Here is a 112,313-nt window from a genome sequence, read left to right on the forward strand (position 1 = left end):
ACGAGCTTGGCGATGACGTGCTCGGGCGGCGGCAGGTCGGGATTGCCCATGCCGAGATCGATGATGTCCTCGCCGCCCGCCCGCGCCGCCGCCCGCATCGCGTTCACTTCGGCGATGACATAGGGTGGCAGGCGTTTGATGCGGTAGAAATCGTCGGACATGATCGGCCCCGAGCTGGAGGAAGGGGTGCTGTACCGTATGCCGCGGGGGGCGTCATCCACCGCGTTTCGGTTCTGGCGGGAAAGGTGGGGGCTTTCGGGCCGGGTCACGCAAGCGTCGTCATCCTGGACTTGATCCAGGATCCAGGGTGGCGGGGGTGTACGCTGTTTGGCTCTGGGTCCTGACTTTCGTCAGGATGACGGAAGGGGGCGGGAGGGGTGCTGGGTGCTTTCGCCGGGTGGGGGAGTGGGTTAGGCTTGGACAAAAGGAGAGGTTGCCCATGTCCGAGACGCCGGGGATTGCCGCACCGACGCTGGCCGAGCTGCAGCACTGGACCTGGGTGATGGGGCGCGCGCAGCAGATGATGATGGCGCAGGGGCTCGATGCGATCACCGCGCCGCTCGATGCGGCGGTGCCGGAGGCGATGGTGGTGCCGGGGTTCAACGATCCGGCGACGCTGTCGCGGGTGCGCGATTTCTGGCGCGACGGGTTTGCGCTGTGGCAGCAGATGCTGGTGCCCGCGGGGGGCGGCGCGGCGCCCCCGCCCGAGCCCGGGCCTGCGACCGACAAGAGGTTCAAGGCGGCGCAGTGGCGCGAGCCGGTGTTCGACCTGATCCGGCAGAGTTACCAGACGATCGGCGACCAGATGCTGCGCAGCGTCGACGCGGTCGAGGGGCTGGAGCCGCGGCAGAAGGAGCAGCTGCGCTTTGCGACGCGCGGCTTCGTCGATGCGATGAGCCCGACCAACTTCGCGCTGACCAACCCCGAGGTGATCGAGAAGACGATCGAGACGCGCGGCGCCAACCTGTTGCAGGGCCTGCAGAACATGATGGCGGACATCGGCCGCGGGCAGCTCAGCCACACCGCGCAGGGCAGTTTCGAGCTGGGCCGCAACCTTGCGATGACGCCGGGCAAGGTCGTGCTGCGCACGCCGCTCTACGAGCTGATCCACTATGCGCCGACCACCGAGCGCGTGCAGGCGACGCCGCTGGTGATCTTTCCGCCGTGGATCAACCGCTTCTACATCCTCGACCTGAACCCCGAGAAGAGCTTCATCCGCTGGGCGGTCGAGCAGGGCTTGAGCGTCTTCATGGTGTCGTGGAAGTCCGCGGATGCGAGCATGAAGGACGTGATCTGGGACGATTATGTCGCCGCGCAGATCGAGGCGATCGAGACGGTGCGCGGCCTGCTCGAGGTGCCCGCGGTGCATACGATCGGCTATTGCGTGGCGGGGACGACGCTGGCCGCGACGCTGGCGGTGCTGAGCGCGCGAGGGCAGGCGGACCGCGTCGCGAGCGCGACCTTCTTCACGGCGCAGGTCGATTTCGCGGATGCGGGCGAGCTCGCGCATTTCATCGACGATGAGCAGATCGCGCTGCTCGGCACGCTGTCGCCCGAGGGGTTTCTCGACGGGCGCTACATGGCGGCGACGTTCAACCTGCTGCGCGGGCGCGACCTGATCTGGAATTACGTCACCAACAACTATCTGCTCGGCAAAGATTATGTGCCGTTCGACCTGCTCCACTGGAATGGCGACACGACCAACCTGCCGGCGAAATGGCACAGGGCCTATCTGACTGACCTGTACCGCGACAATCTTTTGGTCGAGCCGGGGGCGATGGTGGTGGACGGCACGCCGGTCGACCTCGGCCGCGTGACGACGCCCGCCTATGTCCAGGCGGGGCGCGAGGATCATATCGCGCCGGCGGCGAGCGTGTGGAAGCTGACGACCGCGTTGTCGGGGCCGGTCCGCTTCGTGCTGGCGGGGTCGGGGCATATCGCGGGCGTGGTCAACCCGCCCGCCGCGGGGAAATATCAATATTGGACGCTGGATCCGGCCAGCACCGACGCGCCGTCGAGCCTCGATGCGTTCGTCGCCGCGGCGGTCGAGACCAAGGGGAGCTGGTGGCCCGACTGGGTCGCGTGGCTGCGCGGGATGGGGGACGAAACGGTCGCCGTCGATGGGGCGCGGATCCCCGGCGAAGGGGCGCTGCCCGCGCTTGGCGAGTCGCCGGGAGACTATGTGCGGATGCGGTGAGCGCAGGCCGCGTCCAGCGCCCGTTAACCAACACGTTGAATCGGGGAATATATTGCACTGCACAATGACGATTGTCGGGGCGTTGCAACTGTGATATATTGCGACGCAACACGATAAGGCGGGGGCAGATGTGATGCGGGGGTCTGGTTCGAAGTCGGGCGATCGCGGGACGGTCAAATCCGTCGCGCCGGCGCGAGCCAAGCGAGTCGCCAAGCCCGTCGCGTTGCCCCCGGCCGAGATGGTCGCGGCGGTTGAGACGGCCCCGGTCACGGAGCCTACCCCGATTGTCGAGCCTGCTCCGGCAACCGTGCAAGCCCTCGAAATCGCACCGCCCGAGACCGCGCCCGTCGCGCCTCCCGAGACTGTGCCCGAGATGGCTGTCGCCGCGGTCGAGGGGGCGGCGGGGATCGCTGCGGCGGACATCGCCGCGCAGCCCGTGAGCCTTGACGAGCCGCAGCCCGCCGCGTCCGACGACGCGCAGCCTGTGAGCACCGACGAGGTGCCGCCCGCCGTGACCGGCGTCGCGGTGCCGCTTGCAACACCCGTTTCGACACCAGCAGACATCGTCGTTCCCGTCGGAGCGGCGCGTACAGGAAAGGATGGCATGATGAATTTCGACACCGGCACGATCGAAAAGACCCAGGCAATGTTCGCCGACCTCTCGACCCGCGCGAAGGGCGCGATGGAGAAGAGCGCGGCCGCGTTCGAGGACGCCAATGCGTTCGCCAAGGGCAATATCGAGGCGATCGTCGAATCGTCGAAGATCGCCGCCAAGGGCGCCGAGACGCTGGGGCATGAGGTTTCGGCCTATGCCAAGGCATCGTTCGAGGGCGCGACCGAGGCGATGAAGACGCTCGCCGCGGCCAAGTCGCCGACCGAGTTCATGAAGCTGCAGGGCGATTACATGCGCACCGCGTTCGACACGCTGATCGCGGACAGCGCGCGTTCGACCGAGATGATGATGAAGATGGCGGGCGAGATCACGCAGCCTTTGTCCAACCGGGTCGCACTGGCGACCGAGAAGCTGAAGATCGCCAACTGAGCCGTGACGGGGTCGGCGCCACGCGCGCCGTCTCCGGCCGGATGCGAGACGGGAGGGGCGGGCAGGGGATCCCTTGCCTGCCCCTTTTGCGTGGCGCTTGTGACTGGCCCTTTTGCCGGGCCCTTTTGCCGGGCCTCATAGGTTGCCCTTTTAGCGGGCGGGGCTTGCTCTTCGACCATCAGGTGCCATATTTTCACGTCATGGCGCTGACACCGAAAATACTGGTTCCGATGACGATGACCGAGCGACGCTATAGCCGTGTTGAAGACGGGATCCGTGCCGAAGACGGGAATTCCGACGGCAACGGGGATTCCGGCGGCAACGACCGCGGGAATGTCGGCATCGCGACCAAGACGCGGTCGCGCACCAAGCAGCCGACGCCGTACCGCGTGCTGATGCTCAACGACGATTACACGCCGATGGAATTCGTCGTGCTGTGCCTGCAGCGCTTCTTCCGCATGGACATGGAGGCGGCGACGCGGGTGATGCTGCACGTCCACCAGAAGGGCGTCGGCGTGTGTGGGACGTTCAGTTACGAGGTTGCCGAGACCAAGGTCAGCCAGGTGATGGATTTCGCGCAGCAGAACCAGCACCCGCTGCAGTGCACGCTCGAAAAGGCCTGATCGCGCGGTTTTAAGGGGCGCGTCGGGCGCTAGGCCCCCCGCCGGGCCAGACCGTTCAGCGCGCGGGCGGGAGCCAGCGCAGGTCGAGACCGTCGAACCGGTTCACATAATTGGCGGCGCGCAGCAGCGCGGTCTCGTCGGTGAACGACACGCGGCCAGCGCCGCGCGCGATCAGCCCGTCCTCCTCGAGCTGGCGGAGCATGCGGTTGACATGGACCGCGGTCAGCCCGGTCGCGTCGCCGATCTCCTCCTGCGTGAGCGGCAGCGCGAAATCGGTGGTCGCGGCCTGTCCGGTCAGCCGGATGCGGTTGCGGATCTCGAGCAGCAGTGCGGCGACGCGGACCTTGGCGGAGGTGCGGCCGAGGGCGGCGAGCCGGTCGGTCAGCGCGACCTTTTCCATCTGGTTCATCACCATGATGACCGCGGCGAGCCGCGGATGTTCGGTCAGCAGCCCCGCCATCAGCGTCCGGTCGAACGGGCAGACGGTCAGGTCGGTCATCGCGACGATCGTCTCGGGCGAGTCGCGATAGACGAGAGCCGAGACCGCGAGCATGTCGCCGGGAAACAGGAAGCGCAGGATCTGGCGGCTGCCGTCGTCGAGCAGGACATAGCTCATCGCCATGCCGCGCTGGAGGATGAAGAGCTCGGCCATCGGGTCGTGCTCGCGCAGCAGGATCGTGCCGCGGCGCAGGTCGCGCGGGCGCTCCTCGAGGCGCGTCAGTGCCGTCGTCTCGCTCTCGGTCAAGGTGATGTAATCGCCGAGACGTTCGGCGAAGCAGCTGTGCGGCACTGTGATCGGCTCCCCGTCGTTGCTCCACAGAGCAAACCCCCCGATTTTACGCATTAAAGTCGATCAATAGGGCCGGTATGAGCCGCATTTGGTTGGCCGCCGCATGCACCTGCGGACGCAGGCCCGCCATGCGGCCGGGCTTGCGCGGATCGTGCGGGGCGATAGACAGCCGGGGATGGACCGTATTCTCATTCGCGGCGGCAACCGCCTGACCGGGCGCCTGCCCATTTCCGGCGCGAAGAACGCCGCGCTCACGCTGATGCCCTGCGCATTGCTGACCGAGGAGCCGCTGACGCTGCGCAATTTGCCGCGGCTGGCCGATGTCGACGGGTTCGGGCATCTGCTCAACCAGCTGGGCGCGTCGACCGCGATCCAGGGGACGCGGCCCGAGGATTTCGGGCGGGTGATGACGATCCGCGCGGGCAACCTGACCTCGACCGAGGCGCCCTACGACATCGTGCGGAAGATGCGTGCGTCGATCCTCGTGCTCGGGCCGCTGCTCGGGCGCGGCGGCGAGGCGACGGTGTCGCTGCCCGGCGGCTGCGCGATCGGCAACCGGCCGATCGACCTGCATCTGCGCGCGCTCGAGGCGATCGGCGCCGAGCTGGAGATGGCGGCGGGCTATGTGAAGGCGACCGCGCCCGGCGGACGGCTGACGGGGGGACGCTACCGCTTCCCGATCGTGTCGGTCGGCGCGACCGAGAATGTCGTGATGGCGGCGGTGCTCGCGCGCGGGACCAGCGTGATCGAGAATGCCGCGCGCGAACCCGAGATCGTCGACCTGTGCCGCTGCCTCGTCGCGATGGGCGCGTCGATTGACGGGATCGGCACCGAGACGCTGACGATCGAGGGCCGCGACCGGCTGCACGGCGCGACCTATGCGGTGATGCCCGACCGGATCGAGGCGGGCAGCTATGCCTGCGCCGCGGCGATCACCGGCGGCGACCTCGAGCTGACCGGCGTGACCGCGTCGGACATGGGCGCGACGCTCGACGCGCTGGTCGAGGCGGGGGTGAGCGTCACCCCGACCAAGGACGGCATCCGCGTCGCGTCGGACGGGCATCTCCAGCCGCTGACGCTGTCGACCGCGCCCTATCCGGGCTTCGCGACCGACATGCAGGCGCAGTTCATGGCGATGCTGTGCAAGGCGGACGGCGCGAGCGTGCTGACCGAGACGATCTTCGAGAACCGCTACATGCACGTGCCCGAGCTGGCGCGGATGGGCGCGGACATCCAGGTGCGCGGGCGCACCGCGGTGGTGCGCGGCGTCGACAAGCTGGTCGGCGCGCCGGTGATGGCGACCGACCTGCGCGCGTCGATGAGCCTGATCTTGGCGGGTCTGGCGGCGGATGGCGAGACGTCGGTCGGGCGGGTGTATCATCTCGACCGGGGGTATGAGCGGCTTGAGGAGAAGCTCAGCGCGGTTGGTGCGGATATTGAGCGGGCCAGCGACGGGTGAGGTTCTTTCCGCCGTCATCCTGAGGGACGTCAGGATGACGGGGTTGGGCGCGCGTTACGCGATGCGGTCGGGGACTTCGGCGGCGTCGTGTTCGATCGTGGTGGCGGGGGCGACGGCTTCCCAGGGGAAGACGAACCAGTCTTTGGTGTCGCGGCGGTCGATCGTGCGCGCGGTGTAGTCGATGCGTTCGGCGGAGCTGAGATTGTCGATCAAAGTCGCGAAGCGGATCGCGCCGGGCGTCGCACCCGCGGCGGCGAGCGCGGTGCGCAGATGGGTGATCGTGCGGCCGGAATCGTTGATGTCGTCGAGGAAGAGCAGGCGTTCGCCCGACTGGGTGCGTGCGGCGAGCTTGACGAGCGGCTGGTCGGCGAAATCCTCGACCTGGCTCGAATAGTCGACCGAGAGCGTCGGGAGGCCGATCGCGTGGCTGAGGAAGACCGCGGGGACGAGACCGCCGCGGCCGATGCCGATGATGAAATCGGGAGTCCAGTCGGCGTCCGCACGCAGCTGGGCGGCGAGGGTGTGGATCGCGGCGACGAAGTCGTCCTGCGGGATGGGGGTGAAGATCGGCATCCGTTGCGCTTTAACGGGTGGGGGGCGCTGGGGCCAGATCGGATCGGGTAGGGTGGGTTTGCTGGGCTCTGGATCCTGACTTTCGTCAGGATGACGAGGAGGGGGGCGCCCGCTGGTTTAGCGGGCGCCCGGTTGGTCAGATCGCTTCGAGGGCTTGCGTGAAGTCGGCGATCAGGTCGTCGGCATCCTCGACGCCGATCGAGATGCGCACCAGATTGTCGGTGATGCCGAGCGCCTGTTTGCGCGCGTCGGGGACCGAGAGGTGCGTCATGCCCGCGGGGTGGCTGGCGAGCGTTTCGGTGCCGCCGAGCGAGACCGCGAGTTTCGCGATCTTGAGCGCGTCGAGGAAGGCGAAGCTCTCGCGCTCGCCGCCCTTGAGGTAGAGCGAGAAGGTCGAGCCGCCGCCGGTGCAGTGGCGGCGATAGATGTCGGCCTGACGCTCGGCGCCGGGTTCGTCGGCGAGGAAGCCGAGATAGCCGACGCGCTCGACCTTGGGGTGATGCCGCAGATAGGCGCAGACCTTGGCCGCATTCTCGCCCGCGCGGCTCATGCGGAGCTCGAGCGTCTCGAGACTGCGCAGCAGCATCCACGCGGTGTTGGGATCGGTGATCGTGCCGATCGTGTTGCGCATCGTCCGGATCGTGTTGATGTGCGCCTTGGTGCCGAGCACGCCGCCGGCGACGAGATCCGAATGGCCGCCGACATATTTGGTCAGCGAATAGACGACGATGTCCGCGCCGTGCTTGAGCGGCTGGAACCAGAGCGGTCCGAGGAAGGTGTTGTCGATCGCGATCGGCGGCTTTTCACCCGTGAAGATCGCGTCGCGGCTGGCGGCGACCGCCTCGACATCGACCAGCGCGTTGGTCGGGTTGGCGGGGCTTTCGAGATAGATGAGCGCGACATTGCCGGTCGCGGCCTCGGTCATCACCGCGTCGATCTCCTCGCGCGTCGCGCCCGCGGGGAAGTCGAGCCACTTGACCCCGAATTTGCCGAGCACGCGGCCGATCAGCGTCTCGGTCGCGGCGTAGAGCGGCCCCGAATGGACGATCGTGTCGCCGGGCTTGACCATGGCGAGGAAGAGCGTGGCGATCGCGGACATGCCGGAGGAGAAGGCGAGCGCGTCCTCGGCCTCTTCCCAGACGCCGAGGCGATCCTCGAGAATCTCCTGGTTGGGGCCGTTGAAGCGCGAATAGACGAGGCCCTCGGCACCGCCCGGACGCTTGCCGGTGACGCCCTCGAAATGGCGCTTGCCCGCGGCGGCGTTGGGGAAGACGAAGGTCGAGGTGAGGAAGATCGGGGGTTTCAGCGAGCCTTCCGACAGCGACGGGTCGTAACCATGGCCCATCATCAGCGTCGAGGGTTTCAGCTTGCGGCCGCCGATCTTCTCGACCTCGGGCTTGGGCGCGACGCGCGCGGCGACGCCGGTGAGGTCGGCTTCGGTCTCGGCGGGCATGCCGGTGGGGGTCGGGGTATCGGACATTCTGGGCTCCTGCATGACCCGTCTGGTGCGGGCCGATGCGGCGAGCCTAGCGATGCGCAGCCGGTTTGGGGAGGCGTCAGAGGCCGATGATACTGATCTGGCGACCATAAGTGGGTTCGCCGCGATGGGTCGCGCGGCGATAGCTGAAGAAGGCATCGTCTTCGGTGTAGGTGTCGCGGCCGAGCGCCTCGACCCGGCCGACCCCCGCGGCGGCGAGGCGGTTGACGACATAGGCCTCGAGATCGAACTGGTAATGGTCGGTGCGGGCATCCGCGAAGAAGCGTTCGTTCTCGGGATCGGCCTCGCAGAAGCGGCGGAGGAAGCCGGTGTCGACCTCGTAGCTGGCGCGCGCGATGCACGGGCCGACCGCGGCGACGATCCGGTCGCGGCGCGCGCCGATCGCCTCCATCGCGAGCAGGGTGGCGTCGGTGACGCCGCCGAGCGCGCCCTGCCAGCCGGCATGCGCGGCGCCGACGATCCCCGCCTCGCTGTCGGCGAACAGGACGGGCGCGCAGTCCGCGGTGAGGATGCCGAGCGCGAGCCCGGGGCGGTCGGTGACGAGCGCGTCGGCGCGCGGACGGAATGTGTCGTCGACCGGCGCGGTGATCGTCACCGCCTCGGCCGAGTGGATCTGGTAGAGGCCGACGAGTTGCGCGCCGGGGAGGACGGCGTCGGTCGCGCGGCGGCGGTTTTCGGCGATCGCTGTCGGGGAATCGTCGGAGCCGGTGCCGGCGTTGAGGCTGGCATAGGCGCCGGTGGAGACTCCGCCGGTGCGGGTGAGGAAGCCGTGGGGGATGGGGGCGAGCGATTTTGCGCGGATGGGGGTGGGGGCGGTGGTGTCAGTCATGCGCGTGTGTCCTGCTTAAGCTCTGGCACCACCCCGGCGGAGGCCGGGGTCCAGTTGGGGGACGGTCGTGACGGGGGGCGGTGTTTCATTACCGGGGACGTGCCAACTGGGCCCCGGCCTTCGCCGGGGTGGAGGTTGGGGGCGGGGCTGCACGGATTTTTCTGGTTGAATTCCGGCACCACCCCGGCGGAGGCCGGGGGCCAGTTGGGGGCCAGTTGGGGGACGGTTGTGATGGGGGGCGGTGCTTCATTACCGGGGACGTGCCAGCTGGGCCCCGGCCTTCGCCGGGGTGGAGGTTGGGTGGCTGGTCATAGCGCCAGGCGGAGGATGCGGTCGTCGTCGGCCTTCTCGCCGACCATGAAGACGTAGCGGCCGATCTCGGTGAAGCCGTAGCGCTGGTAGAAGCGGTGCGCGCGGTGGTTGTCGACATAGACGCTGAGGATCATCTCGGTCCGCGCCTCGGCGCGCGCGGTGGCGAGAGCCCAGTCCATCAGCGCGGGGCCGACGCCGGCGCCGTGCCGGTCGGCGCGGACATAGAGCTGGTAGAGCTCGACGGCGGTGGCGGGCCAGTCGCCGGGGAAGGCGACCGGGCCGGTCTTCGCGAAGCCGATAATCGCGTCGTCGTCGAGCGCGACGCGGATGCGGAAGGCGGGGTCGCCGATCTGCGACGGCAGGCCCTGCGGCCCGAACGCCTGGTCGAGGAACGCGGCGAGATCCTGCGGGCGGTAGAGCGTGCCGAACGTCTCGGTGAACGACGCGCGCGCCATCGCGGCGAGCGCGGGGCCGTCGGCGGGGCGCGCGTCGCGGTAGGTGATCATGCGAAGGCGGCCGGGTTGGGCCAGCCGGGTGACGTGATCGCGAGCGCTTTGAACAGGCTGCCCATGTCGTCCATCAGCCGGCGGCGGTCGGCGGCGAGCGCCTCGGCGCGGTCGGGCGAGGCCTTGGCGAGCGCGGACGTGCGCGTGTCGATGCCGAGACCGCCGAGCAGGTCGCGCTGTGCGACGGGGCCCCAGGCGACCGCGCCATCGGCCTGCGCGGCGGCGGCGAGCGTGGTGAAATCGACATGCGCGGTCAGGTCGTGCTCGCCCGGCGATTCGAACGGGTTGGCAAAGGCGTGCGCGCGGACCGCCTGGAGCGTGTCGCCGAGCGCGGGGCCTTCATAGCCGTAATCGATCGCGAGCAGCGCGCCGCCCTGTGCGACGAGGCGTTTGGCGAGCGCGCGGACGATGCCGACCGCGGCGGGGGCGGTCTCGAGGATCGATCCGGCGGGCGCGTCGCGGAAGGGTTCGGGGATGACGGCGTCGGGAAGCGGCTTGCCCGCGATCGGGAGGAACAGCAGGTCCTGCGCGGCGACGAGGCGTTCGTGCCAGGCGTCCTCGCGTTTGAGCAACTGGCGGATCGGCAGCGCGTCGAAGAATTCGTTCGCGACGACGATCAGCGGAAGCTCGGTCGGCAGCGTGTCGATGGCGTCGTGCCAGGTCGCGGCAGGGACGCGCTCGGCCTGCGCGGTGCGGAGCGCGGGGCTGGTCTCGACGAAATGGACGGGGGGCACGAGGCCGGCCTTGGCCATCGCGCGCAAGGCATCGGCGGCGAGCGTGCCGCGGCCGGGGCCGAGCTCGACCCAGGCGATGTCCGGGCGGCCGGCGCGGTCCCACAGGTCGGCGCACCACAGGCCGAGGAGCTCGCCGAACATCTGGCTGATTTCGGGCGCGGTGGTGAAGTCGCCGGTCGCGCCGAGCGGGTCGCGGGTCGCGTAATAATGCGCGTTGGCGGCGGCCATGTACTGCGCGACGGGGACGGGGCCGGCGAGGGTGATCGCGCGGGCGAGGCGTTCGGGGAGGGCGGTGTCGGGGGTGATGTCAGTCATCATGTACTTCTCTACCTCCCCGGCGGAGGCCGGGGCCCAGTTGGGGGACGGTGATGACGGGGGCAGCACGCTCGTCACCTGGGCCTTCCCAACTGGGCCCCGGCCTTCGCCGGGGTGGGGATGAGGGTGAGGGTGGTGTCCGTTACGCGACGCTCTGCGAGCCGGCGATCGGTTCGACGCGGATGCGGCGGCGGGCGGCGGTGAGGATCAGGAAGAGGCCGCCGAGGATCATCGGCACGCAGAGCCACTGGCCCATGTGGAGCCCGGTCTTCTCGGCAAAGGCGCGCAGCTGCGAATCGGGTTCGCGGAAGAATTCGACGGTGAAGCGCGCGAGGCCGTAGCCGAGCACGAACAGACCGACGAGCTTGCCCGGGTCATAGCGCGCCTTGGTCTTCCAGAAGGCGAACCAGAGGAGCGCGAACAGCGCGAGGCCTTCGAGCCCCGCCTCGTAGAGCTGGCTCGGGTGGCGGGCGGGCTCGATCATGCCGAAGGGGACGGTGCGCGCGAAGACGATGCCCCAGGCGACGTCGGTCGGCTTGCCCCAGAGCTCGCCGTTGACGAAATTGGCGAGCCGCCCGAAGAACAGCCCGAACGGCACGCAGCAGGCGATATAATCGTGGACGCGCAGCCAGTTGAGCTTGTGCTTGCGCGCGAACAGGATCAGCCCGAGCGACACGCCGATGACGCCGCCGTGGAACGACATGCCGCCGTCCCAGAGCCGGAGGATGCGCAACGGGCGCAGGATCATCTCGGGCGCGTAGAACAGCACATAGCCGAGCCGCCCGCCGAGGATGATGCCGAGCGTCGCGTAGAAGACGAGGTCGTCGGCATGACGCCGCGCCATCGGAGCGCCGGGCTGCGCGAGCAGTTTCAGCAGATACCACCAGCCGAGCAGGATCCCGCCGATATAGGCAAGGCTGTACCAGCGCAGCGTGAAGAAGCCGATCGAGAAGACGTCGGGGTGGAGCCCCAGGTCCTCGAACCGGATATGTTGGCCCGTAGCGGGGCTAGGCAGGCCACCGGCTACGGCGGCTAAGGTCGACAGGATCAATGGCTTTTCCCCACGCGTTCGCGCCTGCATAATGAGCGGTGACGATAAGACCAAGGCGATAAGACCGGGGTCATCGGAGCAATGGGAGAGCGATATGCGGACCGAGCTAGACGCGGCGATGGATTCGACGATGGCGGCGCTGACCGCGCCCGGGGGGATGCTCGGGCTCGGATCGATCGAGCGGTTCGGCGTGACGCTGCCGACGATCGCGGTCGCGCCGCCCGCGCTCAACGCCTATTTCGCGCATTATGCCGGCGAGCACCGCGACCAGGTGTTCCTTGTCGCAGGCGACGAGCGGCTGACATTCGCCGAGGTCGAGGACGCGGCCGAGCGCGTCGCCTGCGCGCTGGTATCCGCGCACGGCATCCAGCGCGGCGACCGGATCGGCATCGCGATGCGCAACTCGCCGTCGTGGATCGTGCTGTACATGGGCATCATCATGGCCGGCGGGGTCGCGACGCTGCTGAACGGCTGGTGGCAGTCGGACGAGCTGGAGGCGGCGATCCGCGACGTCGACTGCAACATGGTGTTCGCCGATCCGCCGCGCGTGAAGCGGCTGACGCAGATCGCCGGGCTGGCGACGCCGGTGATCGGGATCGACGACACCCAGCCGCTGCGAATCGCGCTCGACGTGCTGCTGAAGGAGGATCCGGTCGGCGTCGCGCTGCCGCCGCTGGGGCCCGACGACCATGCGACGATCCTGTTCACGAGCGGGTCGACCGGCCAGTCCAAGGGCGCGCTGTGCGATCACCGCGCGATCATCCAGGCGATCTTCAACTATCTGGGCCAGGCGATGATGATGCTCGGCATCGCCACCGCGCAGGGCAATCCGCCGGTCGGCCAGCCGGTCACGCTGCTGACGATCCCGCTGTTCCACATCACCGGCGAGGTGCCGGTGTTCCTGCAGAGCTTCGCGATGGGGCGCAAACTCGTGCTGATGCCCAAATGGGATGCGCGCGAGGCGATGCGGCTGATCGAGGCGGAGGGCGTGACCTATTTCGTCGGCGTGCCGCTGATGAGCTTCGAGATCCTCAACCATCCGGATCGCAGCGACTATGACCTGTCGACGGTGACCGATTTCGCCGCGGGGGGCGCGCCGCGGCCGGTCGAGCATGTCCGGCGGCTGGGCGAGGAAATGGGCGGAAGCGCGCCGCTGATCGGCTACGGGCTCACCGAGACGAATGCGGTGGGGACGGGCAACTGGCGGAGCAATTATATCGCCAAGCCCAATTCGGCGGGGCGGGCGAGCGCGCCGCTGGTCGACCTCGCGATCCTCGACGATGACGGGCGCGCGCAGCCCGCGGGCGTGCGCGGCGAGGTGGGCATCCGCAGCGTGTGCAACTTCAAGGAATATTGGAATCGGCCCGAGGCGACCGCGGCGGCGTTCACCGCGGACGGCTATTTCCGGACGGGGGATATCGGGTTTCTCGACGAGGACGGCTATCTGTTCATCGTCGACCGCAAGAAGGACATCATCATCCGCGGCGGCGAGAATATCTCGTGCCAGGAGGTCGAGGCGGCGCTGTACCAGAACCCCGCGGTGGCGGAGGCGGCGGTGTTCGGGCTGGCGGACGAGCGGTTCGGCGAGGTGCCGGGCGCGGTGGTGGTGCTGCAGGAGGGCGAGACGCTGACGCCGGACGATCTGTGCGCGTTCCTCCACCAGCATATCGCGGCGTTCAAGGTGCCGCAGCGGGTCTGGATCGCCGACGCGCCGCTGCCGCGGCTGGGGACGGAGAAGATCGACAAGGTGACGATCCGGGAGCGGTATCGGGGGATGGTTTGAGGGGGGTGCGGCTGGGATAGCTCGCTTCTTCCCGTCATCCTGACGAACGTCAGGACCCAGGGCCCAGCGACGGTGCGTTTTGGTACTCTGGATCCTGACTTTCGTCAGGATGACGGGAGTGGGTAGGCGTGCGCGTGCCTCACGTCTGCTCGTCATCCTGACGAAAGTCAGGATCCAGGGCCCAGCAGCGGTGCGTTTTGGTACCCTGGGTCCCGACTTTCGTCGGGATGACGGAAGGGGGGGATGACGGAAGGGGGGATGACGGGTGGGGGTGGGGCGCGTTCCCCCTCATCCGGCGGTTTGCGGCGCCTTCACCGCGGGGGGGAGACGGGGTAGGGGCGCGGGATGATCAGTCGGCGGGGGATTTTGGCGGGGGGCGGCGCGGGGATCGGGCTGGTCGTGGCCTGGGGGCTGTGGCCGCGCGACTATGCGCCGACGCTGGTCGCGGATCCGGGGGAGAGCGCGTTCGGGGCGTGGCTGAAGATCGGCAGCGACGGGCATGTCACGGTCGCGGTGCCGCAGGCCGAACACGGGCAGGGCGTCTATACCGCGCTGGCGCAGATCGTTGCGGACGAGCTGGGCGCGGACTGGCGGACGGTGGGCGTCGAGCCCGCGCCGCTCAACCCGCTCTATGCCAATCCGGTCGGGCTGAACGCGCTGTTCGAGGGGATGCCGGGCGTGGTTCCCACAGCGGTCGCGGGGCCCGCGCCGATGCTGACCGCGGGATCGAGTTCGGTGCGGATGTTCGAGGCGGCGTGCCGGAGCGCGGGCGCGGCGGCGCGGGTGCTGCTGTGCAAGGCGGCGGCTCGGCGCTGGGATGCGGACTGGGTGGACTGCCGGACCGAGGCGGGGTTCGTCGTTCAGGGCACGCGGCGGATCCGCTTCGCCGCGCTGGCCGAGGACGCCGCGCGCGAGACCTTGCCCGAGGAGCCCGGCATCGGCGGCCCGGGCGCAGGCGCGCTCGCGGGGCGGTCGGTGCCGCGGATCGACACGCCGGCCAAGGTCGACGGATCCGCCAATTTCACCGGCGACGTCCGCCTGCCCGACATGGTCCATGCGGCGATCCGGCAGGGACCGGTCGGCGACAGCCGGCTGATCGGGGTCGACCGCGCCGCCGCGGACCGGGTGCGCGGCGTGCTGCAGATCGTCGAGACGCCGGCTTGGGTCGCGGCGGTGGCGACGACCGGCTGGGCGGCGCAGCAGGCGCTGTCCGCGATGGCGCCGCGGTTCACGACGCGATCGTCGCTGGTCGACAGCGGGACGATCGCCGCCGCGCTCGACGCCGCGTTCGAGACGTCGGGCGCGACGATGGCGCAGACCGGGGAGATCGGCACGCTGCTCGACGGGGCGGGGGTGGTGACCGCCACCTACCGCGTGGCGCCCGCGGTGCATGCGGCGATCGAGACGCGCAGCGCGACCGCGGCGTACCGCGACGGGATCCTCGAGCTGTGGCTGCAGACTCAGGCGCCGGGGCCCGCGCGCGCGGCGGCGGCGCGCGCGGCGGGGATCGCCGAGGCGCAGGTGGTGATCCATCCGATGCCGGTCGGCGGGGCGTTCGGTGCCGCGCTGGAGCATGACGCGGCGGCGCAGGCGGCGGTGCTGGCGGTGCGACTGAAACGCCCGGTCAGCCTGGTCTGGTCGCGGGCAGAGGACCTGATGCACGACCGCTATCGGCCCGCGGCGGCGGCGCGGCTGGCGGCGCGACTTGATGCGCGCGGGCGGATCCTTGCCTGGCGCACGGCGATCGCGGCGCCCGCGACCGGCGCGGCGATCGCGGCGCGGGTGCTCCCGGGGATCGCCAGCCGGGCGGCGACCGCGCTGACCCGCGGCGATCCGCATGCGGTCGGCGGTGCGCTGCCCGCCTATGCGATCCCGGCGGTGGCGGTCGTGCATCATGCCGCCGAGATCGGCGTGCCGACGGGCGCGCTGCGCGGCGGCGCGCATGGCTATACCGCGTTCTTCACCGAGACGTTCGTCGACGAGCTCGCGCGGATCGCCGCGACCGAGCCGATGTCCTACCGGATCGGCATGCTGGGCGGCGGGGCGAGACTCGCGCGATGCCTGTCGACCGCGGCGTCGCTGGGCGGGTGGAATGGCGGCGTTCCCGGCAGCGGGCAGGGGATCGCGGCCCACGCCTTTCGCGGCAGTTTCATCGCGGTGCTGGCGGAGGCGCATCTCGGCGCGGACCGGCGGCCGGTGGTCGAGCGGCTGGTCGCGGCGGTCGATTGCGGGGTGCAGATCAACCCCGATCTGGTCCGCCAGCAGATCGAGGGCGGGCTGATCTTCGGGCTGGCGACCGCGCTGGGTGCGGCGACCGGCTTCACGCGCAACCTGGCCGATGCGCGCGGCTTTGGCGACCTGCATCTGCCGCGGCTGGCGGACACGCCCGACATCACCGTCGAGCTGATCCGCAGCGACGAGGCGCCGGGCGGGGTCGGCGAGCTGGGCGTGCCCGCGGTCGCGCCGGCGATCGCCAATGCAATCTTCTCCGCAACGGGCTTTCGTCTGCGCGATTTGCCTTTAAGACCCTCGACATGACCCTGCCCCCCGACCATCCCGCGATTCCGAAGCCCCGGATCGGCGTCCTGCTGATGAACCTGGGGACGCCCGACGGCCCCGACGTGCGATCGGTCAAACGCTATCTCGGCGAATTCCTGTCGGATCGCCGCGTCGTCGAGATCCCGGCGATCGCGTGGCAGCCGATCCTGCGCGGCATCATCCTGAACACGCGGCCGAAGAAATCGGCGCATGCGTACAGCCAGGTGTGGCGCGAGGACGGTTCGCCGCTCGCCGCGATCACGCGGTTGCAGGCGGCGGCGGTGAAGGATTCGTTCGGCCCCGAGGTGATGGTCGACTGGGCGATGCGCTATGGCCGGCCGGCGATCGCCGAGCGGCTGAGCGCGATGCAGGCGGCGGGCTGCGAGCGGATCCTGCTCGCGCCGCTCTATCCGCAATATTGCGCGGCGACGACCGCGACCGCGAACGACAAGGCGTTTGCGCATCTGGCGGGGCTGCGCTGGCAGCCCGCGCTGCGCACGCTGCCGCCTTATTATGACGATCCCTTGTATATCGACGCGCTGAAGACCGATCTCGAGACGTCGCTCGCCGCGCTCGATTTCGTGCCCGATGCGATCGTCGCGAGCTTTCACGGCATGCCCAAGCGCACGCTGGAGATGGGCGATCCCTATCATTGCCACTGCCAGAAGACCGCGCGGCTGCTGAGCGCGGCGATGGGGCGCGAGCTGACGGTCGCGTTCCAGTCGCGCTTCGGGCCGCAGAAATGGCTCGGGCCCGCGACCGACGAGACGCTGGTCGAACTGGCCAAGGCGGGGAAGACCAAGGTCGCGATCTTTGCGCCCGGCTTTTCGGCGGACTGTCTGGAAACGCTCGAGGAATTGTCGATTCGTGGGCGCGAGAGCTTCGAGGAGGCGGGCGGCAAGGACTTTGCCTATCTGCCGTGCCTGAACGACGGCCCCGCGGGGATCGCGATGCTCGAGCGGCTGCTTGCACGCGAGCTTGAAGGTTGGACGCGCCGCGGTTAGCCTCCGGTAAAACACGTATGGCGGGAGAGAAGGCATGGCACGCGTCGCGATCGTAACCGGGGGAACGCGTGGCATAGGCGAGGCGATCAGCCTTGCGCTGCAGAAGACCGGGCTGACCGTGGCGGCGACCTATGCGGGCAATGCCGAACGCGCCGAGGCGTTTGCCGCGCGGACGGGAATCGCGGTCTATCAATGGGATGTCGCGGATTACGACGCGTGCCAGGCAGGCTGTGCGAAGGTCGCGGCCGATCTGGGCGATGTCGACATCGTCGTGAACAATGCGGGCATCACGCGCGACGGCACGATCCTGAAGCTGAGCTATGACGACTGGAAAGCGGTGATCGACACCAATCTGGGCGGCTGCTTCAACATGGCCAAGGCGGTGTTCCCGGGCATGCGGACGCGCAAATGGGGGCGGATCGTCAATATCGGCTCGATCAACGGGCAGGCCGGGCAATATGGCCAGGTCAATTACGCCGCGGCGAAATCGGGCATCCACGGCTTCACCAAGGCGCTGGCGCAGGAGGGCGCGCGGGCCGGGGTGACGGTCAACGCGATCGCGCCGGGCTATATCGATACGGACATGGTCGCGGCGGTGCCGGCCGACGTGCTCGAGAAGATCGTCGCGAAGATCCCGGTCGGGCGGCTGGGCCAGGCGAGCGAGATTGCGCGCGGGGTGGTGTTTTTGTGCTCGGAAGAGGGCGGGTTCGTGACCGGCTCGACGCTGAGCATCAATGGCGGACAGCATATGTATTGACGGTTTTGGCCCGGCTGCGCGGCAGCCGGGCCAAAACCGGCACGGCCGGCGGACGGGTGGAACCGGTCCGGCCGACGGCTTTGCCGGCGGCGTGAGTTTGGCGGCGGACGGTGGCCTGGGCTCTGGATCCTGACTTTCGTCAGGATGACGGGGTTGGGGTGTCGATCACCGCTGCCAAAAAATTAGCCGTCATCCTGACGAAAGTCAGGACCCAGGGTCACGGGCGTTGCGGGTGGTACCCTGGGTCCCGACTTTCGTCGGGATGACGAAGGGGTGAGGGCTCAGGCCGGGCCTGCCGTCGGCAAAGCTGTCGGCCGGGTTGGCGCGGGCGCCACCCGCCGGCCGGTCCGGTTCCGCGCGGTGCGCGGCTCCGGACGAACACGAGGCCGGCCCCCTGTGGGGGACCGGCCTCTGCCCTCGATACGCTACGCGAGGGAACTGGGGGAACTGGAGCAGGCCCGGAGCGGACGCCGGCTAAGCCGTCGTCGGACGGGTGGCTTGAGGCCACCCGCCGGCCGTGCCGGAGGTGCTCGCCGGGCGAGCACCCGCGCTGTCGCGCTTACCTCCGGCAATAGCGCGGGTTGTCCGACTTATCGATCGCGTTGCCGGCGAGGCCGCCGCCGGCGGCGCCGAGCAGCGCGCCGATCGTGCCGTTGCCGCGACCCGCGACGGTGTGGCCCAGCAGGCCGCCGGCGAGGGCGCCGACGATCGTGCCGCCGGTGTTGTCGCAGCCGCGACGGTTGTTGCGGTCGTTGCGGTAGTTGTAGCGGCGGTCGTTGCCGCGATATTCGCGGTCATAGCCCCGGCCACGATCATAGCCGCGCCCGTCGTAACCGCGGTCATAGCCGCGCTCGTATCCGTAGCGCTGCGCCTCGGCGGCGACGGGGACCAGGGTCGCGGTGCCCATTGCGAGCGCGCTGACGGCGAGGGTGAAGGTCTTGAACATCAAACGTCTCCCATTTGGGACCTGGGGGAGTGCGCCGGTGGCGGGCCCTTCGATCCTGATGACAGCCTTATGGTCGAGTCGGATTGAGCCGAGCCTGAATGCGTTCGTTATCAACGGTTCAGGCGCGACTCCGGTCCCGCGCCCTATCGCGTGCGCCTGACTGGAAGCGGGTGCCCCCGGGCGCGGCAGCGGCTATGGGGCGGGCGTGCGGCGTATCCCGACCCTGTTGTTCGTGCTGGCGAGCGTGCACCTGCTGGTGCCCGGATGGAGCGGCACGTCGCGGCTGCCGCTGCTGGGTGCGGCGGCGGACATGACCGCGACGCGGGTGCGGATCGATCCGGCCGATCCGTCGCGGCGGCGGCTCGGCGGGCTGACCTATCTGGGCGGGGTGGTGCTGCGTAGTCGCGATTCGGCGTTCGGGGGGTATTCCTCGATTGCGGTCCGTCGCAGGGCTTCGCGGACACAGGTGACGTTGCTGAGCGATGGCGGGAATATCGTCCGCTTTCATATCGGTGACGACTGGCGGCCCGCGGGGATCGGCTTTGCCGCGCTGCCGGGTGGTCCCGGACAGGGCTGGTCGAAGCGCGACCGGGACAGCGAATCGCTGACGATCGATGCCGCGACGGGGACCGCTTGGGTCGGGTTCGAATATTGGAACGCGGTCGGGCGCTATGCCGCGGGGGCCGACGGCACGCTGCTGGCGCGATTCGAGGGGATGGTCCGGCCGCGGGCGATGCGCGAATGGCCCGACAATGGCGGGCCCGAGAGCATGGTGCGCCTGCGCGACGGGCGATTTGTCGTGCTGTCGGAGACCGCGCGGCCGCGGGTGCGGACGAGCGCGGGCGGGGTCGGGCGCGGGACCGGGCGGCGGGGGCTGCTGTTTGCGGGTGATCCGCTGACGGCGCGCGGGGTGGGCTTTACCTATGTGCCGCCGGTCGGGTTCAGTCCGGTCGATGTCGCCGAGCTGCCCGACGGGCGGCTGATCGTGCTCAATCGCGCCTTTGCCGCGCCGTTCGCGTTTTCCAACACCGTGACGGTGATCGAATCGGGGGCGATTCGGGCGGGGGCGGTGGTGCGCGGGCGCGAGATCGCCCGGCTGGCCGCGCCGCTGGTGCATGACAATTTCGAGGGGATCGCGGTGGTGCGCGAGGGGGACGACACGGTGGTGTGGATCGTGTCGGACGACAACGAGACTGCGTTGGAGCGGACCCTGTTGCTGAAGTTTCGGCTGGAGGGGTAGCGGGGGGCGAGCGGGGCTAGCGGTGGTGTCTCGACTTCGCTCGACACGAACGGGAGGGGGGCGCTCGACACGAACGGCGGGGGTCGAGCGGGGATGGCGGTGTCTCGACTTCGCTCGACACGAACGGAGAGGGAGGTGGAACGGGTTCGGCGGCGCGTTTCGGTGTGACGGGCGCAGAAACGCCGACGGCCCGCGCTCCGGTGGGAGCGCGGGCCGGGGCCGAATCGCAGTCGTCGCGCGGGTTAGGCGGCGGCGGCGATCTTCTTGACGACGTCGCGCTTCAGGCGGCGGGCCTTGAGCGAGAGCTTGTCGTCCGAGGTCTTGACGAGCCAGTTGTCGAGGCCGCCATTATGCTCGACCGAACGCAGGCCGTGCGTCGAGACGCGGAGACGAACGCTCTGCTCGAGCGAGTCGGAGATCAGCGTGACGTTCTGCAGGTTGGGCAGGAACGTACGCTTGGTCTTGTTGTTGGCGTGGGACACGTTGTTCCCGACCATCCGGCCTTTGCCGGTCAGTTCGCAAATGCGCGACATCTGTCTACCTATCAAGTGTCGGGAGGAACCCCGGAAAGGCGCGCGGATACCCGGCAAGCGCGGCCGCGTCAACCGATTCACCCGTTTTTGCCGATCGGTGCTCGCGCGGATGCGGCGAACGGGGCGGCAGAGCGGGGCGTGCAACCGCGCGGGGTTGATCGACGTTGTTACGCCATCGAACCGGTCGACGCCCGTCATGGGTCGTGGCCTTATATAAGGGAAATCCCATGCGTACGCTCTTGTCTCTGGTCGCGATCGCGCTGCTCGCCGTCGTCGCGCTGATGTATTTCGGGATCATCAACATCGACCAGACGCGTGCCGGCGCGATCCAGACGCCGAAATTCGAGGCGGACGTCGCCAAGGTGCGGCTGGGGACCGAGACCAAGACGGTCGCGGTGCCGACGATCTCGGTCGACAAGCCGGGGACTGCGGCCGACAATGGCCAGGTGCCCGCGAACTGATCCGCGCCCGCCTTGTCCTGCGGCTTTACCTGATGGGGAAGGCAGGGCAGGGCGGGGCATGTTTCCGATCCCCGACCCGATGCGGCGCGCGCTCGACGCCGCGCGCGATGCAGCGGCAGCGGGCGAGGTGCCGGTCGGCGCTGTCGTGGTGCGTGCCGGGCAAGTGATCGCGACCGCGGCCAATGCGCCGCGCGCGCTGTGCGATCCGACCGCACATGCCGAGATGCTCGCGATTCGCGCGGCGGCCAGGGCGCTGGGGCGGGACCGGCTGGAGGATTGCGATCTGTGGGTGACGCTCGAGCCGTGCGCGATGTGCGCGGGGGCGATCGCGCATGCCCGGATCGCGCGGCTCTATTATGGGGCGGCGGATGCGAAGGGCGGCGCGGTCGAGCATGGCGCGCGGTTCTTCGGCCAGCCGACGTGCCATCATCGGCCTGAGGTCTATGCGGGGATCGGGGAGCGGGAGGCCTCGGGGTTGCTGACGGGGTTTTTCCGGGAGCGGCGTCCGTAGAAGAAGAATGGGTTCGCGCGGAGGCGCGGAGGCGCGGAGATAGTGCATCCGGCCCTTCGGTCGGGAGACGCTGATCTTTTGCGCTGCCGGACGTGATCGGGCGGTCGCTCTGCGACGTCCACACCGTCTCCGCGCCTCCGCGTCTCCGCGTGAACCAAACTTCTTCTGTCTTGTGGCGCGTGCTCGTTCTTCCGGCTGACGCCGGGGCGCAGGGCCATGCGGGTTTGCGCTTTTGACCCTGGGTCCCGGCCTTCGCCGGGATGACGGGGTGATTAAGAAGAGTGGGTTCACGCGGAGGCGCGGAGGCACGGAGGGGGTGCATCCGGCCTTTCGGTCGGGAGACCCTGACCTTCTGCGCTGCCGGATATGATCGGGCGGTCGCTTCGCGGCGTCCACACCGTCTCCGCGCCTCCGCGTCTCCGCGTGAACCAAACTTCTTATGTCTTGTGGCGCGTGCTGGTTCTTCCGGCTGACGCCGGGGCGCAGGGCCATGCGGGTTCGCGCTTGTGACCCTGGGTCCCGGCCTTCGCCGGGATGACGGGGTGATTAAGAAGAGTGGGTTCACGCGGAGGCGCGGAGGCGCGGAGGGGGTGCGTCCGGCCTTTCGGTCGGGAAACCCTGACCTTTAGCTCTGCCGGAGGTGATTGGGTGGTCGCTGCGCGACGTCCACACTCTCTCTGCGCCTCCGCGTCTCCGCGCGAACCCCCCTTCTTCTGTTGCCCGTCCGCCCGCACCCTGGGTCCCGGCTTTCGCCGGGATGACGGAGGGGGCGGGCGGAGGGGTGGTTAGCGGAGGTCGTTCTGGGTGATGGGGACGATCTTTACCTCGACGCGGCGGTTGGCTGCGCGGCCGGCGTCGGTGTCGTTCGAGGCGATCGGCTGGCTTTCGCCATAGCCGCGGGTGCCGATGCGGGCGGACTGGACGCCGTGGCTCGACAGGTAATCCGCGACCGAGGTCGCCCGGCGCTGCGACAGGGTCTGGTTGTAGGAGTCGCTGCCGGTCGAATCGGTGTGGCCGTACACGTCGATATAGGTCTGGTTATACTGGCGCAGCGTGTCCGCGACCTGATCGAGCGTGCGCTGGAACTGCGGCTGCACGGTCGCGCTGTCATAGGCGAAGGTGATGCCCGACGGGATGTTGAGGACGAGGTCGTCGCCCTGGCGGATCACCTGGACGTCGGTGCCTGCGGTGCGTGCGCGCAGATCGCGCTCCTGCTTGTCCATGTACGCGCCGACGCCCGCGCCCGCGAGGCCGCCGATGCCGGCGCCGAGCAGCTTCTCGGTCCGGTCGTTACGCCCGCCGACGATGTCGCCGAGCAGATAGCCGCCGAGCGCGCCGCCGATGCCGCCGAGCGCGGTCTTCGAGATCGTGCGCTGGCCCGTCTCCGGATCGGTCGTGCAGGCCGACGTCGTGACGAGTGCGGCGAGCGCTGCGCCGATGAATATACCCTTGGCCTTCATGTCTCTGTCCCTTTTGATCATGCCGCAGATAACCCGGCATATTCGGCGATTGTTCCACCTGCGCACTGAACGCCCAATGACGATAAGTGTCGAGACCGGTTGTGAAGCGCGCGAATGTGCGCCAAGAGACGATAGAGCCAATGGCACCGCTTCCCCCCTTCCCCTGGATCGACGTCGCGATCATCCTCGCGCTCGTCGCGTTGAACGGCGTGTTCGCGATGAGCGAGCTTGCGATCGTGTCGTCCAGGCGCGCGCGGCTCGACGCGCTGGCGCGGACCGGGCGCAAGGGCGCGAGCGCCGCGTTGCTGCTCGCCGCCGACCCCGGCAAGTTCCTGTCGACCGTGCAGATCGGCATCACGTTGATCGGGATTCTTGCGGGTGCCTATTCGGGTGCGAGTCTCGGCACGCCGACCGCGGCGCGGCTGCAGGCGCTGGGGCTGAGCGCGAGCACGGCGGAGACCGCGGGCTTCGCGATCGTCATCGGCCTGACCACCTATGCCTCGCTGATCATCGGCGAGCTGGTGCCCAAACAGTTCGCGCTGCGATCGCCCGAGACGATCGCCGCGTTCATGGCGCGGCCGATGCGCTGGCTGGCGATCATCACCGCGCCGATCGTGTGGGTGCTCGATTCGACGAGCGCGCTGATCTTCAAGGCGCTGCGGCTCAACCGCGAATCGGAGGAGCATGTCACCGCCGAGGAACTCCACCTGATCGTCGCCGAGGCGTCCAAGTCGGGCGTGATCGAGGAGCATGAGCGCTCGATCATCTCGGGCGTGGTGCGGCTGGCCGACCGGCCGGTGCGCGAGGTGATGACGCCGCGGACCGATATCGACTGGCTCGACTGCAACTGGGATGCCGACGAGATCCGCGACACGCTGCTCGCGTCGCAGCATACGCGGCTGCCGGTCGGCGACGGGTCGATCGACCGCGTGCGCGGCGTCGTGCAAGCACGCGACATCGCCGCCGCGCTGTTCCGCGGGGAGCCGCTCGACCTCAACGTGCTGATGCGCAAGGCGCCGGTGGTGATCGACCAGATCGACGCGATGGACGCGCTGATCGCGCTGCGCCAGGCCGAGGTGCCGATGGCGCTGATCCATGACGAATACGGGCATTTCGAGGGGATCGTGACGCCTGCCGACCTGCTCGCGGCGATCGCGGGCGAGTTCAAGTCGGATGCCGACCCCGACGATTCGCCGTCGGTGGTGGTGCGCGACGACGGCTCGCTGCTGGTCGCGGGCACGATGGCGGCGGATGCGCTGGCCGACCGGCTGGGCATCGACCTGCCCGAGGACCGCGACTACGCGACCGTCGCGGGACTGGCGCTCGCGGTGTTCCGCCATCTGCCCGGCGAGGGCGAGAGCTTCGTCGAACAGGGGTGGAAGTTCGAGATCGTCGATCTGGACGGGCGACGGATCGACAAGCTGCTCGTCAGCGAGGTTTGAGGCTGGCGGGGGCGGGGCTTGAACGCGCCGGATCACCGACCCGGTTGATTTACCCGGGCGCTCATTGTTTCGACGCTTAGCGGTTGCCCGAGATTTTAAGCCGTCGCGACACGTACCGCACGCAGGCAAAAACCGCGATTCCGACTACAAGAGACGGCGCATAGATCATTCCGACCCCGTAGATCGGGACGTCGCGAAGTGATTGGTAGTCATACCACGAGCTATAGATGACGTAGACGCACAGGGCGACGAACAGGATTGCGCACACGAGCATGGCGATCCTTGCTTCGGCGTCGACCTTTTCGTGTGCGACGGTTTCCGCATGCTCGCTGTTTGCCAGACGGTGCAGGACGGGACCAAGGAACACGCCAACGGCCGAACCGACCGCCAGGATAATGGCAGGCTTGTCGAAGGCGACAGTAGCGCAGACGATTGGACCCAGACATAGATACGCAAGGATCAGCAGCCCCTTTGCCATCCCGTATCGTGGTTGCTGCATAGCCTGTCCGCCGCCTTATTGGTTTTCCTTGTCGTGGATGAAATTCGTTAACGGTGCGTGAGGCAGCGTCCGCGTCAACGCGGGCGGTGGCGGATGTTCGTGCTAGTGTCGGCCATGACCATCATAGCCTTTGTCATATTGCTGCAAGCTGCCTCGGGGCAGATGGCGCCACCGGTGATCGTGCGGCCGGCGGATGACCGGACGGTGTCCGCCCCGCTTCGTGGGCTGGGCGACACGATGGAAATCGCGGGTCGCTGTTCGCGCTTTATCGCCGCCGCCGACATGGACACGTTCCTTGCCGTGGCCAAGGCCAACCCCGCCGACGAGCCGTATCTCATCAGCCGGATCGGCAAGGGCAGCCAGCATCCGAAGGATCCCGCATGGTGCAATGCGGCGATCAAGAAGCTCGGTCGGAAATAGTCTGTCCGGGTAAGGCAGGCCGCTGACGCGCGGCCTGCGTGTCAGAGCTTGCCGAAGACGGCTTCGAAGCCGGGCTTGTCGCCGGCGGCGAGGAGGCGGGATTGTTCGATCCAGCGGTCGCGGCCCATGCGGCCGGTGAAGGCGCCGAGCTGCGCGTCGATGTTCTGCGCTTCGGTTTCGGAGAGTGCGGCCATCTGGCCGACGGTGGTGACGCCCAGCTCGGCGAGGCGGGTGGCGACCTTGGGGCCGAGGCCTTTGAGCAGCGTGACGGGGGCGGCTGCGTGGTCGACCGCCGGGGCTGGCGCTGGCGTCGGCGTGGGTGCCGGGGCTGGGGTCTCGGTCGGGGTGACGGCCTCGGCGGCGGGGTTGGCGTCGAAGCTCGCGGCGGCGATCGGCTCGTCGGAAAGCGGCGCAGGCGCGAGACCCGGCGCGGGGGCGTCGGCGATCGGCGGCGGTGCGGGCGCAACCGGGATCGGGGCCGGAGGGGCGACCGGTGCCGCGACCGGGGCGGGCGCGGTCTGGACCTGCGACTGGCTGGGCGTCGGGGTCGGTTTCGGGGCTGGCGTCGGCGCGGGGGGCGTCTCGCGGGCGGCGGGGGCCGCGGCGGCGGGGCTGTCGGCGGTTGGCTCGGGCGCGGGTTCGGGCTCGACGCCGGCTTCGCGCGCGTTGGCGATGACGTCGCGCGACGCCTTTTTGCGGCTGCGCTTGGCCTTGATGCCCCAGAGCAGCCCGGCGATCACGAAGAGCGCGAGCACCGCGATGATCGCGAAATGGATCGTCGTCAGCGTGGTGATGCCGTCGGGGAGCAGGCTGTCGCCCGAGGCGGACGTCGCGGAAGTTTCGTTCATTTGCCTATAGTAGCGGGGTGGGTCGGGGGGGGCGAGACTTAATGCGCGTTGGGGGTGGTATCAGTGGCGTTGCGTTTGGGGATGCGCCCCACCCCAACCCCTCCCCTGAAGGGGAGGGGCTTTTTGCTTTGGGTCAGCGGGTGAGTTCGCGCCAGCCTATGTCGCGGCGGTAGAAGCCTTCTGCGAAATCGATCGCCTCGACCGCGCGGTAGGCGTTGGCCTGGGCGGAGGCGAGGTCGTCGCCGGTGGCGGTGACCGCGAGGACGCGGCCGCCCGCGGCGACGAGGCCGCCATCCTCGAGCCGGGTGCCGGCGTGGAAGACGGTGCCGCCTGCCGCGCGCGCCGAATCGAGGCCGATGATCGCGCCGCCTGCCTTTGGCGTGCCGGGATAGCCCTTGGCCGCCATCACCACGGTGAGCGCGGTGGCGGCGCTAAAGCGGGCGGGGGGGAGGTCGGCGAGGCGACCTTCTGCGACCGCGAGCATCGTCGCGATCAGGTCGCCCTCGAACCGCATCATCAGCACCTGCGTCTCGGGATCGCCGAAGCGCGCGTTATATTCGATGAGCTTGGGGCCCTGCGCGGTGAGCATGAGGCCGGCATAGAGGACGCCGCTGAACGGGATCCCGTCCGCCGCCATCGCCGCGACGGTGGGGGCGACGATCTCGTCGAGCGCGCGCTGTTCGAGCGCGGCGGTGAGCACGGGGGCGGGGCTGTAGGCGCCCATGCCGCCGGTATTGGGGCCGGTATCGCCCTCGCCGACGCGCTTGTGATCCTGCGCCGAGCCGAACGGCATCAGCGTGGTGCCGTCGGTGAGGACGAAGAGGCTCGCCTCCTCGCCTTCGAGGAATTCCTCGATCACCGCCTCCGCCTCGCCGTCCGCGAACAGCGCGTCGAGCGCGGCATCGGCTTCGGCGCGGGTGAAGGCGATGACGACGCCCTTGCCCGCGGCGAGCCCGTCGGCCTTGATGACCACGGGCAGCGAGAAGGTGCGGGTGAGCGCGACGTCGGCGTCGGCGCGGCTCGCGACGCGGACATAGCCCGCGGTCGGGATGCCGGCGCGCGCGCACAGATCCTTGGTGAAGCCCTTCGACCCTTCGAGCTGGGCGGCGGCCTTTGACGGACCGAAGACGGGGATGGCGGCGGCGCGCAGGCTATCGGCGAGGCCGTCGACGAGCGGCGCCTCGGGGCCGATCACGACGAGGCCGATGGCCTTTTCGCGGACGAAGGCGACGACCGACGCGTGATCCGTCGCATCGAGACGCACGAGCGTCGCAAGGCTGGCAATGCCGGGGTTGCCCGGCGCGGCATAGAGCGTATCGAGGCCTGGAGAAAAGCTGGCCGATTGCACCAGCTTCCACGCGAGCGCATGTTCGCGGCCCCCCGAGCCCAACAGCAGGACGTTCATGCCCGATCCCTTTTCCGATGACGTCGTGTCCAGCGACATGCTGGCGAGCGATATGGGGCGGCTGGTAGCCGAGCCGGTCGCCGGCGACAACGCACTCGCCATGTCGGTCGGCGAACTCGCGTTCAAGCTGAAGCGGATGGTCGAGGGCGAATTCGGCCATGTCCGCCTGCGCGGCGAGATTTCGGGATGGAAGCGCGTCGCGTCGGGGCATTGCTACATGGCGCTGAAGGACGATCAGGCGGTGATCGACGGCGTGATCTGGAAGGGGAGCGCAACGCGGCTCGCGTTCGTGCCGCAGGACGGCGTCGAGGTGATCGCGACGGGCAAGCTGACGACCTATCCCGGGCGGTCGAAATACCAGATCGTGATCGACCGGATGGAGCTGGCGGGCGCGGGCGCGCTGATGGCGCTGCTCGAGAAGCTGAAGGCGAAGCTCGGCGGCGAGGGGCTGTTCGACGCGGGCCGAAAGAAGCCTCTGCCGTTCATGCCGCAGGTGATCGGCGTGGTCACGTCGGGGACGGGCGCGGTGATCCGCGACATTCTCCATAGGCTCGAGGATCGCTGTCCGACGCATGTCATCGTCTGGCCGGTCAAGGTGCAGGGCGAGGGGTCGGCGGCCGAGATCGCCGCGGCGGTGCGCGGGTTCGATGCGATCGCGCCGGGCGGCCCGGTGCCGCGCCCCGACCTGGTGATCGTCGCGCGCGGCGGCGGGTCGGTCGAGGATCTGTGGTCGTTCAACGAGGAAATCGTGGTGCGCGCGGTCGCCGCCTGTTCGATCCCGATCATCTCCGCGGTCGGCCACGAGACCGACACGACGCTGTGCGACTATGCCGCCGACCTGCGCGCGCCGACGCCGACCGCGGCGGCCGAGATCGCGGTTCCGGTGCTCGCCGACCTGAGGCTGACGATCGACAGCCACCGCAACCGGACCGAGCGGTGCGCGCGACGCTATGTCGAGCGCGGGCGCGAGCGGCTCGATGCGCTGGCGCGGCATCTGCCCAAGCGCGACCAGCTGCTCGGGCCGCAGCGCCAGCGTGCGGACGATGCCGGGCAGCGGCTCGACCGCGGGCTCGAGCGGCGGCTGACGCTGGCGCGCGGGAGCCTCGACCGGTCGGGCGCGGCGCTGCGGCCGGCGACGCTCGAACGCAAGCTGGAGGGCGCGCGGGCGCGGCTCGACGCGACGTGGCGGCTGGTCCAGTCGCTCAACCCCGATGCGATCCTCGACCGTGGCTATGCGCGGGTGACGTCTCGGGCTCCGGGGGGCACGACGCTGGCGTCGGCGGCGGCGGCGCGTGCAGCGGGGGCGCTGACGCTGCATTTCCGCGACGGGATGGTCGATGCCACCGTCGATGGGGGTGACAGCGAGGTCGCCGTGAAGCCGAAGCCGGCGAGCCGGCCGACGCCGTCTGCGTCACCGTCCGCTGCCTCCGGTGCCGCGCCGCGCCAGCCGACCCTGTTCTGATCCTTCCCCCTGTGACGACGAGAGAAACCCGATGCTGATGTCCAATTCCGACCGCGCCGCCAAGCTGCACTACATGGCGAACGGCTTTCGCGTGCTGAGCCCGGGGGATCATGTCGTGTGTGCGGTCACCGGCCACCGCATCCTGCTCGAGGATCTGCGCTACTGGAGCGTCGAGCGGCAGGAGGCCTATGCGACCGCGGCGGGCGCCGCCGAGGCGATGAAACCGCGGTGATCCGCGGACTGCTGTTGCCGTTGGTGTTGCCAGTGGCGCTGCTCGCGTCGGGCGGCGTCGCGCAGACCGTGCCGGCGCCTGTTGCGACCGTTCCCGCGGCGACGGGATTCGTCTGGACCGGGACGCTGAGCCAGGGCGGGCTGATCCTGGGCACCGCGCCTGCGGGGACGCGCACGCTGACGCTCGACGGGCGGGCGGTGACGGTCGCGCCCGATCGCCGGTTCGTCGCGGGGTTCGACCGCGATGCGGGGACGCAGGCGATGCTCGTCGCGACGCTGGCGGACGGGCGCGTCGTGCAGCAACCGCTGGGAATCGCGGCGCGCGGCTGGGATATTTCGCGGCTGTCGAGCCTGCCCAAATATCCGGTCCCCGCGCCCGAATTCGCGCGCGTGCGCCCCGGCGAGCTGGCGCAGATCGTCGCGGCGCGGCGGATCGCGGCGGTGTCGGACGGCTGGCGGCAGGCGTTCGTCTGGCCGGTGACGGGGTGGATCTCGACGCTGTTCGGGTCGCAGCGCGTCTATGCCAATGGCGAGGCGGGATCCTATCATTCGGGGATCGACATCGCGCGGCCGACGGGGACGACCGTGGTCGCGCCCGCGGACGGCGTGGTGATCCTGGCGGCGGACCACCCCTTCACGCTGGAGGGCAATCTGCTGATGATCGACCACGGCATGGGGCTGAACAGCGCGTTCCTGCATCTGTCGCGGATCGACGTGAAGCCGGGCGACCGGGTGACGCAGGGCCAGCCGGTCGGCGCGGTGGGGAAGAGCGGCCGCGCGACGGGTCCGCATCTCCACTGGAGCCTGCGCTGGGGGGATGCGAAGCTCGATCCGTTGCTGGTGGCGGGAGCGATGAAGTAAGCGCCGGACGCCAGAGGGGGCGCGCAACGGTCAGTTGAGGCGGCGGACCTTGACCGCGGGCTGACCGCCGACGCTCATCCGGAAACTGCCGAGCGCGGCGCGCTTGATGACGACCGCGTCCTTCGCGCGGGGGCGCCGGGCGATCACATTGTCGTCGGTCTGGATCCAGCGCGCGCCGTCGGCGAGCTGGAAGCGCCAATGGCCGGAGTCGTCGACCGACGCACCCGCGAGAACCGCCTCGATCTGCGGCAGGTCCTCGGCCTTGCCGAGCAGGCCCGTCTCGGGAAGCGCGATGCCGAATACTGCGCGCCGCGTCTCGCGGACCTGCTGCTGATCGATGATGACGATCGTCCGGTTCGCTTCAGCCTGTTCGAGCGCGGCGACCGAGCGGTCGAAACAGGCGAGCCGCGCGGCGGTCTCCGGCAGCGTGCGGCACTGGGTGAGCGCGACCAGCACGGGCGCGCGTCCGCCGCGGGGCGACCCCGCGGTCGCGGCGGACGGCAGGGCCGCGATCAGCAGGGCGGTGGTCAGCAGCGCGGCGATCAGCAGGCCGGGGGCCGCGCGTCGTGTCGATATGTGCATGTCCGTGTCATCCTCGTATCGGCTTCGGCAATCCGGGGCCGATCCGCGGCGGGGGCGCGCAGGGCCCGCCATCCCCGGAATATCCCCTTTGATTCCTTCGGAAAACCCGCCGCAGGGCGCCGGATTCACGATGTTGCCTTTTTGTAACAATGGTACGTCAATGCGATGATCCGTTACTATTTTACAATTTTATTTTGGACAAAAGCGCTGCCGTTTGCGTAACCGGCCCCCAGTCAGTGCGCCGGAGCGCGCCGCAACACATCGCGTCAGTCATCACGGATCGACGGCGCGAAAGGGGAATGAATACATGCGGAATCATATGTTTCGGGACTGCCTGCTCGCGTCCACGATGATCGCAGGCGCCGTCGTGGCGCTTCCGGCAGCGGCCCAGACCGCACCGGCTCCTGCACCGGCAGCCGAGCCGGCTCCCGCACCGCAGAGCACCACCAGCGACGACGGCGCGGCAGCGACGACCCCGGCAGTCTCGAACACGCCGAGCGAGGATCCCGCTGCAGCCGGGACCGCCGCGGGTACCGACATCGTCGTCACCGGATCGCGCATCTCGAACCCCAACCTGACCTCCGCCAGCCCGATCACCGTGGTCAACGCGGCGGACATCAAGCTGCGCGGCGCGACGCGCATCGAGGACGTGCTCAACAGCCTGCCGGCGTCGTTCGCGACGCAGACCTCGTCGGTGTCGAACGGTTCGACCGGTACGGCGACGATCAACCTGCGCAACCTGGGTGAATCGCGCACGCTGGTGCTGATCAACGGCCGCCGCCTGATGCCGGGCAACCCCTCGTCGAGCAGCACCGCGAGTGCGGCCGCCGACGTCAACATGATCCCCGCCTCGCTGATCAAACGCATCGACGTGCTGACCGGCGGCGCCGGTTCGGTCTATGGGTCGGACGCGATCGCCGGCGTCGTCAACTTCGTGCTCGACACCGATTACGAAGGCTTCAGCGTCGACGTGTCGGGCGGCATCAACAACCACAACAACCGCAGCGAGCGGTTCCAGGCGCTGTCGGCGGCAAGCGGCTATCCCGCGCCGAGCGGCCAGGCATTCGACGGCACGCAGTTCGACATCAACTTCAAGGTCGGCGCGGCCACCAGCGACGGCCGCGGCCATGTCGTCGGCTATGGCGGCTATCGCAAGATCGGCGCGATCCTGCAGGGGTCGCGCGACTATAGCTCGTGCGGGCTGAACGCGCCGTCGGGCAATGTCGGCAACGATTATGTGTGCGGCGGATCGGCCACCGCATTCCCGGCGAACTTCACGCTCGGCGATGCGACCGAGGGCGGGCCGCCGACCGGCTATACGCTGAACGCAGCAGGCCAGCTCGTCGCGGGGCGGACGCTCTACAACGCCAACCCGCTGAACTATTACCAGCGTCCGGACGCGCGCTACACCGCGGGCTTCCTCGCCAAGTATGAAGTCAGCGACGCGTTCAAGCCCTATGCCGACTTCATGTTCATGGACGATCGCTCGGTCGCGCAGATCGCGCCGTCTGGTGACTTCAACAACACGAGGGTCCTGAACTGCAACAACCCGCTGCTGTCGGCGGCGCAGGTCTCGACCTTCTGCCGTGCGTCCAACCTGGTGACCGACGCCAATGGCGCGGTGATCAACCTGACCAACCCGGACGGGTCGCAGTATCAGCAGGCGAACGTCCTGATCGGTCGGCGCAACGTCGAGGGCGGCGGGCGCCAGGCGGATCTTCGCCACACCCAGTATCGCTTCGTCGCGGGCGCGACCGGCGATATCGACAAGGGCATTTCGTACGAGGCCTATGGCCAGTTCGGCAGCACCGTGTTCAGCCAGGTGTATCGCAATGAATTCTCGATCTCGCGCACCACGCGCGCGCTCGACGCGATCACCGACACGCGTCCCGGCTCGGCGACGCTCGGCCAGGCGGTCTGCCGCTCGGTCGTCGACGGCACCGATCCGAACTGCGTCCCGCTCAACATCTTCGGCGCGGCCGGGATCACGCCCGAGGCGCTGAACTATGTCCAGACCCCGGGCTTCCAGTCGGGCGAGAACAAGGAAACCGTCCTCAACGCGAACTTCACCTTCAAGGGCGCCGAATACGGCGTGCAGTCGCCGTTCGCGAGCGAGGGCATCGCGCTGAACGTCGGTGGCGAGTACCGCAAGGAATCGCTGAGCCTCGAAGTCGACAACGCGTTCCTGAGCGGCGATCTGGCCGGCCAGGGCGGCGCGACGCTGCCGATCCGCGGCAGCTACACCGTCAAGGAAGTGTTCGGCGAAATCCAGGTGCCGCTGGTCAGCGACCGCCCGTTCGTCAACGAGCTGACGGTCAATGGCGGCTATCGCTATTCGAGCTACAGCACCGCGGGTTCGGCGCATTCGTACAAGGGTGAGCTGGTCTGGGCGCCGATCTCCGACGTCCGCTTCCGCGGCGGCTACAACCGTGCGGTCCGCGCACCGAACACGCAGGAGCTGTTCGCGCAGCAGTCGGTCCAGCTCGACGGTGCGACCGATCCCTGCGCCGGCGCCGCGGTCAACGGGCTGGTCAACGGCAACACGGCCGCGCAGTGCGCGCTGACCGGCGTTCCCGCGAACCGGTTCGGCCTGATCGCCGCCAACCCGTCCGAGCAGTATAACGGCCTGCTCGGCGGCAACCCGAACCTGCGCCCCGAAAAGGCCGACACGTTCACCGCGGGCGTGATCCTGCGGCCGTCGTTCCTGCCGGGCTTCAACCTGTCGGTCGACGGCTTCCGCATCAAGCTGAAGGACCGGATCGGCGTCGTCGGTGCGGACACGATCATCGCGCAGTGCCTCCAGACCGCCGACGACCAGTTCTGCGGCGCGATCAACCGCGATGCCAACGGCACGCTGTGGCAGGGCAATGCGGGCTTCATCGTCGACACCAACGTCAACGCAGGGTCGCTGACCACGCAGGGGATCGAGACCTCGGCGGGCTATACCTACCGCTCGGACAGCATCGGCACGATCGGGCTGTCGTTCAACGGCACCTATGTCGACAAGTTCACGTCGGACAAGGTCGGCACCAAGTTCGATTGCGCAGGCCTGTACGGCGCCCAGTGCGGCTATCCGATGTCCAAGTGGCGTCACCAGGCGCGTCTGTCGCTGACCACGCTGGGCGGCATCGGCCTGTCGGGCAACTGGCGCCATCTGTCGGCGACCAAGTTCGAGCGGACCAGCGGCGATGCCGACCTGGCCGGCCCGTTCTTCGCCAATGACGGCCGCGTGAAGGCGCAGGACTATTTCGATCTCGCCGCCACCATCCGGGTCGCGGACAAGGTCACCTACCGCCTCGGCGTCAACAACGTGCTCGACAAGACCCCGCCGATCCTCAGCGCGACGGCGTCGCCGATCGGCTCGTTCGGCAACGGCAACACCTATCCGGGCATCTATGATGCGCTCGGCCGGTACCTGTTCGTCGGCCTGACGATCGACATGTAAGCGATCCTTTCGGACGCGATATCGGGGGGCGGCGGATCACGGATCCGCCGCCCCTTTTTTTTGGTTCGGGCGGCCGGTCCGGAGTGACGCTGAAGCCCGAGCCGTGGCCTCGCCAAGCTGCTGTCGCGGGTGCGACGTGAAAATGCCTTTGCCTAATTATTATGCGTAGAGAGGATCTGCTGTCGGAAAAAGCAACAGATTGTAAGAAAAAGCACCAGTGATTGTGTCTTTTTCGCTACACGAGATTGCCAAAGCATTCGGCCGCCCGGATGCATTCTTTACAGGATGCGACAGCACCTCCATCCCATCGCCATGTCCTTCGGGGTCGTGCTTCGGCGCGATGAAAGGGGCGGAAAATTGCCCGGCGTACCGCGATGCGGGCGACCGGGTTCAAGCGAGGGATCATGATGACCAGCATTTCGTTGACCAAGAAGGCGCTCCTGCTCGCGGCTGCGACGCCGTTCGCGTTCGCCATGGCGGCGCCGGCGTTCGCGCAGCAGGCGACGCCGCCCGAGCAGAACGGTGTCCCGTCGAGCGACGTCGCCGCGCAGAACCAGCCCGCCGCCGGCGACGAGATCGTCGTCACCGGATCGATCATCCGCGGTACCGATACCGGCATTTCGCCCGTCACCACGCTGACCACCGAAAATCTGGATTCGCGCGGCATCAACACGGTGCAGGCCGGCATCCAGGCGCTGTCGTCGAACAACGGCCCGGCGCTGACCAACTCGTTCACCGCCAACGGCGCATTCGCCGCGGGCGCGTCTTCGGTGTCGCTGCGTGGCCTGTCGACCAACTCGACGCTCGTGCTGTTCGACGGCCTGCGCGCCGCCTATTACCCGCTGTCGGATGACGGATCGCGCAACTTCGTCGATCTGAACACCATCCCCGACGACATCGTCGAGCGCATCGACGTGCTGCGCGACGGCGCATCGTCGAGCTACGGTGCCGATGCCATTGCAGGCGTGGTCAACGTGATCACCAAGCGCAAGTTCAACGGCATCAGCGGTCGCGCCGAGGCCGGCATCTCCGAGAACGGCAACAACGCCAACCAGCGGCTGACGCTGACCGCGGGTACCGGCGACCTCGACGAGAAGGGCTACAACGCCTATGTCAGCGGCTTCTATTTCCGCAACGAGGGCGTGTACCAGCGCGACCTGCCGGCGCCCTTCAATTCGGACAACCTGACCGGGATCTGTTCGAACCGCACCGGCACCACGCAGTGCGGCCCGAACAACACGGCGAACGGCCTTGACGCGAACGGCGCCCTCAACGGCTTCGCGATCGGTACGGGCAATTTCTACGTCCGTCCGGCCGACGCCGCGAACACGGTCGCATCGGGCCGGTACCAGCTGCTGAACCCGGCAGCGGGCTGCCTCAACGGCACCCCCTACAACCCGACCGCCGCGCAGCTCGCCACGCCGGCGAACGTGACGACGCCGACCACGGTCTGCCAGGTCGACAACACCAACAAGTACGACATGGTGACGCCGAACATCGAGCGTTTCGGCGGCTCGGCCCGTTTCAGCGCAAAGGTCGGTGCCGACTCCGAGGCATATCTGCTGGTCAATTTCGCCCAGTCGGCGAGCAACTATACCGGTCGTCCGTCGGTCATCCGCGGTAACGCACCGGCCGGCATCCTCTCGCCGCAGTTCTCGACCTCGCAGGCGCAGACTGCCGCGCTGGCCGCGGGCTCGGGCGTCCTGGCATTGCCGGTCTATGTCTGCGCCGCGCGCGTGAACTGCGGTCCGACGAACGGCACGCTGAACCCGAACAACCCGTTCGCGGCACAGGGCCAGGTCGCTCGCCTCGTCGGCGCGCTGCCCGACACCGTCACGCAGAACGAGACCCGCAGCCGCGTGTACCGTGCCGCATTCGGCCTCAAGGGCACCGTCCTCAACGGGTTCGACTATGACTTCAACGCAACGGCGATGCACACCGACCTGCGGGTGAAGACCAACGGGTATGTCTATATCCAGAACCTGCTCAACGTCATTGCCGACGGCAGCTACAACTTCGTCAACCCGGGCCTCAACACCCAGGCGGTGCGCGATTATCTGACGCCCGAGAACATCACCGACACGACGTCGGATCTCTATCAGGCGCAGCTGACCGTCCAGAAGTCGCTTGCCACGCTGCCCGGCGGTGACCTGCGCGTCGCGGTCGGTGGCTCGATCTTCTACGAAGCCGTCGACGCGCCCAGCGCGAACGACGACTATAACGGCGCGACGCAGCGGTACTTCACGCTGAACGCCTTCGGTACCAAGGGTAACCGCACGGTGAGCTCGGCCTTCGCCGAAATCAACGCACCGGTTCTCGACGTGCTGACGCTCAACGGTTCGGGTCGCTACGATCACTATTCGACCGGGCAGAGCAACTTCTCGCCGAAGGTCGGCGCGATCTTCACGCCGCTCCAGCAGGTCACGGTGCGGGGTACCTATTCGCGCGGCTTCCGTATCCCGAGCTTCGGCGAGGCGAATGCACTGCCGACGACGGGCTATGTGACGCAGCAGATCTCGGCGATCCCCGATGCGTTCCTTGCCCAATATGGCGCAGGCTGTTCGCAGGCGAGCCCGACGGCGTGCCCGGCCTATCTGACGTCCTACTCGATCGGACAGACGACGCTGGCATCGCCGGAGCTGAAGCCCGAAAAGTCGCGCAGCTTCACCGGTGGGCTCAAGTTCGACCCGATCCGCAGCGTGTCGCTGACCGTCGACTACTACAACATCAAGAAGACCGGCGCGATCACGACGCCGGACAATTCGGCCGCGATCGCAGCCTATTATGCCGGTGCCGCACCGGTTGCCGGGTTCGAGGTCATCGCCGACGCACCCGACGTCAACAACCCGAACGCGCGTCCGAAGATCGCCTTCGTCCGCTCGCAGCTGATCAATGCCGACACGATCAAGTCGTCGGGCATCGATTTCGGGATCAACGGCGCGTATGACTTCGGTCCGGTCAAGTGGACGTCGAACCTGAATGCGAGCTACATCATCGAGCTCAGCACGACGATCGACGGCGAGAAGCAGCGCTATGAGGGCACGCTCGGCAACTTCAACCTGACCGCAGGGTCGGGGACGTTCGAGTGGAAGGGCAACTGGCTCAACACGTTCGACTTCGGCGACTTCGCGGTCAGCACCACGGTCAACTACACGTCGGGCTATGACCTGTCGGCGACCGACCAGGGCGACCAATACAAGGATTGCGGCCAGGCTGCCGTGTACAATGACTGCCACGTGAAGAGCTACATCACGGTCGATGCGAACGTGAACTTCAAGGTCACCGACAAGTTCAGCTTCTACGTCAACGCGCTGAACCTCTTCGATCGCCTGCCGCCGGTCGATACCGTCACCTATGGCGCGTATCTGTACAATGCGATCCAGGGTGGCGACGGCATCTTCGGTCGTCAGTATCGTGCAGGCGCGAAGTTCAACTTCTAAGCCGATACCCACGCGACAAATCGGGGCGGGTCCTTCGGGACCCGCCCTTTTTTTGTGCCTGCGGTTCGGGGGCTCAGCCGACCGCGAGCACCAGTTTCCCGTCGCCCTCGTCGATATGGACGGTGGCGCCGTCCTTGACCTCGCCGCGCAGGATCATGTCGGCGAGCGGGTCCTGGAGGTAGCGCTGGACCGCGCGTTTGAGGGGACGCGCGCCGTAGACGGGGTCGTAGCCGACGCGGCCGAGCCAGGCGCGGGCGGCTTCGGTGAGGTCGAGCGTGATCTTGCGGTCGGCGAGCAGCTTGTCGACGCGCGACACCTGGATGTCGACGATCGGCGCCATGTGCGCCTGGCCGAGACGGTGAAACAGGATCACCTCGTCCAGGCGGTTGAGGAATTCCGGGCGGAAATGCGACCGGACGATCTCCATCACCTGCGGTTCGACCGACGACACGTCGTCGCCCTCGGCCATGTTGGCGAGATACTGGCTGCCGAGATTGCTCGTCAGGATGATCAGCGTGTTGCTGAAATCGACCGTGCGGCCCTGGCCGTCGGTCAGGCGGCCGTCGTCGAGCACCTGGAGCAGCACGTTGAACACGTCGCCATGCGCCTTCTCGACCTCGTCGAACAGGATCACCTGATAGGGCCGCCGGCGGACCGCCTCGGTCAGCACGCCGCCTTCCTCATAGCCGACATAGCCGGGAGGCGCGCCAATCAGCCGTGCGACCGCGTGCTTTTCCATGAACTCGCTCATGTCGATGCGGACCATCGCCGAGGGATCGTCGAACAGGAATTCGGCGAGCGCCTTGGTCAGCTCGGTCTTGCCGACGCCCGTTGGCCCGAGGAACAGGAAGCTGCCGAGCGGACGGTTCGGATCCTGAAGCCCCGCGCGTGCGCGCCGGACCGCGGTGGAGACGGCCTTGACCGCATGCGCCTGGCCGATGACGCGCTTGCCGATCGTCGCCTCCATCGCGAGCAATTTGTCGCGCTCGCCCTGGAGCATCCGCTCGACCGGGATGCCGGTCCAGCGGCTGACGACGCCGGCAATGTCGTCCGCATTGACCTCCTCGCGCAGCATCGCGCCCTTGGTCGCGCCCGCCGCCTCGTCGAGCTGGCGCTGCAGGCCGGGGATCGTGCCGTAGGAGAGCTCGCCCGCGCGGGCGAGGTCGCCCGAGCGCTGCGCCTGGTCGAGTTCCAATCGCGCGGCGTCGAGCTGTTCCTTCAGCCGTGCCTCGGCGTTGATCTTGTCCTTCTCGCCCTTCCAGCGCGTCGTCAGCTCGGCGGACTGTTCCTCGAGATTGACGAGGTCGCCCTCGAGCGTGTCGAGCCGGTCGATCGAGGCCTCGTCGGTCTCGCGCTTCAACGCCTCGCGCTCGATCTTGAGCTGGATGATGCGGCGGTCGAGATTCTCGATCTCCTCGGGCTTGGATTCGACCTCCATGCGGATCCGGCTCGCGGCCTCGTCCATCAGGTCGATCGCCTTGTCGGGGAGGAAACGGTCGGTGATGTAGCGGTTCGACAGCGTCGAGGCGGCGACGATCGCGCCGTCCGTGATGCGGACGCCGTGGTGGAGCTCGTATTTCTCCTTCAGGCCACGCAGGATCGAGATCGTGTCCTCGACCGTGGGTTCGCCGACCATGACGGGCTGGAACCGGCGCTGGAGCGCGGGGTCCTTCTCGACGTACTTGCGATATTCGTCGAGCGTGGTCGCGCCGACGCAGTGGAGCTCGCCGCGCGCCAAAGCGGGTTTGAGCAGGTTGCCCGCGTCCATCGCGCCTTCGGATTTGCCCGCGCCGATCAGCTGGTGCATCTCGTCGATGAACAGGATGACGTCGCCCTCGGCGGCCTTCACCTCGTCGAGCACGCCCTTCAGCCGCTCCTCGAACTCGCCGCGATATTTCGCGCCCGCGATGAGCGAGCCCATGTCGAGTGACATCAGGCGGCGGTCCTTGAGCGTATCGGGGACGTCGCCGTTGGCGATGCGCAGCGCGAGGCCTTCGGCGATCGCGGTCTTGCCGACGCCGGGTTCGCCGATCAGCGCGGGGTTGTTCTTGGTGCGGCGCGCGAGGATCTGGATCGTGCGGCGGATCTCCTCGTCGCGGCCGATGACGGGGTCGAGCTTGCCGTCGCGGGCTGCCTGGGTGAGGTCGCGCGCGAATTTCTTGAGCGCGTCATAGCGGTCCTCGGCGCCCGCGGTGTCCGCGGTACGGCCCTGGCGGACGCTGTTGATCGCGGTGTTGAGCCCCTCGGGGGTGACGCCGCCGGTCTTGAGCGCCTTGCCCGCGGCGGTGTTGAGCGAGAGCGCGAGCGCGACGAGCAGGCGTTCGACGGTGACGAAGCTGTCGCCCGCCTTGGTCGCGATCTGTTCGGCCTGGTCGAGCACGCGGACCGCGTCATTGTCGATGCCCGGCGTGGTTTGCGCGCCCGAGCCCGACACCGCGGGGATCTTGGCGAGCGCGAGATCGGTCTCGGATGTCGCGCGCTTCGCGTCGCCGCCCGCGGCCGCGATCAGCCCCGCGGCCATGCCCTGTTCGTCCTCGAGCAGCGCCTTCAGCAGATGCTCGGGCGCGATCCGCTGATGGTTCATGCGGATCGCGACGGTCTGCGCGGACTGGAGGAAGCCTTTCGCGCGGTCGGTGAATTTGTCGATGTTCATGGGCGTATCCCTGTGGTCTTTGGCCAGAGATGGTGTTGTATTTAGGCAACACAAGAGGGCGGCGTTGCATCATGCTAGGGACAAGCGCCGCGGGCCGGAATAGCGTTTATTGTCGGTGTCGAAGCAGCGTCGTCATCGCTATAAGCCCCCGCGCATGCTATATGGGTGGAGTGTCAACAGCCATTCCCCATATCTACGCCATCGGCATCGAGCCGGCCGACATCGACTTCATGGGTCACGTCAACAACGCGAACTATCTGAAGTGGGTACAGGCCGCGGTGATCGATCACTGGCAGCGTCTCGCCCCGGCCGAGGCGGTGGCGGGGCATTTGTGGGTCGCGCTGAAACACGAGATTACCTACCGCAAGCCGGCGTTTCTGGACGACGACGTGATCGCGACGGTGCTGCTCGAAAAGGTGCAGGGCGCGCGGGCGTTCTACGAGACGATCATCAAGCGCGGCGAGGACGTGCTGGCCGAGGTGAAGTCGAGCTGGTGTTGCCTTGATGCGGAGACGCTGCGGCCTTCGCGACTGGCGAGTAACGTGGTGGAGCGGTTCTTTCCGAAGGATTGAGGGGCCTAGACCCGCCGTCATTCCCGCGGAGGCGGGAAGCCAGACTGGCTGGCCTTTGTGGTTGCCACCTTGGTTTGCCGGTTTGGATCCCCGCCTTCGCGGGGATGACAGGTTTTGGGGCTGAGTGCGGTCGTCGGTCTGGGGTCGCTCGATTGGGGCGAACGGTCAGCCATCTACACCACCTCCCCGGCGGAGGCCGGGGCCCAGGTGGGACGGCCCTCATGACTCCGCGTCGCCTCACGTTATTTCCGTTTCCCAACTGGGCCCCGGCCTTCGCCGGGGAGGTGGCCTAGTCGTCACACCACCTCATACGGGACCGCGCCGCGGCGGTTGGGGTCGACGCGGATTTCGCTGGCGGCGGGGGGGAAGGCGCGCTGGTCGCAGTCGGGGCGGAGGCAGATGCGGCAGGATGCGCCGATCGGGGTGGCGATGCCGCCGGTGCCGAGCGCGTCGGCGTAGATGAATTCGGACGCGTTCGCTTCCTCGCAGCCCAGCGCCACCGCATAGCGGCGCGCGGGCCGGGTATAGGTTTCGGACGGTTTCACCAGCCCCTTGGCCATCGAGACGTAGCGGATGCCGTCGCTGGTCTCGAGCAATTGCGTCAGGATGCGGTCGGGGATCGCGACCGCTTCGTGGACGATCCACAAGGGACAGGCGCCACCGAAGCGCGCGAACTGGAGGCGGGTGGCGGAGTGGCGCTTGGTGATGTTGCCCGCCATGTCGACGCGGCAAAAGAAGAACGGGATGCCGAGCGCGCCGGGACGCTGCAAGGTCGAGAGCCGGTGGCAGGTCTGTTCGAAGCTGGTGCCGAAGATCCGCCGCAACCGGTCGATATCGTGGCGGACGCTGCGCGCCTCTGCGCGGAAGCGGGTATAGGGCATGACGATCGCGCCCGCGGCATAGTTGGTGAGCCCCGCGGTCAGCAGCGCGCGCGCAGTTTCGGACGCCATGTCGGAGGCGGCGACGATGTCGGCGATCAGATCGGCGAATTCGCCGCGCGCGACCTGATGCGCGAGCGAGAAGAGCGTGGTCTCGCCGGGCTGCGATCCGTCGAGCCGCAAGGTCGCGCCGTCATAGTCGCGTAACGGCGCTGCGAGTGCGCCCGAGATTGTCACCGAGACGCCGCGCGCCGCGAGCCGCGCCTCGAGCGCTGCGATCCGGTCGCTGCCGAGCGTCTCGCCGATCTCCTCCGCGCGGCGATCGAGCGTGTCGACATAATTGCCCGCGGCGTGAAACCAGTCGCGGACATCCTCCCAGGGGAGCAGCCCGGGCGCGCCCGATCCGGCGACGAGACGGTCGTCGAGCGCGCGCAACTGCTCCTGCGCGCGGCGATAGGCGTCGTGCATCGCAACGAGCCGCTGGGCGAGCAGCGGCTGGTGCTTCACCGCGCGGCGGATCGCGCTCTCGTCGAGCGTGGGGGCGGCGACGCTGGTGTCGGTGACGGCCTCGAGCGTCGCGACGAGCAGCGCGGTGTCGTCGGCGGCGTCGATGCTGCCCCAGTCGGCGGGGAATTCGCGTGCCAATGTGACGAGCACGGCTTCGCTGACCGGGCGGTCGCCATTCTCGATCTGCGAGAGATAGCTGACCGAGATGCCGATCCGCACCGCCATCGCCGCCTGGCTGATCCCGAGCGTGCCGCGAAGGTCGCGCAGCCGGTGTCCGACGAAGAGGCGACGTGGGGGATTGGTCATGCCGCGGGTGTAGTTTGCAAACATGGGGGGCACAAGTTTGCAACATTGCATTTGCGCATTGCGTCCCGCTCTGTGAAAGCCCCCAGCAGGACGGAGAGACGATGTCATCGACGATCGAAGAGCTTGAACGACGCCGCGAAGCCGCAAGAGTGGGCGGGGGTATCAAGCGGATCGGAGCGCAGCACGCCAAGGGAAAGCTGACCGCAAGGGAGCGCCTTGACGTGCTGCTGGACGAGGGATCGTTCGAGGAGCTCGACATGTATGTCGAGCATAACTGCGTCGATTTCGGCATGCAGGACCAGGTGATCCCCGGCGACGGCGTGGTCACCGGATCGGGCACGATCAACGGCCGCCTCGTCTTCGTGTTCAGCCAGGATTTCACCGTTTTCGGCGGCAGCTTGAGCGAACGCCACGCGCAGAAGATCTGCAAGGTGATGGACAGCGCGATGAAGGTCGGCGCGCCGATCATCGGGCTGAACGACAGCGGCGGCGCGCGCATCCAGGAGGGCGTGGCCAGCCTTGGCGGCTATGCCGAGGTGTTCCAGCGCAACGTGCTCGCAAGCGGCGTCGTGCCGCAGCTGTCGCTGATCATGGGCCCGTGCGCGGGCGGCGCGGTGTACAGCCCGGCGATGACCGACTTCATCTTCATGGTGAAGGATTCGAGCTACATGTTCGTGACCGGGCCCGATGTGGTCAAGACGGTGACGAACGAGGTGGTGACGCAGGAGGCGCTGGGCGGCGCGGTGACGCACACGACCAAGACGTCGGTCGCGGACAATGCGTTCGAGAACGACATCGAGGCGCTGCTCGCGGCGCGCGACTTCTTGGATTTCCTGCCCGAATCGAACCGTGCGGGCGTGCCCGAGCGGCCGACCGCGGACGAGTGGGACCGGGTCGAGGAGAGCCTCGACACGCTGATCCCCGCGTCGGCCAACCAGCCCTATGACATGCACGAGCTGATCCGGAAGGTCGTCGACGAGGGCGATTTCTTCGAGACGCAGCCGGCGCATGCGGCCAACATCATCACCGGCTTCGGGCGGATCGAGGGGCGGACCGTCGGCTTCGTCGCGAACCAGCCGATGGTGCTCGCGGGCGTGCTCGACATCAACAGCTCGAAAAAGGCGGCGCGGTTCGTGCGCTTCTGCGATGCGTTCGAGATCCCGATCGTGACGTTCGTCGACGTCCCCGGCTTCCTGCCCGGCACCGCGCAGGAGCATAACGGGATCATCAAGCACGGCGCGAAACTGCTGTTCGCCTATGGCGAGGCGACCGTGCCGAAGATCACCGTGATCACGCGCAAGGCGTATGGCGGCGCGTATGACGTGATGGCGTCGAAGCACCTGCGCGGCGACCTCAACTATGCGTGGCCGACCGCGGAGATCGCGGTGATGGGCGCCAAGGGCGCGGTCGAGATCATCTTTCGCGGCAAGACGCCCGAGGAGATCGCCGCGCGCACCGCGGAGTACGAGGCGCGCTTCGCCAACCCGTTCGTCGCGGCGAGCAAGGGCTTCATCGACGAGGTGATCCAGCCGCATTCGACCCGGCGGCGGATCGCGCTGGGGCTGCGCAAGCTGCGCGGCAAGAGCATCGAGAATCCGTGGAAGAAGCATGACAACATCCCGCTCTGAGGGGGCGGCTTGTTGGGTCATGCCAAGCACATTATCATGTCATGCGAAGGAGTCGTGACATGCAGACCGAACGCGTGACGTTTCTGACCACCCCCGATCACAAGGCGGCGCTCGACGCGTTTGCGGCGAGCAACGGCATGTCCGTGGGGCATGTCGTTCGCGAGGCGACGTCGCGCTATGTCGTGGAGGGCGACATGACCGAGGACGACCGCTTCAAGCTGTTGATCCACGAACTCGACGAGGCGCTTCCGGCGATGCACGCCGCGCTCGATGCGGCGATCGAGGGGCAGCAGCGTCTGCGCGCCGATATCGACGCCAGGCTGCGCGAGGCCGGGCTGCTCGACGCGGAGCGTGTCGCATGAGCATGATCGGCGACGCGATGCGGACGATCGAATCCGTCATCCTGCTCCGCAGCAAGGTCGAGCGGTTGAATGAGGAACTTGCCGCGACCAACGGGCAGGTGCGACGCGTGGTCGACTCGGTCATCCAGATCAACGGGCGGCTGATCCGCCTGGAAACGTTCGAGGAAATGCGGTCCGGGATACGACCGACCCCGAGGATCGAGCAATGATCGCGCTTCTGCTTCTCCAAGCCGCGGCTGCGACAAGCACAGCAACGCCCGCGTGGAAGCTCGCCGACCGGACCAATGCGGCGGGGGTGCGGAGCATCTCCACCTCGGTCACGGGCAATGACGGGCTGTCGCGGTTCGTCGTGAAGTGCGACGTCGGCACCGAGTCGATCGTGTCGATCCAGTTCATCCAGCCGCAGTCGCTCGGGCAGGGCGCGGACAAGCCGGTCGCGGTGCGCTTCGATGGCGGGCCGGCCTTCACCTATAACTGGCAGTTTCCGGGGACGGGGACATACATCACCGATCCCGTGGCGATCACGCGGCTGACGACGTTCCTGGTGAAATCGAAGACGCTGCGGGTCGAGTCGACCAACGGCGCAGGCTTTGCGGTGCAGGCCAATTTCGCCGCGCCGGCGAGCGATGCGATGGTGCGGCAGGTGCTGGGGGTGTGCGGCTATACGCTCGGCGTCGTGCCGCCGCCGCCGCCTGCGCCGCCCGCGGCGGAGGATGCGCAATGACTTTGGGCCGCCTCAACCATGTCGGGGTCGCGACGCCGTCGATCGCGAAGTCGGTCGAGACGTACCGGGTGCTGCTCGGCGCGACCGCGATCGGGGAGCCGTTCGACCTGCCCGCGCAGGGCGTGAAGGTGTGCTTCATCGATGCGCCCAATACGCAGATCGAGCTGATCGAGCCCTATGACGAGAGCTCGCCGATCGCAGGGTTCCTGCGCAAGAACCCGGCGGGGGGGCAGCATCATGTGTGTTTCGAGGTGCCCGACATCGCGGCCGCGGTCGTGGAGCTGAAGGCGAAGGGGGCGACGGTGCTCGGCGAACCGCGGATCGGCGCGCATGGCACGCCGATCGTGTTCGTCCACCCGAAGGACTTTGGCGGGATGCTCGTGGAGCTGATGGAGACGCCGGGGGAGGATCATTGACCCCGCATCCGTCGTCCGTTCGTGCTGGGCGTGGTCGGAGTGCGTGGGACTCAGGCCCTTCGGCTTCGCTCGGGGCGAACGGAAGGGGTGGGGCTGGCGGACTGGGGCGTAATCGATGGGGGAGACTGGCATGACCGCGTACGAGCATATCCTGAGCGAGCGGCGCGGTGACGTGCTGGTGCTGACGCTCAACCGGCCCGACCGGCTGAATGCGGCGCCGCCGGCGATGTTCGAGGAGATTGCCGCCGCGGTCGCCTCGCTCGACGGTGCGCGGGCGGTGTTGATCGCGGGTGCGGGGCGGGCGTTCTGTTCGGGCGCGGATGTTGGTGGCGGGGCGCTGGGGTCGGACGATCCGGGTGCGGCGACCTATCAGGCGCTGACGGGGAGCTATAATCCGGCGATGGCGGCGATCGCCGATCTGGGCGTGCCGGTGGTGAGCGCAGTGCGCGGGCCGGCGGCGGGGATCGGGTGCAGCCTCGCTCTTGCCGCGGATTTCTGCGTCGCCAGCGAGAGCGCGTATTTCCTCCAGGCGTTCGTCAATATCGGGCTGGTGCCCGATGGCGGCGCGTCGTGGATGCTGCCGCGGCTGATCGGGCGCGCACGGGCGACCGAGATGATGATGCTGGGCGAGCGGGTGCCCGCGGCGAAGGCGCTCGACTGGGGGATGGTGCACAAGGTCGTCGCGGACGACGCGCTCGACGCCGAGGCGTTCGCGCTGGCGGAGCGGCTGGCGGCGATGCCGACGGTGGCATTGGGGCTGATGCGGCGTGCGATCACCGCGGCCTATGCAAGCGACTATGCGGGCGCGATGGAGGCCGAGGCGGTCAACCAGCGTGCGGCGCGCGGGTCGGCGGATTCGACGGAGGGCGGGATCGCGTTCCTGACGAAGCGCAAGCCGGTGTTCACGGGGACGTGACGACTCACGCTTCTCGTTCCCCGGCGGAGGCCGGGGCCCAGGCTCGATGCGCAGCATCGAACGCGCTGCCGCGCGCGATTTATTTTAGGGCTGGGCCCCGGCCTTCGCCGGGGAACTAGAGTATGACTGACAAACCGAATCCGACGCTTGCCGAGTGGGAGGCTGCTGCTGCCAAGGAGGTGAAGGGCGCTGATCTCACCTGGGCGACCCCCGAAGGCATCGACGTCAAGCCGCTCTATACCGCGGCGGACGTGACCGCCGACCCCGGCCTCCCCGGGTTCGCGCCGTTCACGCGTGGGGTGCGGGCGTCGATGTATGCGGGGCGGCCGTGGACGATCCGGCAATATGCGGGGTTCTCGACCGCGGAGGCGTCGAACGCGTTCTACAGGCGGAATCTTGCCGCGGGGCAGAAGGGGCTCTCGGTCGCGTTCGATCTGGCCACGCACCGCGGCTATGACAGCGACCATCCGCGCGTGACGGGCGATGTCGGCAAGGCCGGCGTCGCGATCGACAGCGTCGAGGACATGAAGATCCTGTTCGACGGCATCCCGCTCGACAAGATGTCGGTCAGCATGACGATGAACGGCGCGGTGATCCCGATCCTCGCCTTCTTCATCGTCGCGGGCGAGGAGCAGGGCGTGCCCCGGCACCTGCTCGACGGGACCATCCAGAACGACATCCTCAAGGAGTTCATGGTCCGCAACACCTACATCTACCCGCCCGAGCCGAGCATGCGGATCATCTCGGACATTTTCGGCTATACCAGCCGCGAGATGCCCAAGTTCAACAGCATCTCGATTAGCGGCTATCACATGCAGGAGGCGGGGGCGACGCAGCTCCACGAGCTCGCCTTCACGATCGCCGACGGCATGGAATATGTGAAATACGGCGTCGCGAGCGGGCTCGACATCGACAAGTTCGCGGGGCGGCTGTCGTTCTTCTTCGCGATCGGCATGAACTTCTTCATGGAGATCGCCAAGCTGCGCGCCGCGCGCGTGCTGTGGCACCGCGCGATGACGGAGCTGGGCGCGCAGGACGAGCGGTCGAAGATGCTGCGCACGCATTGCCAGACGTCGGGCGTGTCGCTGACCGAGCAGGACCCGTACAACAACGTCATGCGCACGACGATCGAGGCGATGGCGGCGATGCTGGGGGGCACGCAGTCGCTCCACACCAACGCGCTCGACGAGGCGATCGCGCTGCCGACCGACTTTTCCGCGCGGATCGCGCGCAACACGCAGATCGTGCTGCAGGAAGAGACGGGGATGACCAAGGTCGTCGATCCGCTCGGCGGCAGTTACTATGTCGAGAGCCTGACGCAGAGCCTGGTCGACGGGGCGTGGACGCTGATCGAGCGGATCCAGGCCGAGGGCGGGATGGCGAAGGCGGTCGCGGCGGGCTGGCCCAAGGCGATGATCGAGGAAGCCGCCGCGGGACGCCAGGCGCGTGTCGATCGCGGCGAGGACGTGATCGTCGGGGTGAACAAGTACAAGCTTGCCGAACAGGACGCGATCGAGATCCTCGACGTCGACAATGTCGCGGTGCGCGCCGGGCAGGTCGAGCGGATCGCGCGGGTGAAGGCGACGCGCGACGAGGAGGCGTGCCGGGCCGCGCTGGATGCGCTGCGCGAGGGCGCGAAGGGGTCGGAGAACCTGCTCGCGCTCGCGGTCGAGTGTGCGCGGGCGCGGGCGACGCTCGGCGAAATCTCGTCGGCGATGGAGGATGTGTTCGGGCGCTATGGCACGCAGCCGACGCCGGTGTCGGGCGTCTATGGCGGCGCGTATGAGGACGATGCGCGCTGGACGCGGCTGACCGACGGGGTCGAAGCGACCGAGCGGCGGCTGGGACGCAAGCCCCGCATGCTGGTCGCCAAGATGGGGCAGGACGGGCATGACCGCGGCGCCAATCTCGTCTCGTCGATGTTCGGCGATCTGGGGTTCGAGATCGTGCCGGGGGCGCTGTTCCAGACCCCGGCGGAGGTCGCCGCGCTGGCGCTGGCCAAGGACGTTGACGTGGTCGGCGCGTCGAGTCTCGCGGCGGGGCACAAGACGCTGATCCCCGAGCTGATCGGCCACCTGCGCGAGGCGGGACGCGCGGATATCAAGGTGATCGCGGGTGGCGTTATTCCTGCACAGGACTATCAGGCGCTGCGTGATGCCGGGGTCCAGGCGATCTTCGGACCCGGCACCAACCTGATCCAGGCCGCCGAGGACGTGTTGAAGCTCCTCGGCCATAATATGGGCCCGCAAGAGGAAGCCGCAGAATAATGCTGAACAGTCTCGAAGATACTTCCCCGGCGAAGGCCGGGGCCCAGTTGGGCGCCGGTCGTGACGACGTACAGTCCTCCGTTACGTCGACCTCTCCAACTGGACCCCGGCCTTCGCCGGGGAACGGCACAAGGACCGACTGGACGCGGGCGGAGATCGCGGCGTTGTTCGACCTGCCGTTCGACGCACTCATGTACCGGGCGCAGACCGTGCACCGGGCGCATCATGCGGTGAGCGAGGTGCAGCTGTGCACTTTGCTGTCGATCAAGACCGGCGGGTGCCCCGAGGATTGCGGCTATTGTTCGCAGTCGGCGAGCGCGGACACGCAGCTGAAGGCGGAAAAGCTGATGGACGTCGATGCCGTCCTCGCCGACGCCGCGCACGCCAAGGCGGCGGGATCGCAGCGGTTCTGCATGGGCGCTGCGTGGCGCAACCCTAAGCCGCGCGACATGCCGAAGGTCGTCGCGATGGTCGAGGGCGTGCGCGCGATGGGGCTGGAGACGTGCATGACGCTCGGGATGCTCGACGCGGATCAGGCAAAGCAGCTCGCCGATGCGGGGCTCGATTACTACAACCACAATATCGACACCTCGCCGGAGAATTACGGCAACGTCATCACCACGCGGACCTTCGAGGACCGGCTGGAGACGCTGGCCAACGTGCGCGATGCGGGCATATCGGTGTGCTGCGGCGGGATCGTCGGGATGGGCGAGACGCGCAGCGACCGCGTCGGCTTCGTCCATGCGCTCGCCACGCTGCCGCGGCATCCCGAGAGCGTGCCGGTGAACGCGCTGGTGCCGGTCAAGGGGACGGTGCTCGGCAACATGCTCGCCGACACGCCGCTCGCGAAGATCGACGATATCGAGTTCGTGCGGACCGTCGCGGTCGCGCGGATCACGATGCCGCTGAGCATGGTGCGGCTGTCCGCGGGACGCGAGAGCATGTCCGAGGCGACCCAGGCTTTGTGCTTCATGGCGGGGGCGAATTCGATCTTTACCGGCGACACGCTGCTGACGACGGGCAATGCGGGCGACAGCGCGGATGCGGCGTTGCTGGCGAAGCTCGGCATGACGCCGATGACGGGTGCCGAACCGATGCGCGAGGCCAAGACATGCTGCTGATCGCACTGCTGATCGCCGCCGCGCCGATGCAGCCCCAGTCGCAGGCGCAGGCGCAGATGACCCGGTCCGCGGGCAGCAGCTATGCGCAGGCGGACGCGGCGATGACCGCGCAGTGGAAGCGGACCTACGCCTATATGAAGCGGCGCGATGCGCAGGACACGTCGCGTGGCGGTGGCTTCGGGTTTGCGGGATCGCTGCTCGAAAGCCAGCGCGCGTGGCTGAAGTTCCGCGACACGCAATGCGTGATCGAGGGCGGGCAATATGCCGGCGGGTCGGCGCAGGGGATGACGATCGCCGGCTGTCGCACCGGCCTGACCAAGGCACGGACCGCGCAGCTCAAATCGATGATCTGGTACCAGTAAATACACGTCCGCACCCGGCGCCAAGCCGGGGAGACGGCACAGTTTAGGGCGAGAGATGTTCAAGAAAATCCTGGTCGCCAATCGCGGCGAGATCGCATGCCGCGTGATGCGCACCGCCAAGGCGATGGGGATCAAGACCGTCGCGGTCTATTCCGACGCCGATGTGCGCAGCCCGCACGTGCTGATGGCGGACGAGAGCGTGCGGCTGGGACCAGCGCCCGCGGCGGAGAGCTATCTCAAGGCCGAGCTGATCCTGCTGGCGGCGAAGGAGACGGGCGCGGACTGTATCCATCCGGGTTACGGCTTCCTGTCCGAGCGCGAGAGCTTCGCGCGGGCGTGTGCCGAGGCGGGGATCGCGTTCGTCGGGCCGCCGCCCGCTGCGATCGCGGCGATGGGCGACAAGATCGAATCGAAGAAGCTCGCCAAGGCGGCGGGCGTCAACGTCGTGCCGGGCTATCTGGGCGAGATCGCGGACACCGACGAGGCGGTGCGGATCGCGGGCGACATCGGCTATCCGGTGATGATGAAGGCGTCGGCGGGCGGCGGCGGCAAGGGCATGCGGCTGGCGTACAGCGAGCAGGACGTCCGCGAGGGCTTCGAGGCGACCAAGCGCGAGGGGCTGGCGTCGTTCGGCGACGACCGCGTGTTCATCGAGAAGTTCATCGAAAGCCCGCGGCATATCGAGATCCAGCTGATCGGCGACCAGCATGGCAACATCGTCTATCTCAACGAGCGCGAATGCTCGATCCAGCGGCGGCACCAGAAGGTCGTCGAGGAAGCCCCGTCGCCGTTCGTGACGCCGAAGATGCGCAAAGCCATGGGCGAGCAGGCGGTCGCGCTGGCGCGGGCGGTCGGCTATTATTCGGCCGGGACGGTCGAGCTGATCGTGTCGGGCGCGGATACGAGCGGCGAGGGGTTCTACTTCCTCGAGATGAACACGCGGCTCCAGGTCGAGCATCCGGTGACCGAGGAGATTACCGGGCTCGATCTGGTCGAGCTGATGATCCGGGTCGCGGCGGGCGAGCCGCTGGGGTTCGCGCAGGACGAGGTGAAGCTGAACGGCTGGTCGATCGAGAACCGGGTCTATGCGGAGGATCCGTATCGCGGGTTCCTGCCGAGCATCGGGCGGCTGGTGCGGTATAATCCGCCTCTCCCGTTCGCCCTGAGCGAGGGTGCTTCGACTTCGCTCAGCACGAACGGGGGAGGGGATGTGGATTCCGCCGAACCCCGCGTCCGTGTCGACGATGGCGTGCGCGAGGGGGGCGAGGTCAGCATGTTCTATGACCCGATGATCGCCAAGTTGATCACCTGGGCGCCGACGCGCGAGGGGGCGGTCGCGGCGCAGATCGCGGCGCTCGACGCGTTCGAGCTCGAGGGGCCGGGGAACAACATCGATTTCCTGTCGGCGATCATGCAGCATCCGCGCTTCCAGTCGGGGGCGCTGACGACCGGGTTCATCGCCGAGGAATATCCCGACGGGTTCCACGGCGCGCCCGCGGATGCGGCGTTGCTGACGACGCTGGCCGCGGTTGCCGCCTTTGCCGCGACGGCAGAAGCCGACCGCGCGCGGCGGATCGACGGGCAGCTCGGGCGGCGGTTGCGGCCGCCTGCGGACTGGGTGGTGACGATCGGCGGGACCGATCACCGCGTGCGCGTGTCGACCGACGGGATTTCGGTCGATGGCGAAGCGCTCGACCTGTCGCTCGAATATACGCCGGGGGACCGGATGGTGATGGTCGAGGGCGACGAGCATCTGACGATCCGGATCGCGAAGGCGCGTGCCGGGTTCAGGCTGACGACGCGCGGCGCGAGCCATGTCGCGCGCGTGCTGCCCGCGCGGGTCGCGCCCTATACCGCGCACCTGATCGAGAAGGTCGCGCCCGATCTGTCGAAATTCCTGATCTGCCCGATGCCGGGGCTGCTGGTGCGGCTCGATGTCGCGGCGGGGGACCGGGTCGAGGCGGGGCAGGCGCTCGCGGTGGTCGAGGCGATGAAGATGGAGAATATCCTGCGCGCGGAGAAGACCGGCGTGGTGAAGTCGGTGTCGGCGGCGGCGGGCGACAGCCTGGCGGTGGATCAGGTGATCCTGGAGCTGGAATAGGCGTTGCGGTTTTCGTGAGGGTGGGCCTTGTGTCCCCGCGAAGGCGGGGACCCAGGCTGGGCTCCCGCCTTCGCGGGAGAACAAGGGCTCCACCACCCCGGCGGAGGCCGGGGTCCAGTTGGGGGAGGTGGCTAGGCTAGCGCTGCGCGTCGTTACTCGAGCCTTCCCATCTGGGCCCCGGCCTTCGCCGGGGTGGGGTGGGGTTACCGAATCTTACGCCACCCCGGCGGAGGCCGGGGCCCAATTGGGGGACGCGGCTGGGCTGATGCTGCGCGTCGTTACTCGAGCCTTCCCATCTGGGCCCCGGCCTTCGCCGGGGTGGTGTGTAGGGAGGGCGGGCCATGGCGGCGGGCTCTCCCGTTTTTGGCTGTGACGCTGTAGAGCCGGGCGGATGATCGTTTTGCGCTATTTCGCCGCGTTGCTGCTGCTCGTGTCCGCTGTGCCTGCCCTGGCGCAGGACGAGGCGAAAGTGGCCTCGGTGGCGGCGGGGCTGACGCGGGCGTCGGCGGAGTTGCAGGCGGTCGACGATGCGGCGGTCGAGGCGCGTGATGATGCGGCGCGGCAGGCGTTGCGGACGCGGGCGGAGGCGGTGCAGGCGACCGCGGCGGAGGCGGTGCGGGTGCTGACGCCCGAAATGGCGCTGGTCCAGGCGCGGGTGACCGAGCTGGGCGCGGCGACGCCGGGGGTGGTCGAGGCGCCCGAGATCCGCCAGCAGCGCCGATTGCTCGCGCAGAGCCAGTCGGCGATCGATTCGGCGATCAAGCGCGCGCGGCTGATCGGGGTCGAGGCCAAGCAGCAGATCGACGATATCGGTGCGGCCGAGGCGGAGGAGCTGGGCCAGCAATTGTCCGAGCGCAGCGCGTCGCCGCTGTCGCCGACGCTGTGGACCGCGATCATCGATCACCTGCCGCGCGACACGGCGCGGCTGAACCGGTTCGCGGCGACCGGCGCGCGCCAGTTCGTCCAGCGGTTCGACATGCAGGCGGCGATGATCGCGCTGACCGGGCTGCTCGCCGCACTGGTGCTGCTCGTGCCGGTGCGCGGTGCGCTCCACCGGCTGGGGCGCGGCTATGCGACCGATCATGCGCCGGGCGGGCGGATCCGGCGGTCCGCCTATGCGCTGTGGCTGGTGGTGATCGGCACGATGTTGCCCGGATTCGCCGCGCTGGCGTTCGTCCAGTCGCTGCGCTGGTCCGCCCTGCTGTCGCCCGCGTTCGACCAGATCGCGACGCGTTTTGTCGGATTGTCGTTCTTTGCGGCCTTCCTGTCGGCGTTGGGCGGCGCGTTGCTGCTGCGCGCGCAGCCGAGCTGGCGGCTGTTGCCGATCGGCGACAGCGCGGCGCAGACGCTGCGCCCCTTCACCTGGGCAGCGGCGGGGTTGGTGTTCTTCGGCCAGCTGCTGATCACCGCCAACGCGCTGGTCGGCGCGAGTGCGGCGGCGTCGACCGCGGCGAACGCGCTGATCGCGCTGCTCCACCTGGCGCTGATCGCCGGCGTGCTGGTCGCGCTCGGGCGGCTGAGGGCGGCGGCCCAGCCCGATCCCGAGAAGCCCGCCCGCAACAGCCTGCTCGCGATCGTCGCGCTGGTCGTGTGGCTGGCGGTGCTGGTCGCGTTCGTCGCGACGCTGACCGGATACGTCAATTTCGCGCTGAAGACCGCGCAGTGGATGGTGTGGGGGGCGATCGTCGGCGCGACGCTGTACCTGATGATGACCTTCACCGACGACGCCTGCCGCGCCGCGCTGTCGAGCAGCAACCGGATCGGGCGCAGCGCGAACAGCGGCTTCGGCGTCGGCAACCGGACGGTCGACCAGATCGGCGTCCTGCTGTCGGCGGTGCTGCGGCTGATGCTGATCATGCTGGCGTTCGGCGCGGTGATGGCGCCGTTCGGGGCGGGCGTGACGTCGGTGTTCGAGCTGTTCGGGACGCTTGCGGGCGGGATCACGGTCGGCGAGATCACGATATCGCCTGGCGCGGTGCTGCGGTCGATCGCGGTGCTGTTCGTAGCGCTGGCGATCATGCGCGGGCTGCAGCACTGGCTGGTCAACAGCTATCTGCCGACGACCGCGATGGATGCGGGTGCGCAGAATTCGGTGACGATGGTCGCGCGCTATGCGGGGATCATCGCCGCGGTGCTGTGGGCGCTCGCCGCGCTTGGCATCGGGATGGAGAAGCTCGCGGTGGTGCTCGGCGCGCTGTCGGTGGGCATCGGCTTCGGCCTGCAGGCGATCACGCAGAATTTCGTGTCGGGGCTGATCCTGCTCGCCGAGCGGCCGGTCAAGATCGGCGACTGGGTGCGGATCGGCAACCAGGAGGGCGACGTCAAGCGGATCAACGTCCGGTCGACCGAGATCCAGGTCGCCGACCGATCGACGCTGATCGTCCCCAATTCGGAGCTGATCACCAAGACGATCCAGAACATGACGCTGGCCGCGCCGATCGGGCGGATCCAGCTGCAATTCTCGGTGCCGATCGAGAGCGATCTCGACGCGGTGCGGACGATGCTGTTCACCGCCTTTGCCGACCAGAGCGAGGTGCTCGACGATCCCGAGGTGAAGGTGTTCATCGATTCGGTCGATGGTGGCCGCGCGAAGCTCAACTGCTTCGCCTATGTCGCGAGCCCGCGCGATGCCTATCCGGTGCGCAGCGCGCTGCTGTTCACGCTGTTGCGCCAGTTCCGCGAGGCGGGGATCGATCTTGGCGCGACGACGACGCGGATGGAGCTGATCGGGACGCCGCCCGCCGTCGGGGCCGCCGGAATCATGGCCGGACCGACCGACGCGGCGCGGTGAAGCGGCATAATCCTGCGACAATTGGCCCCTAGGTGCCGGGGTCAGGTCGATGGGATATCAGGGTTATGCGTACACTGGGTTTGATGCTGGCGGTGAGCCTGCCGGCGATGGCGGCGGCGCAACAGGCGCCTGCGCCGGTGCCGGCGACAGAGGGCGCGCAGACGGACGGCGCTGCAGCCGAGCCGGAGGATAGCGTCGAGGGCGAGGAGATCGTCGTCACCGGATCGCGCAAGCTGCCCGGATCGGTGGTCGGCGACATTCCGCCCGATCAGACCTTGGGGCAGGCGGACATCCGCTCCTACGGCGTCAGCTCGGTGTCCGACCTGCTCGCCGAACTCAGCCCGCAGACGACGAGCGGGCGCGGCAGCGGGGGTGCGCCGGTGGTGCTGCTCAACGGGCGGCGCATCTCGAGCTTTTCCGAAATCCGCGACATCCCGACCGAGGCGATCCAGCGCGTCGAGATCCTGCCCGAGGAGGTCGCGCTGAAATATGGCTATCGCGCGGATCAGAAGGTCGTGAACTTCGTGCTGCGCCGCCGCTTTCGCGCGGTGACCGCGGAGGCGATCGACCGGATGCCGACCGAGGGGGGGACGAACACGCCGCAGGCCAAGCTCGACCTGCTGACGATCGCGCGCGACCGGCGGGTCAACCTGCATGCCGAATATGCGACGAGTTCGGCGCTGACCGAGGCGGAGCGCGACATCGTGCCGATCGCGGGGGGCAACGGCAGCGGGGCGGTGGGAGCGGGCGGCACGGTCGTCGATCCGACGCCGTTCCGCACGCTGCAGGGCCAGACGAGTACCTTCACCGCGAACAGCGTCTATGCGCGCAACATCTTCGGCAATGTCGGCGCGACGATCAACGGACGGCTCGAATCGACCGACAGCCGCAGCCTGAACGGCCTGCCCGTCGCGGCGCTGACGCTGGCGGACGGGAGCGTGATCAACCGTGCGCTCGACGATCCGGGCTTCCTGCCGCTGGCGCAGCGCGCGTCGTCGATCGCGGCGCATCTGGGCACAACGCTGAACGGCGATGTCGGCACGTGGCGCTGGACGGTGACGGGCAATTACGATCGCAGCGATACGCAGACCTTCACCGACACCGGCGTCGATGCGAGTGCGTTCAATGCGCGGCTGGCGGCGGGCGATCCGACCGCGGTGCCGCTGGGTGCGCTGACTGCGGCGGATATCGGCGCGGCGGCGGGCAACCGCGCCTATGCGACGCAGAGCATCGGCGGGATCGACGCGGTCGCCAATGGCCGGCTGTTCGCGCTGCCCGCGGGCGACGTGTCGACGACGCTGAAGCTGGGGGCGGAGACCGCCGATTTCGACAGCCGGTCGGATCGCGGCGGGTTCGCGCAGCGCGGGCAGGTGGCGCGCGACACGGTCAACGGCCAGGTCAATGTCGACCTGCCGATCGCGAGCCGGTCTAAGGGGGTGCTGCCGTTCCTCGGCACGCTGTCGGCGAACTTCAACCTGGCGCAGGATCATTTGTCGGATTTCGGCACGCTGACCACGCTTGGTTACGGTGCGAACTGGGCGCCGATCCCGGCGGTGCGGCTGATCGCGTCGGTGACCGACACCGACCAGGCGCCGACCGCGCAGCAGCTGGGCAATCCGTCGATCACGACGCCCAATGTCCGCGTGTTCGATTATGTCCAGGGCACGACCGCGACCGTCACCACGATCAGCGGCGGCAATCCCGGGCTGAGCGCGGACAATAACCGCGTGACCAAGCTGGGGCTGACGGTGAAGCCCTGGGCGGGGCGCGAGGTCACGCTGACCGCCAATTATGTCGACAGCCGGACCGACAATCCGATCGCCGCCTTCCCGGCCGCGACCGCGGCGATCGAGGCGGCATTTCCCGACCGGTTCGTCCGCGATGCGACGGGCGCACTGTTGCAGGTCGACCGGCGGCCGATCAACTTCGCGCGCAGCGAACGCTCCGAACTGCGCTGGGGGATCAATTTCTCCGCGCCGCTGAAGTCGAAGATCCAGCGCGAGCTTGAGGCGTTTCGCGCGGGGACGGGGCCCAATCCGTTTGCCGGGATGCAGCCGCCGGGCGGCGGGCGGCCGCGGGGTGAAGGCGGGCGGGGTGAAGGACCGCGGGGCGAAGGACCGCGGGGCGAAGGCGCCGGGCCGGGTGAGGGACGCGGCGGCGGTGGCCCGGGCGGTCCGGGCGGCGGGGGCGGCGGCTTCGGGCGTCGCGGGCGCGGGCAGGGCGGCGGGCGCGTCCAGTTCGCGCTGTATCACACCTGGCGCTTTACCGACCGCGTGCTGGTGGCGGAGGGCGGGCCGAGCCTGAACCTGCTCGACGGCGATGCGATCGGTAATAATGGCGGGTCGGCGCGGCACAGCCTCGAGGCGCAGGCGGGGTATAGCAACAATGGGCTCGGCGCGCGGCTGTCGGCGAATTACGCGGAGGGCACGCGGGTCGATGGCGGGACCGCGGCGGCGCCCGAGACGCTCAATTTCGGCGGGCTGGCGACCGCAAACGTGCGGCTGTTCGCGGATCTGGGGCAGCGGCTCGAATGGGTGAAGGCGCGGCCGTGGCTGCGCGGGATGCGCGTCACGCTGTCGGTCGACAATGTGTTTAACACGCGGCAGCGGGTGACGGATGCGAGCGGGGCGGTGCCGAATACCTATCAGCCGGATTATCTGGATCCGCTGGGGCGGACGGTGCGGTTGAGCGTGCGGAAGCTGTTTTTCTGAGGCCGTCAGGATGACGGGTGGGGTTACAGGCCAATCCTGGTCGCGAGCCAGCGGGCGGCGGCTTCGGGGGTCTGTTTGTCGGTGTCGCGGTCGACCTGGTAGTTGGCGGTGCGCATCGCCTCGACCGGGATGCGGCCAACAAGCGGGCGGAGCGCGGCGGTGAAGCGCGCGTCGTTCGCACGCGCGGGGGCGACCATCAGGATCGCGTCATAGCCCGGGATCGCGTGGCGCGGGTCGGTGAGCACGGTCAGCTTGTCCGCGGCGATCCGGCCGTCCGAGGAAAAGGCGGAGATGACGTCCGCCTTGCCGCTCTGCAGTGCGCGGTACATGAAGGTCGGGCTGTACGGCGTGGTGCGTGCGAAGCGGAGCGGATAGGCGCGTTTCACCGCCGCCCATTCGGGGCGTTCGAGGAATTCTAGGTCGCTGCCGAGCGTCAGGCCGGGCGCGGCCTTCACCAGATCGTCGAGGCTCGCGATGCGCTGGCGGCGCGCCACGTCCGCCTTCATCGCAAAGGCATACGCATTCTCGAACCCGAGCGTGCCGACCAGGCCGACGCCGTGCGTGCTCTTTGCCCAAGCGCCGATATCGGCGACCATCTTCGTGCGCTCGGGCACGTCGCTGCGCTTCATCTCGTTGGCCCAGATCGTGCCGGCATAATCGACATAGACGTCGATATCGCCGCCTGCGAGCGCACCGAAGACGAGCGCCGAGCCCAGGCCGTCGCGATAGGTGACGGTGTAGCCCGCGCGCGTCAGCCGGTCGCCGATCAGCCGCGCGAGGATATATTGCTCGGAGAAGTTCTTCGCGCCGACGACGACCGTCCGGTCGCCGCCGCCGCCGCGGGGCCAGAGCGGCGCGGTGGCGAGCGCGGTCCCTGCGACCAGCAGCGCGGCGCTCGCGATCCACAGCCAGCGACGGCGTGCGCGGATGCCCTGTTCGATCCCGCCGATCAGTGCGTCGACCGCGAGCGCGAGCGCCGCTGCGCTGACGCAGCCGGCAAGCACCAGCGCCCAGTTCTGCGTCTGGAGCCCGGCGAAGATCAGGTCGCCCAGACTTGGCTGGCCGACCGTGGTCGACAGCGTCGCCGCGCCGATCGTCCAGACCGCGGCGGTGCGGATGCCGGCGACGACGACGGGGGCGGCGAGCGGGGCCTCGACGAGGCGGAGCTTCTGCGCGGGCGTCATGCCGACCGCGTCGGCGGCCTGCGACACCGCGGGGTCGAGCCCCTGCAGCCCCGCGACCGCGTTGCGCAGGATCGGCAGCAGCGCATAGAGCGTTAGCGCGATCAGCGAGGGGAGGAAGCCCAAGGCCGGGATCCCGCCGCCGACCAGCGCGGACAGGCTGAGCAGCAGCGGATAGAAGAGCGCGAGCAGCGCGAGGCTGGGGACCGTCTGGACGAGGCTGGCGAAACCGAGCGCGACGCGCGCGACCGCGGCGTTGCGCGCGGACCAGATCGCGAGCGGCAGGCTGATCGCGATGCCGAGCAGGAGCGCCGCCGCGGACAGCAGGACGTGACTGGCGAGCAGCGGCGGCACGCGGGTCAGCGCGTCGAGGAACGCGCTCATGCGACGAGCGCCCGGAGGCGGTCGGCCTGCGCGCGCGGGACCTGGACCAAAGCCTGGGCGTCGTCGCCGCCCTCACCCGCTACGAGGGCTGCGGGGGTCGCATCGGCGACGATCTGCCCGGCCTTCATGACGAGCACGCGGTCGGCGAGCAGCAGCGCCTCCGCCATGTCGTGCGTGACGAGGATGGTGGTGAGGCCCAGCCGGTCGTGCAGCTCGCGGATGCGCGTGCCGAGCGCGTCGCGGGTGACGGGATCGAGCGCGCCGAACGCCTCGTCGAGGAGCAGCAGCTTTGCCCCCGGCGCGAGCGCGCGGGCGATGCCGACGCGTTGGCGCTGGCCACCCGACAGCGCGTCGGGCAGACGTCCGGCGATGCCGCGCGGCAGGTCGACGAGATCGAGCAGCGCGCCGACATCCGCCTCGTCGCCGCGGCCGGCGATGCGCAGCCCGATCGCGATGTTCTCGGCGATCGTCATGTGCGGGAACAGGCCGATATTCTGGAAGACATAGCCGACCCGGCGGCGCAGCGCGGGCGCGGGGCCGTACGTGACGTCGGTGCCGTCGAGCAGGACGCGGCCGTCGCTCGGCTCGACGAGGCGGTTGATCGTCTTGAGGAGGGTCGACTTGCCCGATCCCGACGTGCCGACGAGCGCGACGAAGCTGCCGCCCGCGATCTCGAGCGAGACCGCATCGACCGCGATCGTCGCGCCGTAAGCCCTGGTGACGCGTTCGAAAGCGAGCGCTGGAGATTGATCTGGCATCTGGGCGCAGGATGCGGGAAACATACCGCAAAATCAAACGGAGAGGATCGGCCATGAGCCAGCAGAGCATATTCATCACCGGCGGCGGATCGGGGATCGGCCGCGCGACCGCTTTGCTGTTCGCGCGCAAGGGCTGGCGGATCGGGCTGGCCGACGTCAGCGCCGCGGGGCTGGCGGAGACCGCGGCGCTGCTGCCCGAGGGGGCGTCGACCTATGTGATGGACGTACGCGACCGCGACGCGTGGGTGGCGTCGCTCGATGCGTTCACGGCCGTGACGGGCGGGCGGCTCGACGTGCTGTTCAACAATGCCGGAATCGGCTCTGGCGGGCCGCTCGCGACGACCGACTTCGCCGAGATCGACCGGGTGGTCGGGGTCAACCTGGTCGGCGTGCTGAACGGCGCGAAGATCGGTCATGGCTATCTGAAGCGGACGCCGGGATCGTGCCTGCTCAACACCGCATCTGCGTCGGCAATCTATGGCTCGTCGGGGCTGGCGCCCTATTCGGCGACCAAGTTCGGGGTGCGCGCGATCACCGAGGCGCTCGACGGCGAATGGGCGGGCGACGGGATCAAGGTGCGCGCGATCGTGCCGAGCTTCATCGACACGCCGCTGCTGAACACGACCGCGGGGGGATCGAACCGGTCAATCCGCGAGACGGTGACGGGCGCGGGGCTCGAGCTGACCGGGGTCGAGGCGGTCGCCGACGCGGCCTGGGCTGCGGTGCACGGCAACGCGGTCCACACCTATGTCGGCAAGACCGCGCACCGCATGGCGTTCGCCGCGCGCTGGATGCCGGGGTCGCTGCGCAAGCGGATGCGGCGGAGTGTGAAGCGGTAGGGGGGCTTCCGTCATTCCGGGCTTGAGCCGGGACCCAGAGTCACGGGCGTTGCCGTTTGGGGCTCTGGGTCCTGACTTTCGTCAGGATGACGGGGGGGGGGCAGGATGACGACTCGGCGGTCAGGAGTCGCCGACGATGGCGTCGATCGCTTCGGCCATTTCGATGTCGCGGGGGGAGAGGCCGCCGGCGTCGTGGGTGGTGAGCAGGATCTCGACGCGGTTCCAGACATTCTTCCATTCGGGATGATGGTTGGCGCGCTCGGCGATCAGTGCGACCTGAGTCATGAAGCCGAATGCCTCGACGAAATCGGCGAACACGATCGTCCGCGTGATCGCGTCGCGGCCATCGTCATAATCCCACTCGTCGAGTCCATCGAGCGCCTCGGCCCGCTCGGTCTCGTTCAGTGCCTCGATCATTCGCGTACCCTTGCAGCTATGGATCGCCAACGCGTATGGCTGGAGCCATGAGCGGGCAAGCGACAATCCATGGTGATACGCAGGGGCTCGCGCCCGATGCGGCTGCGATCGAGGCGATCGGGCGCGCGACGATCGCGCGGCTGCCCGCCGAATTTCGCGTGCATCTGGGCGACGTGGTCTTCGCCATCGAGGAATTCGCCGACGAGGAGACGCTGGCAGAGCTCGGCATCGAGCATCCGCTCGACCTGTCGGGGGTGTATCAGGGGCGGCCGCTGGGCGAGAAATCGTCGATGGATAGTGGCGCGATGCCCGACCGTATCACCTTGTACAGGCGGGCGATCCTCGAGGAATGGATCGAGACGGGGGTGCGGCTCGACGATCTGGTCGCGCATGTCACGATCCACGAGATCGGGCATCATTTCGGGCTGAGCGACGACGACATGCATGCGCTGGAAGACGCCGCGGCGTGAGCCTGGCGTTTCGCCGTGTCGCCTGCGACCGCGGCGGACGGCGGCTGTTCGACGACGTGTCGTTCGAGCTGGCGGCGGGTGAGGCGGCGGTCGTCGCGGGGCCGAACGGCGTCGGCAAATCGAGCCTGATCCGGATAGCCGCGGGGCTGTTGCCGCCCGCCGAGGGCGAGGTGACCGCGACCGGGCGCATCGCGCTGCTCGCCGAGGCGGCGGCGCTGGATGCGGAGCGCACGGTAAGCGAGGGGCTCGCATTCTGGGCGGCGCTCGACGGCGCGGATAGTGCGGCGGTGGCGCAGGCGCTCGATGCCGTCGGGCTCGCGGCGCTGGCGGTGGTGCCGGTGCGGATGCTGTCGACCGGGCAGCGGCGGCGGGTGGCGATGGCGCGCGTGGTCGCGTCGGGCGCGCCGATCTGGCTGCTCGACGAGCCGGGCAACGGGCTCGATGCGGCGTCGGTCGCGCGGCTCGAGGCGCTGATCGCGCGGCACCGGGACGCGGGCGGGATCGTCCTTGCCGCGACGCATCTGCCGCTCGCGATCCCGGGGGCGCAGACGATCAATCTGGCGGGTGAGGAGGCGGCGTGATGCTGGCGCTGACCTTGCGCGACGTGCGGCGCGGCTATGCGGGGGGCGGGGCGGCGCTGGTCGTCGCGTTCTTCCTGCTGGTCGCGGTGCTGTTTCCGTTCGCGATCGGGCCCGATGCGGCGGTGCTCGCGCGGGTCGGGGGCGGGGTGATCTGGGCGGCGGCGTTGCTCGCGGCCTTGCTGCCGGTCGAGCGGCTGGTGGGGCCCGATCTGGAGAGCGGGGTGCTCGACCAGTTGCGGGTGCGCGGGGTGTCGCTGGCTCTGGTCGCGGCGGCGAAGATCGTCGCGCACTGGGTGGCGTTCGCGCCGCCGCTGATGCTGGCGGCGGTGATCGCGGCGGGGTTGCTCGATCTGTCGGGGGCGACCTTGGTGCGGGTCGAGATCGGGCTGGCGATCGGGACGCCGGGGCTCGCCGCGCTTGCGGTCGCGACGGGGGCGCTGGTCGCCGGGTTGCGCGGCGGGAGCGCGGTGGCGGGGCTGGTGATGCTGCCGCTCGCGGTGCCGTTGCTGATCTTTGGCGCGGGGGCGCTCGATCCGGTCGGCGGGGCGGGGGCGTTCAAGCTGCTCGGCGCGGTGAGCCTCGTGCTGGTGGCGGGGGCGCCGTTCGTGGCGGGGGCGGCGATGCGGGCGGGGATGGAGTAGGTTGGGGTTGGGGCAGGTGTTGGGGCTGGTGCTTCGACTTCGCTCAGCACGAACGGTTTGGGTTGGGGCGGGCTTGTGCTTCGACTTCGCTCAGCACGAACGGATCCAGGAGGAACGCGCGGGTCCCGCGTCAGTCGCGGGACCAGCGGGCCCAGATGGCGGTGGGGAGGGTGAGGCCGCGGGTTTCCTCGCGGACGCCGAGTTCGCCCGCTTCGACCTTGCCGGGCAGGTCGGCGAAGACCTGGTTGAGCAGTTCGCCGATCGCGAGCGCGGACATGCGGACCGCGTAGACGGTCAGGAACAGGAAGCGCGAATTCTCGTCGAGCAGCTTGCGGCAGTCGGCGATGAGGCGGGGGAGATCCTCCTCGAGCCGCCAGACCTCGCCCTCGGGACCGCGGCCATATTTCGGCGGGTCGAGCAGGATGCCGTCATAGCGGCGGCCGCGACGAACCTCGCGCGCGACGAACTTGGCGGCGTCGTCGGTCATCCAGCGGATCGGCGCGTCGGCCATGCCCGACAGCCGCGCATTGGCCTTGGCCGCCTCGACCGATTTCTTCGACGCATCGACATGGACCATGCGGACGCCCTTGGTCGCCATCGCGAGCGTGCCGACGCCGGTATAGCCGAACAGGTTCATGCATTCCGGACTGTCGAGCCCGGCGACGCGCTCACGCATCCAGCTCCACACCGGCGCCATGTCGGGGAAGAAGCCGAGATGGCGGAAGGGGGTGGTCTGCGCGGTGTAGGACACCTCGTTCCATTTGAGCGTCCAGCCTTCGCGGGGCACGGGTTCCGAGAATTCCCAGCGGCCGCCGCCATCCTCGTCCGAGCCGGGGACGAACTCGCCCTGCGCCTTCCAGTCGGTCGAGGCGGGGGCCCACATCGCCTGCGGTTCGGGGCGGATGAAGCGGAAGCGGCCATAGCGTTCGAGCTTCTTGCCGTGCCCCGAATCGATCAGGCCGTAATCGGCCCAGGGTTCGCCGATGAGGGTGTCGAGCGTCTTCATGCCGACGGCTTTGCGCGGTCAGCGATGTATGCGGTGATCGCGTCGAAGGTCGCAGGCAGCGTGACGTAGCCCTCCTCGCGCTGGAACAGGTCGCCGACACGCGCGGGGAGCGACGGCCGGACGCCGGTCGCGCGCTCGACCGCGTCGCGGAACTTGGCGGGATGCGCGGTGGCGAGCGTGACGACGGGGGTGCCGGGCGGCACCTCGGTACGCAGCCCGGCGGCGAGGCCGATCGCGGTGTGCGGGTCGATCACCTGGCCGGCATGCTCATGCGCCCAGCGCATCGCGAGCGTCATGTCGTCGAGATCGACGCGGTCGCTCTGGAACAGCGCCGCCGCCCCCTGCGACTGCGCGTTGGTGAGCCGCATCGCGCCAGACGATTCGAAGCCTGCCATCTGTGCGGCGAGCGCCGAGCCGTCGCGGCCGCCGAGGTCGAACAGCAGGCGTTCGAAGTTCGAGCTGACCTGGATGTCCATCGACGGGGTCGGGGTCTGTTCGACGCCGGTCTTCGAATAGTCGCCGCTGCTGAGCGCGCGGTGGAGGATGTCGTTGACGTTGGTGGCGACGATCAGCCGCGCGACGGGAAGGCCCATGCGGGCGGCGACATAGCCCGCGAAGACGTCGCCGAAATTGCCCGTGGGCACGGAGAAGGCGACCGCGCGGTCGGGCGCGCCGAGGCGGACCGCGGCGTAGAAGAAGTACACGACCTGCGCCATCAGCCGGGCCCAGTTGATCGAGTTCACCGCCGACAGCGCGAACCGGTCGGAGAAGCCGGGGTCGTTGAACATCGCCTTCACGAGCGCCTGCGCGTCGTCAAAGCTGCCTTCGATCGCGATGTTGTAGACATTGGGGCTGAGCACCGTCGTCATCTGGCGGCGCTGCACGTCCGAGATGCGGCCGGCGGGGTGGAGCATGAAGATGTCGATGCCCTCGCGCCCCGCCACCGCGTCGATCGCGGCCGAGCCGGTGTCGCCGCTGGTCGCGCCGACGATCGTCAGGCGCTTGGTGGTGCCCGCGAGAAAGCGTTCGAAGAAGAGGCCGAGCAGCTGGAGCGCGACGTCCTTGAACGCGAGCGTCGGGCCGTGGAAGAGTTCGAGCAGCCACTGGTCATGGTCGAGCTGGACCAGCGGGACGACCGCGGCGTGCGAGAAGCGGCCATAGGCCTGGTCGCAGAGCGCCTTCAGCTCGTCGCGGGTCATCGCGTCGCCGACGAACGGCGCCATGACGGCGACCGCGGTGTCGACATAGGAGAGGCCGGCGAGCGCGGCGATCTCGTCGCGGGTCATCGTCGGCCATGTCTCGGGGAGGTAGAGGCCGCCATCGGATGCGAGACCGGCGAGCGTCGCCGCTTCGAAATCGAGGACGGGGGCCGAGCCGCGGGTGCTGATGTAACGCATGGCCAAGCCGGTTAGCGGGACGCAGCTTTCGACACAACCTTGCCGCGCCTGCCCAGTGCCAGGACATAAATGATCGCGGCGATGGCGGCGAAGAAGAACCACTGGCCGGCATAGGCGAGATGGTTGTTCGGGACCGCGTCGAGGTCGGGCTTGCCGTTGGGGGCGAGACCGGCGGGCGGCGTGTCGGCGACGAGCATCAGCCGCGCCGGGGTCGGGTCGAACAGCGAACCGATCAGCGAGCGGCCGTCGGGGGCGTGGGTGATATAGCCCGAGACCGCGCCGCCGGACCATTGGGGTTTGAGCTTCGGATCGCGCGTCGTGCCGAGCTGGACGATCATGCCGGGGCCCTCGGCGCCGGTGCGGCAGTCGGCGATGACGCGAAAGCCCGCCTTGCCCGCGCCGGCGAGGCGGATCGCGGTCGGCTCGAGGCAGACGCCCGTCGCGCGGCGGAACAGAAGCGTCTCGTCGGGGAGGCTCGGGAACGCCATCGGCGGACGCGCGGGGTTGGCGGCGAGCTGCGCGAGGAACGCCTCCTTTTTCGGGAGGCGGTCGAGCAATTGCCACAGGCCGAGCGCGATCATCGCCGCGACCGCGACCGCGACGAGCAGCGTCGGGAGGACGGGGAAACGTCGGGTGGTCGTCACGGCTGGCTGCGACCCTCGCGCGCGGCGTTGCGATATTCGGCGGACATGAGCGCACCCTTGGCGGCGCGGAGCGACAGGATGACGCCCGCGGCGGTGAACGGGATCCAGACCAGCATGTGCACCCAGAGCGGCGGGTGCAGCGTCAGCTCGAGCGTGATCGCGAGCGCGACGACGATCGCGCCGAGGATCAGCGTCAGGAACGCGGCGGGGCCGTCACCGACGTTGAACTTGCTGAAATCGAGGCCGCAATTGGAGCAGCGGTCGGCGAATTCGGCCCATCTGGCGAAGAGGGTGGGCTTGCCGCAGCGCGGGCACAGGCCCTTGAGCGCGACCTGGGCGATCGGGGGGGCTGAGGCGAGGGGGTAGGGGTCGGGGGTCATGCGCGGTCGCCTTGCCCGGTATGTCTCGCCGCGAGGGTTGGGAGCCAGGCTGGGCTCCCGCCTTCGCGGGAGAACAGGGTGAGAAGGGCGCGCGGTTCGCCAGATGCCACCTCCCCGGCGGAGGCCGGGGCCCAGTTGGGGGGCGTTGCTGACTGAGGGCAGCGCTTCGTTACCGCGGCCTTGCCAACTGGGCCCCGGCCTTCGCCGGGGTGGTAGGCAGGGAGGGGGTGGGCGTGAACGCTCAACCGCTGTGGACGGGGGCGCCCCAGCCGCCCCAGACATAGACGGTGACGAACAGGAACAGCCAGACGACGTCGACGAAATGCCAGTACCAGGCCGCGGCCTCGAAGCCGAAATGCTGGCGGGGGGTGAAGTCGCCCTTATAGGCGCGGACGAGGCAGACGATCAGGAAGATCGTGCCGATGAGGACGTGGAAGCCGTGGAACCCGGTCGCCATGAAGAACGCCGCGCCATAGTTGATCCCCTTGAACGGGAACGGCGCGTGCATGTACTCATAGGCCTGGATCGCGCTGAACAGCGCGCCGAGGATGACGGTCAGCCAGAGGCCCTTGAGCACGCCGTCGCGGTTGCCGACGCCGATCATGCCCCACAGCCCGGTCTTCTCGCCACCGCGCTGGTTGTGGATCAGCGCGTGGTGCGCCCAGGTGACGGTGGTGCCGGACGTCAGCAGGATCAGCGTGTTGAGCAGCGGAAGCTCGAACGGGTTGATGACGGTGAGGCCCTTGGGCGGCCACTGTGCGGCGACCGCAGCCGCACCTTCGGCGGCGCGTTCGACCTGGCCGTCGACGATGCTCATCGCGGTCGGGAAGAGCGAGAAGTCGAAGAACGCCCAGAACCAGCCGACGAAGAACATGACTTCGGAGGCGATGAACAGGATCATGCCATAGCGGAAGTGCAGCTGGACGACGGGGGTGTGATCGCCCGCGCGTGCCTCTGCAATGACCTGCGCCCACCAGCTGTAGAAGGTGAAGAGCAGCCCGGCGAGACCGATGAAGAAGATCCAGCCGCCGCCATTGGGCTTGTCGACATGGCCGCCATGCATCCACATGACGCCGCCGACCGCCATCACGAGTGCGGACATCGACCCGACCAGCGGCCAGACGCTGGGCGGCAGGATGTGATAATCGTGGTTCTTGGCGCCGGCCATGGTACTCCCCTATGTTCTTTACGACTGTCCTAGCTTGCGTTTTTCGCGGAATCCACCGGGTAAAACGTGTAGCTGAGCGTGATCGTCTGGATATCCGCCGCGTCGGGATCCTTCAGGATCTTCGGATCGACGAAGAAGATCACCGGCATCCGCGCGGTCTCGCCGGGTTTCAGCGTCTGCTCGGTGAAGCAGAAGCACTGGATCTTGGTGAAATATTTGCCGGCCTGCGCGGGCGTTACGTTGAACGTCGCGGTCCCGGTGATCGGCCGGTCCGAGGTGTTGGTCGCGGTGAAGAACGCCATGTCGCGCGCGCCGACCGCGATCGTGTCCGACGGGTTTTCGGGCGCGAACTTCCACGGCAGCTTCGGGTTCACATTGGCGTCGAAATCGACGCGAATCTGGCGATCGGTCCCGCCCGGCGCGACGAGCCCGCGCTGCGTCGTGCCGTTGAGGCCGGTGACCTGGCAGAACAGGCGGTAGAGCGGCACGCTGGCAAAGGCGAGCCCGGTCATGAAGCAGATGCCGAGCACCGCGAGCAGGGCGGTTCGCGTGGTGCGCTCGACCCGCATCAGTGCGGCATCCCCGCCTGGATCTTGGCGATCGAGATGGCGAAGACGAGGATGACGAACGCGCCGAGCAGCAGCGCCATCACCTTGGCCCGGCCCATCTGGCGGCGGCGGATCAGGTCTTCGCGGGTCTTGTCGTCATTCATGCCAGCCACCTATCGACGACGAGCGCGCCGAACATCGCAAAGAGATACAGGATCGAATATTTGAACAGCCGCCGCTCGGGCTTCATCGCGTCGTCGGTGCCGGTCGTGCGCGTCGCGACGACCACCACGAGCCAGGCGAAGATCCCCGTCAGGACAGTCGCGACGACGCCGTAGAAATTGCCGACCAGGCCGAGCGGCCAGGGGAGCACCGCGGCGAGCGCCATCGGGATGGTGTAGAGGCCGATCTGGGTCCGGGTGACGCGTTCGCCCGCGACGACGGGGAGCATCGGCACGCCCGCATTGGCGTAATCGGTCTTCACGAACAGCGCGAGCGCCCAGAAATGCGGCGGCGTCCACAGGAAGACGAGCCCGAACAGCAGCAGCGGGAGCAGTGCGACGTCACCGGTCGCCGCCGCCCAGCCGATCAGCGGCGGGAAGGCGCCCGCCGCACCACCGATGACGATGTTCTGCGGCGTGCGGCGCTTGAGCCAGACGGTGTAGACGAGGACGTAGAACAGGATCGAGACGGTCAGGATCGCGGCTGCGGCGAGGTTGACCGCGAGCCCCATCAGCAGGACTGAGAAGCTGGCGAGCCCGACGCCGAAATGCAGCGCGGCCTGACGGTCCATCCGGCCGGCGGGAAGCGGGCGCTTCTGTGTGCGGCGCATGACCGCGTCGATATCGGATTCATACCATTGGTTGAGCGCCCCCGCCGCACCCGCGCCGAGCGCGATGCACAGGATCGCGGTGAAGCCGATCACGGGATGGATGCCGACGGGCGCGGCGAGCATGCCGCACAGCCCGGTGAACACGACGAGCGTCATCACCCGGGGTTTGGTCAGCGCCAGAAAGTCGCGCCATTCGGCGGGGGGAAGCAGGGGCGTCGCAGTGGTCATGGTTGCGCAGGCCTATACGCGACCCTGCCGTTCGGGGAAAGCGATGGTTCTGCTGGGGAAATCGAAACCCGGGTATGGTGGGGGGCGCCGATCAGGCGGCGGTGATCGGCTGGCCGAGGTCGAGTCGCTCGCCATCGGTGACGATCACCCGGTCGCCGAGCTTTACCGCGTCGAAGATCCGCTTCGCGAACGCCCTAGGCACGCCGATACAGCCATGCGTGGCATAGCCGTCGCCGACATCGCTGCCATGGATCGAGATGCCGTCATTGGTCAGCCGCAGCATGTACGGCATCGGCGCATTGTAGAGGTTGGAGACGTGGTCGGCGTCCTTCTGCGTGATCGGGAAGACGCCCAAGGGGGTCGGCTTGTCGTCCGCGCCGTAGATGATGACCGCGGTGCCGATCTCATAGCCCGCGCGGAAGACCGAGACGGTCTGCGCGGCGAGGTCGACGGTGACGATGACGGGGCCCTGGGGCGCGCCGGTCTCATCCCAGTAATGGTCGCCCTGCCGCATGGGGCCGGGGATCTGGAGGATGCGCTTGACGGTGTAGGCGGCGGGATCCGGGGCGGCCGGTTTCGGCGCGGGGGCCGCGGGGCGGGCCTTCGGCGCGGTGCGGGGTGCGGCGGGGGCCTGGGTCGCCGTCACGGGGCGGGCGCCGGTGAGTGCGATCGCGGTGCCGCCGGCGAGGGTCAGGCCGAGAATCGAGACGGCGAGGTGCTGGAGCGTCGGCATGCGCCGTGTTTGGGGACCCGCGCGGGGTTTGGCTAGCGGGGGATTTCGGGGCGTGCCGGGGTGGGACGGATTTTGGGCTGGCGTCGAGCTGTTGGGCTCTGGGTCCTGACGTTCGTCAGGATGACGGATTAGGGGCGGCGGATATGAAAAACGCCCCGGGTTGCCCCGAGGCGTCTTCTGGCTGGCCCCGACACGGGAGCAAGTCCCGTGTCGTCGGACGCGGCGTTGCCGCGCCGGCCGGGCGGGGGCCTGATGGCCCTTGATCCGCCCTCAGTCGATCTTCGGGAGCGTCTCGAACTGGTGATAGGGCGGGGGCGAGGAGATCGTCCATTCGAGCGTCGTGGCGCCTTCGCCCCAGGGATTGTCCGCCGCCTTCTTGCCCGCGATCAGCGACCAGATCAGGTTGACGAAGAAGATCGCCATGCCTGCGGCCATGATCATGTAGCCGACCGTCGCAACATAGTTCCAGTGCGCGTAGGCGTCGGGATAGTCCGGGTAACGGCGCGGCATGCCCTGGAGGCCCAGGAAGTGCATCGGGAAGAACATGACGTTCACGCCGATGAAGAACACCCAGAAGTGGAGCTGGCCGAGGAACTCGTTGTACATCTTGCCCGACATCTTCGGGAACCAGTAGTAGAAGCCCGCGAACAGCGAGAACACCGCGCCGAGGCTGAGCACGTAGTGGAAATGCGCCACCACGTAATAGGTGTCCTGCATGTAATCGTCGATGCCGCCGTTGGCGAGCACGACGCCGGTCACGCCGCCGACGGTGAACATGAAGATGAAGCCGATCGACCAGACCATCGGCGTCTTGAAGCTCATCGAGCCGCCCCACATCGTCGCGATCCACGAGAAGATCTTGATGCCGGTGGGGACCGCGATGACCATCGTCGCGGCGGTGAAGTACATCTTGGTGTTCACCGACAGGCCGGTGGTGAACATGTGGTGCGCCCAGACGACGAAGCCGACCACGCCGATCGCGACCATGGCATAGGCCATGCCGAGATAGCCGAAGACGGGTTTGCGGCTGAACGTCGAGATGATCTGGCTGACGATGCCGAAGCCCGGCAGGATCATGATGTAGACTTCGGGATGGCCGAAGAACCAGAACAGATGCTGGTAGAGGACGGGATCGCCGCCGCCGGCCGGATCGAAGAAGGTCGTGCCGAAGTTGCGATCGGTCAGCAGCATCGTGATCGCGGCCGCGAGGACCGGGAGCGCGAGCAGCAGCAGGAACGCGGTGACGAGCATCGACCACACGAACAGCGGCATCTTGTGCAGCGTCATGCCCGGCGCGCGCATGTTGAAGATGGTGGTGATGAAGTTGATCGCGCCGAGGATCGACGAGGCGCCCGCGAGATGGAGCGCTAGGATCGCCATGTCGGTCGACGGCCCGGGCTCGCCATAGGTCGAGAGCGGGGCGTAGAGCGTCCAGCCGTTACCTGCGCCACCGAAGAAGGGCGAGGCGAGCAGCAGCGTGAAGGCGGGGATCAGCAGCCAGAACGACACGTTGTTCATGCGCGGGAACGCCATGTCGGGCGCGCCGATCATGATCGGCACGAACCAGTTGCCGAACCCGCCGACCATCGCCGGCATGACCATGAAGAACACCATGATCAGGCCGTGCGCGGTGATCAGCACGTTCCAGAGGTGGAGCGATTCGTCGAGGCTGGCGCTGCCGCCGTGGAGCATGCCGGCCCAGCCCTGAAGATACTGGATACCGGGCTCGGCGAGCTCGGCGCGCATGAGGCCCGAGACCGAGCCGCCGATGATCCCCGCGACGATCGCGAAGATCAGGTAGAGCGTGCCGATGTCCTTGTGGTTGGTCGACATGAACCAACGCGCGAAGAAACCTGGCTTGTGATCGGCATCGTGATGATGCGCGTGCGCATCATGGGCGACGAATGCCGACGGGTTGAGAGCGGTGTCGGTCATCTTAGAGTCCCGCGTTGCCGGCGCCGGCCGGGTTGGAGGTGGCGCCCTGCGTGGTGGCGGGCGCTGCGGTGGTCACGTTTTCGACCGGGCCGGTGGCGTTGGCGGTCTCCGCCGCCTCCTCGACCTTGGCCGCGGAGCCGTCGGCGCCGGGCTGCGGAATGACCTTGTCGGAGGCCTGGCCCGGGGTCGGCATCGAGCCGCCCTTGGCCCGGACCCACGCCGCGAACTGCGCGGGCGAGACGGCCTGGACCGCGATCGGCATGAACGCGTGACGCGCACCGCAGAGCTCGGAGCACTGGCCGAAATAGAGGCCGGGCTTGTCGATCGTGAAGCTCGTCTCGTTCAGGCGGCCGGGGATCGCGTCGAGCTTGATCCAGAAGGCGGGGACCGCCCAGCTGTGGATCACGTCGTTCGCGGTCGTGATGAGGCGGATCGGCACCCCGACCGGCAGGACGATGCGGTTGTCGGTCGCGAGCAGGCGCGGACCGTCGGCATCGGTGCGTGCGCGTTCGCCCGCGCCGACGTCCTTGGCCTCCTTCAGCATGTTCGCGGTGACTTCGAAGCCGCCATTATCCGGATACTGGTAGGTCCAGTACCACTGGTTGCCGATCGCCTTGATCGTCACCGCGCCCGCGGGCGCCGGCTTGAACTGGGCGGAGAGCAGGCCGATCGACGGGACCGCGATCAGCACGAGGATGATCACCGGGGCGAGCGTCCAGATGATCTCGATCACGGTGTTGTGGCTGGTCTTCGACGGCACCGGGTTGGCGGCGCGGCGATAGCGGAAGACCACCCAGAAGAGCAAAGCGAGCACCAGCAGCGAAACCGCGGTGATCGTCGGCATCAGGATCGCATTGTGCATCCAGTGCGCGAAGACGCCGTTCTTGGTGACCTGTGGCTGGAGGCCGACGGTGCCGGGGGTGGGCTGGCCCACGCCGGGGGTCGGGGCCATCGCATAGCCGCCATCCTCGGCGAGCGCGGGGCTGGAGGGATTCGCGGTCGCCGGGGCGGCAGCGCTGGTGGGTGCGGTGTTCGACACGCCGGCCGGGCCGGCCGCGGCCTGTGGTGCAGCGCCCGCGGCGCCGGTCTCAGGCGCGGTCGCGGCGGCCTGCGAAGCCGGTGCAGCCTGCCCGGCGACGCCGCCAAGACTCGCCAGTGCGAGCCCCGCTGCGATCGCCAATCCTCTCATCCCCAGTATGCGCATCGTTTTTCTTGACCCCGGTTTGGTGCGAACCCGTATCACGGACGCGCGGATGTCTGCTTATCATTTTGACATTCGGCTATAGGCGGCGGCGGGGCGAGCCTCAACCCCGGTGCGGGCTTTGTTGAATTTGTTGCACGGGCCGGCAAATTTTTCGGGGCGTATGGCGGCCGGGGCGGTGGCGGTGGCGGGGGCGGTGGCGGTTGTCATTGCGTGGACTTTGCCGCGATCGTACAGCGCGACAGATTTCATTGGAGCGATGACCCGCGATGACCGAAGACGACGTGCTCGCCGAATTCCGCGCTGCCGAGGCGCTGCTCGAGGGGCATTTCATCCTGTCCTCGGGCCTGCGCAGCTCGCGCTATCTGCAATGCGCGCGCGTGCTGATGGACCCCAGGCGTGGCGCGCGGCTGGCGGAGGCGCTGGTCGCGCGGATCCCGGAGGACCTGCGCGGATCGATCAGCGCGGTGGTGTCGCCGGCGATGGGCGGGGTGATCTGCGGTCATGAGATGGCGCGCGCGCTGGGCGTCGAGGCGATGTTCCTCGAGCGGCCCGACGGCGTGTTCGAGCTGCGCCGCGGCTTCCGGCTGGCGCCGGGGCAGCGCGTGCTGATGATGGAGGACGTGGTGACCACCGGGCTGTCGTCGAAGGAAGCGATCGCGGCGATCGGGCGCGCAGGCGGCGAGACGGTCGCGGCGGCGGCGCTGGTCGACCGGTCGAACGGCGCGGCGGATCTGGGCGTGCCGTTCTTCCCGCTGATCCGGCTCGACGTGCCGACCTATGCCGCGGATGCGCTGCCCCCGGAACTCGCGGCGATCCCGGCGATCAAGCCCGGCAGCAGGGCGGCGGCATGAGCCCCCCCGGCACCGCGCATCTGCGCCTCGGCGTCAACATCGATCACGTCGCGACGGTGCGGAATGCGCGCGGGGCGGGCTATCCCGATCCGGTCCGCGCGGCGCTGGTCGCGGCGGCGGCGGGGGCGGACGGGATCACCGCGCATCTGCGTGAGGATCGCCGGCACATCACCGACGACGACATCGCGCGGCTGTCGACCGAGCTTGCGATCCCGCTCAACCTGGAGATGGCGGCGACCGACGAGATGCTCGGCATCGCGCTGCGCCACCGGCCGCATGCGGCGTGCATCGTGCCCGAAAAGCGCGAGGAGCTGACCACCGAGGGCGGGCTCGACGTCGCGGGGCATTATGACCGGATGGAACGGCTGGTCGACGCGCTGGCCGGGGCGGGGATCCGCGTGTCGCTGTTCATCGAGCCCGACGCGCGGCAGATCGAGGCGGCGGTGCGGCTGAAGGTGCCGGTCGTCGAGCTGCACACGGGGCGTTATGTCGAGCTGTCGGGCGATGCGCGCAGCGTCGAGCTACGGCGGCTCGAGGATGCGGCGGCGCTGGCGGCGAAGAACGGCATCGAGGTGCATGCCGGGCACGGCCTCACCTATGACAATGTCGCGCCGATCGCGGCGATCCGGCAGGTGCGCGAGCTGAACATCGGGCATTTCCTGGTGGGCGAGGCGTTGTTCGTCGGGCTTGGCGAGGCGGTGCGGCGGATGCGCGAGGCTATGGATGCGGCGCGGTAGCGTGCAGATGGGGTTCACGCGAAGGCGCGAAGGCGCGAAGAGTCTGAAGACCGCCCCGGGCTCGCGTCTCCCGCTCGCTTCGCGCCTTCGCGCCTTCGCGAGAACATATCTTGTCTTCCGACTCCAGGCGTCGCGATGATCATCGGGTTGGGGTCGGACCTGTGCAATATCGAGCGGATCAAGGCGTCGGTCGAGCGGTTCGGCGAGCGGTTCGAGCAGCGGGTGTTTACCGAGGTGGAGCTGGCCAAGGCGGCGCGGCGGCCGTTCACCAAGGCGGGGACGCTCGCCAAGCGGTTCGCGGCGAAAGAGGCGTTTTCGAAGGCGGTCGGCACCGGGTTTCGCGCAGGCGTGTTCATGAAGGACATCGGCGTCGTCAACGCCGCGAGCGGTGCGCCGACGCTGGCCCTGACCGGCGGGGCCAAGGCGAGGCTTGACGCGTTGACCCCCGAAGGCCACGCCGCACGCGTGCACCTGACCATGACGGACGATCATCCCTGGGCGCAGGCCTTTGTGATAATCGAAGCTATACCCCTGTTATCCGCGGATAAAGATCGATGAAGGAAGCGGCGTTGGACGGCAAAGAGTCGCTCGAGAATCCGGCAGCATCGCGGGTCGGCGCCACACCCGTCCCGCCCCCGGGCAACGACGGTTCCCCTCCCACCACGAAGACGGCACCCGCGCGCCGCGGGACCGACTGGTGGGGCGAGGTGAAGGGCATATTCTGGCTGGTGCTGGTGGTGCTCGGCTTCCACAGCTTCATCGCCAAGCCCTTCTACATCCCGAGCGAATCGATGCTGCCGGGGCTGCGGATCGGCGACCGGCTGGTCGTCACGAAGTTCGCCTATGGCTGGTCGTTCGTGTCGCCGACGATCCCGAACCCGGTCGCGATCTTCAAGAGCGTCGTGCTCCGCCAGCAGGAAGACAGCTGGAGCGTGCAGATCCCCTTCATCAAGGGGCGGCTGTTCGGATCGCTGCCGACGCGCGGCGACGTGGTGATCGTGACGCCGCCGGGAACACAGAACGATTATATCAAGCGCGTGATCGGCCTGCCGGGCGACCGGCTGGAAGTGCGCGGCGGGACGGTGATCCTGAACGGCGTGCCGGTGAAGCGCGGCCCCGTCCACGACACGCTGATCCCGGTCGACACCAACAGCCCGTGCAGCGAGGACGAATATCCCGGCGCGCGCGAGACGCGGGCCGACGGCGCGATGATCTGTCGCCTGCCGACGATCACCGAGACGCTGCCCAATGGCCGGCGGTTCGACACGATCGAGATGGGCTGGAGCCCGGGCGACGATTACGGGCCGATCACGATCCCGGCGGCTCATGTCTTCCTGATGGGCGACAATCGCGACCGGTCCGCGGACAGCCGCTTTGCGCTGACGCAGCTCGGCCTTGGCGGGCCGGTGCCGTACGAGAATCTGGGCGGGCGCGCGGAGTTCATCACCTTCAGCCTCGACGGCGATGCGACCTACAACCCGCTGACCTGGTGGGGATCGCTCCGGTCGGATCGCGCGGGCACGTCGCTCCACCCTGCAACGGCGAACTGAGATGGCCGACGATAGCGGCGCGACCAAGCGCGTCGACGAGGCCAGCCCGGTCGAGATGCGCGACCCGGCCCTGCGTAAGGAAATCCGGCGCGCGACGATCTGGCTGGGGCTCGCCTGCCTGATCGCGCTGGCGATCGTGCTGGTCCAGCCGTTGCTGCTGATCTTCGCCGCGGTGGTGTTCGCGTCGCTGCTCGACGGCGGCGTCCGGTTGCTCGGGCGCGTGCTGCCGATCAGCCGCGGATGGCGGCTGCTGATCGTCGTGGTGCTGGTGCTGGTGTTCATGATCGGCACGTTCGTGCTGACCGGGGTGCAGGTGACCGAACAGGTGACGCAGTTGCGCTCGACGCTCGAGCTGCAGGCGAACCGGTTTACGGGCTATTTGGCGTCGCAGGGGCTGATGCCGGGCGTGTCGGACGTGAGCGGGATCGCCAAGCAGGCGCTGGGGTCGGTCGGGCGTGTGACATCCTGGGTCGGCACCGCGATCGGCGCGCTGACCAGCCTGTTCATGATCCTCGTGCTCGGGCTGTTCATCGCGATGGACCCGGGCACCTATGCGCGCGGCGTCCAGTGGATGGTGCCGACCGACCTGCGCGACGAATTCGCCCGGACGATGGTAACGATGGGCGAGACGATGCGGCGGCTGCTCGCCGGGCGGTTGCTCGGCATGGCGGTCGAGGGCGTCGCGACGGGGATCGCGCTGGCGATCGGCGGCGTGCCGATGGCGATGCTGCTCGGGATCATCGCAGGCATCCTCGCCTTCATCCCCAATATCGGTGCGATCGTCACCGGCGTGCTGATGGTCGCGGTCGGCTTCAGCGCGGGCGTCGACACCGGATATTGGGCGATCGGCACCTATTTCGTGGTGCAGACGATCGACGGCTATGTGATCGTGCCGATGGTCGCCAAGCGCACCGTCGACCTGCCGCCCGCGCTGACGCTGGGCGCGCAGATCCTCGCGAGCGCGCTGTTCGGGATCCTTGGCCTCGCGCTTGCCGATCCGATGACCGCGATGCTCAAGACCGCGCTCGAGCGTCGGTCGGACCGCGAGGACGAGAAGGCCGCGGACTGACGAGCGTGTCGAACAGCGCGAGATAGCGCTGCGCCGAGTCGCTGCCGGGTTGCGGGACAGGTGCGGGCCGCGAAATGCCGGGTGTGAGCCAGGCGTCGAGTGCGGCGACGAGTGCGGGGCCGTCGTCGCGCGCGACGATCGTGCCGCGTGCGGGGGTGTCGATGATCTCGACAATCGCGCGGCTCGAATCGGTCGCGACGACGGGCGTGCCGACCGACAGCGCCTCGCGCAGAACCCCCGGCACGCCTTCGAAATCGGAGGTCAGCGCGACGACCTGTGCGCGGGCCATTGCCGGGAGCGGATCGGCGACATGGCCGGGCAGATGGACGCGGGCGGCGAGGCCTAGTGCGGTCGCCTGCGCCGCGAGTGTGCCGCGGCAATTGCCCTCGCCGAGGATGACGAGCGCGATGTCGCGATCGCCGAGTGCTGCGACCGCGGCGAGCAGCCGGTCCCAGCGCTTCTGCGGTTCGAGCCGGCCGACGCCGAGGATGAACCGCGACGGCAGCACGGGGAGCGTCGCGCCCGGCGCGGCGAGTGCCGGCGGGTTGGGGATGACGCTGACCCGCCCCGGCATGCGCGTCGCAGCGGCGGCCTGGACCGCGGTGGCGGGGGTCATCGCGACGAGATGATCGAGGAACCGGCCGTGACGCGCGAGCCAGACGCGGTGCGCGGCGTGGAGCAGGCGGCCATGGTCGCCGCGGTCGGGCGCGTTCGACATCTTGCCGACGATCGGCGGACAGGCGCTGCCGAGCATGAGCCGGATCAAGGCGGCGATGCCGGTATAATGATTGCCGGGGCAGAAGATGATGTCGGGGGCCATGCGGCGGACGAGGCCGGGCAGCGTGCGCGCGGAGCCGGCGACGATTGTGAGCCCGGCGGGAAGCTCGGCGGCGAGCGGGCCGGTCGGGTCGCCGATCACCAGCGTGACGCGCCGCCCCGCGGCGAGCCAGCCGCGCGCGAGCCGCAACTGCGCGCGCTCGACGCCGCCGCCGGACAGGTTTTCCGCATAGGTGAGGATGTGGTGCGCGCCGGACATCGCGCACAGATGGCGCGGCCGGGGCGCGATGGCGAGAGGGTAAGCGGCGGCGAACCGCGCGGGTTCGGGGACGGATGACTCGATCTTCACGTGCAAGCCGGCGGCGGGGCGGCTATTGGCGCGGCGTGATGGCATGCCCGGAAAGGCCGGGTGCGCGGTACAGGACGAGGATCGTTCGATGCGTACGCGTATGACGGGCTCCGCGCTGACGGCCGGGAACCCGCCGGGTCGTTCCGCGGCGGGTGTGGTGCAGGCGGGGGTGGTGCAGGCGGGAGCCGATATCGTCGGGCTCGAACCGCTCAAGACCTTCCGCAGCCGGTGGCCGGCGATCATCGGCGCGGTGCTGACGCTGGCGATGATCGCGGGGCTCGCGCGCGAGCTGTTCGCGCACGGGCTGGCCGGACTGTCGCGGTCGGTGCCGTCCGATCCGCGATTCTATCTGTGTTTCGCGCTGCTCTACATGTCGCCGCCGACGGGGGATTACGTGATCTTCCGCCGGTTGTGGGGGATCCCGGTCGCGGGGCTGGTCGCGCTGATCAAGAAGCGGATCGCGAACGAAGTGGTGTTCGGCTATTCGGGCGACGCCTATTTCTATGCCTGGGCGCGGGCGCGGGCACGGATGGTGGCGTCGCCGTTCGGCGCAGTGAAGGACGTGACGATCCTGTCGGCGATCGCGGGCAACGCGATCACGCTGGCGATGGTCGCGATCGCGCTGCCGCTGAGCCGCGACCTGTTGCCGCCTGACCTGTTCAAGACGGTGCTGGGGTCGGCGGCGATCACCTTTGCGATCTCGCTGCCGTTCCTGATCTTCTCGCGGCGCGTCTTCTCGCTGCCGCGTGCGACCTTGTGGTGGGTGTTCATGATCCACTGCATCCGGTTGATGTGCGGATCGCTGTTGATCGCGCTCGCCTGGCATTTCGCGCTCCCCGGCGTGTCGATCGCGATGTGGCTGTTCCTCGCGGCGGGGCGGCTGCTGGTGTCGCGGCTGCCGCTGGTGCCGAACAAGGACCTGCTGTTCGCCAATTTCGCGATCCTGCTGATCGGCCAGGACCAGGCGCTGTCCGAGCTTGTCGCGTTCACCGCGGCGCTGACGTTGCTCGTCCATGTCATTCTGATTGTCATATTCAGCGGGCATGCGATCGCGATGAGGACGCGTGCGTGAACCGATTGCTTGGGGCGGGGATGATGCTGGCGGGGCTGGTCGCGGGTGCCGCCCCGGCATGGGCCGGCGGCCGGGCGGCGATCCAGGAGCCGATGCTCGGCGGCGACGCGCAGGCGTGCGAGCGCGACGAGGGGCCGGCGATCGCAGCGACGATCGTCGGACTGAAGGATCGCAAGGGCAATCTGATGCTCGAGCTCTATCCGCCCGACGAGGCCGATTTCCTGCGCGGCGACCGCGAGCTGATCGCGGCGGGCAAGACGTTTCGCCGCATCAGCGTGCCAGCCCCCGCGACCGGTCCGACTGCCTTGTGCATCCGCGTGCCGCACCCGGGCCGCTACGCGCTGCTGTTCACGCACGACCGTGACGGCCGGGCCAAGTTCAGTGTCTGGTCGGATGGCGCGGGGTTCGTGAAGGGCGACCGGCTCGGGCGATCGCGACCCAAGGTCGACCAGGCGATCGTCGAGGTCGGGCCCGGACTCACGCATGTCACGATCCGCGCGCAATATCTGCGCGGGCTGGGCGGGTTCGGCCCATTGGACGGCAAGTGAGGGGGCGGGCGGGCTGACATGCGGATCGTCGACGTCAACGAATTCTACTCGCCGACGGGCGGTGGCGTGCGCACCTATATCGACCGGAAGATGGGGATCCTCGCCGATCTGGGGCACGAGCTGATCGTCGTCGCGCCGGGCCGCGAGGACCGCGTCGAGGAGCGGCCGGGTGGCGGGCGCGTGATCTACCTCAAGTCGCCGGGGATGCCGTTCGATCGCAATTACGGGCTGTTCTGGGACCGTGCGGCGATCCACCGGGTGCTCGACGACCTCGATCCGGATGTGGTCGAATGCTGTTCGCCGTGGCGGCCGGCCTGGTTCGTCGGCGACTGGACGGGGCCCGACGGGCAGCAGCGCGCGCTGAAATCCTTCTTCATGCACAACGACAATATCGCCGCCTATGCGCAGCGCTGGTTCGCGGGGTTCGCCAGCCACGACCGGATCGAGCGCGCGTTCGGCTGGTACAGCCGGTACATGAACCGGTTCCTGACGCGGTTCGATACGGTCGTCACCAACGGACCTGCGCTGGAGAAACGGTTGCGCGCGCGTGGGGTCCGGATCGATGCGGCGATGCCGCTGGGGATCGAGCGCGGTCATTTCTCGCCACGGCTGCGCGACGAGGCGCTGCGAGGGCGGCTGTTGCAGCAATGCGGGTTGCCGGCGGACGCGATGCTGCTGATCGGGCTGGGCCGGCATCATGGCGAGAAGCGCTGGCCGCTGGTCGTCGACGCGGTCGCGCGCGCGGGCACCGACTTGCCGATCGGGCTGATCCTGTTCGGCACGGGCAGCCAGAGCAAGGCGATCGCGCGGCGGATCGGCGGATCGCCGCATATCCGGATGTTCGCGCCGGTCTATGACCGCGAGCGGCTGGCCGCGATCATGGCGAGCTGCGACGCGCTGATCCACGGGTCGGAGGCCGAGCCGTTCGGGCTGGTCGCGTCGGAGGCGATGGCGTCGGGGCTGCCGCTGATCGTGCCCGATACGGGCGGGTGCGCCGAGATTGCGGACCGGCATGCCAGCGAGCTCTATACCGCGCGCGATGCGACCGCGGCGGCGGCGGCGATCGCGCGGCTGTTCGCGCGCGACCGCGGGATGCTCAGGCGCGCGGCGGTCGTGGCGTCGGCGCAGGTCCGCTCGGATCATGCGCATGCGGTGGAACTGGTGGACTATTATGCCGGGCTGATCGCGGCGCGACGGGGGCGGCTGGCGGCGTGACCGACAGCCGGAAGCGGGTGCCGGGGACGGCGACCGCTCCGGATGCCGCCTTCTCGAGCGCGGCGTCGAGCCGGCGATCACCCGCGGTCGCGGCGGATTCGCCACCGGTGAGGATGACGGTGCCGGGGGCGAGGCGCAGGCGATCGCGCGCGACGAGGTGGAGCCGGACCTCTGCCGCAGCGTCGAGCAGGGCGCGGCTGCGGAAGTAGAAGGGGCCGGCGGCGAAGCGGGCATCGGGCAGGCGGCCGGTGGCGGGCAGGATCTGCGGCGACAGCGTGACGATCGGGCCGGCGATCCCTCGCGCATCGAGCGTTCGCCTGAGCGTGGCGGCTTCGCGCATGGCGGTGACGAGCGAAAGGCGGCCGGGCTCGACGAGCGCTGAGAGCGTGGGCGCGAGGCCGAGCAGCGCGAAGACGGCCATGATCCGGGTGGTCGCGCGGGTCGGCGGCTGCGCGGTCCAGGCGGCGGCGAGCGCGACGAACAGCGGGGGCAGCATCGGCAGCAGATATTGCCGCCAGGTCGGCACCGGGAGCAGCGCGGCGACCAGCCCGGCGAGGACGAGCAGGTCGGGCAGGGTGACGCGACGACGTCGGATCGCGGCGCGCGCGACGAGGACGAGGGCGGGCAGCGCGGCGCCGAGCGCAAGGAACTTCAGCGTATCGAGCGCCTTGGCGGCAAGCGACAGCTTCCAGGGCCGTGCCGCGTAATATTCTGCGGGCGCCTGGGCGGGAAAATGCAGCGTGCCGAACAGGAAGCCTTCGGGCGACACCGCGAACGTCCAGCCGACGAACGCGACGATCGGGACCGCGCCGAGCGCGACCAGCCAGACGCGGTGGCGGGGATGGACCAGCGCGTAGAGGCCGTAGGCGGCGGCGGGGAGGGCATAGGAGATCTTCGCGGCGACCGCGGCGGCGAGCAGAAGGCCGATTGTCAGCGCGCCGGCGCGGGTCCGGTCTTCGCGGACGATCAGCCAGAGCGCAGCGGCGAGGCAGGCGGCAGGAAGCGCGTCGTTGCGCGCGGTGCCGATGCTGAAGAGCAGGATGTCTGTGGTCGCGAACAATGCGGCGCAGAGGCGTGCGGTGGTGGGGCCGGCACCAGTGCGGCGCGCGGCGGCGTGGACGAACGCGACGCTCGCGAGGCCGAGCAGCGCGTTGGTGAGGCGGAGCGCGGGCCAGGTCCAGGCGCCGGTTAGAACGGCGATGGGTGCGAGGACGAAGGGCTGGAGCGGGGTCTGGAGATAGGCGAAGTCGCGATAGGGGAGCAGGCCGTGCGCGGTGAGGACGGCCGCAGCGACATACTGGCTTTCGTCATGGTCGACGGGGCGGAGGAGGGCGAGCGCGATGTAGAGCGCGGCTAAACCCCCTAGAAGAAGGATGTTCACCCGCGAAGGCGGGTGTCCAGTCTGGGCACCCGCCTTCGCGGGTGAACAGGGGTGGGGGGTGCCCTTGGTCATGTGACACCACCCCGCCAGTATTCGGTTCCACCCCGGCGGAGGCCGGGGCCCAGTTGGGGGACGGTCATGGCTGAGGGTCGCGTTCCGTTACTCAGGCTTTCCCAACTGGGCCCCGGCCTTCGCCGGGGTGGTAGCACCTGCTGAGATGGTAGCACCCGCTGGGGTGGTAGTGCCTGCCGCGGTGGTAGCGTGCACCGGGGTGGGAGCGCCACCCAAGGTGGTCGTGCCGACTGGGTTGGTCGTGCCCGCCGGGCTGGTGCCGGGCGGGGCAAGGGTCAGGCTTTTACCGCGGTCAGGAAATAGTCGAGGCTGGTCGAATCGCTGAGCGTGAAGCCTGTCGCCGGCGAGAAGCCGAGGCCTTGCGTGTGGACGACGTGGAGACCGGCGTCGCGCAGCAGCGCGGTCAGTTCTTCGGGGGTGAGGAACTTGTTCCAGTCGTGCGTGCCGCGCGGGATGCGGCCGGTGCCTTCCGCGATCGTGATCATCGCGAGCCGCGACAAGGGCGTGCGGTTGGGGGTCGACAGGATCAGCAGGCCATTGTCGGCCAGCACGCGCGCGAGGCCGCGGACAAAGCCGGCAGGGTCGCTGACATGCTCGATCACCTCGAGGCTGGTGACGAGGTCGAACTGGCCGTCGAGCCCCTCGACGCCGCCCGCGCGATAGTCGATCGCGAGCCCGCTCTGCGCCGCATGTATTTCTGCTGCGGCGATATTTTCGGGCGCGGCGTCGATCCCCGTCACGCTGGCGCCGAGCCGCGCGAGCGGTTCGCAGAGCAGCCCCGCGCCGCAGCCGACGTCGAGCGCGGTCCGGCCGGCGAGCGGGGTGAAGCCCGTGCCGTCACCGTGCCAGTGCGTATCGACCCGGTCGCGGATGTAGCGCAGGCGGGGCGGATTGAGCTGGTGGAGCGGCGCTGACGAGCCCTTCGGGTTCCACCAGTCGGCCGCCATCGTGCCGAAATGCGCGGCCTCCCAGGGATCGATTGTTGCGCTTTCGTTGCGGTCACTTGCCAGTATCATGCGCGCTACCTATCAGGGCCGCCGCTTCGACCCAAAGGGATTTACGCTGCCCATGGCCCGTATCGTGATGAAATTCGGCGGGACGTCGATGGCCGGGATCGAACGTATCCGCAACGTCGCGGCGCGCGTGAAGCGCGAGGTCGATGCGGGCAACGAGGTCGCGGTCGTCGTCTCCGCAATGGCGGGCGAGACCGACCGGCTGGTCGGCTTCTGCCGCGAGGCGTCGTCGCTATACGATGCGAAGGAATATGACGTCGTCGTCTCGGCGGGGGAGCAGATCACGAGCGGGCTGCTCGCGATCGCGCTTCAGGCCGCGGGCTGCAAGGCGCGGTCGTGGCTGGGGTGGCAGCTGCCGATCAACACGTCGGACGCGCATGGCTCGGCCCGGATCGGCGAGATCGACACGGTCGCGCTCGATGCGAGCCTGGCGGATGGCGTCGTCGCGGTGATCCCGGGGTTTCAGGGCGTGGCGGAGGGCCAGCGCGTCACCACGCTGGGGCGCGGCGGATCGGACACGTCGGCGGTCGCGATGGCGGCGGCGATGAAGGCCGATCGCTGCGACATCTATACCGATGTCGACGGCGTCTACACGACCGATCCGAGGATCGTGCCGCGGGCGCGCAAGCTCGGCAAGGTGACGTATGAGGAGATGCTGGAACTCGCCAGCGTCGGCGCCAAGGTGTTGCAGACGCGGTCTGTCGGCCTGGCGATGAAAGAGAATGTGCGCGTGCGCGTGCTGTCCTCGTTCGAGGATGGCGATACCAGTGACGGACACCGCGGCACGCTGATCGTGGGCGAAGAGGAAATCGACGATATGGAACGCCAGCTCATCACCGGCATCGCGCATGACAAGAACGAGGCGAAGATCACGCTGACCCAGGTCAGCGATCGCCCGGGATCGGTCGCGGCGATCTTCGCACCGCTCGCCGATGCGGGGATCAACGTCGACATGATCGTCCAGAACGTCGCGCATTCGACCGGGTCGACCGACGTGACGTTCACCGTGCCCTCGGCGGATCTGGCGCGGACGCTCGACGTGCTCGACAAGGCGAAGGACGCGATCGGCTTTGCGAGCCTGGTCCACGACACGCGCGTCGCCAAGGTTTCGGTGGTCGGCGTCGGGATGCGCAGCCATGCGGGCGTCGCCTCGACGATGTTCACGACGCTCGGCGAGCGCGGGATCAACATCCAGGCGATCGCGACGTCGGAGATCAAGGTCAGCGTGCTGATCGAAGAGGATTATACCGAGCTGGCGGTGCGTGTGCTGCACACGGCTTACGGGCTTGATGCCGAGGATGCGGCTTGACGGACACCGTCCGTTCGTTTCGAGCATTGTCGGGAAATATGTCACGGATACTGCGCGGGGTTTCTCGACTTCGCTCGACACGAACGGGAGTTTTGTAATGACCATCGGCAGCGACCGGCTTCAGCGCCGCATGGCGCGCGGCGCCGCATTCCTCGGGTCCGAGGTCGCGATCCTTGGCGGGGCGATGTCGTGGGTGAGCGAGCGCAACCTCGTCTCCGCAATTTCGAATGCGGGCGGGTTCGGAGTGATCGCGTGCGGCGCGATGACGCCCGCGTTGCTCGATGCCGAGATCGCCGCGACGCAGGCGATGACCGACAAGCCGTTCGGCGTGAACCTGATCACGATGCATCCCGATCTGGTCGAGCTGATCGCGGTGTGCACGCGGCACAAGGTCGGCCATGTCGTGCTGGCGGGCGGATTGCCGCCCAAGGGCAGCCTCGAGGCGATCAAGGCAGGCGGCGCCAAGGTCATCTGCTTCGCGCCGACGCTGGCGCTGGCCAAGAAGCTGATCCGCAGCGGCGTTGACGCGCTGGTGATCGAGGGCATGGAAGCCGGCGGGCATATCGGCCCGGTGTCGACGAGCGTGCTGGCGCAGGAGATGCTGCCCGAGATCGCCGAGCTGGTGCCGGTGTTCGTCGCGGGCGGGATCGGTCGCGGCGAGGCGATTGCGGGCTATCTCGACATGGGGGCGGCGGGCGTCCAGCTCGGCACGCGGTTCGTCTGCGGGACCGAATCGATCGCGCATGCCAATTTCAAGAAGGCGTTCATCCGCGCTTCGGCGCGCGATGCGATCGCCAGCGTCCAGCTCGACGCGCGGCTGCCGGTTATCCCCGTGCGCGCGCTGAAGAATGCGGCGGGCGAGCTGTTCTCGGCCAAGCAGCGCGAGGTTGCGGGGCATCTCGACGAGGGGCGCGTCGCGATGGGCGAGGCGCAGTTGCAGATCGAGCATTACTGGGCGGGTGCGCTGCGCCGCGCGGTGGTCGACGGCGATGTCGAGCATGGGTCGGTGATGGCGGGCCAGTCGGTCGGCATGGTCACGAAGGAAGAGCCGGTCGCGGACATCATCGCCGAGCTGATGGCACAGGCCGCGGCGGCGCTCGAGGCACGCGCGGCCTGATCCTTCGCCGGCCTAACACGCTGCGATCGTGCCGTTCGTCGCATTAGGGTTGCAGTCGCGTACGCGTTTTATACCCTGTTAACCTTATCGCGGCAGGTCTGTCTCGGTCGGGGGACAGCGAGGACTTGAGTCGATGAAGCGTCAGTTTGCGATGATTGCGGTGACCGCAGCCCTGCTCGCCGGGTGCGCGCGGAAGCCGGTCGAGGTCGCGGCGCCCGCACCGGCGCCGGTCGCGCCGGTACCGGTCGCCGCCCCGCTGCCCAAGGGTGCGTTCCCGGGGATGAAGATCCCCGCGGTGCTCGCCGACGGCACCTATCCGACGCCGAACCGCAACCTGACCGAATCCGCGAAGATCTGGCACCTGCGCGCTGCGCTGAACGTCGCGGCGCTGGCGTGCCGCGGACCGGACGAGGCGGTGATCGTCGCGGGCTACAACGCGATGCTCGCTGCGCAGAAGCCGGTGCTGGCCAAGGCCGAGGCGACCTATTCGGCGGAATATCGCGCGGGCGGCGGCGACTGGCAGGATCGCTACGACGATTCGATGACGCGGCTGTACAATTTCTTCTCGCAGTCGCCGTCGCGCGATGCGTTCTGTCAGGCGGCGGGGCGCGTGCTGGCGGAGGGCGCGAGCGTGCCGGGGGCGATGCTGGCGAGCTTTGCCGCCACGCGGCTGCCGATGCTGGAGCAGCCATTCACCGATTTCTACCGTGCGTTCGACGCCTGGCGCGGCACCGCGGTGCAGCCGCTTCCGGCACAGCGCGTGATCTTTGCGAGCAACGGCGCGGTCCCGGTCGGCGGTTCCGGCGCGGCACCGCTGCCGCCCGCCGCGCCCGCCACGCCGGGGTTGCAGGCGCAGCTCCGGCCCGTCACGCAGCCGCCGCTTCCCGTCGCGCCGCGTCCGCAGCTGCAGGTCGATCCGGGCGTCCTGCAATAAGACGAGTCGTATCCGCCTGCGCGGGTGCGAAACCGCGGGCCGGGCGACGCGAATGCTTTCTTCGCGGCGATGCTTGGGTTAACAGCCCCCGGAATGGCTGACGCAGAGCAGGATCAACCGGCGGGAGGGCGCTTTGCGGGGCGCGAGCACCGGTTCGCGCTGCGCGTGTATTTCGAGGACACCGACCTGTCGGGCGTCGTCTATCATGCCAATTACCTGCGCTACATGGAGCGCGCGCGGTCGGACATGCTGCGCGTCGGCGGGATCGACCAGCGCGCCGCGTTCGAGGCGGGCGAGGGCTCCTATGCGATCGCAAGCCTCGCCATCCGCTATGCCGCGCCCGCGCGGCTCGACGATGCGCTGGTGATCGTCTCACGGATCACGCAGGTCCGCGCGGCCAGCGTCGCCATTCATCAACGAGTCATGTGCGGCGGGCTTGTCTTGGCCGAGGCGGACGTGGTGGCGGCGCTGATCGCCCCCAACGGCCGGCCGCGACGCCAGCCGCGCGCATGGACTGACATCTACGAACGCCTTGTCTGGCAGGGGGAAGCATGAATCCGGTTCTGACTATGGATAGCGCGACATTGTCGCCGATCCACTTGTTCCTACAGGCCGATCTGGTCGTGAAGGGCGTGATGATCGGGCTGCTGCTCGCCAGCGTCTGGACCTGGGCGCTGATCGTCGCGTTCTGGCGGCGGCTGGGCAAGACGCGCAAGGGGCTGGTGCGGTTCGAGCGCGACTTCTGGAAGGCCGAGGACATCGACGTGTTCTACAAGGCCGAGAGCGAGACCGACCTGCCGTCGGCGCGCGTGTTCGCGGCCGGGGTGACCGAGTGGCGGCGGTCGACCGCGGGCGGCACGATCGACAAGGCCGGGACGCGCGAGCGGCTCGCCACGACGATGGGTGCGGCGGTCGCTCACGAGATCGACACGCTGTCGGACCGGCTGAACGTGCTGGCGACGGTCGGGTCGGTCGCGCCGTTCGTCGGGCTGTTCGGCACCGTCTGGGGCATCATGCGCAGCTTCACGAGCATCGCGGCGGCGCAGAACACCTCGCTCGCCGTCGTCGCGCCGGGGATCGCGGAAGCGCTGTTCGCGACCGCGATCGGCCTGTTCGCGGCCATCCCGGCGGTGATCGCGTACAACCGCTTCAGCCACGGCATCAACCGGATCGAGGCGAGCCTCAACCGCTTTGCCGACGGCTTCCACGCGACGCTGTCGCGGCAGCTGGACGGCGCGCGATGAGCGGCCGGCCGGTGCTGTGCACGGGAGGCGCGTAGATGGCGATGAACCTTCCTTCGGGTCGCGGTCGCGGGCGGCGCGCGCCGATGGCGGACATCAACGTCACGCCGATGGTCGACGTGATGCTGGTGTTGCTGATCATCTTCATGGTGACCGCACCGCTGATGACCGCAGGCGTGCCGGTGAACCTGCCCGATGCGCGTGCCAAGGCACTGGACCAGGAGCAGAAACCCGTCGAGATCTCGATGGATGCGACGGGCGCGGTGTTCATCGATCAGGACCAGATCGGCGAGGACGCGCTGCCGGTACGGCTCGCGTCGATCGCGGCGAGCCGGGCGGTCGGCAACGAGCCGCAGGTGCTGCTGCGCGCGGACCGCAAGCTCGATTACGGCCGGGTGATGCGCGTGATGGGCGAGCTCAACCGCGCCGGGCTGAACCGCGTCGCGCTGGTGACGGTCGAGGGCACCCCCAACTGATGTCGCGGCGGTGATGGGCCCTTGGTGATGGATCGCTCCGAAAAGATCGGATTCGGCGTCGCGCTGGTCGGGCATGTCGTGCTGTTCGCGCTGTTGTCGGTCGGGTTTCTCGACACGCCCGAGCCGCCCAAGCCTGTCCAGCAGCCGATCGACATCAGCCTGGTGCCCGACGTGGCGCTCGAGGCGACCGCGCCGCAATCGGCGGAGACGCCCGCCGAATCGGTCGCGCCCGACGAGGGCACGCCCGAGGATGCGGCCCCGCCCGCGCCGCAGGAGGCCGAGCCCGAGCCGCAGCCGGATCCGGTGCCGCCTGCGCCGCAGCCGGCCCCACCCAAGCCTGCGCCCAAGCCTGCCCCGCCCAAACCGGCGCCCAAGCCCGAGCCGAAGCCCGAGCCCAAGCCGGTGGCCAAGCCCAGGCCCGCGCCGCCGAAGCCGGTGGCGAAGCCCGCGCCCGTCCCTAAGCCGGTGGCCAAGCCTGCGCCGGCCAAGCCGAGCCCGGCGAAATCCAAGCCTGCGCCCGCGAAACCGGCGGCCAAGCCATCGCCCGCCAAGGCGGCACCGGCGAAGAGCGCGGCCAAGTCGAACGCGGCGCCCGCCAAGAGTGCGGCGTCCTCGGCAAAGCCCGCCAAGCCTTCGGCGACCAAGGGTAGTGGATCGACCGCAGAGGCCAAGGCGGCACGGCCGCGCGGGTCGCGGCTGGGCGACAATTTCCTCAAAGGCCTGTCGGCGGATCCGTCGCCGAGCAAGTCGGAAGCGCCCAAGGCGGCCAAGCTCGGCGCGCAGGCGGCGGCCAATATCGGCTCGGCGATCCTGCGACAGGTGCAGCCCTGCGCAAACCGGCAGGTGACGCCGGGGCCGGGCGCGGAGCGGATCCGGGTGACGATCAACCTGAAGCTCAACCGCGACGGGACGCTGAAGTCGCGGCCGACGATCACCGGGCATGCGGGCGTCGACGACGAGAACCGGCGCTATGTCGACCGCGTCGACGATCTCGCGATCGCGACCTTCACGGGCTGTTCGCCGCTGCGCGGTTTGCCCGACGACCTGTATGACGTGCAGAATGGCTGGAGCAATTTCAGCCTGCGTTACAAGCTTCCCGGATGAGGATGTCCGTTATGTTCCGATCGCTGTCCCCCCGCCGGCCCGCCATGATCTCCAGCCTCTTCCCCGGCGAAGGCCGGGGCCCAGGTGGAGAGGTTTTCGTGACGGCGCGCACCGTGCTTGCAGCAGCTTCTCCCAACTGGGCCCCGGCCTTCGCCGGGGTGGGGTCTGGGGTGAGGGCGGTGCTTGCTTCGGTCGGGTTGATGGCACTCGTTGCCGGCGGTGCGGCCAGTGCGCAGGATGCGCCGGCGCCGGCGCCGGTACCGCAGGCGGGGGCGCCGGCGGCCGCGGAGGATCAGTCCGGCGGGCTGGTGGTCGACGTGACGGGCGGGATCTCCGCGCCGATGCCGATCGCGGTGCCGGTGATGCCGACGTCCGCGGTGGTGTCGACGCCGGCGGGGTCGACCGACGTGCTAGGCCGGCAGCTGGCCGATATCGTCACCAACGACCTGCGCAATTCGGGTCTGTTCACGCCGCTCGCCCCCGGGCAGCTGCGCGCGATCGGCTTTCCCGAGGTTACCGCACCAGGGTTCGATTACTGGGGCAGCACGGGTGCGCAGGCGCTGGTGCAGGGCTTCATCCGCGCGAATGGCGACGGGAACCTGACGGTCGGCTGCTATCTGTACGACGTGTCGTCGCGCGCCGAGCTGACCCGGCAGGGGTTCGTCGTGCCGCCGTCGGACTGGCGGCGTGCCGGGCATAAATGCGCGGACATGGTCTATACGCGACTGACCGGCGAGGGCGCCTATTTCGACAGCCGCGTCGTCTATGTCTCGGAAACCGGGCCGAAGAATCGCCGGATCAAGCGGCTGGCGATCATGGACCAGGACGGTGCGAACCACCGGTTCCTGACCAACGGCCAGTCGATCGTGCTGACGCCGCGGTTCGCGCCGAACCAGCAGTCGATCGTGTATATGAGCTATGTGAACAACCGGCCGGCGATCTATGTCTATGACATCGGCACCGGGCGGCAGCGGCTCGTGGTGCAGAATGCCAGCCTGACCTTTGCGCCGCGCTTCTCGCCCGATGGCCGCAACATCCTGTTCTCGATGGCGCAGGGCGGCAATACCGACGTGTACCGCGTGTCGAGCCAGGGCGGCGCGCCGCAGCGGCTGACCAATTCGCCCGGCATCGATACCGGCGGCAGCTATTCGCCCGACGGATCGAAGATCGTGTTCGAGAGCGACCGGTCGGGCGGGCAGCAGATCTATGTCATGAACGCGGACGGATCGAACCAGCAGCGGATCAGTTTCGGCGGCGGGCGCTATGCGACGCCGGTGTGGAGCCCGCGCGGCGACCTGATCGCGTTCACCAAGCTGGGCGGCGGGTTCCGGATCGGGATCATGAGCCCGAGCGGCGGGGGCGAGAAGCTGCTGACCAACGACTGGCAGGACGAGGGGCCGAGTTGGTCGCCGAACGGCCGCGTTATCAACTTCTTCCGCTCGGGACGCGGCGGCGGGGGCAAGGCGGATCTGTGGTCCGTCGACCTGACGGGCGTCAACGAGCGCAAGATTCCGACCCCGCTCGACGGGTCGGATCCAGCCTGGGGCCCGCTGCGGCCCTAGACCGATTATGTAATCTATGTTGGAATATGTTCCGACCACGGGAGAAGATGTGATGGCCAAGTTTACGACAACGCTGCTGTGCGCGACCGCGCTGATCGCCGTCGCGGGCTGCGCCAAGAAGCGGCCCGAGACCCTGCCGCCCGCCCCCGTCGATTCGTCGGCGGGCGTCGACCCGACCGGCGGGCTGGCCAATGGCGGCGCGAACGGCGCGATCGTGCCCGGGTCGGACGCCGATTTCCGCCGCTCAGTGCAGAGCAACACGGTCAATTTCGCGCTCGACATGTACGATATCGATCCGACCGCGCGCGCGATCCTCGACAGCCAGGCCGAGTGGCTGGCGCGCAACCCCAATGTCCGGATCACGATCGAGGGGCATTGCGACGAGCGCGGCACGCGCGAGTATAACCTGGCGCTGGGCGACCGGCGGGCCAATTCGGCGAAGAACTACCTCGCGGCGCGCGGCGTGTCGGCGTCGCGGATGACGACGATCAGCTATGGGTCGGAGCGGCCGGTGGCGCAGGGGTCGGACGATGCGGCCTGGGCGGAGAATCGCCGGGCGGTCACGATTGTGCTGAACTAAGGGTTGGTGGGGAGGGCCCTTCGGGGGCCTTTCCCGCCGTCATCCCCGCGGAGGCGGGGATCCAGACTGGCTGACCGTCGGGCATGGTCGCGAGGGTAGCCGGTCTGGATCCCCGCCTTCGCGGGAATGACGGGGGGTCGTGTCTCTAGCCTCTTGCCCTCACCCTCCCATGCGCAAGGGCGCATGGGCCCCTCCCTCTCCCCCGAGGGGAGAGGGGTTTTGCTTTAGGTCAGGGCTTTGTCGAGGAGTCTGGCCAGGCGGAGGCCACCTTTGCGGACTTCTTCGCGGGAGACGGGGGCGATGCGGGCGATCGTGGCTTCGTCGAGTTTCACGCGCGGGGGGACGGGGGCGCAGGCGTCGCCGCCCAGCGCCGACGCATAGGTGACGTCGTGCGCGACCTGCCAGCTTTCGCGGCTCCAGTCGGCGACGGTGCCGGCCGCGATGCGCGCGCGTTCGGCGGCGGGGTAGCGGCGGACGAGCGAGGGCGGCGCGGAGATTGCGCGCTCGGCGAGCGTGCCGTCCCAGACCGAGTGGAGATTGAGCCGGGCGGGGGCGTAGATGCCGTAATCGGTCTTCACGTCGTTGCCGCCCTTGTCATGGCGATCGCCCGCGTGGAGCGGCTGGTGGAGATCGCCGACGAAGTGGATGAGGAAGGCGAGCGCCTGGACGCGATCGTGCGGCGACGTCTTGCGGTCGCGGAGCAGGGTCACGTCGCGGTCGATCTGCGCGGAGACGCAGTCGCCATCCTTGCAGGCAGGCGTCAGGTCGAACGGCGCGCAGACATCGACATTCTGGTAATGCCAGCTGTACGCAAAGCCGAAGCGCGACTTGCCGTCGGCAGTCTTGAGCGGCTTAATGCAATCCGCCCAGACACTTGCCTCTTCGATCGTGCCGGCCGGACATTCGGGGGTGTCGAGCAGCGCTTGCTGCGCGAGGATGCGGCGGATCGCGACCTTCGTGCGCGGCGCGACATTGGCATAGGCGATCTGCGCAACCGTCTCATGCCCATATTCCCAATAAGCGGAGGCGGGGGCGGCGGTCAGCGCGGTCGCGGCGAGGATGCCGAGCGCGGTCAGGGGCTTGCGAATCATGGCTGCTCACTAGCGTAGATGGCGACGCTGCGCGCGCCCTTTGCGGACGCGGTGCCGCGGTACATGCCGGGCGTGGTGAACGACCAGGCCATGCTGCCATCGGGTGCGACGACGATCGCGCCACCGGTGCCGCCGAGCGCGCGGACTTCGGCGAGGACCGCCTCGGTCGCGGTCTGGAGCGGTTCGCCGGTCAGCCGGACGCGCGCGGCGATCTCATGCCCGACGCCGACGCGCAGGAAGAACTCGCCCGAGCCGGTGCACGACACCGCGCAGGCGCGATCGTCGGCGAAAGTGCCGGCACCGATGACGGGCGAATCGCCGATCCGGCCCCAGCGCTTGCCGGTGACGCCGCCGGTCGAGGTGGCGGCGGCGACATGGCCGTGCGTGTCGCAGGCGACCGCGCCGACGGTCCCGTATTTCATGTCGACGTCGAACATGTCGCCGCTCGCCTGAAGCTCGGCGAATTGGCGGCGGCGCTCGTCGGTGGCGAACCAGTCCTGCTCCGCCTGTTCGAGGCCGTGCTCGCGTGAAAACGCGTCCGCGCCGGCACTTGCGAGGAAGACGTGGCGGCCGTCGTCGAGGATCGCGCGGGCGAGGCCGACCGGGCTGCGCGTCGCGGTGGCGGCAGCGACCGCGCCCGCGGCGCGCGTGCGGCCGTCCATGATCGCGGCGTCGAGCTCGATCCCGCCGTCATGCGTGAAGACCGCGCCGCGGCCCGAATTGAAGTGCGGATCATCCTCGAGCACGCGGACCGCGGCCTCGACCGCGTCGAGTGCGGTGCCGCCGCCCGCGAGCACCGCCGAGCCGGCATCGAGTGCGCGCGACAGGCCGGCGCGCGCGCCCGAATCCTGGTCGGCGGAAAGCATCTCGCGGTCGAGCTTGCCCGCGCCGCCGTGGATGACGAGGGTCCAGTTGGGTTGGGGCATGGGGGCTTTCACAAGGTTGGCGGGGTGGGACGAAGGTGGAGACGCAGCCCGATCAGCGGGCGCAAGGGGGCGACCCTGCGGCCGATCCGGTAGAAGGCGAAGCAGCCGGCGACGGTCGCGACCAGCAGCACCGTGAACTCGGCCCAGCCGGGAAGCCCCGCGGGGAGCAGCGCGTACATGACGAGGACGATGATCGTCTGGTGGATCAGGTAGAAGGGGAACACCGCCTCGGTCAGCATCGGCCGCCAGCGATGGTCGCGGTTGAGATGGCGTTCGGCGAGCCCGATCAGCGCGACGATTCCGCCCCATTGTTCAAGCGCATGCGCGATGCCGTAGGCGGTATAGAGCCAGTGCGGCTTCGCAACCCCGGCGGGCCAGCCAAGCTCTATGCCGAGGATCGTCGCATAGCCGAGCAGCGCGAGCCCGGCGCCGACCTTCCACAGCCGCGCGATCGCGGCGATCGCGGGTTCGGAGCGCGCGAGGCCGAAGCCGAACAGGAAGGCGGGGAAATAGGTGATGTGCGCGATCCAGTCGCCGAGCAGCGCCTGGCTCTCGGCCGCCATCTGGAACCACCAGCCATGGACGAAGATGAGCCAGGCGAGCGGCAGGAGCAGCACCAGCCAGCCGCCGAAGACGCGGTCGAAGAGCCGCTGCGCGCCGCGGCTGCGGACATTCTGGTGGCTGCGCAGGCTTCGTGGGCCCCGGACCAGCGCGACGCCGAGCGTCAGGACCGTCGTGTAGACAAAGAGATAGACGACGAACCAGAGGTGGTTCCAGGCGGGCAGCCAGAGCCCGTCGAGCGGGGCGAAGCGGAAGGCGTCGTGCGTCCAGAAGGTCCAGTAGCTGCCCGCATAGCCGTGCCGGGTGACGAGCTCGACCCAGGGTTGCGGGGGGACGATGACGAGGATGCCGAAGGCGAGCGGCACGAGCAGCCGGTAGCAGCGCGTCGCGAAGAAGCGGACCGGGCCGCTCGAGCGGCGGAGCAGCGCGCGGCTGGCATAGCCCGAGACGACGAACAGCAGCGTCAGCCGCCACGCATTGGTGGCGAGCATCGGCAACCGGACCCAGTCCTCGACATGCAGCGACTTCACGTGGAAGTTCCACGGCACGAAGACCATCGCGATATGGTAAAGGATCAGCAGGGCGAAGGCGCCGATCCGCAGCCAGTCCATGCCGTAATGCCGGGTCATCGCAGCGCCCTAGGCGGCGGGTGACGGGGCTGCAAGCACGCGCTGTCCCGTCACGCCGGCGCGGGCCCGCCCGGCCCGGCCCGGTCAGGCGGCGATGCGGGGGACGCCGAGGAAGTCGCGTTTGCCGAGCGGGACGCCCTGTGCGCGCAGGATCGCGTAGGCGATGCTGGCGTGGAAGTAGAAATTGGGCTGCGAGAAGGACAAAAGGAAGTTGGCGCCGGTGAAGGGCATGACATAGCTGCCGAATTCGAACTTCGTCGCGGTGGTGGCGAGCGTGTCGAATTCGGTTGGGTCATAGCCCTCGAGCGTCGCGATCGCGCCCTGGACCGCGGCGTGGAGCCCGGCGAAATCGGTCGGCCAGGCGCTGCGGTCGGGAGAGAAGACGCCGTCGCGGACGCCCTGCACGCCGCCCGCCGAATGCGCGACGCACGACTTCACCTGATAGCCGAAGGGGAGCATGTCGTCGGCGAGCCTTGCGTCGATCAGCGTGGCGGGGTCGATCCCGCGCTCGGTGGCGAAGGCTTCCGCCTTGTCGAGCAGTGCGTCGAGCGCGCGCAGGACCTGGAGATTGGAGGGGATCGTCGCATCGTAGAGGGACAGGGTCATCGATCGGGCTCCGCTGAGATGCGGCAACCTATGGCCGTGCGGCGGCATGTGCCAGCGTTGTTTCGCTCGCCGCGTCCAGCCGCTATATACGGCGGTGAACCCACGAGGAATCTTCATGTCCCTTCGTCCCTGGCGCGATATCACCCGCCGTACGAGCCGCCAGATCATGGTCGGCAACGTTCCCGTCGGCGGCGATGCGCCCGTCACCGTGCAAACGATGACCAACACGCCGACCGACGACATCAAGGCGACGGTCGACCAGATCCGCCGCTGCGAAGAGGCGGGCGTCGACATCATCCGCGTCAGCTGCCCCGACGTCGAATCGACCAGCGCGCTGAAACAGATCGTCCGCGCGAGCCGCGTGCCGATCGTCGCGGATATCCATTTCCACTATAAGCGCGCGCTCGAGGCGGCGGATGCGGGCGCGGCCTGCCTGCGGATCAACCCGGGCAATATCGGCTCGGCGAGCCGCGTGAAGGAGGTCGTCGACGCGGCGAAATCCAATGGCTGCGCGATCCGGATCGGCGTGAACGGCGGGAGCCTCGAGCGGCATCTGCTCGAAAAATATGGCGAGCCGTGTCCCGATGCGCTGGTCGAATCGGCGCTCGATCACATCAAGTTGCTGCAGGACCATGACTTTCACGAGTTCAAGGTCGCGGTGAAGGCGTCCGACCTGTTCCTGGCGGTCGCGGCCTATCAGCAGCTTGCCGAACAGGTCGACTGCCCGCTGCATCTCGGCATCACCGAGGCGGGCGGGTTCGTCGGCGGCACGGTCAAGTCGGCGATCGGGATGGGCAGCCTGCTCTGGTACGGGATCGGCGACACGATCCGCGTCTCGCTGTCGGCCGAGCCCGAGGAGGAAGTGCGCGTCGGGTTCGAGATCCTGAAGGCGCTGGGCATCCGCAACCGCGGCGTGCGCGTCGTGTCGTGCCCGAGCTGTGCGCGGCAGGGGTTCGACGTGATCCGCACCGTCCAGGCGCTCGAGGAGCGATTGCAGCATATCCGCACGCCGATGTCGCTCAGCGTGCTCGGCTGCGTCGTGAACGGGCCGGGCGAGGCGCGCGAGACCGATATCGGGATCACCGGCGGCGGCAACGGCAAGCACATGGTGTATCTGTCGGGGGTCACCGACCATCATGTCCAGGACGCGGACATGGTGAACCATATCGTCAAGCTGGTCGAGGCCAAGGCGGCGGAGATCGAGGCGGCGGATGCGGCGGTCGCGGCGCTGGTGCCGGAGATGGCGGCGGAATAAGCGGGGTCTTTCCAGGCGGTTGGCGGCTTTGCGTGCCGTCCTCACCTTCCGTCATCCTGACGCAGGTCAGGATCCAGGGTGGCCAGGGGTGCTGCTGCTTGGCTCTGGATCCTGACTTTCGTCAGGATGACGGGGTGGGCTGACGGACGTCTCGTGTTTTGGCGGTGCTTCGACTTCGCTCAGCACGAGCGGGGGGGGCGTGGCGGTGCTTGGCTCTGGGCCCCCGCTTTTGCGGGCGAACTGCCGCCCCCGACGATGATGGCGCCGGTGGGGGATGCCGGTTAAGCGGGGGGATGGGTATTGGCATCTTCTCGGCGGCGGGGCGGGCGGCGTGACGGGGCGTAGCGTTTCGCCGGCGCTGGCCTTTGCGGTCGCGGCGCTCGGGATCGGGTTGTTCTCGGTCATGGACGCGGTGATGAAGTCGCTGGTGCTGGGGATCGGGGTGTATAACGCGCTGCTCTGGCGGCAGATGGCGAGTGTCGGGCTGGGGGCGGTCGCCTGGAAGCTCGGGCGGAGCGGGCGGCCGAGCGGGCGGGCGCTGAAACTCCATCTTGCCAGGGGGTTGGTGACCGCGGCGATGGCGCTGCTGTTCTTCTGGGGGCTGGCGCGCGTGCCGATGGCGCAAGCGATTTCGCTGACCTACATCTCGCCGATCCTCGCGCTGCTTCTCGCCGCCGTCACGCTCGGCGAACGCGTCGGGCGCCGGGTCGTGGTCGCATCGATCATGGCGCTGGGCGGGGTCGGGATCGTGATGATCGGGCATGGCCGCGAGGGCGCGGCGGGGGCGGCGAGCCTGACGGGGGTCGCGGCAGTGCTGGGGTCGGCGCTGCTCTACGCGGTCAATCTGGTGATCGCGCGGGTGCAGGCGCAGGCCGCGCGGCCGGGCGAGATCGCGTTCTTCCAGGCGCTGGTGGTGACCGCGACGCTCGCGCTCGCGGCGCCGTGGCTGGCGGTGGTGCCCGACGCCGCGACATGGCCGCGGCTGCTGCTGGCGGCGGGGCTGGCGACCGCGTCGCTGTGGCTGCTCGGCTGGGCCTATGCCCACGGCGACACGGGATTCCTCGCGACGACCGAATATAGCTCGTTCGTCTATGCCGCCGGGCTCGGCTATCTGGTGTTCGGCGAGCGGGTGTCGGCGTTTACCGCGTGCGGCGCGGGTGTCATCGTCGTCGCATGCCTGTATGCGGCGCGGCGGCGCGATATCGCGCAGACGTCGATGGAGGCCGCCGCATGACCCAGATCCGTTCCGCTACCCGCGCCGATACCGGCACGATCCTGCGCTTCGTGCGCGAGCTTGCGGCGTTCGAGCGCGAGCCCGATGCGGTCGAGGCGACCGAGGCGACGCTGGGCGAGGCGCTGTTCGGGGATGCCCCCGCGGCGGAGGCGGTGATCGCGGACGGGGCAGACGGGCCGGTCGGTTTCGCGGTGTTTTTCCACAATTTCTCGACCTGGACGGGCAAGCGCGGGGTGTATCTGGAGGATCTGTACGTGACCCCCGAGGCGCGCGGGCAGGGGGTCGGCGGTGCGCTGCTCGCGCATCTGGCGGGGATCGCGATCGACCGCGGGTGCGCGCGGTTCGAATGGTCGGTGCTCGACTGGAATGCGGATGCGATCGCGGTTTATCGGAAGCTGGGTGCGGTGGGGATGGAGGACTGGACGATCCAGCGGTTGACGGGGGATGCGCTGGTGAAGCTGGCGGGGCGGTAGGAGCGTCGTCAGCCGCGGGCGCCGTCATCCTGACGAAAGTCAGGATCCAGAGCCAAACAGGTTGGCGCTAAGTCACTCTGGGTCCTGACTTTCGTCAGGATGACGGAAGAAGGGGACGACGAGGTCAGTTGCGAGCGACGGTCGTGCGCCAGATGACGGGCCAGGTGATCGCGCCGCGGCATTCGCCCATCATGCGCATTTCGGTGAGGCGGAAGCGGGTGCCGTCCCAGACATAGTCCTGGCCGACGCCGCAATCACCGATGCCGCGGCCCTTGGCGTAGGAGCTGAGCAGCCCGGTCTTCGGGTCGTAGCCGGCGTTGACGAGCGCGGGTTTCGCGCCGGGTTCGCCGAATTGCGGGGGCAGGTCGAATGGGGCTTCGCTGGCCTTGCCGTCGCGGACGATCAGCGCGCGGGTGATGACATTATACGCGCCGGATCCGCAGGATAGCAGGACGAGATCGGTGGTCGCGTCGAGCGTATGGGTCTCGTTGGTGACGGGGCCGAACTGGTCCGCGGCACAGCCGGTGCGCTGGCGCATCTGCGCAACGAGCGGCGCGGCGGGGGCCTGCGCGCGGCGGTCGGTGAGCGGCGCGGCGAGGATCGTCGGGAGCGCGGGCGGGGTGGTCGCGGGCGTCTTGTCGCCGGTCGCGACGAGCGCGCCGGGGGTGTCCGCGCGGCCCTGCTGCGCGTCGGCATAGCGCAGCGCAGCGGCGGCGCCGGTGATGACGACGGGGATCGTCCGGCCGTCGAGTCGCGCGGTCATCGCGGTGCCGGTGGCGAGGCGGCGGGCGAGCGTCATCGCGACCGGGCCGGTGACGGTGAAGCGCCGGTCGTCGCCCGGATTGCCGCTGGCGAGCGGGGTGCCGTCGATCGCGACGACGACGCGGCGCAGCGCGCTGCCCGGCGTGCCGATCGTCACCGATACGGGGGCGTCGGCGGCGGGGCCGCGCTCGACCTCGATCGAGAGTTCGGCGATGCTCGAATCGTCGGGCGCCATCGAGACCGCGGTGCAATAGGCACCGTTGTCGCAGGCAATTCCCCAGGCGCCGAAGGTCTTTACGCTGGTCGGGCGGGGGCGTGCCTTCGAGTCGACGGCGGGCTCCGCGGGGGCCTGCGGGGCGGCGCCGCGCGCGATCGGGCGCGGTTTGGGGCGCGCGGGGGTTTCGAGCGGGACGGTGGCGTCGTTGGGCGCGCCGGTGTTGCCGCTGGGGCTGCAGGCCGTTGCGGCCACCAGAACCGAAACGGGCAGAAGCGAAACGAGAACTGGATAGCGCATGCGACCTCCTGACCGGTCTGGCGGCGACGGTCCCGCTTCGATAGGGGCGAGGCCATAGTCGAACAACCGGCAATAGAGATGGAGAGTGCGATGCAGACGATCGGCGTAATCGGCGCGGGACAGATGGGCGCGGGGATCGCGCAGGTCGCCGCGCAGGCGGGCTACCGCGTGCTGCTGGCCGATATGGGCCTGCCCCAGGCCGAGGCGGGCAAGGCGGGAATCGGCAAGGCGATGGCGCGGCTGGTCGAGAAGGAGAAGATCACCGCCGACTTCCGCGAGACGACGCTGGCGAACATCGAGCCGGTCGCGAGCGTCGCCGAGATGGGCGACTGTTTCATCGTCGTCGAGGCCGCGACCGAGCGCGAGGCGATCAAGCGGACGATCTTCGCCGAGGTCGGCAAGGTGTTGAAAGCGGACGCGATCCTGGCGTCGAACACCTCGTCGATCCCGATCACGCGACTGGCGCAGGCGGCGCCCGATCCGGCGCGGTTCATGGGGGTGCATTTCTTCAATCCCGTCCCCGTCATGCGGCCGATCGAGCTGATCCGCGGGCTCGCCACGTCGGACGAAACGGTCGCCGCGGTCGAGGCGTTTGCGGAGAAGCTCGGCAAGCAGGTGGTGCATGCGAACGACGCGCCGGGCTTCATCGTCAACCGCGTGCTGATGCCGATGATCAACGAGGCGTGCTTCGCGCTGGGCGAAGGCGTGGCGGGGGTGCGCGACATCGATCTGGCGTGCCAGCTGGGGCTCAATCACCCGATGGGGCCTTTGACTTTGGCCGATTTCATCGGGCTCGACACCTGCCTGGAGATCACCCGCGTGCTGTTCGAGGGAACCGGCGATCCGAAGTTCCGGCCCGCGCCGCTGCTGGTCAAATATGTCGAGGCCGGGTGGTTCGGCCGCAAGACCAAGCGCGGCTTCTATGACTATTCGGGCGCGGAGCCAGTGCCGACGCGCTAACCAGATCGGTTATTAACCCTTGACATCGTCACGCTGTTCTGGCACATAACGGGAACGATGACGAATTGCGAGTCGGGCCGGACGCGGTCGGGGTGATCCCCCGGCGGCGGACCGGCCCGATCCATTTGGGGGATGGCGCATGGCGGCGGGGGCGGGCGTGAAAGCAGGGCGGTTGCAGGTGCGCAAGGCCGCCAAGGGCGGCTGGACGCCGGCCAAGCGCGCGGCGTTTCTCGAGCATCTGGCGGCGACGTGCAACATCGCGGCGTCGGCGCGCGCGGTCGGGATGGCGCCGCGCGGGGCGCATGCGCTGAAGAAGCGCGACGCGGCGTTCGCGGCGGACTGGGCGGGGGCGATCGAGGCGGCGTACGAGACGCTCGAGGTGCGGTTGCTGGCCTATGCGCTGGGGGAATCCGAGGGGGAAGCTGAGGCGGAGTCTGAGGCGGAAGCTGAGCGGGAACCTGACGGGGTCGTTGACGGGGATGCGGCGGCGGAGTCGCGCGGGGCGCATTTCGATCCGCGGGTCGCGGTGCAGGCGCTGGGGTTTCGCAAGCGCGGGGGCGCTGCCGGTGGCGCGGCTGGCGGAACGGGGGCGGGGACGCTGCGCAAGCGCGTGTCGCTGGCCGAGCTCGAGGAGGTGCTGGTCGCGCGGCTCGATGCGCTGGATGCGCAGGCGGCGTCCGTCACGGGGGATGCGTGATGGCGGATAGCGGGGGTGCGACGTTCGATCCTGCGGTGCTCGCGCGGTTGCGGGGGTTGCCGCGGGGTCAGCTGGTGACGCTGTTGCGCGAGCTGTCCGAGGCGGAACTCAGGACGCTGCACGAGAGCTGGGCGATCTGGGCACTGCCGGGGCAGCGCGAACCCGCGGGCGACTGGCAGGTCTGGCTGATCCGCGCGGGCCGCGGCTTCGGCAAGACGCGCGCGGGCGCCGAATGGGTGAGCGCGCTGGCCCGCGCGATGCCGGGCGCGCGGATCGCGATGGTCGGGGGGACGATGGACGACGTCCGCAAGGTGATGGTCGAGGGCGAGAGCGGGTTGATCGCGGTGGCGCAGGCGGGCGAGACCTATCGCTGGCGGCGCGACGCGGGCGAGTTCGTGTTCGACAGCGGCGCGCGCGCGTTCGTCTATTCGGCGGAGGCGCCCGAGAAACTGCGCGGGCCCGAGCATCATGCGGCGTGGTGCGACGAGCTGGCCAAGTGGCGCTATGGCGACGCGACCTGGGACAATCTGATGATGGGCCTGCGGATCGGCGATCGGCCGCGCGTGCTGGTGACGACGACGCCGCGGCCGGTGCCGCTGATGCGGCGGCTGCTCGCGTTGCCGGGGCTGTTTGAATCGCGCGGGGGGACGGGGGAGAATCCGTTCCTGCCAGCGTCGTTCGTCGCGGCGATGACCCAGACCTATGCGGGGACGCGGCTGGGGCGGCAGGAGCTGGACGGCGAGCTGATCGACGATGTCGAGGGGGCGCTGTGGACGCGCGACCTGCTCGAGCGGCAGCGCGGCGGGGTGGTGCCGGCGCTGGTGCGCGTGGTCGTGGGGGTCGATCCGCCGGCGGGGACCGGAGGCGATGCGTGCGGGATCGTGTGCGTTGCGCTGGGCGACGACGGGCTCGCCTATGTGCTCGAGGATGCAAGCGTTGCGGGCCTGTCGCCCGAAGGCTGGGCGCGCGCGGTGGCGGACTGTGCGGCGCGGCATGGCGCGGACCGGGTGGTCGCGGAGTGCAACCAGGGCGGCGAGATGGTGCGCAGCGTGCTGCTGGCGGCGGATTGCGGGCTGCCGGTGCGGCTGGTCCATGCGAGCCGGGGGAAGGTGGCGCGGGCGGAGCCGGTGGCGACCTTGTACGAGGGCGGGCGGGTCGTTCATGTCGGGGCGTTTCCGGCGCTGGAGGACGAGCTCTGCGGGCTGGTGAGCGGGGGGTATGTCGGGCCCGGGCGCTCGCCGGATCGGGCGGATGCGCTGGTGTGGGCGCTGACGGAGTTGTGCTTGCGGCGGCGGGTTAAGGTGGGGGTTCGGGTGGTTTGAGGGGGGCACCGGCCCGTCCCCCCCCCCGTCCGTTCGTGCTGAGCGTAGTCGAAGCACTGGCGCGCGGGTCGTGCCCTTCGACTTCGCTCAGGGCGAACGGGGGTGGCGTTGTGGGTGGGGTTTCGAGCCTCACGTGCCCTCACCCTCCCACGCTTCGCGCGGGCCCCTCCCTCTCCCCCGGGGGGAGAGGGGTTTTGGTCCCCCCTTCTCCGTCATCCTGACGAAAGTCAGGATCCAGGGTCGCGGGGGTGACGCTTTTGGCTCTGGGTCCTGACTTTCGTCAGGATGACGGGTGGGGTGGGGGTGGGGGTTCGAGCCTCGCTTGCCCTCACCCTCCCACGCTTTGCGTGGGTCCCTCCCTCTCCCCCGGGGGGAGAGGGTTTTTGTTATGGTTTTCGGGAGGATTCTATGGGGTTGTTCGGGTGGAAGTCCGGGCGGGAGGGCGCGCGGCCGGCTTTGTCGGGGGCGGGGAGTCTTGGCTGGGCGGGGGCGGGCGGTGTCGCGGGGGCGCGGGGGTACGAGGCGCAGGTGCGCGAGGCGTATCTGGGGAATGCGGTGGCGCAGCGGGCGGTGAAGCTGGTCGTCGAAGGCGTCGGGTCGGCGCCGCTCGACGGGTCGGATCCGGCGCTGGTCGCGCTCGTCACCGCGCGGTCGGGGGGGCAGATGCTGATCGAGACGGTGGCGGCGCAGCTGCTGCTCCACGGCAATGCCTATGTCCAGGTGCTGCGCGATGCCGATGGCGGCGCGGCCGAGCTGTACGCGCTGCGGCCCGAGCGGGTGAGCGTCGAGGCGGATGCGGGCGGGTGGCCCGCGGCGTATCGCTATGCGGTCGGCGCGCGGGTGACGTGGCTGTCGGCGGATCCGGTGCGGCCGCAGGTGATCCACCTGAAGGCGTTTCATCCGGTCGACGATCATTACGGACTGGGGTGCCTGGGCGCCGCCGCCGCTGCGGTCGGGATCCACAATGCGGCGGCGCGGTGGAACACGGCGCTGCTCGACAATGCGGCGCGGCCCTCAGGAGCGCTGGTCTATGATCCGGGGGACGGGTCGGCGCTGTCGGCGGACCAGTTCGCGCGGCTGAAGACCGAGCTCGAGGCGTCGTTTGCGGGGAGCGGGAATGCGGGGCGGCCGATGCTGCTCGAGGGCGGGCTGAAATGGCAGGCGCTGAGCCTGACGCCCGCGGACATGGACTTTGCCGGCACGCGGTCGGCGGCGGCGCGCGAGATCGCGCTGGCGTTCGGGGTGCCGCCGATGCTGCTCGGGCTGCCGGGGGACAATAGCTACGCCAATTACCGCGAAGCCAATCGGGCCTTGTGGCGGCTGGCGATCCTGCCGCTGGCGACGAGCGTGCTGACGGGGATCGCGCAGGGATTGAGCGGCTGGTTCGAGGGGGCGGCGCTGCGCGTCGATCTCGACCGGGTGCCGGCGCTGGTCGAGGACCGCGAGCGGCTGTGGGGGATGGTCAGCGCGGCGACGTTCCTGAGCGATGCGGAGAAACGCGCGATGCTCGATGTGAAGGAGGGGGTGTGATGGATGGGCATGTGCTGGCGCAGCTGATGGCGCAGGGGGCGGAGCGGGGGGCGGACCTCGTCACGCTGCGCGCGATCGCGGAGGAGGCGGGTGAGCTGGGCGCGACGCGCGCGCTGGCGCGGCTGGGGCTGAGCGACGAGCGCGCGCGGGGTGACGTGGCCGAGCTGCGCGAGCTGCTGGCGGCGTGGCGCGATGCGAAACGGTCGGTGTGGAAGGCGGTCGCGGGGTGGATCGCGCGGCTGTTCGTGGCGCTGATGCTCGCGGGGCTGGCGGTAAAGCTGGGGTTTGCGGCGTGGCTGAAGTGAGCGTCGCGTTTGCGGGCTATGCGGCGGTGTTCGACGTGGTCGATCGCGCAGGGGACGTGATGCGGCGGGGGGCGTTTGCCGGGGCCGGGGTGGTGCCGCTTCTGTGGCAGCATCGTGGGGGGGCGGTGGGGGTGCTGGCGTCGGTTGCGGAGGATGCGCGGGGGTTGCGCGTCGAGGGGGTGGTCGAGGATCCCGAGCTCGCGGGGCTGGTGCGGTCGGGGGCGGTGGCTGGGTTGTCGGTCGGGTATCGGGCGGTGCGGGTCGTGCAGGGGGCTCGGCGGGTGATCGAGGCGGTGGAGCTGGTCGAGGTGAGTCTGGTGGGGGTGCCTATGCAGGGACTGGCTCGGGTGGAGGTGGTGGGGGGCGGGTCTTAGCCTCACGTGCCCTCACCCTCCCACGCTTTGCGTGGGCCCCTCCCTCTCCCCCAAGGGGAGAGGGGTTTTAGGGTCCCTCTCCCCTTGGGGGGAGAGGGAGGGAGGAGCCGTCAGGCGACGGGAGGGTGAGGGGTGGTTGGGACGGGGGCGTTGGCCTCGCGTGCTCCGCACCCACACACGGTTTTTCAGGCGTCCTTCGGGGCGCCTTTTTTTGTTTCTGGTGAGGAGATGGACATGACGGTGATGGATCGGCCGATGCTGGAGGGGGCGGCGCCCTTGGGCGCGTTTGCGGGGTTCGTGCGGAGTGGTGCGACGATCGAGATGAAGGCGTTTACCGGGGTCTCGGGCGATGCGGGCGGCTATGCGGTGCCGCGCGAGGTGGATGCGCAGATCGATGCGGTGCTCAAAGGTATCTCGCCGATCCGGGGGATCGCCAATGTCGTGAAGGTGGGCAGCGCGGGGTATCGCAAGCTGGTCACGACGGGGGGCACGCCGTCCGGCTGGGCGGCGGAGAATGCGGCGCGGCCCGAGACGGCGACGCCGGTGTTCGTCGAGATCGTGCCGCCGACCGGCGAGCTCTATGCCAATCCGGCGGCGAGCCAGGCGATGCTCGACGATGCGGCGTTCGACGTCGAGGCGTGGCTGGCGGGCGAGATCGCGATGGAATTCGCCAAGGCGGAAGGCGCGGCGTTCGTCGGCGGATCGGGCAGCGGGCGGCCCAAGGGGTTCCTGACGCAGCCGACCGCGGCGACCGCGGACGGGACGCGGGCGTTCGGGACGCTGCAATATCTGGCCTCCGGGACGGCGGGGGATTTCTCGGCGAGCCCGCAGGAGCGGCTGATCGACCTCGTCCAGGCGCTGCGCGCGCCGTATCGGCAGGGGGCGAGCTTCGTGATGAATGCGAGCACGCTGGCGCGGATCCGCAAGTTCAAGACGAGCGACGGGGCGTTCGTGTGGGCGCCGTCGCTGGCGGCGGGGCAGCCGGCGACGTTGCTCGGCTATCCGGTGATCGAGGCGGAGGACATGCCGGACATCGCGGCGAATGCGCTGTCGATCGCGTTCGGGAATTTCAAAGCGGGGTATCTGATCGCCGAGCGCGCGGAGACGGTGATCCTGCGGGATCCCTACTCGAACAAGCCGTTCGTCAATTTCTACGCGACCAAGCGGGTCGGCGGGTGCGTGACGAATTCCGAGGCGATCAAGCTGATGAAGTTTTCGGTGAGCTGAGTGGGGTGTGAGGGGGGGTGGGGTTTTTAGCCTCGCTTGCCCTCACCCTCCCACGCTTTGCGTGGGCCCCTCCCTCTCCCCGGGGGGGAGAGGGGTTTTTTGGGAGAATCCTATGGGTGAGCAGGGGGTGCCGGTGGGGGTGATCGCGGAGGCGGTTGCGGCCACCAGGGAGGTGTTGCGGCTGGAGGGGAGTGCGGAGGCGGCGTTGCTGGGGCGGGTCTGTGCGGCGGCGATCCTGGTCTGCGAGGCGTTCGTCGGCGGGGCGATCGTCGCGCGGGTGGCGGGCGACGGCGCGGCGGAGAGCTGGGACGCGGTGCCGGCGCCGGTCGCGCAGGGCGTGACGATGCTGGCGGCGCATCTGTTCGATCACCGCGAGAGCGACGCGGTGCCGCCCGCGGCGGTGGCGGCTTTGTGGCGGCCCTATCGGCGGCTGCGGCTGAGCCCGGACGTGGCGGCGTGAGCGCGCGGGGCGTGCTGCAGGCGGGCGTGGTCGCGCGGCTGGCGGGGGTGCTCGAGGGCGGGGTGTATGACGCGCCGCCGGTGCGATCGGCGCTGCCCTATGCGGTGGTCGACGAGCCGGTGCTGAGCGACTGGAGCACGACGACGTGGCGCGGGCGCGAGGGGCGCGTCGTCGTGACGCTGCACGATGGCGGCGAGCGGCCGGTGCGGCTGCGCGCGGCGCTGGCGGCGGCGGAGGAGGCGGTCGAGGCGCTCGACGCGGATCTGGGCGAGGGGTGGCGGCTGGTGCGCGTGCAGATGCTGCGATCACGCGTGCTGCGCGTCGGCGAGCGGTGGCGGGGCACGAGCGAGTTTCTGGTGCGGATGTACCGCGAGAGCTGAAGGGGGAGACGGACATGGCGGTGGAGAAGGGGAGCGCGTTCCTGCTGAAGGTCGGGAACGGCGCGGCGACGCCCGTCTATGCGACGGTGGCGGGGCTGCGGACGACTCAGATGTCGGTGAACGGCGAGGCGATCGTGGTGACGACGAAGGATTCGGGCGGCTGGCGGCAATTGCTGTCGGGGGCGGGGGTGCGCAGCGTCTCGGTATCGGGGGCGGGGGTGTTCACGGGGTCGGCGGCGGAGCTTCGGATAAAGGCGAGTGCGCTGTCGGGGGTGCTCGACGATTACCGGCTGGCATTCGAGGGGGGTGACACGATGACCGGGCGGTTCCTCGTGTCGCGGCTGGATTATGCCGGGGATTTCAATGGGGAGCGATCCTACACGCTGAGTCTGGAGAGTTCCGGGGCGGTGTTGGCGGGGTGAGGATTTCCCTCTTGGCTTCGTGCTGACCCACCTTCGTCCTGACCCATTTCCGTCATCCTGACGAAAGTCAGGATCCAGGGTCACGAGCGTCGTCCTGTGCGGCTCTGGATCCTGACTTTCGTCAGGATGACGGGTGGGGTGGGGGCGGTGTTCCTAGCCTCACTTGCCCTCACCCTCCCACGCTTTGCGTGGGCCCCTCCCTCTCCCCCTGGGGGAGAGGGTTTTTGGAGGATTTCTTATGATCGATGTGGCGAATTCTGTTCGGGGGGAGGGGGCGCTTCGGGTCTCCGGGGAGGTTGTCGTGGTGCGGCCTAGTTTTGCGGCGCTGGTGGCGGCGGAGGAGGAGCTGGGGCCCTTGTTCGCGCTGGTCGAGCGGGCGGCGGAGGGGAAGCTGGGCATTGGCGAGATGGTGGCGCTGTTCTGGCATTGCCTGCGCGATTGCCCCGAGGGGCTGACGCGCGAGCGGCTGGGGGAGGCGGTGGTCGAGGCGGGGCTTGCCGTCGCGACGCCGGTGCTGCGCGGACTGCTGCGGCAGATCCTGGCGGGGCGGTGATGCGGACGTTCGCGGACGCCGCGGGGCGGCTCGCGGGGTTTGCCGGCGCGGTGCTGGGGTGGAGCCCCGACGCGTTCTGGCGCGCGACGCCCGCCGAGCTGGGCGCGGTGGTCGGCGCGATGACGGGGGACATGCCGACGCCGCCCGATGCGGCGGCGATCGCGCGGTTGCAGGAGGCTTTTCCCGATGGATGACGATCTGGAGCCCGTGCTGGTGCGGGTGCGCGGCGACAGCGCGGCGTTTGCGCGCGACGTCGCGGCGATGCGCGGCGAGCTGGACGACGTGCTGGGCGTGGGGGCGGAGCGCGCGGCGCTGCGGCTCGAGACGGCGCTGTTGCGCGCGGTGAAGACGGGGACGTTCGGGTTCGAGGAGCTGAAGGGCGTCGCGCTGTCCGCGCTCGATGCGATTGCGGGGGCGGCGGTGAAGGCGGGGATGGGGTCGCTGTTTGGCGGGAGCGGGGGCGGGAGCGGGCTCGGGGAGGCGCTGGCCGGGCTGGTCGGCGGGTTGCCGGGGCGTGCGACCGGGGGGCCGGTGTCGCCGGGGCGGGCTTATGTCGTGGGCGAGGGGGGGCCCGAGCTGTTCGTGCCTTCCAGCAGCGGGCGGGTCGAGGCTGGTGGCTCGGCTGGCGTGCGGGAGGTGCGGGTGGCGATCACCGTCAATGCGGCGGCGGGGGCGGCGCCGGGGGTGCTCGCGCAGTCGGGGCGGCAGGTGGCGCGGGCGGTTCGGGCGGCGCTGGCGGTGGAGTGAGGGGGAGGCACTCGCTCGCATCCCTACTGCCGTCATCCTGACGAAGGTCAGGATCCAGAGCCAAGTGCGTCGGCGTGTGTGACCCTGGGTCCTGACTTTCGTCAGGATGACGGGTTTGGGTTGGGCGGCGTTTTTAAGCCTCACGTGCCCTCACCCTCCCACGCTTCGCGCGGGCCCCTCCCTCTCCCCCGAGGGGAGAGGGGTTTTGGTCGCTCTCCTTTGGAATTGGAGATGGTTCATGGCGCAGTGGGTGTGTTCGGGGCGGGCGGGGCAGGTGGAGGGGACGGTGTCGCGGTTCGATCCGCGGTTCTGGACGGTGGATTTTCCGCGGCCGATGATGGCGTCGGTCGTGACCACGGGGCCGGATGCGCTGCGCGTCGATGCGGTGTTCTACAGGGCGGATGATCTGGCGGGGCTGATCTGGGCGGCGGAGGATCGCTATGATCATCCGTTGCTGCGGTACGAGACCGCGCGCGATTTTCGGGCGTGTCGGCTGCGGTTCCGGTGGCGGTCGGGGGGTGTGATGCCGCTCGATGCGATCAATGGCCCGACGCTGACGATCGAGGGGCGCGATGCCGCGGGCGTCGCGCGGGCCTGGTATGTGCGGTTGTGGAATTATGCGGTGGGGACGCCGGAGGATGCGCTGGTGTCGCTCGATTTCGCGGCGCTGGTCGGCGGGTTCGACCTGCCCGAGGACAGCTATCCCGTCTGGGCGGGGGATATCGACCGGATGTTCGTGTCGCTGGTGCCGCCCGACTATCGCGGCGTCGATGCGCCGCTCGCGGGGATGCGCGAGGGCTGGGTCGAGCTGACCGAGATGGCGTGCGAGGGGCCGGGATCGGTGCTCGCGATCGGCGAGGCGGTGGTGCCCGAGCATGGGCTGCGGATCGCGAGCGGCTATGACGACAGCTACAACCTGACGCCCGCGCGGCTGCTGCGCAACGCGCTGCACCTGGGGTATCGCGGGAACATCGTCCATTATGTGGGGATGAGCCATTATTTCCGGCTCGCGGGCGCGGGCGGTGGATTCTACGTGTCGCTGGCGGGGGGCGTGCTGAACGCGGCTTGCGCAGCGTGGCACCGGGATTTCGCGGGGCGCGCAAAGGCGCTGGGCTACGGCGTGATCTGGTCGCTGAGCTACGAGCTGTTCGACGCGCATTGCTGGAACGACTGGAAACAGCGCGCGGCGGACGGCGCGCCCGCGCTGACCGGGTGGGAGCCGCCGTCTACGCTGCTGTCGCCGGCGCATGGCGGGGCGATGGCGTATCTGCAGGCGGTGGCGCGTGCGTTTATGGGCCTCGCGGTGGCGGCGGGACTGCCGGCGCAGTTCCAGGTCGGCGAGCCCTGGTGGTGGGTGATGCCCGACGGGCGGCCGTGCCTCTATGATGCCAGCGCGGTCGCGGCGTTCGCGCCGGTGGCGATGGCGAGCATCCGCGGGGCCAAGAGCGCAGACCAGGTCGCGTCACTGGAGGCGGCGGGGGCGTGTCTGGCGGCGTCGACTGCGGCCCTGGTCGCGGCGGTAAAGGGGGAAGCGGGCGGGTGCGTGACGCATCTGCTGACCTATCTGCCGACCGTGCTCGATGCGGGGGCACCCGAGGCGAAGCGCGCGAACATGCCGGTCGGCTGGGCGTCGCCGGCGTTCGATGTGCTCCAGCTGGAGGATTATGACTGGGTGACCGCGGGCGATGTCGCGTCGTCGGCGGATGCGGTCGCGCTGGTCGCGGGCCGGCTGGGCTATCCGGTCGACCGGCAGCATTATCTGTCGGGGTTCGTGACCGCGCCCGAGCGCGCAGGCGACTGGGCGCGGATCGAGGCGGCGGCGGTGGCGGCGCGGGGGCGCGGCGTCGGCGAGACGTTCGTCTGGGCGCTGCCGCAGGTGATGCGCGACGGGTTCGTGCATTTCGAGACCGAAGAGGGGGATGGTGCCGTGAACGCGCATGACGACGTGCTGTTTCCGCTCGCGCTGGGGCGCGAGGCGGAGGTGATACCGGGGTTTTCGACCGCGATCCTGACGAGCGCGGGCGGCGCCGAGCAGCGCAACGCGGCCTGGGCGGAGGCGCGGACGAGCTATGATGTCGGGCCGGGGCTGCGGAGCGAGGCGGATATCGGCGTGCTGCTGGCGTTCTTCCGCGCGCGGATGGGGCCGGCGCGCAGCTTCCGGTTGCGCGATCCGTTCGATGCCGAGGCGGTCGGGGAGGTGCTGGGCGTCGGCGACGGGATCGCGCGGCGGTACGCGCTGGTGAAGCACTATGACGCGGCGACGCGGCGGATCACGCGGCCGGTGGCGGGGAGCGTGTCGGTCGCGGTCGATGGCGTCGCGACGTCGGGCTTCTCGGTGGTGGCCGGGGGGTGGGTGGTGCTCGACGCGGCGCCGGCGGCGGGTGCGGTGGTGAGCGCGGGGTTCGCGTTCGATGTGCCGGTGCGGTTTGCGGAGGACCGGCTGAGCGTGGCGCGGGCGACGTTTATGGCGGGGGTCGCGGCTTCGGTGCCTCTGGTGGAGGTGCGGGAGGGGTAGGGGTGTCCGTCATCCTGACGAAAGTCAGGACCCAGAGCCCAGCAGCGGCGGCGTTTGTGACTCTGGGTCCTGACTTTCGTCAGGATGACGGGGGTGGGGCGCTGGGCGTAGGGCCCGAGCCTCACGTGCCCTCACCCTCCCACGCTTCGCGCGGGCCCCTCCCTCTCCCCCGAGGGGAGAGGGGTTTTTGCGTTCGTCATCCTGACGGAAGTCAGGATCCAGGGCCAAGCAGCGGGGGCGTTTTTGATCCTGGGTCCTGACTTTCGTCAGGATGACGAGGGGGCGTCGGGCCTGAGCCTCACGTGCCCTCACCCTCCCACGCTTTGCGTGGGCCCCTCCCTCTCCCCCGGGGGGA

108 protein-coding genes (1 of these 108 cut by a window edge) are annotated in these 112,313 nt (G+C 69.0%); 69 read left to right on the plus strand and 39 right to left on the minus strand.

Annotation, left to right across the window (positions count from 1 at the left end; translation table 11 throughout):
* Positions 1–161 carry the 5' end (the start) of an LL-diaminopimelate aminotransferase gene (locus SOM18_RS14105; protein ID WP_031440657.1) on the minus strand. The gene continues 1,048 nt to the left of window position 1, outside the view, so 161 of the gene's 1,209 nt are visible here — the first part of the coding sequence; it begins with the start codon at positions 159–161; its stop codon lies off the left edge, out of view.
* A 278-nt stretch (positions 162–439) separates the two neighbouring features.
* Here SOM18_RS14105 and SOM18_RS14110 point away from each other — a divergent pair, with 278 nt between their 5' ends.
* The 3 genes from SOM18_RS14110 (at position 440) to clpS (ending at position 3,862) form a co-directional block, all read left to right on the plus strand.
* Entirely contained in the window at positions 440–2,197 is a 1,758-nt protein-coding gene (locus SOM18_RS14110) for a PHA/PHB synthase family protein (protein ID WP_320481845.1), read from the plus strand.
* Between the two features lie 133 nt (positions 2,198–2,330).
* Positions 2,331–3,239, plus strand: a complete 909-nt coding sequence (gene phaP, locus SOM18_RS14115; RefSeq protein WP_320481846.1) for a TIGR01841 family phasin — start codon at positions 2,331–2,333, stop codon at positions 3,237–3,239.
* Between the two features lie 236 nt (positions 3,240–3,475).
* Positions 3,476–3,862 (plus strand): ATP-dependent Clp protease adapter ClpS, encoded by a 387-nt coding sequence (gene clpS / locus SOM18_RS14120; protein WP_081874265.1) that lies wholly within the window; start codon positions 3,476–3,478, stop codon positions 3,860–3,862.
* A gap of 55 nt (positions 3,863–3,917) precedes the next feature.
* Here clpS and SOM18_RS14125 read toward each other — a convergent pair whose 3' ends face one another.
* Complete coding sequence (locus SOM18_RS14125; protein ID WP_081874263.1) at positions 3,918–4,706, minus strand: Crp/Fnr family transcriptional regulator; 789 nt, start codon at positions 4,704–4,706, stop codon at positions 3,918–3,920.
* A 121-nt stretch (positions 4,707–4,827) separates the two neighbouring features.
* Between SOM18_RS14125 and murA the strand changes: the two genes are divergently transcribed.
* Positions 4,828–6,111 carry a UDP-N-acetylglucosamine 1-carboxyvinyltransferase gene (gene murA / locus SOM18_RS14130; RefSeq protein WP_031440515.1) on the plus strand — a complete coding sequence of 428 codons (1,284 nt, stop codon included), beginning with the start codon at positions 4,828–4,830 and terminating at the stop codon, positions 6,109–6,111.
* 54 nt (positions 6,112–6,165) lie between these two features.
* On the opposite strand, the gene SOM18_RS14135 is transcribed toward murA, so the two are convergent.
* From SOM18_RS14135 to lgt, 6 genes are all read right to left on the minus strand, one after another.
* A complete protein-coding gene (locus SOM18_RS14135; protein WP_031440516.1) occupies positions 6,166–6,684 on the minus strand; it encodes a phosphoribosyltransferase in 519 nt (172 codons plus the stop codon).
* A gap of 136 nt (positions 6,685–6,820) precedes the next feature.
* Positions 6,821–8,137 carry a cystathionine gamma-synthase family protein gene (locus SOM18_RS14140; protein ID WP_031440517.1) on the minus strand — a complete coding sequence of 439 codons (1,317 nt, stop codon included), beginning with the start codon at positions 8,135–8,137 and terminating at the stop codon, positions 6,821–6,823.
* A 103-nt stretch (positions 8,138–8,240) separates the two neighbouring features.
* Positions 8,241–9,011 carry a peptidoglycan editing factor PgeF gene (gene pgeF / locus SOM18_RS14145; protein WP_031440518.1) on the minus strand — a complete coding sequence of 257 codons (771 nt, stop codon included), beginning with the start codon at positions 9,009–9,011 and terminating at the stop codon, positions 8,241–8,243.
* Positions 9,012–9,319: 308 nt separating this feature from the next.
* Positions 9,320–9,829 carry a GNAT family N-acetyltransferase gene (locus tag SOM18_RS14150; RefSeq protein ID WP_031440519.1) on the minus strand — a complete coding sequence of 170 codons (510 nt, stop codon included), beginning with the start codon at positions 9,827–9,829 and terminating at the stop codon, positions 9,320–9,322.
* Positions 9,826–10,878, minus strand: a complete 1,053-nt coding sequence (locus SOM18_RS14155; RefSeq protein ID WP_320481921.1) for a class I SAM-dependent methyltransferase — start codon at positions 10,876–10,878, stop codon at positions 9,826–9,828. Before SOM18_RS14155 ends, SOM18_RS14150 begins: the two co-directional genes overlap by 4 nt.
* A gap of 142 nt (positions 10,879–11,020) precedes the next feature.
* Positions 11,021–11,929 (minus strand): prolipoprotein diacylglyceryl transferase, encoded by a 909-nt coding sequence (gene lgt / locus SOM18_RS14160; RefSeq protein WP_031440708.1) that lies wholly within the window; start codon positions 11,927–11,929, stop codon positions 11,021–11,023.
* 94 nt (positions 11,930–12,023) lie between these two features.
* Between lgt and SOM18_RS14165 the strand changes: the two genes are divergently transcribed.
* The 4 genes from SOM18_RS14165 to phbB all read left to right on the plus strand — a co-directional run bounded on the left by SOM18_RS14165 (position 12,024) and on the right by phbB (position 18,011).
* Complete coding sequence (locus tag SOM18_RS14165; protein WP_031440707.1) at positions 12,024–13,712, plus strand: class I adenylate-forming enzyme family protein; 1,689 nt, start codon at positions 12,024–12,026, stop codon at positions 13,710–13,712.
* A 345-nt stretch (positions 13,713–14,057) separates the two neighbouring features.
* The gene (locus tag SOM18_RS14170; protein WP_320481847.1) at positions 14,058–16,250 is read left to right on the plus strand and encodes a molybdopterin cofactor-binding domain-containing protein; all 2,193 of its coding nucleotides are present in this window, start codon (positions 14,058–14,060) and stop codon (positions 16,248–16,250) included.
* Complete coding sequence (gene hemH, locus SOM18_RS14175) at positions 16,247–17,254, plus strand: ferrochelatase (protein WP_107930706.1); 1,008 nt, start codon at positions 16,247–16,249, stop codon at positions 17,252–17,254. The genes SOM18_RS14170 and hemH overlap by 4 nt, the downstream gene beginning before the upstream one ends.
* A gap of 34 nt (positions 17,255–17,288) precedes the next feature.
* Positions 17,289–18,011, plus strand: coding sequence for an acetoacetyl-CoA reductase (gene phbB / locus SOM18_RS14180; RefSeq protein ID WP_031439092.1), 723 nt, complete (start codon positions 17,289–17,291; stop codon positions 18,009–18,011).
* Between the two features lie 559 nt (positions 18,012–18,570).
* Here the strand turns inward: phbB and SOM18_RS14185 are convergent.
* Positions 18,571–18,957, minus strand: coding sequence for a glycine zipper 2TM domain-containing protein (locus SOM18_RS14185; protein ID WP_056406961.1), 387 nt, complete (start codon positions 18,955–18,957; stop codon positions 18,571–18,573).
* 205 nt (positions 18,958–19,162) lie between these two features.
* Between SOM18_RS14185 and SOM18_RS14190 the strand changes: the two genes are divergently transcribed.
* The gene (locus SOM18_RS14190) at positions 19,163–20,197 is read left to right on the plus strand and encodes an esterase-like activity of phytase family protein (protein WP_320481848.1); all 1,035 of its coding nucleotides are present in this window, start codon (positions 19,163–19,165) and stop codon (positions 20,195–20,197) included.
* Between the two features lie 242 nt (positions 20,198–20,439).
* Here the strand turns inward: SOM18_RS14190 and rpmB are convergent, their stop codons facing one another.
* Positions 20,440–20,730 carry a 50S ribosomal protein L28 gene (gene rpmB / locus SOM18_RS14195; RefSeq protein ID WP_031395040.1) on the minus strand — a complete coding sequence of 97 codons (291 nt, stop codon included), beginning with the start codon at positions 20,728–20,730 and terminating at the stop codon, positions 20,440–20,442.
* 227 nt (positions 20,731–20,957) lie between these two features.
* Here rpmB and SOM18_RS14200 point away from each other — a divergent pair, with 227 nt between their 5' ends.
* Both SOM18_RS14200 and SOM18_RS14205 read left to right on the plus strand, forming a co-directional pair.
* On the plus strand, positions 20,958–21,191 hold the full coding sequence (locus tag SOM18_RS14200) for a hypothetical protein (protein WP_031395039.1): 234 nt from the start codon (positions 20,958–20,960) through the stop codon (positions 21,189–21,191).
* Positions 21,192–21,270: 79 nt separating this feature from the next.
* Positions 21,271–21,702 (plus strand): nucleoside deaminase, encoded by a 432-nt coding sequence (locus tag SOM18_RS14205; protein ID WP_031441085.1) that lies wholly within the window; start codon positions 21,271–21,273, stop codon positions 21,700–21,702.
* Between the two features lie 785 nt (positions 21,703–22,487).
* Here SOM18_RS14205 and SOM18_RS14210 read toward each other — a convergent pair.
* Positions 22,488–23,162: an OmpA family protein gene (locus SOM18_RS14210; protein WP_031394229.1), complete on the minus strand. Its 675-nt coding sequence runs from the start codon at positions 23,160–23,162 to the stop codon at positions 22,488–22,490.
* A gap of 140 nt (positions 23,163–23,302) precedes the next feature.
* Here SOM18_RS14210 and SOM18_RS14215 point away from each other — a divergent pair, with 140 nt between their 5' ends.
* Positions 23,303–24,604, plus strand: coding sequence for a hemolysin family protein (locus SOM18_RS14215; RefSeq protein ID WP_056406965.1), 1,302 nt, complete (start codon positions 23,303–23,305; stop codon positions 24,602–24,604).
* Positions 24,605–24,680: 76 nt separating this feature from the next.
* Here SOM18_RS14215 and SOM18_RS14220 read toward each other — a convergent pair whose 3' ends face one another.
* Positions 24,681–25,082, minus strand: a complete 402-nt coding sequence (locus SOM18_RS14220; protein ID WP_320481849.1) for a hypothetical protein — start codon at positions 25,080–25,082, stop codon at positions 24,681–24,683.
* Between the two features lie 135 nt (positions 25,083–25,217).
* On the opposite strand from SOM18_RS14220, the gene SOM18_RS14225 reads away from it, so the two are divergent.
* Positions 25,218–25,523, plus strand: coding sequence for a hypothetical protein (locus SOM18_RS14225; RefSeq protein ID WP_152555474.1), 306 nt, complete (start codon positions 25,218–25,220; stop codon positions 25,521–25,523).
* A gap of 41 nt (positions 25,524–25,564) precedes the next feature.
* Here the strand turns inward: SOM18_RS14225 and SOM18_RS14230 are convergent, their stop codons facing one another.
* Positions 25,565–26,371 (minus strand): hypothetical protein, encoded by an 807-nt coding sequence (locus tag SOM18_RS14230; protein ID WP_320481850.1) that lies wholly within the window; start codon positions 26,369–26,371, stop codon positions 25,565–25,567.
* A gap of 133 nt (positions 26,372–26,504) precedes the next feature.
* Entirely contained in the window at positions 26,505–27,776 is a 1,272-nt protein-coding gene (gene purD / locus SOM18_RS14235; protein ID WP_031439833.1) for a phosphoribosylamine--glycine ligase, read from the minus strand.
* Between purD and xseA the strand changes: the two genes are divergently transcribed.
* The 3 genes from xseA to SOM18_RS14250 are packed head-to-tail and all read left to right on the plus strand — an operon-like array spanning position 27,775 to position 30,330.
* Positions 27,775–29,238, plus strand: coding sequence for an exodeoxyribonuclease VII large subunit (gene xseA, locus SOM18_RS14240; RefSeq protein ID WP_349254885.1), 1,464 nt, complete (start codon positions 27,775–27,777; stop codon positions 29,236–29,238). The two genes, purD and xseA, sit on opposite strands and share 2 nt — an antisense overlap.
* Before the next feature lie 31 nt (positions 29,239–29,269).
* Positions 29,270–29,470 carry a DUF2093 domain-containing protein gene (locus tag SOM18_RS14245; RefSeq protein ID WP_031441717.1) on the plus strand — a complete coding sequence of 67 codons (201 nt, stop codon included), beginning with the start codon at positions 29,270–29,272 and terminating at the stop codon, positions 29,468–29,470.
* Positions 29,467–30,330, plus strand: coding sequence for a M23 family metallopeptidase (locus SOM18_RS14250; RefSeq protein WP_414712122.1), 864 nt, complete (start codon positions 29,467–29,469; stop codon positions 30,328–30,330). The genes SOM18_RS14245 and SOM18_RS14250 overlap by 4 nt, the downstream gene beginning before the upstream one ends.
* Positions 30,331–30,360: 30 nt before the next feature.
* Here SOM18_RS14250 and SOM18_RS14255 read toward each other — a convergent pair whose 3' ends face one another.
* The gene (locus tag SOM18_RS14255) at positions 30,361–30,912 is read right to left on the minus strand and encodes a hypothetical protein (RefSeq protein ID WP_320481851.1); all 552 of its coding nucleotides are present in this window, start codon (positions 30,910–30,912) and stop codon (positions 30,361–30,363) included.
* A gap of 307 nt (positions 30,913–31,219) precedes the next feature.
* Here SOM18_RS14255 and SOM18_RS14260 point away from each other — a divergent pair, with 307 nt between their 5' ends.
* A complete protein-coding gene (locus tag SOM18_RS14260) occupies positions 31,220–34,357 on the plus strand; it encodes a TonB-dependent receptor domain-containing protein (RefSeq protein ID WP_320481852.1) in 3,138 nt (1,045 codons plus the stop codon).
* A 404-nt stretch (positions 34,358–34,761) separates the two neighbouring features.
* The gene (locus SOM18_RS14265; protein WP_031441836.1) at positions 34,762–37,797 is read left to right on the plus strand and encodes a TonB-dependent receptor domain-containing protein; all 3,036 of its coding nucleotides are present in this window, start codon (positions 34,762–34,764) and stop codon (positions 37,795–37,797) included.
* Between the two features lie 73 nt (positions 37,798–37,870).
* Here SOM18_RS14265 and clpB read toward each other — a convergent pair whose 3' ends face one another.
* A complete protein-coding gene (gene clpB, locus SOM18_RS14270) occupies positions 37,871–40,450 on the minus strand; it encodes an ATP-dependent chaperone ClpB (RefSeq protein WP_031441837.1) in 2,580 nt (859 codons plus the stop codon).
* Positions 40,451–40,620: 170 nt separating this feature from the next.
* On the opposite strand from clpB, the gene SOM18_RS14275 reads away from it, so the two are divergent.
* Positions 40,621–41,022 (plus strand): acyl-CoA thioesterase, encoded by a 402-nt coding sequence (locus SOM18_RS14275; protein WP_031441838.1) that lies wholly within the window; start codon positions 40,621–40,623, stop codon positions 41,020–41,022.
* 296 nt (positions 41,023–41,318) lie between these two features.
* Here the strand turns inward: SOM18_RS14275 and SOM18_RS14280 are convergent, their stop codons facing one another.
* On the minus strand, positions 41,319–42,713 hold the full coding sequence (locus SOM18_RS14280; RefSeq protein WP_192140550.1) for a helix-turn-helix domain-containing protein: 1,395 nt from the start codon (positions 42,711–42,713) through the stop codon (positions 41,319–41,321).
* 101 nt (positions 42,714–42,814) lie between these two features.
* On the opposite strand from SOM18_RS14280, the gene SOM18_RS14285 reads away from it, so the two are divergent.
* The 12 genes from SOM18_RS14285 to SOM18_RS14340 all read left to right on the plus strand — a co-directional run bounded on the left by SOM18_RS14285 (position 42,815) and on the right by SOM18_RS14340 (position 58,112).
* Positions 42,815–44,341, plus strand: a complete 1,527-nt coding sequence (locus SOM18_RS14285) for an acyl-CoA carboxylase subunit beta (protein ID WP_320481853.1) — start codon at positions 42,815–42,817, stop codon at positions 44,339–44,341.
* A 59-nt stretch (positions 44,342–44,400) separates the two neighbouring features.
* Entirely contained in the window at positions 44,401–44,703 is a 303-nt protein-coding gene (locus SOM18_RS14290) for a hypothetical protein (RefSeq protein ID WP_031441841.1), read from the plus strand.
* Positions 44,700–44,912 (plus strand): hypothetical protein, encoded by a 213-nt coding sequence (locus SOM18_RS14295; RefSeq protein ID WP_037530777.1) that lies wholly within the window; start codon positions 44,700–44,702, stop codon positions 44,910–44,912. Before SOM18_RS14290 ends, SOM18_RS14295 begins: the two co-directional genes overlap by 4 nt.
* Complete coding sequence (locus SOM18_RS14300) at positions 44,909–45,427, plus strand: hypothetical protein (RefSeq protein ID WP_042467818.1); 519 nt, start codon at positions 44,909–44,911, stop codon at positions 45,425–45,427. The genes SOM18_RS14295 and SOM18_RS14300 overlap by 4 nt, the downstream gene beginning before the upstream one ends.
* Positions 45,424–45,843 carry a methylmalonyl-CoA epimerase gene (gene mce / locus SOM18_RS14305; RefSeq protein ID WP_031441843.1) on the plus strand — a complete coding sequence of 140 codons (420 nt, stop codon included), beginning with the start codon at positions 45,424–45,426 and terminating at the stop codon, positions 45,841–45,843. The genes SOM18_RS14300 and mce overlap by 4 nt, the downstream gene beginning before the upstream one ends.
* 130 nt (positions 45,844–45,973) lie before the next feature.
* Positions 45,974–46,759, plus strand: coding sequence for an enoyl-CoA hydratase-related protein (locus SOM18_RS14310; RefSeq protein ID WP_031441844.1), 786 nt, complete (start codon positions 45,974–45,976; stop codon positions 46,757–46,759).
* A gap of 122 nt (positions 46,760–46,881) precedes the next feature.
* Positions 46,882–49,026 (plus strand): methylmalonyl-CoA mutase, encoded by a 2,145-nt coding sequence (gene scpA, locus SOM18_RS14315; protein WP_031441845.1) that lies wholly within the window; start codon positions 46,882–46,884, stop codon positions 49,024–49,026.
* Positions 49,026–50,147: a biotin synthase BioB gene (gene bioB, locus SOM18_RS14320; RefSeq protein ID WP_081874431.1), complete on the plus strand. Its 1,122-nt coding sequence runs from the start codon at positions 49,026–49,028 to the stop codon at positions 50,145–50,147. The genes scpA and bioB overlap by 1 nt, the downstream gene beginning before the upstream one ends.
* Positions 50,138–50,509, plus strand: coding sequence for a lysozyme inhibitor LprI family protein (locus SOM18_RS14325; protein WP_031441847.1), 372 nt, complete (start codon positions 50,138–50,140; stop codon positions 50,507–50,509). The genes bioB and SOM18_RS14325 overlap by 10 nt, the downstream gene beginning before the upstream one ends.
* 55 nt (positions 50,510–50,564) lie before the next feature.
* Entirely contained in the window at positions 50,565–52,610 is a 2,046-nt protein-coding gene (locus tag SOM18_RS14330) for an acetyl/propionyl/methylcrotonyl-CoA carboxylase subunit alpha (protein WP_320481854.1), read from the plus strand.
* A 391-nt stretch (positions 52,611–53,001) separates the two neighbouring features.
* Entirely contained in the window at positions 53,002–55,401 is a 2,400-nt protein-coding gene (locus SOM18_RS14335; RefSeq protein ID WP_320481855.1) for a DUF3772 domain-containing protein, read from the plus strand.
* A gap of 65 nt (positions 55,402–55,466) precedes the next feature.
* A complete protein-coding gene (locus SOM18_RS14340; RefSeq protein ID WP_320481856.1) occupies positions 55,467–58,112 on the plus strand; it encodes a TonB-dependent receptor in 2,646 nt (881 codons plus the stop codon).
* Between the two features lie 23 nt (positions 58,113–58,135).
* Here SOM18_RS14340 and SOM18_RS14345 read toward each other — a convergent pair whose 3' ends face one another.
* Positions 58,136–59,677 carry an ABC transporter permease/substrate-binding protein gene (locus tag SOM18_RS14345; protein WP_031440928.1) on the minus strand — a complete coding sequence of 514 codons (1,542 nt, stop codon included), beginning with the start codon at positions 59,675–59,677 and terminating at the stop codon, positions 58,136–58,138.
* On the minus strand, positions 59,674–60,435 hold the full coding sequence (locus SOM18_RS14350; protein WP_031440927.1) for an ATP-binding cassette domain-containing protein: 762 nt from the start codon (positions 60,433–60,435) through the stop codon (positions 59,674–59,676). Before SOM18_RS14350 ends, SOM18_RS14345 begins: the two co-directional genes overlap by 4 nt.
* 53 nt (positions 60,436–60,488) lie before the next feature.
* Here SOM18_RS14350 and SOM18_RS14355 point away from each other — a divergent pair, with 53 nt between their 5' ends.
* Positions 60,489–61,274: an SDR family oxidoreductase gene (locus SOM18_RS14355; protein ID WP_031440926.1), complete on the plus strand. Its 786-nt coding sequence runs from the start codon at positions 60,489–60,491 to the stop codon at positions 61,272–61,274.
* A 120-nt stretch (positions 61,275–61,394) separates the two neighbouring features.
* Here the strand turns inward: SOM18_RS14355 and SOM18_RS14360 are convergent, their stop codons facing one another.
* Positions 61,395–61,691, minus strand: coding sequence for a 4a-hydroxytetrahydrobiopterin dehydratase (locus tag SOM18_RS14360; protein WP_031394518.1), 297 nt, complete (start codon positions 61,689–61,691; stop codon positions 61,395–61,397).
* A 47-nt stretch (positions 61,692–61,738) separates the two neighbouring features.
* On the opposite strand from SOM18_RS14360, the gene SOM18_RS14365 reads away from it, so the two are divergent.
* From SOM18_RS14365 to SOM18_RS14375, 3 genes are read left to right on the plus strand one after another with little or no spacing between them, the layout of a single operon-like run.
* Complete coding sequence (locus SOM18_RS14365; RefSeq protein WP_234387565.1) at positions 61,739–62,161, plus strand: metallopeptidase family protein; 423 nt, start codon at positions 61,739–61,741, stop codon at positions 62,159–62,161.
* Entirely contained in the window at positions 62,158–62,742 is a 585-nt protein-coding gene (gene ccmA / locus SOM18_RS14370) for a heme ABC exporter ATP-binding protein CcmA (protein WP_320481857.1), read from the plus strand. The genes SOM18_RS14365 and ccmA overlap by 4 nt, the downstream gene beginning before the upstream one ends.
* Positions 62,742–63,383 (plus strand): heme exporter protein CcmB, encoded by a 642-nt coding sequence (locus SOM18_RS14375; RefSeq protein ID WP_320481858.1) that lies wholly within the window; start codon positions 62,742–62,744, stop codon positions 63,381–63,383. The genes ccmA and SOM18_RS14375 overlap by 1 nt, the downstream gene beginning before the upstream one ends.
* A gap of 130 nt (positions 63,384–63,513) precedes the next feature.
* Here SOM18_RS14375 and SOM18_RS14380 read toward each other — a convergent pair whose 3' ends face one another.
* The 11 genes from SOM18_RS14380 to coxB form a co-directional block, all read right to left on the minus strand.
* Positions 63,514–64,389: a class I SAM-dependent methyltransferase gene (locus SOM18_RS14380; protein ID WP_056017567.1), complete on the minus strand. Its 876-nt coding sequence runs from the start codon at positions 64,387–64,389 to the stop codon at positions 63,514–63,516.
* Entirely contained in the window at positions 64,386–65,786 is a 1,401-nt protein-coding gene (gene thrC / locus SOM18_RS14385; protein ID WP_031441781.1) for a threonine synthase, read from the minus strand. Before thrC ends, SOM18_RS14380 begins: the two co-directional genes overlap by 4 nt.
* An 11-nt stretch (positions 65,787–65,797) precedes the next feature.
* A complete protein-coding gene (locus SOM18_RS14390; RefSeq protein WP_031441782.1) occupies positions 65,798–66,430 on the minus strand; it encodes an SURF1 family cytochrome oxidase biogenesis protein in 633 nt (210 codons plus the stop codon).
* Entirely contained in the window at positions 66,427–66,810 is a 384-nt protein-coding gene (locus SOM18_RS14395) for a DUF983 domain-containing protein (RefSeq protein ID WP_031441783.1), read from the minus strand. Before SOM18_RS14395 ends, SOM18_RS14390 begins: the two co-directional genes overlap by 4 nt.
* Positions 66,811–67,051: 241 nt before the next feature.
* Complete coding sequence (locus SOM18_RS14400) at positions 67,052–67,978, minus strand: cytochrome c oxidase subunit 3 (RefSeq protein ID WP_320481859.1); 927 nt, start codon at positions 67,976–67,978, stop codon at positions 67,052–67,054.
* A gap of 29 nt (positions 67,979–68,007) precedes the next feature.
* Complete coding sequence (locus tag SOM18_RS14405) at positions 68,008–68,547, minus strand: cytochrome c oxidase assembly protein (protein WP_031441785.1); 540 nt, start codon at positions 68,545–68,547, stop codon at positions 68,008–68,010.
* Positions 68,547–68,690 (minus strand): hypothetical protein, encoded by a 144-nt coding sequence (locus SOM18_RS14410; protein WP_166746380.1) that lies wholly within the window; start codon positions 68,688–68,690, stop codon positions 68,547–68,549. Before SOM18_RS14410 ends, SOM18_RS14405 begins: the two co-directional genes overlap by 1 nt.
* Positions 68,687–69,586: a heme o synthase gene (locus SOM18_RS14415; RefSeq protein WP_166746379.1), complete on the minus strand. Its 900-nt coding sequence runs from the start codon at positions 69,584–69,586 to the stop codon at positions 68,687–68,689. Before SOM18_RS14415 ends, SOM18_RS14410 begins: the two co-directional genes overlap by 4 nt.
* Before the next feature lie 91 nt (positions 69,587–69,677).
* On the minus strand, positions 69,678–70,319 hold the full coding sequence (locus SOM18_RS14420; protein WP_320481860.1) for a L,D-transpeptidase family protein: 642 nt from the start codon (positions 70,317–70,319) through the stop codon (positions 69,678–69,680).
* A 270-nt stretch (positions 70,320–70,589) separates the two neighbouring features.
* Positions 70,590–72,254 (minus strand): cytochrome c oxidase subunit I, encoded by a 1,665-nt coding sequence (ctaD, locus tag SOM18_RS14425; RefSeq protein WP_031393246.1) that lies wholly within the window; start codon positions 72,252–72,254, stop codon positions 70,590–70,592.
* A 1-nt stretch (position 72,255) separates the two neighbouring features.
* Entirely contained in the window at positions 72,256–73,443 is a 1,188-nt protein-coding gene (gene coxB, locus SOM18_RS14430; protein WP_414712126.1) for a cytochrome c oxidase subunit II, read from the minus strand.
* Between the two features lie 281 nt (positions 73,444–73,724).
* Between coxB and pyrE the strand changes: the two genes are divergently transcribed.
* The 5 genes from pyrE (at position 73,725) to SOM18_RS14455 (ending at position 77,665) form a co-directional block, all read left to right on the plus strand.
* Positions 73,725–74,309 carry an orotate phosphoribosyltransferase gene (gene pyrE, locus SOM18_RS14435; RefSeq protein WP_037530688.1) on the plus strand — a complete coding sequence of 195 codons (585 nt, stop codon included), beginning with the start codon at positions 73,725–73,727 and terminating at the stop codon, positions 74,307–74,309.
* A complete protein-coding gene (locus SOM18_RS14440) occupies positions 74,306–75,046 on the plus strand; it encodes a pyridoxine 5'-phosphate synthase (protein WP_031439335.1) in 741 nt (246 codons plus the stop codon). The genes pyrE and SOM18_RS14440 overlap by 4 nt, the downstream gene beginning before the upstream one ends.
* A gap of 135 nt (positions 75,047–75,181) precedes the next feature.
* Positions 75,182–75,604: a holo-ACP synthase gene (gene acpS / locus SOM18_RS14445; RefSeq protein ID WP_031439336.1), complete on the plus strand. Its 423-nt coding sequence runs from the start codon at positions 75,182–75,184 to the stop codon at positions 75,602–75,604.
* Complete coding sequence (gene lepB / locus SOM18_RS14450; RefSeq protein WP_031439337.1) at positions 75,601–76,596, plus strand: signal peptidase I; 996 nt, start codon at positions 75,601–75,603, stop codon at positions 76,594–76,596. Before acpS ends, lepB begins: the two co-directional genes overlap by 4 nt.
* A gap of 1 nt (position 76,597) precedes the next feature.
* Positions 76,598–77,665: an AI-2E family transporter gene (locus SOM18_RS14455; protein ID WP_031439338.1), complete on the plus strand. Its 1,068-nt coding sequence runs from the start codon at positions 76,598–76,600 to the stop codon at positions 77,663–77,665.
* Here SOM18_RS14455 and SOM18_RS14460 read toward each other — a convergent pair.
* Complete coding sequence (locus SOM18_RS14460) at positions 77,610–78,791, minus strand: glycosyltransferase (RefSeq protein WP_320481861.1); 1,182 nt, start codon at positions 78,789–78,791, stop codon at positions 77,610–77,612. The genes SOM18_RS14455 and SOM18_RS14460 overlap by 56 nt on opposite strands.
* An 88-nt stretch (positions 78,792–78,879) precedes the next feature.
* On the opposite strand from SOM18_RS14460, the gene SOM18_RS14465 reads away from it, so the two are divergent.
* The 3 genes from SOM18_RS14465 to SOM18_RS14475 are packed head-to-tail and all read left to right on the plus strand — an operon-like array spanning position 78,880 to position 81,626.
* Positions 78,880–79,863, plus strand: coding sequence for a hypothetical protein (locus tag SOM18_RS14465; RefSeq protein ID WP_167396700.1), 984 nt, complete (start codon positions 78,880–78,882; stop codon positions 79,861–79,863).
* Between the two features lie 20 nt (positions 79,864–79,883).
* Entirely contained in the window at positions 79,884–80,411 is a 528-nt protein-coding gene (locus SOM18_RS14470) for a DUF2141 domain-containing protein (RefSeq protein WP_031440538.1), read from the plus strand.
* Between the two features lie 18 nt (positions 80,412–80,429).
* Positions 80,430–81,626, plus strand: a complete 1,197-nt coding sequence (locus SOM18_RS14475; protein ID WP_031440539.1) for a glycosyltransferase — start codon at positions 80,430–80,432, stop codon at positions 81,624–81,626.
* On the opposite strand, the gene SOM18_RS14480 is transcribed toward SOM18_RS14475, so the two are convergent.
* Both SOM18_RS14480 and ubiG read right to left on the minus strand, forming a co-directional pair.
* The gene (locus SOM18_RS14480; RefSeq protein ID WP_192007989.1) at positions 81,508–83,007 is read right to left on the minus strand and encodes a glycosyltransferase family 39 protein; all 1,500 of its coding nucleotides are present in this window, start codon (positions 83,005–83,007) and stop codon (positions 81,508–81,510) included. The genes SOM18_RS14475 and SOM18_RS14480 overlap by 119 nt on opposite strands.
* 347 nt (positions 83,008–83,354) lie before the next feature.
* Complete coding sequence (gene ubiG / locus SOM18_RS14485; RefSeq protein ID WP_031440022.1) at positions 83,355–84,095, minus strand: bifunctional 2-polyprenyl-6-hydroxyphenol methylase/3-demethylubiquinol 3-O-methyltransferase UbiG; 741 nt, start codon at positions 84,093–84,095, stop codon at positions 83,355–83,357.
* Positions 84,096–84,147: 52 nt separating this feature from the next.
* Between ubiG and SOM18_RS14490 the strand changes: the two genes are divergently transcribed.
* The 9 genes from SOM18_RS14490 to pal all read left to right on the plus strand — a co-directional run bounded on the left by SOM18_RS14490 (position 84,148) and on the right by pal (position 92,415).
* Positions 84,148–85,401 (plus strand): aspartate kinase, encoded by a 1,254-nt coding sequence (locus SOM18_RS14490; RefSeq protein ID WP_031440023.1) that lies wholly within the window; start codon positions 84,148–84,150, stop codon positions 85,399–85,401.
* A 97-nt stretch (positions 85,402–85,498) separates the two neighbouring features.
* On the plus strand, positions 85,499–86,518 hold the full coding sequence (locus SOM18_RS14495; RefSeq protein ID WP_031440024.1) for an NAD(P)H-dependent flavin oxidoreductase: 1,020 nt from the start codon (positions 85,499–85,501) through the stop codon (positions 86,516–86,518).
* Positions 86,519–86,651: 133 nt separating this feature from the next.
* Positions 86,652–87,452 carry a hypothetical protein gene (locus SOM18_RS14500; RefSeq protein ID WP_052380872.1) on the plus strand — a complete coding sequence of 267 codons (801 nt, stop codon included), beginning with the start codon at positions 86,652–86,654 and terminating at the stop codon, positions 87,450–87,452.
* A gap of 93 nt (positions 87,453–87,545) precedes the next feature.
* Entirely contained in the window at positions 87,546–88,007 is a 462-nt protein-coding gene (locus SOM18_RS14505; protein WP_031440026.1) for a YbgC/FadM family acyl-CoA thioesterase, read from the plus strand.
* A complete protein-coding gene (gene tolQ, locus SOM18_RS14510) occupies positions 88,004–88,696 on the plus strand; it encodes a protein TolQ (RefSeq protein ID WP_031440027.1) in 693 nt (230 codons plus the stop codon). Before SOM18_RS14505 ends, tolQ begins: the two co-directional genes overlap by 4 nt.
* A gap of 35 nt (positions 88,697–88,731) precedes the next feature.
* On the plus strand, positions 88,732–89,169 hold the full coding sequence (tolR, locus tag SOM18_RS14515; protein ID WP_037531582.1) for a protein TolR: 438 nt from the start codon (positions 88,732–88,734) through the stop codon (positions 89,167–89,169).
* Between the two features lie 27 nt (positions 89,170–89,196).
* Positions 89,197–90,273 carry a cell envelope biogenesis protein TolA gene (locus tag SOM18_RS14520; protein ID WP_192007992.1) on the plus strand — a complete coding sequence of 359 codons (1,077 nt, stop codon included), beginning with the start codon at positions 89,197–89,199 and terminating at the stop codon, positions 90,271–90,273.
* Positions 90,274–90,473: 200 nt separating this feature from the next.
* Positions 90,474–91,835 carry a Tol-Pal system beta propeller repeat protein TolB gene (tolB, locus tag SOM18_RS14525; protein WP_192008196.1) on the plus strand — a complete coding sequence of 454 codons (1,362 nt, stop codon included), beginning with the start codon at positions 90,474–90,476 and terminating at the stop codon, positions 91,833–91,835.
* Between the two features lie 52 nt (positions 91,836–91,887).
* The gene (gene pal / locus SOM18_RS14530) at positions 91,888–92,415 is read left to right on the plus strand and encodes a peptidoglycan-associated lipoprotein Pal (RefSeq protein WP_031395926.1); all 528 of its coding nucleotides are present in this window, start codon (positions 91,888–91,890) and stop codon (positions 92,413–92,415) included.
* Positions 92,416–92,639: 224 nt separating this feature from the next.
* Here the strand turns inward: pal and SOM18_RS14535 are convergent, their stop codons facing one another.
* The 4 genes from SOM18_RS14535 to SOM18_RS14550 all read right to left on the minus strand — a co-directional run bounded on the left by SOM18_RS14535 (position 92,640) and on the right by SOM18_RS14550 (position 96,228).
* On the minus strand, positions 92,640–93,506 hold the full coding sequence (locus SOM18_RS14535; RefSeq protein ID WP_320481862.1) for a S1/P1 nuclease: 867 nt from the start codon (positions 93,504–93,506) through the stop codon (positions 92,640–92,642).
* A complete protein-coding gene (locus SOM18_RS14540) occupies positions 93,503–94,432 on the minus strand; it encodes an isoaspartyl peptidase/L-asparaginase (RefSeq protein WP_320481863.1) in 930 nt (309 codons plus the stop codon). Before SOM18_RS14540 ends, SOM18_RS14535 begins: the two co-directional genes overlap by 4 nt.
* An 8-nt stretch (positions 94,433–94,440) precedes the next feature.
* Positions 94,441–95,622: an acyltransferase family protein gene (locus SOM18_RS14545; RefSeq protein ID WP_031440348.1), complete on the minus strand. Its 1,182-nt coding sequence runs from the start codon at positions 95,620–95,622 to the stop codon at positions 94,441–94,443.
* Positions 95,623–95,706: 84 nt separating this feature from the next.
* Positions 95,707–96,228, minus strand: coding sequence for a DUF1993 domain-containing protein (locus SOM18_RS14550; protein WP_031440349.1), 522 nt, complete (start codon positions 96,226–96,228; stop codon positions 95,707–95,709).
* Positions 96,229–96,343: 115 nt separating this feature from the next.
* Between SOM18_RS14550 and ispG the strand changes: the two genes are divergently transcribed.
* The 3 genes from ispG (at position 96,344) to SOM18_RS14565 (ending at position 99,190) form a co-directional block, all read left to right on the plus strand.
* A complete protein-coding gene (ispG, locus tag SOM18_RS14555; protein ID WP_031440350.1) occupies positions 96,344–97,483 on the plus strand; it encodes a flavodoxin-dependent (E)-4-hydroxy-3-methylbut-2-enyl-diphosphate synthase in 1,140 nt (379 codons plus the stop codon).
* 331 nt (positions 97,484–97,814) lie between these two features.
* Positions 97,815–98,717, plus strand: coding sequence for a DMT family transporter (locus tag SOM18_RS14560; protein WP_320481864.1), 903 nt, complete (start codon positions 97,815–97,817; stop codon positions 98,715–98,717).
* A complete protein-coding gene (locus tag SOM18_RS14565) occupies positions 98,714–99,190 on the plus strand; it encodes a GNAT family N-acetyltransferase (RefSeq protein ID WP_031440353.1) in 477 nt (158 codons plus the stop codon). Before SOM18_RS14560 ends, SOM18_RS14565 begins: the two co-directional genes overlap by 4 nt.
* 124 nt (positions 99,191–99,314) lie before the next feature.
* Here SOM18_RS14565 and SOM18_RS14570 read toward each other — a convergent pair whose 3' ends face one another.
* Entirely contained in the window at positions 99,315–100,466 is a 1,152-nt protein-coding gene (locus tag SOM18_RS14570; protein ID WP_320481865.1) for a DUF1176 domain-containing protein, read from the minus strand.
* Between the two features lie 90 nt (positions 100,467–100,556).
* Between SOM18_RS14570 and SOM18_RS14575 the strand changes: the two genes are divergently transcribed.
* The 14 genes from SOM18_RS14575 to SOM18_RS14640 all read left to right on the plus strand — a co-directional run bounded on the left by SOM18_RS14575 (position 100,557) and on the right by SOM18_RS14640 (position 111,958).
* Positions 100,557–101,426 (plus strand): 3-hydroxyacyl-CoA dehydrogenase NAD-binding domain-containing protein, encoded by an 870-nt coding sequence (locus SOM18_RS14575; RefSeq protein WP_107931451.1) that lies wholly within the window; start codon positions 100,557–100,559, stop codon positions 101,424–101,426.
* Between the two features lie 139 nt (positions 101,427–101,565).
* Positions 101,566–102,123: a hypothetical protein gene (locus SOM18_RS14580; protein ID WP_320481866.1), complete on the plus strand. Its 558-nt coding sequence runs from the start codon at positions 101,566–101,568 to the stop codon at positions 102,121–102,123.
* Positions 102,123–103,445, plus strand: a complete 1,323-nt coding sequence (locus tag SOM18_RS14585; RefSeq protein ID WP_320481867.1) for a DNA-packaging protein — start codon at positions 102,123–102,125, stop codon at positions 103,443–103,445. The genes SOM18_RS14580 and SOM18_RS14585 overlap by 1 nt, the downstream gene beginning before the upstream one ends.
* Before the next feature lie 408 nt (positions 103,446–103,853).
* The gene (locus tag SOM18_RS14590) at positions 103,854–104,975 is read left to right on the plus strand and encodes a phage portal protein (RefSeq protein ID WP_320481868.1); all 1,122 of its coding nucleotides are present in this window, start codon (positions 103,854–103,856) and stop codon (positions 104,973–104,975) included.
* The gene (locus SOM18_RS14595) at positions 104,975–105,280 is read left to right on the plus strand and encodes a DUF6127 family protein (protein WP_192141205.1); all 306 of its coding nucleotides are present in this window, start codon (positions 104,975–104,977) and stop codon (positions 105,278–105,280) included. Before SOM18_RS14590 ends, SOM18_RS14595 begins: the two co-directional genes overlap by 1 nt.
* Positions 105,277–105,654 (plus strand): HK97 family phage prohead protease, encoded by a 378-nt coding sequence (locus tag SOM18_RS14600; protein ID WP_320481923.1) that lies wholly within the window; start codon positions 105,277–105,279, stop codon positions 105,652–105,654. The genes SOM18_RS14595 and SOM18_RS14600 overlap by 4 nt, the downstream gene beginning before the upstream one ends.
* 234 nt (positions 105,655–105,888) lie before the next feature.
* Entirely contained in the window at positions 105,889–106,881 is a 993-nt protein-coding gene (locus SOM18_RS14605) for a phage major capsid protein (RefSeq protein ID WP_320481869.1), read from the plus strand.
* A 112-nt stretch (positions 106,882–106,993) separates the two neighbouring features.
* Entirely contained in the window at positions 106,994–107,341 is a 348-nt protein-coding gene (locus SOM18_RS14610; RefSeq protein ID WP_320481870.1) for a head-tail connector protein, read from the plus strand.
* Entirely contained in the window at positions 107,338–107,721 is a 384-nt protein-coding gene (gene gp17, locus SOM18_RS14615; RefSeq protein ID WP_320481871.1) for a tail completion protein gp17, read from the plus strand. Before SOM18_RS14610 ends, gp17 begins: the two co-directional genes overlap by 4 nt.
* Before the next feature lie 14 nt (positions 107,722–107,735).
* Positions 107,736–108,143, plus strand: coding sequence for a phage major tail protein, TP901-1 family (locus SOM18_RS14620; RefSeq protein WP_320481872.1), 408 nt, complete (start codon positions 107,736–107,738; stop codon positions 108,141–108,143).
* 238 nt (positions 108,144–108,381) lie between these two features.
* Positions 108,382–108,696, plus strand: a complete 315-nt coding sequence (locus SOM18_RS14625; protein ID WP_320481873.1) for a gene transfer agent family protein — start codon at positions 108,382–108,384, stop codon at positions 108,694–108,696.
* Positions 108,696–108,890 (plus strand): phage tail assembly chaperone, encoded by a 195-nt coding sequence (locus SOM18_RS14630; RefSeq protein ID WP_320481874.1) that lies wholly within the window; start codon positions 108,696–108,698, stop codon positions 108,888–108,890. Before SOM18_RS14625 ends, SOM18_RS14630 begins: the two co-directional genes overlap by 1 nt.
* Positions 108,883–109,443 (plus strand): tail tape measure protein, encoded by a 561-nt coding sequence (locus SOM18_RS14635; RefSeq protein WP_320481875.1) that lies wholly within the window; start codon positions 108,883–108,885, stop codon positions 109,441–109,443. The genes SOM18_RS14630 and SOM18_RS14635 overlap by 8 nt, the downstream gene beginning before the upstream one ends.
* Positions 109,444–109,681: 238 nt before the next feature.
* Positions 109,682–111,958, plus strand: a complete 2,277-nt coding sequence (locus SOM18_RS14640) for a DUF2460 domain-containing protein (RefSeq protein WP_320481876.1) — start codon at positions 109,682–109,684, stop codon at positions 111,956–111,958.
* The last annotated feature ends 355 nt before the right edge of the window (positions 111,959–112,313 follow it).

This window comes from Sphingomonas sp. CFBP9019, from assembly GCF_034045155.1.
Lineage (GTDB): Bacteria > Pseudomonadota > Alphaproteobacteria > Sphingomonadales > Sphingomonadaceae > Sphingomonas > Sphingomonas aerolata.

Coding starts and splice junctions, on each gene's coding strand:
- murA (WP_031440515.1), top strand. CDS start 4,828: ATGGACCGTATTCTCATTCGCGGCGGCAACCGCCTGACCGGGCGCCTG.
- coxB (WP_414712126.1), bottom strand. CDS start 73,443: ATGAGAGGATTGGCGATCGCAGCGGGGCTCGCACTGGCGAGTCTTGGC.
- SOM18_RS14365 (WP_234387565.1), top strand. CDS start 61,739: ATGAGCGGGCAAGCGACAATCCATGGTGATACGCAGGGGCTCGCGCCC.
- SOM18_RS14300 (WP_042467818.1), top strand. CDS start 44,909: ATGATCGCGCTTCTGCTTCTCCAAGCCGCGGCTGCGACAAGCACAGCA.
- SOM18_RS14170 (WP_320481847.1), top strand. CDS start 14,058: ATGATCAGTCGGCGGGGGATTTTGGCGGGGGGCGGCGCGGGGATCGGG.
- SOM18_RS14340 (WP_320481856.1), top strand. CDS start 55,467: ATGCGTACACTGGGTTTGATGCTGGCGGTGAGCCTGCCGGCGATGGCG.
- tolQ (WP_031440027.1), top strand. CDS start 88,004: ATGAATCCGGTTCTGACTATGGATAGCGCGACATTGTCGCCGATCCAC.
- SOM18_RS14255 (WP_320481851.1), bottom strand. CDS start 30,912: ATGCACATATCGACACGACGCGCGGCCCCCGGCCTGCTGATCGCCGCG.
- SOM18_RS14625 (WP_320481873.1), top strand. CDS start 108,382: ATGATCGATGTGGCGAATTCTGTTCGGGGGGAGGGGGCGCTTCGGGTC.
- SOM18_RS14505 (WP_031440026.1), top strand. CDS start 87,546: ATGGCTGACGCAGAGCAGGATCAACCGGCGGGAGGGCGCTTTGCGGGG.
- SOM18_RS14310 (WP_031441844.1), top strand. CDS start 45,974: ATGACCGCGTACGAGCATATCCTGAGCGAGCGGCGCGGTGACGTGCTG.
- SOM18_RS14595 (WP_192141205.1), top strand. CDS start 104,975: ATGGATGGGCATGTGCTGGCGCAGCTGATGGCGCAGGGGGCGGAGCGG.
- SOM18_RS14580 (WP_320481866.1), top strand. CDS start 101,566: ATGGCGGCGGGGGCGGGCGTGAAAGCAGGGCGGTTGCAGGTGCGCAAG.
- SOM18_RS14350 (WP_031440927.1), bottom strand. CDS start 60,435: ATGCCAGATCAATCTCCAGCGCTCGCTTTCGAACGCGTCACCAGGGCT.
- SOM18_RS14215 (WP_056406965.1), top strand. CDS start 23,303: ATGGCACCGCTTCCCCCCTTCCCCTGGATCGACGTCGCGATCATCCTC.
- thrC (WP_031441781.1), bottom strand. CDS start 65,786: ATGCGTTACATCAGCACCCGCGGCTCGGCCCCCGTCCTCGATTTCGAA.
- SOM18_RS14575 (WP_107931451.1), top strand. CDS start 100,557: ATGCAGACGATCGGCGTAATCGGCGCGGGACAGATGGGCGCGGGGATC.
- SOM18_RS14135 (WP_031440516.1), bottom strand. CDS start 6,684: ATGCCGATCTTCACCCCCATCCCGCAGGACGACTTCGTCGCCGCGATC.
- rpmB (WP_031395040.1), bottom strand. CDS start 20,730: ATGTCGCGCATTTGCGAACTGACCGGCAAAGGCCGGATGGTCGGGAAC.
- SOM18_RS14185 (WP_056406961.1), bottom strand. CDS start 18,957: ATGTTCAAGACCTTCACCCTCGCCGTCAGCGCGCTCGCAATGGGCACC.
- SOM18_RS14225 (WP_152555474.1), top strand. CDS start 25,218: ATGACCATCATAGCCTTTGTCATATTGCTGCAAGCTGCCTCGGGGCAG.
- clpB (WP_031441837.1), bottom strand. CDS start 40,450: ATGAACATCGACAAATTCACCGACCGCGCGAAAGGCTTCCTCCAGTCC.
- pgeF (WP_031440518.1), bottom strand. CDS start 9,011: ATGACTGACACCACCGCCCCCACCCCCATCCGCGCAAAATCGCTCGCC.
- SOM18_RS14590 (WP_320481868.1), top strand. CDS start 103,854: ATGGGGTTGTTCGGGTGGAAGTCCGGGCGGGAGGGCGCGCGGCCGGCT.
- SOM18_RS14380 (WP_056017567.1), bottom strand. CDS start 64,389: ATGAAGACGCTCGACACCCTCATCGGCGAACCCTGGGCCGATTACGGC.
- mce (WP_031441843.1), top strand. CDS start 45,424: ATGACTTTGGGCCGCCTCAACCATGTCGGGGTCGCGACGCCGTCGATC.
- SOM18_RS14345 (WP_031440928.1), bottom strand. CDS start 59,677: ATGAGCGCGTTCCTCGACGCGCTGACCCGCGTGCCGCCGCTGCTCGCC.
- SOM18_RS14330 (WP_320481854.1), top strand. CDS start 50,565: ATGTTCAAGAAAATCCTGGTCGCCAATCGCGGCGAGATCGCATGCCGC.
- bioB (WP_081874431.1), top strand. CDS start 49,026: ATGCTGAACAGTCTCGAAGATACTTCCCCGGCGAAGGCCGGGGCCCAG.
- SOM18_RS14230 (WP_320481850.1), bottom strand. CDS start 26,371: ATGAACGAAACTTCCGCGACGTCCGCCTCGGGCGACAGCCTGCTCCCC.
- SOM18_RS14280 (WP_192140550.1), bottom strand. CDS start 42,713: ATGACCAATCCCCCACGTCGCCTCTTCGTCGGACACCGGCTGCGCGAC.
- SOM18_RS14520 (WP_192007992.1), top strand. CDS start 89,197: ATGGATCGCTCCGAAAAGATCGGATTCGGCGTCGCGCTGGTCGGGCAT.
- SOM18_RS14200 (WP_031395039.1), top strand. CDS start 20,958: ATGCGTACGCTCTTGTCTCTGGTCGCGATCGCGCTGCTCGCCGTCGTC.
- SOM18_RS14325 (WP_031441847.1), top strand. CDS start 50,138: ATGCTGCTGATCGCACTGCTGATCGCCGCCGCGCCGATGCAGCCCCAG.
- SOM18_RS14420 (WP_320481860.1), bottom strand. CDS start 70,319: ATGCCGACGCTCCAGCACCTCGCCGTCTCGATTCTCGGCCTGACCCTC.
- SOM18_RS14220 (WP_320481849.1), bottom strand. CDS start 25,082: ATGGCAAAGGGGCTGCTGATCCTTGCGTATCTATGTCTGGGTCCAATC.
- SOM18_RS14605 (WP_320481869.1), top strand. CDS start 105,889: ATGACGGTGATGGATCGGCCGATGCTGGAGGGGGCGGCGCCCTTGGGC.
- SOM18_RS14475 (WP_031440539.1), top strand. CDS start 80,430: ATGCGGATCGTCGACGTCAACGAATTCTACTCGCCGACGGGCGGTGGC.
- ubiG (WP_031440022.1), bottom strand. CDS start 84,095: ATGATACTGGCAAGTGACCGCAACGAAAGCGCAACAATCGATCCCTGG.
- SOM18_RS14500 (WP_052380872.1), top strand. CDS start 86,652: ATGAAGCGTCAGTTTGCGATGATTGCGGTGACCGCAGCCCTGCTCGCC.
- SOM18_RS14545 (WP_031440348.1), bottom strand. CDS start 95,622: ATGACCCGGCATTACGGCATGGACTGGCTGCGGATCGGCGCCTTCGCC.
- pyrE (WP_037530688.1), top strand. CDS start 73,725: ATGACCGAAGACGACGTGCTCGCCGAATTCCGCGCTGCCGAGGCGCTG.
- pal (WP_031395926.1), top strand. CDS start 91,888: ATGGCCAAGTTTACGACAACGCTGCTGTGCGCGACCGCGCTGATCGCC.
- ispG (WP_031440350.1), top strand. CDS start 96,344: ATGTCCCTTCGTCCCTGGCGCGATATCACCCGCCGTACGAGCCGCCAG.
- SOM18_RS14635 (WP_320481875.1), top strand. CDS start 108,883: ATGGATGACGATCTGGAGCCCGTGCTGGTGCGGGTGCGCGGCGACAGC.
- SOM18_RS14620 (WP_320481872.1), top strand. CDS start 107,736: ATGGCGGTGGAGAAGGGGAGCGCGTTCCTGCTGAAGGTCGGGAACGGC.
- scpA (WP_031441845.1), top strand. CDS start 46,882: ATGACTGACAAACCGAATCCGACGCTTGCCGAGTGGGAGGCTGCTGCT.
- SOM18_RS14295 (WP_037530777.1), top strand. CDS start 44,700: ATGAGCATGATCGGCGACGCGATGCGGACGATCGAATCCGTCATCCTG.
- SOM18_RS14630 (WP_320481874.1), top strand. CDS start 108,696: ATGCGGACGTTCGCGGACGCCGCGGGGCGGCTCGCGGGGTTTGCCGGC.
- SOM18_RS14400 (WP_320481859.1), bottom strand. CDS start 67,978: ATGGCCGGCGCCAAGAACCACGATTATCACATCCTGCCGCCCAGCGTC.
- purD (WP_031439833.1), bottom strand. CDS start 27,776: ATGAACGTCCTGCTGTTGGGCTCGGGGGGCCGCGAACATGCGCTCGCG.
- acpS (WP_031439336.1), top strand. CDS start 75,182: ATGATCATCGGGTTGGGGTCGGACCTGTGCAATATCGAGCGGATCAAG.
- SOM18_RS14490 (WP_031440023.1), top strand. CDS start 84,148: ATGGCCCGTATCGTGATGAAATTCGGCGGGACGTCGATGGCCGGGATC.
- lepB (WP_031439337.1), top strand. CDS start 75,601: ATGAAGGAAGCGGCGTTGGACGGCAAAGAGTCGCTCGAGAATCCGGCA.
- SOM18_RS14610 (WP_320481870.1), top strand. CDS start 106,994: ATGGGTGAGCAGGGGGTGCCGGTGGGGGTGATCGCGGAGGCGGTTGCG.
- SOM18_RS14535 (WP_320481862.1), bottom strand. CDS start 93,506: ATGATTCGCAAGCCCCTGACCGCGCTCGGCATCCTCGCCGCGACCGCG.
- SOM18_RS14415 (WP_166746379.1), bottom strand. CDS start 69,586: ATGACCACTGCGACGCCCCTGCTTCCCCCCGCCGAATGGCGCGACTTT.
- SOM18_RS14465 (WP_167396700.1), top strand. CDS start 78,880: ATGCGTACGCGTATGACGGGCTCCGCGCTGACGGCCGGGAACCCGCCG.
- SOM18_RS14265 (WP_031441836.1), top strand. CDS start 34,762: ATGATGACCAGCATTTCGTTGACCAAGAAGGCGCTCCTGCTCGCGGCT.
- phbB (WP_031439092.1), top strand. CDS start 17,289: ATGGCACGCGTCGCGATCGTAACCGGGGGAACGCGTGGCATAGGCGAG.
- SOM18_RS14565 (WP_031440353.1), top strand. CDS start 98,714: ATGACCCAGATCCGTTCCGCTACCCGCGCCGATACCGGCACGATCCTG.
- SOM18_RS14155 (WP_320481921.1), bottom strand. CDS start 10,878: ATGACTGACATCACCCCCGACACCGCCCTCCCCGAACGCCTCGCCCGC.
- SOM18_RS14360 (WP_031394518.1), bottom strand. CDS start 61,691: ATGATCGAGGCACTGAACGAGACCGAGCGGGCCGAGGCGCTCGATGGA.
- SOM18_RS14570 (WP_320481865.1), bottom strand. CDS start 100,466: ATGCGCTATCCAGTTCTCGTTTCGCTTCTGCCCGTTTCGGTTCTGGTG.
- SOM18_RS14355 (WP_031440926.1), top strand. CDS start 60,489: ATGAGCCAGCAGAGCATATTCATCACCGGCGGCGGATCGGGGATCGGC.
- SOM18_RS14290 (WP_031441841.1), top strand. CDS start 44,401: ATGCAGACCGAACGCGTGACGTTTCTGACCACCCCCGATCACAAGGCG.
- SOM18_RS14410 (WP_166746380.1), bottom strand. CDS start 68,690: ATGAATGACGACAAGACCCGCGAAGACCTGATCCGCCGCCGCCAGATG.
- SOM18_RS14540 (WP_320481863.1), bottom strand. CDS start 94,432: ATGCCCCAACCCAACTGGACCCTCGTCATCCACGGCGGCGCGGGCAAG.
- SOM18_RS14335 (WP_320481855.1), top strand. CDS start 53,002: ATGATCGTTTTGCGCTATTTCGCCGCGTTGCTGCTGCTCGTGTCCGCT.
- SOM18_RS14440 (WP_031439335.1), top strand. CDS start 74,306: ATGAGCCCCCCCGGCACCGCGCATCTGCGCCTCGGCGTCAACATCGAT.
- SOM18_RS14640 (WP_320481876.1), top strand. CDS start 109,682: ATGGCGCAGTGGGTGTGTTCGGGGCGGGCGGGGCAGGTGGAGGGGACG.
- SOM18_RS14110 (WP_320481845.1), top strand. CDS start 440: ATGTCCGAGACGCCGGGGATTGCCGCACCGACGCTGGCCGAGCTGCAG.
- xseA (WP_349254885.1), top strand. CDS start 27,775: ATGCCCGATCCCTTTTCCGATGACGTCGTGTCCAGCGACATGCTGGCG.
- SOM18_RS14455 (WP_031439338.1), top strand. CDS start 76,598: ATGGCCGACGATAGCGGCGCGACCAAGCGCGTCGACGAGGCCAGCCCG.
- SOM18_RS14150 (WP_031440519.1), bottom strand. CDS start 9,829: ATGATCACCTACCGCGACGCGCGCCCCGCCGACGGCCCCGCGCTCGCC.
- SOM18_RS14125 (WP_081874263.1), bottom strand. CDS start 4,706: ATGCGTAAAATCGGGGGGTTTGCTCTGTGGAGCAACGACGGGGAGCCG.
- SOM18_RS14395 (WP_031441783.1), bottom strand. CDS start 66,810: ATGACCCCCGACCCCTACCCCCTCGCCTCAGCCCCCCCGATCGCCCAG.
- phaP (WP_320481846.1), top strand. CDS start 2,331: ATGCGGGGGTCTGGTTCGAAGTCGGGCGATCGCGGGACGGTCAAATCC.
- SOM18_RS14205 (WP_031441085.1), top strand. CDS start 21,271: ATGCGGCGCGCGCTCGACGCCGCGCGCGATGCAGCGGCAGCGGGCGAG.
- SOM18_RS14245 (WP_031441717.1), top strand. CDS start 29,270: ATGCTGATGTCCAATTCCGACCGCGCCGCCAAGCTGCACTACATGGCG.
- SOM18_RS14285 (WP_320481853.1), top strand. CDS start 42,815: ATGTCATCGACGATCGAAGAGCTTGAACGACGCCGCGAAGCCGCAAGA.
- clpS (WP_081874265.1), top strand. CDS start 3,476: ATGACCGAGCGACGCTATAGCCGTGTTGAAGACGGGATCCGTGCCGAA.
- tolB (WP_192008196.1), top strand. CDS start 90,474: ATGGCACTCGTTGCCGGCGGTGCGGCCAGTGCGCAGGATGCGCCGGCG.
- hemH (WP_107930706.1), top strand. CDS start 16,247: ATGACCCTGCCCCCCGACCATCCCGCGATTCCGAAGCCCCGGATCGGC.
- SOM18_RS14210 (WP_031394229.1), bottom strand. CDS start 23,162: ATGAAGGCCAAGGGTATATTCATCGGCGCAGCGCTCGCCGCACTCGTC.
- SOM18_RS14585 (WP_320481867.1), top strand. CDS start 102,123: ATGGCGGATAGCGGGGGTGCGACGTTCGATCCTGCGGTGCTCGCGCGG.
- SOM18_RS14470 (WP_031440538.1), top strand. CDS start 79,884: ATGATGCTGGCGGGGCTGGTCGCGGGTGCCGCCCCGGCATGGGCCGGC.
- SOM18_RS14140 (WP_031440517.1), bottom strand. CDS start 8,137: ATGCCCGCCGAGACCGAAGCCGACCTCACCGGCGTCGCCGCGCGCGTC.
- SOM18_RS14165 (WP_031440707.1), top strand. CDS start 12,024: ATGCGGACCGAGCTAGACGCGGCGATGGATTCGACGATGGCGGCGCTG.
- SOM18_RS14495 (WP_031440024.1), top strand. CDS start 85,499: ATGACCATCGGCAGCGACCGGCTTCAGCGCCGCATGGCGCGCGGCGCC.
- SOM18_RS14405 (WP_031441785.1), bottom strand. CDS start 68,547: ATGCGGGTCGAGCGCACCACGCGAACCGCCCTGCTCGCGGTGCTCGGC.
- SOM18_RS14375 (WP_320481858.1), top strand. CDS start 62,742: ATGCTGGCGCTGACCTTGCGCGACGTGCGGCGCGGCTATGCGGGGGGC.
- SOM18_RS14550 (WP_031440349.1), bottom strand. CDS start 96,228: ATGACCCTGTCCCTCTACGATGCGACGATCCCCTCCAATCTCCAGGTC.
- tolR (WP_037531582.1), top strand. CDS start 88,732: ATGGCGATGAACCTTCCTTCGGGTCGCGGTCGCGGGCGGCGCGCGCCG.
- ctaD (WP_031393246.1), bottom strand. CDS start 72,254: ATGACCGACACCGCTCTCAACCCGTCGGCATTCGTCGCCCATGATGCG.
- SOM18_RS14260 (WP_320481852.1), top strand. CDS start 31,220: ATGCGGAATCATATGTTTCGGGACTGCCTGCTCGCGTCCACGATGATC.